Source organism: Halopseudomonas sp. (assembly GCF_036960865.1).
GTDB lineage: Bacteria > Pseudomonadota > Gammaproteobacteria > Pseudomonadales > Pseudomonadaceae > Halopseudomonas.
Map to the genome: position 1 here is coordinate 229,423 of NZ_JBALWE010000005.1, position 114,354 is coordinate 343,776.

Genomic DNA, 114,354 nt, shown 5'->3' on the forward strand with positions numbered 1-114,354 from the left:
AGCCACTTGTTTGCCCGTGACAGCGGAGACCTGTTGGGGTTGGATACGCTCGACAGTCTGAATTCGGTTATCGATCTGGTACTGAATGAAATAGTTCGTATGGATTTGGTGTTGGCTACCGGGGATATCGCCCAGGATGGCAGTGAAGACGCTTACCGGCGCTTTATTGCCGCGAGCCTGCGGTTGCCCGCGCCCTGTCACTGGATCCCCGGCAATCACGACGATGCGACGCTGATGCAGCGGCTGGGCAATGCCTCCGGGCTGAGCCGCGACTGGGTTGATATCGGCAATTGGCGGATCGTGTTGCTGGACTCGAGCCTCGCCGGGTCGGTCGCGGGCTATCTGGCTGACAGCCAGTTACAACGTCTGGACGATGCACTGGCCACTGCGGGTGAGCGCCACCTTATGGTGTGTCTGCATCACCACCCGGTAGACATCGGCTGTGGCTGGATGCAGCCCATCGGGTTGCATAATACGGATGCGCTGTTCGACCGACTTAGTGGGCAGGGCGCCGTCAAGGCGATATTGTGGGGCCATGTGCACCAGGAGTTTGACGGCGTGTGGCAAGGCGCCAGACTGCTCGCCACGCCTTCTACTTGCGTACAGTTCGCTGCTGACAGTCGCGATTTCGCGACCGATACCTTGGCACCGGGTTATCGCTGGCTGCGTTTGTACGACGATGGTCAATTGGAAACCGGCGTCTCCCGGCTTCCGGCCGGAAGTTATCTCCCCGACCCCGATGCAGAAGGCTACTGAGCCGGCGCCGACCGTCGCGGTTGCCCGGGGTACGCCGTGGTCTCCCAGCCCCTCCTCTGTCGGTCAGTTTGATCGGCGAACGGCGCGTCGCTGCCATTGGCAGTGGCGGCGCCGGACAGATACTATGTGTCGCAGATTACCGTCTCGCAGAATAGCCGTCAGGTACGGCTTTCATCGCGGCCTCAGCTATGCCGGCCGCGGCATGAAGAACAAGGAAAACCGCCAAGACCATGTCCCAATCGACCTACAACGCTGATGCGCTGGAAGTACTCAGCGGCCTGGACCCGGTTCGCCGCCGTCCGGGTATGTACACCGATACCACTCGCCCCAATCACCTAGCGCAGGAAGTCATCGATAACAGCGTCGACGAGGCGCTGGCGGGGCATGCTCGAACCATTACGGTCGTATTGCACCCGGATAACGCGCTGGAGGTAAGCGATGACGGACGCGGCATGCCGGTGGATATTCATCCGGAGGAGGGCGTTTCCGGTGTCGAGCTGATTCTGACGCGGCTGCATGCTGGCGGTAAATTTTCCAACAAGAACTATCAGTTCTCCGGTGGCTTGCACGGCGTGGGGATCTCTGTGGTCAATGCCCTGTCGCTGCGTGTCGAGGTGCGAGTCAAGCGCGATGGCCAGGAATACGCCATGGCCTTCGAGAGCGGCGAGAAAGTGCGCGAGCTGGAAGTTATCGGCACGGTGGGCAAGCGCAATACCGGTACCACCGTGATGTTCTGGCCCGACCCCAGTTACTTTGACTCCCCCAAATTCAGTATTGCCCGCCTGAAACACCTGCTCAAGGCCAAGGCGGTGCTGTGCCCGGGCCTGAGAGTCGAGTTTGATGATCGGCAAAGCGGTGAGACCCACAGCTGGTATTACGAGGATGGTCTGCGTGATTACCTGGTGGACGCCTGCGCCGAATGGCCAAAACTGCCGGAGGAGCCCTTCACCGGCAGCCTGTCTTCGAGCAAAGAGGCAGTCGATTGGGCTGTGTTCTGGCTGCCCGAAGGTGGCGAGCTGGTACAGGAAAGCTACGTTAACCTCATTCCGACCGCGCAGGGTGGCACTCACGTCAATGGTCTGCGTGCCGGTTTGCTGGAGGCAATCCGTGAGTTCTGCGAGTTTCGCAACCTGTTGCCGCGCGGCGTCAAGTTGGCCCCGGAGGATATCTGGGAGCGGGTCAGTTATGTGTTGTCACTGAAGATGGCCGAGGCGCAATTTTCCGGTCAGACCAAGGAGCGCCTCTCGTCGCGTGAATCCGCGGCCTTTGTGTCGGGCGTGGTCAAGGATGCGTTCAGCCTGTGGCTGAACCAGCATGCCGACATCGGTCTGCAATTGGCCGAGCTGGCAATCAGCCACGCTGGACGCCGCCTCAAGGCCGGTAAGAAAATTGAGCGTAAGCGCATCACTCAAGGGCCTGCGCTGCCGGGCAAGCTGGCCGATTGCGTGGGTCAGGATACCCGTCGTTCGGAACTGTTTCTGGTGGAAGGTGATTCTGCCGGCGGCAGTGCCAAGCAGGCGCGCGACAAGGAGTTTCAGGCGATCATGCCGTTACGTGGCAAGATTCTGAATACCTGGGAGGTCGACTCCGGTGAGGTTTTGGGCTCGCAGGAGGTGCACGATATTGCCGTGGCCATTGGCGTCGATCCGGGCGCCGTCAGTCTGGAGCAGTTGCGCTACGGCAAGATCTGCATCCTCGCTGACGCTGACTCCGACGGGCTGCACATCGCCACCTTGCTGTGCGCGCTCTTTGTCCGCCATTTCCGGCCACTGGTTGAAGCGGGTCATGTGTTTGTGGCCATGCCGCCGCTATATCGTGTGGATATCGGCAAGGACATCTACTACGCGCTGGATGACGCCGAGAAACAGGGCATCCTTGACCGCATTGAGGCCGAAGGCAAGCGCGGCAAGATTCAGGTCACCCGCTTCAAAGGTCTGGGCGAAATGAATCCGCTGCAGTTGCGTGAAACCACTATGGCGCCGGATACCCGGCGTCTGGTGCAATTGACCGTGGACGATACCCAAGACACAGAGCAGTTGATGGACATGCTGCTGGCTAAGAAGCGCTCGGGCGACCGCAAAATCTGGCTGGAGAGCAAGGGCAACCTGGCCGAGGTACTGCTTTGAGTCAGACAGCAAAGGGCTTTTTGCTGGGTTGCAGCCTGTTTTTATCCTTTACCGCCGCGGCCTTTGAGCGCTCGTCGGAACTGAGCCTGCAACACGCGGCCGCGGTTGACGGCATGCCGCGTGGCAACCTCTCGGCCTTGCAATACTGTGGTGAACGCTTGCTCGCGGTCTCGGATCGTGAAGATCAAACGCTGTATGAACTGAGCCTGTCAGAGGCCGGTTGGCAAGCCAGCGGCGAATATTTCGAGTTGCCGGATAATGCGCCCAGCATGCTGCCGGTGAAGCTGTTGGCAGGGGCCTGGTTGCGCGGTCTGAGCGGTCAGGCTCTGGATTTCGAGGGATTGGCCTGCGACGGTGAAGGCAATCGCTATCTGGTCAGTGAAAGCCAGTTGGGAGTACTCAAGTTGCCGCCGGTCGCGGCCGCGCCGATCAAGGGGCAATGGCTGGACCTGGATCCGGCAGTTTACACTCAAGGCGAAAGCCAGGGCCTCTGGCAACAGGTGAATGCGTTGGCAGAAGGCGTGGCGATCAACGCCGATGCCGACACAATCTGGCTCGCGGCTGAGCGCCAAGGCCGTGGCCTGCTCAAGCTGCAGCGGCAGGATCAGCAGTGGCGTTGTCCGCTGGCCGGCTGTGTGCTTTTGGCTGAGCGTCGTTTTCTGCCTACAGATGCCTTTGCGCCGGGCGTGTTGAATAAAGAAGTTCTGCCAGTCGACTTCTCCGACTTGGTGCTCTGGCAGGGCAAGCTCTGGACGCTGGAGCGCAACGCCCATCAGGTTTGCCGGCGCAGCACTCTGTCGGGCGCTCGCGAGCGCTGCTGGTCGTTTGCTCAGACGATACTGTCCGACCCTTATATATACCCGGATGCGCCTTACGGGCTGGCCGAGGCGCTGTTGATCAACGAGGACGGCATCATGATTGGTCTGGACAACAATGATCGCGTACGTCCCGACGGTGACGGACAGCCATGGATATTCCAGTTTGCCCTGCCGACCGACTGGCAGGATGGTGCCAAAAGTGACTGATGCCCCGCCACCGGCCCAGCGCAAGCTGGGCACCGGAATGCTGATTCTGGCCTGGGCTGCCGGTCTGCTGCTGGCTGCCTACTGGTTCAGTGGCGTGGAAAAGCGGCAGCAGAACCCCAACCAGCAGCCGGAATCGCGCCACCTGGACAACGCCGTGGAGGTGCGGCTTGAAGCAAATCGGCAAGGGCATTTTCTGGTGGACGGCCAGATCAACCAGCAAGCAGTGACCTTTCTGGTCGATACCGGAGCGTCCTTTGTTGCCATACCCGCCGAGCTGGCCGAGGAAATGGGCCTGCAGCGAGGACGCCGCTTTATGGTGGAAACGGCCAACGGCAGCGCACCGGGGTTCAGCACGCGTTTGCAGCGTCTGCGCATCGGCGACATCGAGCTGCGAGATGTGGATGCCGGGATAGTGCCGGGCATGGGCGGTGATGACGTGTTGCTGGGCATGAGTGCCCTGCGGCAATTGGACTTCAGTTCGCGTGGCGGAGACCTGCTGCTGCGCCAGTATCAATGAATATGCAGTACGGTGACCGGTTTTCGCCGGTTGCCATAACGGAGAACAAGTATGAGTGATGGCCTGGACCTAAGCCTGGAAGGGGTAGAACGCCGCACGCTGGCGTCTTTCACCGAAGAGGCTTATCTCAATTACTCCATGTACGTCATCATGGATCGTGCGCTGCCGCACATTGGCGACGGCCTGAAGCCGGTGCAACGCCGCATCATTTATGCGATGAGCGAGTTGGGTTTATCGGCCACCTCCAAGCACAAAAAGTCGGCGCGTACTGTAGGTGATGTACTGGGTAAGTACCACCCGCATGGCGACTCCGCCTGCTACGAAGCCATGGTGCTGATGGCGCAACCCTTCTCCTACCGCTATCCGCTGGTAGACGGTCAGGGCAACTGGGGGGCGCCCGACGATCCCAAGTCATTTGCCGCGATGCGTTATACCGAAGCGCGTCTGGCGCGGTACAGCGAGGTGCTGCTGACCGAGTTGGGGCAGGGTACTGTCGATTGGCAACCCAATTTCGACGGCACCATGGACGAACCCATGGTGTTGCCGGCGCGTCTGCCAAATCTACTGCTCAATGGCACCACCGGTATTGCCGTAGGCATGGCCACCGATATCCCGCCGCACAACCTGCGTGAAGTGGCGGCGGCCTGTGTGCGTTTGCTGGATGATCCCGGCGCTGGGCTGGATGAGATTCTTGAACATGTAAATGGCCCTGACTTTCCGACCGAGGCGGAGATCATTACGCCCCGCAGTGACCTGCTGAAAATTTATGCGACCGGTCGCGGCTCGGTACGCGCCCGCGCGGTATGGAACCGTGAAGACGGCGATGTGGTCATTACCGCCTTGCCGCATCAGGTTTCTGGCGCCAAGGTGCTGGAGCAGATTGCCAGCCAGATGCAGAACAAGAAGCTGCCGATGGTGGCTGACCTGCGCGATGAGTCGGATCACGAGAACCCCACCCGCATCGTCGTAGTGCCACGCTCCAACCGCATCGACCTGGACGAGCTGATGCAGCATCTGTTCGCTACCACTGATCTGGAGCACAGCTACCGCGTCAACATGAACGTAATCGGCACCGACGGCAAGCCCGCAGTGAAAGACCTTTGGACCTTGCTCAGTGAGTGGCTGGGCTTTCGCGTTGCCACGGTACGCCGGCGCTTGCAGTTCAGGCTGGATAAGGTACTTGCCCGTCTGCACCTGTTGGAAGGCTTGTTGGTTGCCTTTCTGAATCTGGATGAAGTCATTCACATCATCCGCACTGAGGAGCACCCAAAAGCCGAGCTGATTGCGCGTTTTGAGCTCAGTGAGTTGCAGGCTGACTACATTCTGGATACCCGCCTGCGTCAGCTGGCGCGCCTGGAAGAGATGAAGATTCGTGGTGAGCAGGATGCCCTGGCCGCCGAACGTGATGAGCTGCAGAAAGTGCTAGGCAATGAGCGCCTGCTGCGTGACAAGGTGCGTGACGAGCTGGTAGCGGATGCCGAGGCCTACGGCGATGTTCGCCGGTCACCGCTGGTTGAACGCAAAGAGGCGCGCGCGCTCTCAGAAACCGAACTGGTGCCTTCCGAGCCGGTGACGGTCGTGCTGTCAGAGAAGGGCTGGGCGCGCTGCGCCAAGGGCCACGATATCGACGGCGCCACGCTGAGCTACAAGGCCGGTGACGCCTTCCTTGATCAGGCAGCGGGTCGTACTAATCAGCAGGCGGTGTTTATTGACAGTAGCGGTCGTAGCTATTCGTTGCCCGCACACACACTACCTTCTGCGCGAGGGCAGGGCGAGCCGTTGACCGGTCGCTTCAATCCGCCGTCCGGAGCAAGCTTCGAGACGGTATTGATGCCTGACGACGAGGCGCTTTATCTGCTGGCTTCGGACGCCGGCTATGGTTTTGTTGCCCAGGGAGCTGATCTGCTGGCGAAGAACAAGAACGGTAAGGCGCTGCTGAGCGTGCCGGAGGGTGGTCGTATTCTCCCGCCGCAACGGGTGCGGGACTTGGCGCACAGCCAACTGGCGGCTGTATCCAATGAAGGTCGGCTGCTGGTGTTCAGTCTGGCGGAGTTGCCGCAATTGTCGAAAGGCAAGGGCAACAAAATTCTGTCGCTACCTTCGGCGCGGGTGAAAACCCGGGAGGAGTTTGTGGCCGGATTGGCCGTGTTGCCGCCGGGTGCCTGCTTGGTGTTGTCGGCTGGCAAGCGTACGCTAACGTTGAAACCCTCGGATCTGGATCACTACTGTGGTGAACGCGGACGGCGTGGCAACAAGCTGCCGCGTGGCTTCCAGAAGGTCGATGCAGTAACGGTAGAGTCGCCTTCTGCGCCGAGTGCACCTACTGCTCCAGCGGAGGAGTAGTAGGTGCAGCGCCGGGGCTGGTTCAGCCCTGGCGCTGGTTGTAGAGTTTGTTCAGTTGGCTTTCGATCATGGATTGATAGGGCTCCAGCAGCCGCTCGATGCAGAAGATGCCGGGCTGGCTAGCCAGGCGTCTGGCGACGGCGCTATCGGCCAGAGTGCCGCCACCTGCCAGGTCTGCGTCTACCAGTAGCAGGTTACGGCTGTGCTGTAGCTGATCGAGTGTACGTTTGCCCAGCTCATGCTCAACCAGGGCTTCGTCACTGATGTTTTCCAGCCCCGGTGCGTGGCAAAGCGCCAACTGCAGGTGCAGCGCGATACCGGTATCCGCTATCTCGATCTGCAGATCGTGACCCAGCACACGCAGCAGCTCACCGCAGCATAGACCATGGGTTAACTCATCGCGTGTGTTCTCGGCGCCTGGGCTGAACAACAGCACGCTGGTGCCATCGTACAGGGTATGTTGCTGGCCGGCGTAGAGCTGGGCGGCCCGTTGTACGTGTTCGCGGTAACGCTCCAGCAACGCCATCAGGCGCTGGCGGGGCAGTCGGCGCAGAGCCTCCTGATTGCCCAGGCGTACTGCCAGCATGGCGTGATGGGGCAACTGCAGGGCAGCTTCTTCACCTTCACCTTCATCCTCGGCTTCACTTTCAGCTGCTGCTTCGTCACTCTCCGCGTCTGCCTCTTCGCCGTCCACGGGGGCTGCTGCCTCGGCTACCATTTTTTGAGCGTCTTCGGCCTCAACCTCGGCCTCAAGGCTATCAGCTGCGCTGCTCGGTTCCGTGTGCTTCGAAGGGGCGGGCGCAACGCTGGTGTCGGGCTCCGGGATGGTCATCGGTGCAGGTGCCGGCTCGGGGTAAAGGCCACGCTGTTGCGTCAGAGTACGAGCAAATTCACCTAGCTCATCATGTCGACTGCTGGCTGGCGCTGGGTAGCTGGGTGTTGTGTCCCATTGGGCGATGGCGGCGAGATCGCGGCGCAGCCGTGTGGCCCAGTACCAGGCCAGTAAGCCGGCGCATAAGGCGATGCCGATCAGCGCCCAGAGCATTTGCCGGATCAGATTGGCGCTTGGCTGACGCAGCGGCTGTGCCGCCAATACCAATTGAATCTGGCCAGCGATCTGATCTTGCTGCAGGACTGCTGCAATATATCGCCCCTGGCCAGGCGCACGGTTGTGTGCGGCGGGCTTGGCACCGGCTTCGGCGATCACTCGGTTGGCCGGGGAGTACAGGCTGACATGGGCGATCAACGGATTCTGGTTCCATTCGGCCAGCAGGATGTTGAGGCTGAGGTTGTCGCCGGCAGCCAGCGGCTCGGCGGCACTGGAGGCAATTTGCCGTGCGAGGGAGCTGCCGATGCGATCAGCCTGGGTGGCGATGTCGCGTTGCAGGTGAACCTGACTGAACCACAAGGTGAGTAGAAAAAGCACCAATAAGGGCACTACGGTTAGTAGCGGGACCGCGTAGCGAAACTTGCTGCAGCCTTGTCGAATTTGGGTATAGCTGCGCAGAAACAGGTTATCTGGGGTAGGGCTTGAGCGGCTCAAAGGTGGACTCGACATTGGCAGGGGTGGGCAAAGGCTGGCCGCTGGCGGCTCAAGCGCCGAGTATAGCCATTCCCTCTGCATGGAAAAAGGGTTCATCTGTGAGGCCGTTGCCAATTCCGGGTAGAATGTTGTTTTCAGCTTGGCGCATGAGGTTACCTTGAAGGAAATCGTCCTGATCAATATTACCGGCCCTGACCGTCCGGGGCTGACCGCAGCTATTACCGGGCTGCTGGCGAAGGCCGAGGTAAACATTCTGGACATCGGGCAGGCCGTGATTCACGACACGCTGTCGTTTGGGATACTGGTCGAGATGACGGGCGAAGAAGGTCTCTCGGATGTGCTCAAGGATGTTCTCTTTCGTGGTTACGAGCTGGATCAGCAGGTGCGCTTCACGCCGGTCAGCGCCGAGGAGTATGGGCGTTGGGTTACCGGTCAGGGTAAGCCGCGGCACATAGTCACGCTGCTGGCGCGGCGAGTGACCGCAGAGCACATTGCTCGGGTCAGCGAAATCACGGCACGCTATGGGCTCAATATCGACCACATTGATCGGCTCTCCGGACGCATTCCCGAGGGTTTGCCTGCCGATCAGGGCAAGGGTTGCATCGAATTCTCCGTGCGTGGCGAGCCGGATGATCCGGCCGCGCTGCGTGCCGAGTTCCTTGCTATTGCACAGGAGCTGAGTGTCGATATCGCTTTTCAGCAGGACAGCATATTCCGCCGTAATCGACGTCTTGTGGTGTTCGACATGGACTCCACGCTGATTGACGCCGAGGTAATCGACGAGTTGGCCAAAGCGGCGGGTGTGGGCCACGCGGTGGCGGAGATCACCGAGCGGGCAATGCGGGGGGAGTTGGACTTCAAGGCCAGTTTCCGCGAGCGAATGGCGTTGCTGAAAGGCTTGCCCATATCGACTCTCGAGCAGATTGGCGCATCGCTGCGGCTGACCGAAGGCGCGGAGACCTTGATCGCTCAGCTGCGTCGCTTGGGCTACAAGACTGCCATTCTCTCAGGCGGCTTTACCTACTTTGCCGAACAGTTGCAGCGGCGTTTGGGTATCGATTATGTGTTTGCCAACGCGTTACCGGTGGAAAATGGCCTGGTAACCGGCGAAGTGCAGGAGCCGATTGTGGACGGTCAGCGCAAGGCAGAACTGTTGCGGCAGTTGGCGCAGCAGGAGGGTATCAGTCTGGAACAGACCATTGCGGTGGGTGACGGTGCAAATGATTTGCCGATGTTGTCGATCGCCGGTCTGGGCGTTGCTTTCCGCGCCAAACCGCTGGTCAAGCAATCGGCCAAACAGGCAATTTCGACACTCGGGCTGGATGGGATTCTTTACCTGCTCGGTTTTCGTGATCGTGAGGGTGGCTGAGTGTCAGGAGAATCGAACCACGGGTGCCCGGCTAGCCGAGCACCCGTGGTTCAGTCGGCAGAAAAGTCGTAATTCATGCTGTCGCTTGGCGGCTGCAGATAATGGCCCTGAATATAGTTGACGCCAGCCTGCCACAGCGTTGGCATCATCGCTGCGCTGTCCACATAGGGGACGATGGTCAGTTTGCCTTGTGCGTGCAGTGTAGACACCATCTCTTTAAGCGTCTCGACCGCGTCGGGGTCGGACAGGTCGCGGGCAAACGAGCCGTCAATCTTGATGTAGTCGGCATGCACGTGCTTGAGTGATGCATAAGGGTTCAGGGCACCGCCGAAGTGGCTCAGCGATACCTTGCAATGCATGGCGTGCAGTGCCTCTGTGTGGGCTTTTGCCTGTTTGAGGTAGGTGTTCACGTCAGCGTCATTGAACTGGAAGATGATCGAATCCGGAGGCAGTCTGGCTTCTTTAAGTTGCCCAGCGATCCACTCGACGAGTTCCGGGTTCTGCAGGCTGGCGCTGCTGAGGTTGAGCAGCAAATGGGTGTCAGCCCCCTTATTACGATGGCTGCTGAGCAGGCGTGTGGCCTGCGTGATAACCCAGCGATCAATCTCCGCCGCGAGTCCGGCTTCTTGTGCGGCAGGCAGAAAGTCTGCAGCCGGTACCTCTTCGCCTTCATGGTTGAGCAGGCGCAGGAAGGTTTCATAGTTCTCGGCTTCATCGCCACGCAAGCTGATGACAGGCTGGAACAGCAGGCGGAAACCATTGGTCTCCAAGGTGTGCTTGATCAGCGCAATCAGGTTGCCACGGTTGGCCTGATGAGCCAGCTCTTCGAGTGGGTTGAAGACCTTGACTGCGTTGCCGCTCGAATGGCTTATCTGGTCTGCCAGTCGGTGGGCCCGGTTGACTGCCTCGGTCGGGTCAGCGCTGGTTTCACTGATGGCCGACACGCCAATGCTCAGGGTGATTTGTACTGTTCTGCCATTGGCTTCAAAGAGGTTGGCTTCGACTTTCTGGCGCAGTTGATCCAGAGTCTCTACGGCAGCCTCTGGCTCCTTGCCTGGTATCAGCACGCTGCAGGCATCATCGCCGAAACGGGCAATCAGGGTACCTTCCGCAAAATGCTCGCGCAGCATCTGGGCTATATCGGTCAGCACCAAGTCGGCGCCACCGAGACCGATGTCTGCCTGTAGGGTGCTAAATCCGTCAATACTCATATACGCCAGGCTGCTGGTTTGGCCCAGTCGTACGGCGTTATCGCGGATCGTTTCCAGTTCTTCCTGGAAGTAGGAGCGGTTAAACAATCCTGTAACCAGGTCGCGGCTGGCCATCACCTTGAGCTTTTCTTCAAATTCGGCGCTGGCAGTTTCTGCGCGGATGACCACCTGGGTACAAGGTTCGCTGTCGTAGCTGGCAGGTGAAAAACTTATCTGTATAGGGAACTGTTTGCCGCTGCTGTCGAGACCTTTGCAGCGGATTTCGTTCTGTCCGCCCTGCTGCACATAGGTGCGCAGGAAGTCCTTGAAGCGGCCTTGGTCCTCCGCAGCAATGAGGCCCACCATGGGTTCGGCGGCCAGGTCGTCGGCATCTTCATAGCCAAACAGTTGGATGTAGGCGCGGTTGGCGTAGATGTGCATGCCATCGTGTACATAGGCGATAGCATCGACCGAGCTGTCGAGCAATAACTGACAACGCTTTTCTGCCTCGCGCAGACTCTGTTCTGAGATGCGGCGCTGGCGACGCGCATGCAGGTTGGCCAGCTCGCGATTGGCAACCAGCGTCAGCAGTGCATCACTTTCATCACTCAAGGCATCCTGCATACCGGCGCGCAGCGCATCAATGCGCAGCTCGGTGCTGGGCGTGGGAGTGAGCAGAATAAAGGGAATGTCGCGGGATTGACGAGCAATCAGGCTAACGGCCTCATGCGCTGTCATGAAGCTCGTTTCAGGTCTGGCCAGGCACAAATCCCAAGTCTGTTGCAGCGACTCCTGCAGGTCTTCGACCGAGGTGATGCGATGCGCACGTGTCGCATGCCCGGCATTGCGCAACAGGCTTACCAGACGTTCTGCGTTGTTTTGCGAGTCGTCCAGAATCAGCAGCTTGATGGCTTGTTTTTCTTTGCCCATGGTCGTCCGCAGAAAGCGGGCTGCGCATCGCGTAGCCCTTGATAATTAGACGATTGAATTTACAGAGACTTCCAGAGGGAGTCAAAGTCATCCTCAGTGCTGACCGTTAAGGATGAGGGGTTAGTCTCAGATTGAGGCTTCTCTTCCTTGACCTGTTCAATCAGCTGATACTGGAACTGACTGAAGCTGCCGGTAGCTGTAATACGCTCGGTGAGGTGGGCGCGCTGAGAGTGGCCGGGACGATGAATGATGATTTTGCTGTTGATCTGGAACGGCAGGCGGGGCGTGATAATAGTCGCGGGACGATCAATAGCGGTCACTTCCGGCAGCATCAAGGCGCGCAGGAACTGGCTTGGTTCGCCGGTCTTGCGTAGCAGTTTGGCAGCACAGGGTGTGCAGTGCGGGGCGACCAGTTCGATACCCATCTGCGTGCCGCCACCACGTACCTGACGAATCCAGCGCACGACGGCCAGGCTCCAGTCTTCTTCGCTGGCTTCCTGGATGCCCAGCAATTCGCCTGCCTGTAGTTGCTTGGGTACCTCTTTAGGCCAGGTCAGGCAGAAGCCGCCAGGGCTGTGATTTACGATTGGCAGGCTATGGATCGGGTAGGTTTCCTCACCTTCCTCGTCGTCTGCACCCGTAGCGCCGTGGTAGTCGATTTGCTCGACGCCGGCGCCGTTCCAGTCGACCGAATGGGCTCCGTCGAAGGCACCGGTCCAGCCACTTTGCTTGCTGCGTTGGGCGGCTTCGGAGAACGGGTTGGTTTCCATTTCCTCGGCGTCAACAAAGCGGGCGAAGGCCTTGCCGGCGATGCGGTAGTGGGTGGCGCTGATACCGATGCTGACTTTCAGTTGGCCGCCGCTGGGAATACGGTTGAAGGTGCGCTCGGCGAGATCGCCCCATGACTGACTGACGTGTTGTAGCAGCTCGATGCCCATGTTGTCGGGAATGCGCAGTTCGCCCCGGTAGTCGTTGCTGTTGAGCATATAGTCCTTGATGCTTTCTACCAGCTCGCTGGTATCCAGCCCCAGGCTGTTGTCCAGGTTTTCGTCGCGGATCAGCGACTTGTAGCGCGGCGGGCAGTCCATATCGGGATTGATGATGAACAATGCCTTGGTGTCGGTTGGTTGCACAATGTGTGCTACACGGCTCCAGTCTTCCAATGTCGCAAACAGGCGACCCATTGCGCTTTGGCGCATCTGGTTTGGCCGCGCGGAGCCCATCAGCAGCGCAATAATGTAGCTCTGCTCGATGCTCAGGGGCTTTTTATTGGCGCTTTCCTTGTCCTGCACCGGGGAAAGGTGGAGTTTGCGCTTGCGTGCCAATTGATACAGTTGATGCAGTTCGAGCCAGACGCCATCGGCAACCGGACAGTAGAGTTGGAAGGCGCGCAATAGAGGGCCACAGAGGCTGCGAATTGAGCGTTGCAGAGCCAAGGTCATCTGGCTGGCATGATCGCGAGACTTGATGCTGCGCTCCTGCGCCACCACGATCTTGTAGCCATTGGCCAAATGGTTTTGTAGTGATTGTGAGAGGTTGGCGACCTTGCGCGGCTTGTCCTCAAGGACAATTGACTGCCCAAGGTAGTACTTCGACAGGGCTGTGCACACGTAATGCACTTCCGGTCTTATGCGCTCCAGTATGGCCAGGCGCTTGTCGGCCGCTATTTCAAACTGGTTCAGTTCTATCAGTCCCTGATATAGCTGACGGGCAGTTTCTCCGATATTGGCTTTTGGCAAATTGGCCAGCCACTGGATGATGCCCTTTTCTGTGCCTTCGGCAAAACTCAAGCTGCTGAGTGTTTGCTGAGGAATACGCAAATGCAGTTTTTGCGATGTGCTATCCATAACAGTCTTATCCAGTACAAGCGGTTCCGGCCAAAGCCTGGCAGCCATTGGGCTGAACAGGCTCGACACCTTAAGGGTCAAGTCTTCTATTGAAGACACTGTAGCAGCTTAGTTCCGAACTGGCTAAACGCCGAGCCTGGCACTCGCGCGGCTCGCTACAATGCCCTTTCTATCTGTGTTCCAGCTGATTCGGCTATTGGCTGCAAAGAATTCAAGATCGAGCTGCGTGGCCAACAGCAACGCTGAAATCAGTCGTCACTCAATGCCTTCTTTAATATTCCCTGCCAGGTCGACGGGTAGGGGAACCTTCCCAGGTTGGCCGGCTACCTCTCTTACCAGGCGAGGTACCAGGTAGCCCGGTAGCCGCGTCAGCATCTGGCCGACCAACTGCGTGGCCTCCGCATCAGAGCAATGGAAATGGCTCGCGCCTCTGACATGGTCAAGCAAGTGCAGATAATAGGGCAATATGCCATTGTCGCCTAGTGCTTCGCTCAGGGCCATCTGTGCCTCGAGGTTGTCGTTGACGCCTCGCAGCAGCACTGCCTGGTTCAGCAGGGTGATGTTGGCCTGGCGCAAAAGGGTGGTGGCGTTGAGCATTTGCGCATCCACTTCATTGGCGTGGTTGCAGTGCAGCACCATAGTGACCGGTAGTCGCGTTGCGCAGAGGGCCTGAATCAGGTCGTTGGTGACGCGTTGCGGGATGACCACCGGCAGGCGCGTATGGACGCGCAGCCGTTTGATATGGGGTATGTCGGCGATCTGCCGGGTCAGCCAGGCGAGGCGCCGATCATTAGCCGCCAGCGGATCGCCGCCGCTGTAGATAACCTCATTGAGGGAGCTGTCCTGGCGGATGTAATCGAGCGCCTGCTCCCACTCGGCGGTACTCAAATTGTTTTCGTCGTAGGGGAAATGGCGCCTGAAGCAGTAGCGGCAATTGATAGCGCAGCCTGCGGTGACCACCAGCAGCAGGCGGCCGTGATACTTGTGAATAATACCGGGCCGCGCGTTGCTGTGCTGCTCACCCAGTGGGTCACTGACGTAGCCTGGCTGCTCATTCAGTTCTGCCGCCAGGGGTAGCACTTGCAGCAGCAAGGGGTCGTTGGGGTTGCCCGGCTGCATGCGCTGCAGGTAAGGCTCGGGCACACGCAGGCGAAAGTCGCGGTCGGCAGCCAGGGCGCCCGGCAGCAGGCTGTGGTCGAGTTGCAGTCGTGAGAGTAGAACCCGTGGGTCGGTAATGCTGCCGGCCAGCAGATTTTGCCAGCTGGCAGACTCAACACGAACTGAAGAACCATGTATCATTGGCGTTTTTCCGCGCATGGGTGTCAGGGTATCCGACTGGCTGCCTCCAAATGTTGTCAGAACGGCGCGTTGTCGGATTATCCGTTTAATTGAAAGTGGGAATGTCTGTATGGCCAATTATTCTACCAATGAATTCAAACCGGGTCTTAAGGTGATGCTCGATGGCGACCCTTGCTCCATCCTGGAAAACGAATACGTCAAGCCGGGTAAAGGGCAGGCGTTCAACCGGGTAAAGGTGCGCAACCTGAAAACCGGTCGCGTCAACGAGCGCACCTTCAAGTCGGGCGATTCGCTGGAAGGCGCCGACGTGATGGACCGCGAGATGGAATACCTGTACGCCGATGGCGAGTTCTGGCATTTCATGGCCACTGACGGCTCGTTCGAGCAGTACGGCGCCGATGAGAAAGCGGTAGGCGACTGCATCAACTGGATGAAAGAGCAGGTCGTATACCAAGTCACCCTGTATAACGGCGCTCCGATTGCGATTACGCCGCCCAACTTTGTTGAGCTGGAAGTAGTAGAAACCGATCCTGGCGTGCGCGGTGATACCTCCGGCGGCGGTACCAAGCCGGCCAAGCTGGTTACTGGTGCCGTGGTCAAGGTGCCGTTGTTCATCAACACCGGCGATGTGCTCAAGGTTGATACTCGGTCCAGCGAGTATGTTGGTCGCGCCTGACCTTTGAAGTGCAGCAAGAAACCGGAGCCTGGCTCCGGTTTTTTTGTGCCCGATGGAGACTGTTTATGAATATCGACTGGAAGCCGAGTGCGACCTTGGTGACGCTGCGCCGTCGAGCAGCGATCATCAATCAGATCAGGCAGTTTTTTACCGAGCGTGACGTGCTGGAGGTGGATACTCCCAGCCTGTCGCACGCGGCGGTGAGTGATCCTTTTTTGTTTCCGTTCACAACCGATTATGTGCCGGAGGGTGGAGGCACTGTGCAACGGCTGTATTTGCATACCTCGCCAGAGTATCCGATGAAGCGCCTGTTGGCCGCCGGAAGCGGCGCCATCTGGCAGCTCTGTAAGGTGTATCGCAACGGCGAGGTAGGCGGGCGGCACAATCCCGAGTTCAGCATGTTGGAGTGGTATCGCCCTGGCTTTGACCATCACCGGCTCATGGATGAGGTGGATGCCCTGGTGATGCGGGTTTTGGCGTCGGCCCCGGCCAGAAGGGTGACCTACGCAGCGGTTTTTAAGGAGCACACAGGGTTGGATATCCATACCTGCAGCGACGCACAGTTGCAGGCGCTGGCGCGCGAGCGATGTGGTTTTACCGGTGAACTGCAACGTGACGGCTGGTTGAATCTGCTGTTTTCCCACTGTGTGGAGCCACAGTTGCTCGAGCCCACCATGGTCTATGCCTTTCCTGCCTCACAGGCAGCGTTGGCGCGGGTGGTGGAGGGGGATGACTGCGTGCCCAGTGCGGCGCGCTTCGAACTCTTTGTGGCCGGCATGGAGCTGGCCAACGGCTATTTTGAACTAACCGACGCGCAGGAGCAGGCGCGCCGCTTTGCGGCTGACCAGGCGCAGCGAGTGCAGTTGAGCTACCCGGTATTGCCACTGGACGAGCCGTTGCTGGCAGCGCTGCGGGCAGGTTTGCCTGAATGTGCCGGGGTGGCGCTGGGGGTGGATCGCCTGATCATGCTGGCGCTGGGTGCCAGCCGTATTGATCAGGTGATTGCTTTTGATCTGAGTCGCGCCTGATCAGGCGCGCGTGGTGCCCATCAGTTGGCCCATGCTCACGGCGCTGCCGGCTTTCAATTCAGCCTGCCAGTTGGCGACATTGGGTCCAAACAGCACGATGGCGGTCGAGCCCAGTTTGAAGCGGCCCATTTCAGCGCCCCGCTCCAAATAGGGGGCAGCCTGGCCATAGGCTGTAGTGCGCAGCTCGCGGCTGGGTGGTGCGACTAGCCCGGCCCACACGGTTTCCACCGAGGCGACAATCATTGCGCCGACCAACACGACAGCCATCGGGCCCACCTCGGTATCAAACAGGCAGACCACACGCTCGTTGCGGGCGAACAGCTCGGGTACGTTCTCGGCGGTAGTCTGGTTGACTGAAAACAGCCGTCCTGGCACGTAGATCATTTCCGTCAAAGTACCGCTATAGGGCATGTGAACTCGGTGATAGTCACGTGGCGAAAGGTACACGGTGGCAAACTCGCCGCCCTGAAAGGCCGCAGCGTGTTGCGGGTTACCGCCAAGCAGTTCGGTGACGCTGAAGCTATGGCCCTTGGCCTGAAAGATGCGGCCGTGCTCGATTTTGCCTAATTGGCTGACAGTGCCGTCGGCGGGGCAGAGGATGCCGCCGGCGGTGCCATCGAGTGGACGTGCGTCTGGTTTGAGTGCGCGGGTGAAGAACGCGTTGAAACTGCTGTAGGCGGTGGGGTTCTCTTCCAGAGCCTGACTCATGTCGACCTTGAAGTGACCGACGAACCAGGTGATGAAAGGGTTTTTTACCCACGCCCAGGTGCAGTTAGCCAGACAGCCCGCCAGGCGCGAAAGCAGGTGATGGGGGAGCAGATACTGCATCAGGATGAATAAGCGCGCGCGCATGAAAAGTCCTCAGGGTTCGACAGGGGTATCTGGGTGGTTGCCCCACTCGGACCAGGATCCGGCGTAGGCTTTGATGTTCGGGTAGCCCAACACCTTGGCGGCAAGGTAGGTGAAGCCAGAGCGGTGATGGGTCTGGCAGTGGGTCACGATCTGTTTATCTGGGGTGATGCCCAGTGCCTGTATTGTTTCAGCCAGGTCACTGCGCAGTCGCAGGCCGCGTGCGGCATCCATGCCTGCGGTCCACTCGAAATTGACCGCGCCCGGGATATGTCCGCCTTTGGCGGCCAGTACCTTCTCGCCCCGGTATTCCTCTGGAGAGCGCGCGTCCCAAATGATCCGCCCCGGGTTGTTGAGGTCGGCCATGAGATCGTCAAGGGTAACCGTATGGCGGGTATTGAAAGTCAGCCGCGGTTGGCTGGCAGGCGCTTGGTTTTCCGCAGTTTCCAGCTCGCGGCCGGCCTGTTTCCATGCGGTGAGGCCGCCATTGATGTAGCTGTAATGTGGGTGGCCGATGCAGTCAAGCAGCCAGATGAAGCGTCCGGCCCAGCCCCCACCTTCGTCATCGTAAACCACGTAGTGCAGGTCCGGATGGTGGCCGAGTTCACTGAATAGTGCCTGCAGCACGTCGCTTGTCGGGAGCAAACCGGGCCGTGGCGCCGCTGCTGCGGTGCGCGAGGGGGCGATGTGCACGGCGCCGGGCAGGTGGCCGGTAAGGTAGTTTTCGGTTTTGCACAGGTCTACCAGGCGAAAATGCTGCTGGTCCAGCGGCAGCTCAAGTGCCTCTGGCTCGATCAACAGGGGCAGGGTAGTCATCGTCATGGGTGACGCATCTCCGGGCGGTTGAAGTTGGGCAGGGGGCTGCCCACCAACGCGCATTGTAGCGGATTGCCGGTCCGGGTCTATCGCGGCAAGCCGCCGTAGGCTAGGCGCGCTGTTTGAAGTTCAACAGTGCGTTGAGGATGCAGTTGGCGGTTTTCATCATTGCCTTCTGTCGCTGCTGGTCAAGCAAACGTTGGTTGCCAGGGTTGCACGCAAACAGCAGCCCTAATACCTGATGATTGTGCAGGATGGGCACCAGTTCGAAAGCGCTGTCCGGCGCCATGCTACGCAGTGCGCCAGGCAATAGGGGCCCCAAGCGCGTCAGCTCGGCGTTATCCAGATGATGACAGGTGTCGCTGGCAAGCCAGTTGCCCCAAGAAGAGCCGCGTGGATTGCCCAGGCGTGTGCCTACGATTTTCTGCTCTGAGGCAAAGCCCAGCGCGGCGCCTACCAACAGCTGCTGCGCCTTGCCGTTGAATAGCGCGATCCAGCACTGCTGTAGGCCCAGGCCGTCATGCATCGCCTTGAGCGCGCACTCGAGTAGCTCGGACAAGGTGTTGAAAGGCGTCGGCTGGGCGTTCAAGGTCAGACACAGCTGACGCCAGCGCTCTGGACGGATGGGCGCCGCCGGGGTCGGGCTGGCTGGCGCACTGGCCGGTTTTGCGGTGGGTTCCTGGGTTGGTGCGTAATCGGCAGGCCAGGGTAGTGACATCGCCGGCAACCAGTTCTGGCCGGGGCTCGCCTGATGCTGCACGCGGGCGCTATTGACGGCGCTTTCATGGCTGATCTGCTGCGTCTGGTCCACACTGCAGCCTAGGTAAAGCGCGCTGAGCTGCTGCCAGCGCAGCGTGTGTATGGCGTACCAGTTGTGGTGCGCGCCCAGCGCAATACCGGTCGCCATCAACAGGCTGTTGGCGGGCTGGGTAAGCCAGCGATACAGCTCGCGGTCACTGTCCAGGCGCGCCTGCTGGTCCTGGGGATCGTTAGCATTGCGGGCAATATGCAGTGCCTTGACCATAATGCGGCGGCTGCTGTTCATCGATCGATAACCTTGCAGGATCCACGGTGGCAACCACCAATCCTGAGCAACCTGCTGGATGAGGGTGAACCCGGCAGCCGTAGTCTCGGCGATCTGTCGCTTGCTGACATTGGCCGGCAGAACGCCGCGGTTCATCGCGTCCCACTGTTCAAAGATGTGTGGCTTGAGGTAGGTCAGGGCCCACAAAGGGGAAAGAAACAACAGCGTTGCCAGCGACATCTCATGCCACAGGCGAGCGATGCGCTGCGAGAACAGGCCATGCGCCTGGCTGACCGCGTGCTCGCTGATGCTGATCAACTGCCGATAGGCCGCTGGCAGCTGCTCTGCGTCTACCACCGGAATCCCTTCTATCAGGCGAGCCAGCCGCTGCGTGCCCAGCAGATTGCAGGCTTGTTCCAGGGTCAGAATATCAACGTCACGGTTGCGCGCCGCTTCGCCGGCCGCGCGGCAGATATGCAAGGCTGCGACCGGTACGCTCATGATGTGCAGCGTCAGCTCGCCGAGGCTGAGCATGTCGCTGTTCAGCTGCGCCAGCAGGTCTTGTCGCTGCGCAGGGGTGATGGGCAGAGCTGTGGCGTTCAGTTTCTCGCGCAGGCTGCCGATAAGGTCTTTGTTGCCGTTAGGCTTGGGCTGGGCTGTGCTCATGGGATTCGCGGCTTTATACTTGTCATTTGCGCGACTATAACTCGAACGGCGGTCCTGTGCCGCCCCTGCATGCGCTTCGTGTGCATCCTGCTACATCGGACATTCTGATTTATGCTGAAGATCGCTGGTTTTCTTGTCGTTATTGGTGCTGTGCTGGGTGGTTTCATGGCCTCCGGCGGGCACATTGCAGCGCTCTGGCACCCCTTTGAAATCCTGATTATCGGCGGCGCGGCCTTTGGCGCCTTTCTGGTTGCCAATAGCGGTGCTGTGGTCAAGAAGACACTGGCTGCCGGCCCCAAGATCATGTTTGGCCACCGATTCAGCAAGGCGTACTACCTGGATGTACTGGGTTTGCTCTATGAAGTGCTGAACAAGAGTCGGCGTGAAGGCATGATGTCGATCGAAGCGGATATCGAAGAGCCCGCAGAAAGCCCTATTTTCAGCAAGTATCCCGCGATTCTCAAAGACAAGCACATGACCGAGTTTGTCTGTGATTACCTGCGCATCATGTCGACAGGCAATATGGCGCCGCACGAGCTTGAAGCACTGTTTGACGTGGAAATATCCAGCCTGACCGAGGAGCTGCTTGAGCCTTCTCATGCCACTACGCGCGTGGCGGATGCACTCCCCGGCTTTGGTATCGTTGCTGCGGTGCTGGGTATTGTGATCACCATGAGTATTCTTGGTGATGCGGAAAAGTCCGAAATTGGCGAGAAGGTAGGAACGGCGCTGGTCGGCACCTTTTTGGGTATTCTGGCTGCTTATGGCTTTGTCGGGCCTTTTGCCAGCGCGATGGAGCACGACGCGCATGAAGAGGTGAATACCTATGAGGCCATCAAAATGACGCTGGTGGCCAGTGCGCAAGGCCTGCCGCCGGCGCTGGCGGTCGAGTTCGGCCGCAAGTCTTTATTGCCTGAGCACCGTCCCAGCTTTCTGGAGCTGGAAGAGTCGGTCAAGGGCCGCTGATTTATGGACAACAATCAGCCGATTATCGTCAAGCGTATTACTCGCAAGGCTGCCGGACATCATGGTGGGTCGTGGAAGATCGCCTTTGCCGATTTTGCCGTGGCCATGATGGCGTTCTTTCTGGTCATGTGGCTGATTACCGTGGCGACGCCGGAACAGCTGAAAGATATTTCTGGCTATTTCAACGACCCCGTAGGCTTTTCCGAAGGGGGGAGTCCGTATCCGATTGATCTGGGCGGCTCGCCGCAGGTTTCACCCAACATCACGCTGAGCGAGGAAAAGGATCCGCAGGACGAGAATCTGGTCGATGAGTCCGCCGCCAAGGAGCTGGCCAAAGAGGTGGAGCAGCGTGAGCTGGACATGCTGCTGCAGGAGCTGCAGAACCAGATTGATGAAGAGCCGGTACTGCAGCGCTTCAAGGATCAGATTCTGATCGAGATTACCCAGGACGGCCTGCGTATCCAGATCGTTGATGCAGAGAACCGCCCGATGTTCGCCAGTGGCAGCGCCGAGTTGCAGCCTTATTTCGAGGAAATTCTGCTGGCACTGAGCGATACCATTGCCAAGGTGCCAAAGAAGATCAGTATCAGTGGGCATACCGACGCCGAGCCCTACCGCGGACGGCGTGGGTATGGCAATTGGGAGTTGTCTTCTGATCGAGCCAATGCGGCTCGGCGCACGCTACTGGTCGCCGGTTATCCCGAGCAGCAGGTCGCGCGGGTGGTCGGCTATGCCGACTCTGCGTTGTTCGATCGAGAGAACCCGTTGAGTGCGACCAACCGGCGTATTGATATCGTGGTGCTGAACCACCAGGCCGAGGCGCAATTGCTAGACTCGGCGCAAACCGAGCCGGCTGCCGTTGATGCGGTAGAGCAGGCGTTACAAGGCACGCCCGCGCCGCCGGCTCAACCGGTCGCGCCAACACCTGAGCCGGCGGCGGAAGCTGAACCGGCAACCGCGCCCGCTGCGGCTGCGTCAGCAGCGCCGCGTAGTCTCAATTTGTTTGAAGATTCGTCCGACCCCGCCCGCCGCTTGCGCGAGTAGATGGCACTGGCTTCAGTCCGCGTCCAGCGTTGACAGTATGTGGCGGTAGCTGGCCATGCGCGCCTTGGCGATCTTTCCGTCGGCAACGGCGCCAAGCAGCGCACACCCGGGCTCCTGTTGATGACGGCAATCACGGAAGCGGCACGTCCCGAGATAGGGGCGAAACTCGATAAAACCATCCAGCAGTTCATCCTGGCTGATATGCATCAGCCCGAATTCGCGAATACCGGGGGAGTCTATAAGGTCACCGCCTGCCGGGAAATGAAACAGCTTGGCGGTGGTGGTGGTGTGGGTGCCTTTGCCGGTTTGTTCGGACAGCGCGCCTACACGCAGGTCCTCGCCAGGCAGTAGCACATTGATCAGTGATGATTTGCCTACCCCCGATTGCCCGACAAACACGCTGATGCGGTCTTTCAGTGTGGCCTTGAGGTCTTCCATGCCTGTGCCGTCGCCTGCCGAAAGGCTGAGTACCCGGTAGCCCAGCGCGGCATAGTCTTTCAGCCACTGCAGCAGCTCAAGGTGTTGCTGCGGGTTGAGTAGATCGGATTTGTTCATCACCAGCAGCGGTTCCAGTCCGGCCTGTTCCGCAGCAACCAGATAACGATCGATCAAGTTGGCATAAGGGGTGGGCAGCGGGGCAAATACGATCACCAAGAGATCGACATTGGCAGCTACCGGCTTGAGTTGGCCCCGGTGATCCGGGCGACATAATTCGGTCTGTCTGGGTAATTGCGCCACAATCACGCCAGAGCCTTGGTTGTCGGCGCGCCAGATGACTTTGTCGCCGGTGACCAGTGCCGGCAGATTGGCGCGTCGATAGCAGCGGCGCACCTCGCCTAGGTTGGCACCGTCGGTGGCTTCGACGTCCATCTGCACGCCAAAGTGTGCGATGACCAAGCCGTTTTGTTCCGGACCTAGGTCGCCGCCCAGCAAGCTTTGCTCGGCCTTGTCGGCGCGGCGGTCTGCGCGTGCGGCGCGTTCGCCCTGGATTTTTTCAATGCGCCAGCTTTGGCGCCGGGTAAGGTGTCGCTTGGCCATGGGGTCAGTGTCTGAAGAAACAGCCGCAGTGTAGCACGCGCCAGTTATACTGGCGGCAGTTGATCTGGTGCCTTTGGCGCCGTTCCTTTTTCCCGAAGTCTGTTTCACTAGCGCCAGGAGTCAGTATGCAAAGCCCCGACAACCTAATCTGGATCGATCTGGAAATGACCGGGCTCGACCCGGACAACGATGTGATCATCGAAATCGCCACCATTGTGACCGACTCCAACCTGAATGTGCTGGCCGAGGGGCCGGCGATTGCCGTAAAGCAACCCGACGCCATGCTCGATGGCATGGATGAATGGAATACGCGCCAGCATGGTCAGTCTGGCCTGACGCAGCGTGTGCGTGACAGCGTGACGAGTGCGGCGGAGGCTGAACAGCAGACCCTGGCTTTTCTGCGCGAGTGGGTGCCGGCCGGTCGCTCACCGATGTGCGGCAACAGCATCTGTCAGGATCGGCGCTTTCTTTATCGCGGTATGCGCGAGCTGGAAGAGTATTTCCACTATCGCAACCTGGACGTGTCTACCCTGAAAGAGCTTGCTGCGCGCTGGGCGCCCGAGGTGAAGAACGGGGTGAAGAAGCAGAGCAGCCACCTGGCCATGGATGATATTCGTGACTCCATTGCCGAGCTTCAGCATTACCGCGAGCACTTTATCAAGTTTTGATCAATCGACTGCTGCGGTCCCGTGTTGTTGCAGTGCCCAGGCAACGTGCTCACGGACCAGTTCTGAGGGGTGGTCGCGGCGCGCTTTGAGCGCTTCAATCACGGAAATACTGCTGCTGGCATTGCCCAGGCCTACTGCCAGATTGCGCAGCCAGCGTTCATGACCAATGCGACGGATGGGCGAGCCCTCAGTATTGGCCAGGAATGCGGCTTCATCCCAGCGAAACAGCTCAGCCAGGCTGGCCTGATCCAGGCGGTGGCGCGGGCCGAAGTCGGATTCCTCGGTAGGTTTGGCAAAGCGATTCCAGGGACAGACCAGCTGGCAGTCGTCGCAGCCAAATACCCGGTTGCCCATGGGGGCGCGTAATTCGGTTGGAATCGCGCCTTTCAGCTCGATGGTCAGGTAGGAAATGCAACGCCGCGCATCGAGTATCTTGTCACCAACAAAGGCTTGGGTCGGGCAGCGTTCAAGGCAGGCCGTACAGCTGCCGCAGTGTTCGCTTTGTTGCGGCGCATCTATCGGTAACGGCAGGTCGGTATACAGTTCGCCGAGAAAGAAATAGCTGCCGGCCTTGCGGTTGATCAGCATGCTGTTTTTGCCGATCCAGCCCAAGCCGGAGCTGGTCGCGAGCGCCCGTTCCATGACCGGAGCGCTGTCGACAAAGGCACGATAGCCGAATGGGCCGATAAGTGCTTGTATGGCATCAGCCAGCTTCTGCAACCGGCGGCGAATCAGTTTGTGGTAGTCGCGTCCTAGCGCATAACGTGACACGTAGGCCGCATCGGGCTCGCTTAAGCGTTGCGCCATAGCGCTGTCGCTCGGCAGGTAATCCATGCGCACTGAGATGACGCGTTGAGTACCTGGCACCAGCTCGGCAGGTTGGGTGCGCTTGCTGCCGTGGCTGGCCATCCACTCCATTTCGCCGTGGTAGCCGGCGTTGATCCACTGCTCCAGGTGTTGCTCGTGCTCACCAATATCCGGCGCACTGATGCCAAGCTGCTGGAAGCCAAGTTGGCTGGCCAAGCTGCGGATCTGCTCGGCAAGGTCGTGATAGTTGATGGATTCAGGCATGGCCAGGGTCGGGGGTTGAGGGGTTGCGCGATGGTTCTCGTATAATTGTGCCAGACATCCACACCGGGAGCCTATTTATGACGCATGTTTTGCCCGATAGGGTTTACACCGCAGCTCAGGTTCGGGAGTTGGACGCCCGCCTGATTGACGCCGGAACCCCGGGTATCGAGTTGATGCAGCGCGCCGCGCAGGCGTTGTGGCAGGCCGTGCAGCAGCGCTGGCCCAGCCTGCGCCAGATGACGGTGCTATGCGGTGGGGGTAACAACGCTGGTGACGGTTATCTGTTGGCACGGCTGGCACAGCAGGCGGGCTGGCAGGTGGCGGTCTGGGCGGTTGCCGACCCAGATAAGCTGCAGGGCGACGCTGCTATGGCGCTGCAGATGGCGCTCTCGGAAGGCGTGAGTGTTAAGCGCTGGCATCCGAATGCGTCGCTCTCGGGCGTACTGGTAGATGCCCTGCTGGGCACTGGCTTGTCGGGAGAGGTCAGGGGGGACTACGTTGATGTCATCGGGCAAATCAACGCCGCGCCCTGTCCGGTGCTGGCCGTCGATCTGCCTAGTGGTCTGGACGCAGATCGGGGCACGCTCCTCGGTTGTGCGGTGAGTGCGGACCTGACGGTAACTTTTATAGGGCTCAAGCTGGGCTTGCTAACGGGTGTAGGTCCGAATCACACCGGTGAACTGCTGTTCGCCGAGCTTGCCGAGAGCGAGCAGCCGGTTGCCAAGTTCGCGTTTGAACGGCTGAGCCTGTCGCGTTGGGCGAAAACTCTGCCGGTGCGCAAGCAGGCGGCCCATAAAGGGCACTTTGGCCATTTGCTGATTATCGGCGGTGGGCATGGTATGGGTGGTGCCATCATGCTGGCGGCCGAGGCTGCATTGTGTAGCGGTGCCGGCAAGATCAGCGTGGCGACGCGACCGGAACATGTCGCGCCTTTGCTCAGTCGCTGTCCGGAGCTGATGGTACGTGGCGTTGATGCTGTAGAGCAGTTGCAAGGGCTGCTGGATCAGGCTGATGCGCTGGTGATCGGGCCGGGGCTGGGGCGCGACAGCTGGGCACGAGCGCTGCTGGATGCCGCGCTGGGTTGGCAAGGGCCGCGGGTGCTGGATGCTGATGCGTTGAATTTATTGGCAGAAGGCGCGACGCGGGTGTCCCTTGGCGCAGAAAGTATCATCTCGCCGCATCCGGCAGAGGCGGCGCGGCTGCTGGCATGGGACAATGCGCGCGTGCAGGCTGACCGGCCCGCTGCGTTGGCCCAGTTGGTCCGTATGCTGAACTGTTCAGTCATCCTAAAGGGCGCCGGCAGTCTGGTAGGTAGTAATGATGCCGAGTTGCCGGCGGTCTGCTCGGACGGCAATCCGGGTATGGCCGTTGGTGGTATGGGCGATGTGCTCTCTGGGCTGCTGGGAGCCCTGCTGGCACAGCGCATTCCCGCCGCCAGAGCGGCGCGTTATGCTGTGCTGGTGCACGCCCTTGCAGGTGATCGAGCCGCTCATCATGGTCAAGTGGGATTGCGGGCGAGTGACATGTTCATGCCCATCAAGGCATTGTTGAATCAACGGGACGCAGAATGAGTTATACGGTGCAGATAGAGGGCGAAAATGCCATGCAGGCGTTAGGTGCCGCCATCGCGCGGGCACTAGATGGGCGCGGCGTGGTCTATCTGGAAGGTAATCTGGGTATGGGCAAAACCACGCTTAGTCGTGGAATGATTCGGGGGTTGGGACACCAGGGGGCAGTCAAAAGCCCAACCTTTACCCTGGTCGAGCCCTACGAACTGGCCGAGGCGACGGTCTACCATTTCGACCTCTACCGCCTGGCTGATCCCGAGGAACTCGAGTTTCTCGGAGTGCGGGATTACTTTTCGGCTGATAGCCTTTGCCTGGTCGAGTGGCCGGAAAAGGGGCGGGGCGTTTTGCCAAGACCGGACCTGACGATTACCATTAGCGTGGAAGGCGAGGGCAGACGCCTTTTGCTGGACGGCGAGACCGAGCACGGTCAGGCCAGCTGCCATCGATTGCAACAAGAACGGAGTAAGGCATAGCGTGACTAGCATGACCGGGGGGAAATGCCAGATGCTGCTGCGTTGGTGCGCTGTCAGTTTATTGTGCCTTGTTACTGAAGTCGCGCTGGCGGCTGACATCAAGAGCGTTCGTCTGTGGCGCGCGCCGGATAACACGCGGCTGGTGTTTGACTTGAGTGGGCCGGCCAACCATACCCTGTTTACCCTGTCCAACCCCGAACGGATTGTCATTGATATCGACAACGCCACGTTCAATGCCGATACCGCTGGTCTGGCCTTGGCCAACACCCCTTTGACCGGCATGCGCTCTGCGCCGCGCGATGGTAATGGTTTACGCGTGGTGCTGGACTTGTCAGCGCAAGTCAATCCCAAGAGTTTTGTGCTGCCGCCCAATCAGCAGTACGGTGATCGCCTGGTTATCGATCTGTTTGACCAGGATGGCAAGCCCCGCGCCATCGATCCGCCCCAGGCGCCTAGCGCTTCGCCGTTGCCGCAAGCGCCGGTTCGCTCGGCCAGCGAAGCGGGTGAGCGCGATATCATTATCGCCATCGACGCCGGTCATGGCGGCGAAGACCCCGGTGCCATAGGTTATGGCGGCGCCCGAGAGAAAGAAGTGGTGCTGGCCATTGCCCGTGATCTCAAGGGCATGATTGATGCCGAGCCCGGTTTCAAGGGTCAGCTGGTGCGCACTGGCGACTACTTCATCCCGTTGCGTAAACGTACGGAAATCGCCCGTCAGCACAACGCTGATCTGTTCGTTTCCATTCATGCTGATGCCTTCACCCGGGCCAGTGCCAACGGCGCCTCGGTGTTTGCATTGTCTGATCGTGGGGCAACCTCGGAAACGGCGCGACTGCTGGCAGACCGGGAAAACCGCTCCGATCTTATTGGCGGCGTGGGTGGCGTGAGTCTGGATAACAAGGATCAGGTGCTGGCCAGTGTGCTGCTTGACCTGTCGATGACGGCCACCCTCTCAGCCAGTCTGGATGTAGGTCAGCAGGTTCTATCGTCAGTTGGGCGGGTCAACTCCCTGCACAAGCCGCGGGTAGAGCAGGCCGGGTTCATGGTGTTGAAGTCCCCCGATATTCCGTCAATTCTGGTCGAGACTGGTTTTATCTCCAACCCTGGTGAGGCGCGCAAGTTGGTGACGCGCAGTCACCAGCAGGCATTGGCGCGTTCGATTCATGCTGGGGTAAAAAGCTATTTTCATCGCAACCCGCCACCGGGTACGCGCATCGCCGCGCTCAAGGCCAGCGGCAAGCTGGCGCAAGGCCCGCGTGAACATGTGGTAAGACGCGGTGACAGCCTGTCGATGATTGCGGCGCTGTATCAGGTGTCGCTCAGCGGCTTGCGCAATGCCAACAATTTGTCCGATGACAACATACGAGTAGGTCAGGTAATCAAAGTGCCGGCCAGCAGCATGCTCGTACAGAACGAACGCTGATATGTCCCGAATTCAATTATTAAGCCCGCGTCTGGCCAACCAGATCGCGGCGGGCGAGGTTGTAGAAAGACCTGCCTCGGTAATCAAGGAATTGCTGGAAAACAGCCTGGACGCTGGCGCCAAGCGCATCGATATCGATGTCGAGCAGGCTGGCGTCAAACTGCTGCGGGTACGGGATGATGGTGGCGGTATCGAGCAGGATGATCTGCCGCTGGCCTTGTCGCGGCACGCTACCAGCAAGATTCGCGACCTGGATGATTTGGAGCGCGTTGCCACCCTGGGATTTCGTGGGGAAGCTCTGGCTTCGGTAAGCTCTGTCTCGCGTCTCACGCTGACCTCCTGTCCGGCGGGTAGTGATCAGGCCTGGCAGGTTGAGACAGAGGGGCGCGATATGGCGCCCAATCTGCAGCCGGCGGCGCACCCGCAGGGCACCACTGTAGAAGTGCGTGACCTGTTCTTCAATACACCCGCGCGGCGCAAGTTTCTGCGCACGGAAAAGACTGAATTTTCCCACTTGGAAGAAGTGGTCAAGCGCCTGGCTCTCTCCCGCTTCGATGTGGCCTTCAACCTGCGCCACAACGGGCGTAGCGTGTTTAGCTTGCGCCCGGCACATACCGAACAGGAAGCGCGTCGCCGGGTGGCGACTGTGTGTGGTCCGGCTTTCGTGGAGCAGTCTCGTTCCATTGACAGCGAGCGGGCAGGGTTGCGGCTGTGGGGTTGGGTCGGCCTGCCGACGTTCTCGCGCAGCCAGGCGGATCTGCAGTATTTCTTTGTTAATGGCAGGATGATCAAGGACAAGCTGGTGGCGCATGCGGTGCGGCAGGCCTACCGCGACGTGTTGTTCAATGGTCGCCACCCGACCTTTGTGTTGTTCATGGAGTTGGACCCGGGCGTGGTAGACGTCAACGTGCACCCGACCAAGCATGAAGTACGCTTCCGTGACGGACGTATGGTGCATGACTTTCTGTTCAGCACGCTGTATCGCGCCCTGGCCGATCAGCGCCCTGGTGACCAGCCTGACAGTGCAGAACCCGCGGTAGAGACGCGTCCACCTGCTTCGGCCGTAACGCAACACGTCGCCAGCGGATTGGATGCTGGGGTGTTTTCCGGTCAGCAGCCCATGGCGCTGAATGAGCCATCCGCCGCTTGGCGGGCGGAGTCGACAGCGCCCCTCGGCGGCTACGCACCACCAGCACCTCCGCCGGCCGCCGCGGTAGGCGCTTATGCCAATCTTTACGGCAGCCAGGGCACAGCGCCTGCCATGCCGGCAGAGGACGGTGATGTGCCGCCGCTGGGTTACGCCGTGGCGCAACTGCACGGGGTCTACATCCTTGCTGAAAATGCCGCCGGAATGGTGGTAGTCGACATGCACGCCGCGCACGAACGCATCACCTATGAACGCCTGAAGCTCGCTATGGATCAGGAGGGGTTGCGCAGTCAGCCGTTGCTGGTGCCGGAAAGCCTGGCGGTCAGTCAGCGCGAGGCGGATTGTGCGGAGGAGCACGCCGACTGGTTTACGCGCCTGGGTATGTCGCTGCAGCGCGTAGGACCGGAATCGCTGGCTATCCGTGAGGTCCCGGCCCTGTTGCGCCAGGCGCATGCCGAGCAGTTGGTGCGGGATGTACTAAGTGACCTTTTGGAGTACGGCACCAGTGATCGCATTCAGGCTCATTTGAATGAGTTGCTGGGCACTATGGCTTGCCACGGCGCAGTGCGAGCCAATCGCAGGCTGACGCTCGCGGAGATGAATGGCCTGTTGCGTGATATGGAGCAGACTGAGCGAAGCGGGCAATGTAATCACGGGCGTCCTACCTGGACGCAGATGAGTATGGCTGAGCTGGATAAGCTGTTTCTGCGGGGGCGCTGAGATGACTCTGTCGCAAGCTACGCCTTGAGCACCGCCGTGCGGCCGCCGGTTATCTGCTTGATGGGGCCAACGGCCTCGGGCAAGACCGAGTTGGCAATGCACCTGTACGACCGGTTTCCCTGTGAGCTGATCAGTGTCGACTCGGTGCTGGTTTATCGTGGCATGGATATCGGTTCCGCCAAGCCGGATGCGCAAACACTTGCGAGCTACCCGCATCACCTGATCGATATTCTTGATCCGGCGGAGGCCTACTCTGCTGCCCGGTTCTGCGAGGATGTCACGCCGCTGTTGGCGGAGATCACCGCACGCGGCCGTATTCCGCTACTGGTCGGCGGCACTATGCTCTATTTCAAGGCTCTGGCCGGCGGCCTGGCGCAGATGCCGTCAGCCGATTCTGTGGTGCGCGCGAAGATCGAGGCGATGGCGCAAGCTCAGGGTTGGGAGGCGGTGCATGCCGAACTGGCGAGGGTTGACCCGGTTGCGGCGGCGCGCATTCACCCGAACGATCCACAGCGAATTCAACGCGCTTATGAGGTGTTTCTCGTCAGCGGTATTACACTGACACAATTGCATGCTCGCCAAGGTGCAGAAAAAGCACTTGAACAACGGCCTGGGGCGGCGGTTTTGCCTTATACTGTGCGTTATATGGCGGTTGCGCCCCAGGATCGTTCTGTGCTGCACGAGCGAATTGCTGAACGTTTTGTCTCGATGATGAAACAAGGGCTGATTCCTGAGGTCGAATCCTTGCGCAATCGTGGGGACTTGCATTCAGGTATGCCATCCATTCGGGCTGTCGGTTATCGACAGGTCTGGGACTTTCTCGATGGCAAGCTGAGCAAGGCAGAAATGGTTGAACGGGGCATTATTGCGACCCGGCAACTGGCGAAACGTCAGTTTACCTGGTTGCGGGGTTGGCACGCCGAGATAGACTGGCTTGACAGCCTTGACCCAAAAAGATTTGAGCAGGCCTTGAAAGCGTTGCAAGAGGTCGCAATATAGAGTTTACCGGCGCTTCTACCGCCCAGGTTTGTGCAGTTAACTTGCCTGCTAGTCTTTTGGATAATGGACAAGCCGGCCAAATCGCATTATTACAATGCTTAAAATTATACGGTTTCCATTAAAGGAGTGAGGCAATGTCAAAAGGGCATTCACTACAAGACCCTTACCTGAACGTTCTGCGCAAGGAACGTGTCCCGGTATCCATCTATCTCGTAAACGGCATCAAGCTGCAGGGCCAGATCGAGTCATTCGACCAGTTTGTCATTCTGTTGAAAAATACAGTCAGCCAGATGGTTTACAAGCATGCGATCTCCACCGTTGTTCCTGGTCGTCCGGTGCGTCTGCCGGTGCAGGCCGGTGGTGAAGAGGCCGAGGCCAGCAATCCCTGATGCTACAGGAGGCCTGATTGTTTTTTGAGCGGCATGAAGGGGGTGAGCGTGCGGTACTTGTTCACCTCGAAGGCCTGGATGAACAGCGCCGTGAAGACCCGCAGGAATTTCTTGAGCTGGTGCGTTCCGCCGGTGCAGAAAATGCGGCATTTATGACCATTCCCCGGCATAAGCCCACACCCCGGTTCCTGATTGGAAGCGGCAAGGTGGAAGAATTGCGGGCCTTGGTCAAGGCTAATGAAGGTGATCTGGTCATCTTCAATCACACCCTGACGCCCAGTCAGGAGCGAAATCTGGAACGGGAGCTGGAGTGCCGGGTAATCGACCGCACCGGCCTAATTCTGGATATCTTTGCGCAGCGTGCGCGTACCCATGAAGGTAAGTTGCAGGTCGAGTTGGCGCAACTCGATCACCTGAGCACGCGCTTGGTGCGTGGCTGGACCCACCTTGAGCGGCAGAAGGGTGGTATTGGCTTGCGTGGCCCGGGTGAAACCCAGCTCGAAACCGACCGTCGTCTGCTGCGTGTGCGCATCAAGCAGATCATGCGTCGTCTGGAACGGGTACGCAGTCAGCGTGATCAGGCCCGGCGTGCGCGCCGTCGAGCGGAGATTCCGGTCGTGTCCCTGGTCGGCTACACGAATGCGGGCAAATCTACGCTGTTCAATACCCTGACAACCTCTGATGTGTATGCTGCCGATCAGTTGTTTGCCACGCTGGATCCGACGCTGCGACGCATTGAACTGGACGATATCGGTCCGGTGATTCTTGCTGACACTGTGGGCTTTATTCGCCATTTGCCACACAAGTTAGTGGAGGCCTTTCGTGCCACATTGGAAGAGTCTGCTCAGGCAGATCTGTTACTGCATGTCATTGATGCGGCCGACCCTGATCGTCAGGAAAACATGCAGCAGGTGAATTCGGTGTTGACTGAGATCGGGGCGATTGAGCTGCCGATGCTTGAGGTCTACAACAAGATTGACCTGATAGAAGGCTTTGAGCCCCAGCTGCAACGCAACGAAGACGGTACCATTGTCAGAGTCTGGATTTCTGCGCAGAAGGGGCTCGGGCTAGACCTGCTCGGACAGGCCATCGCCGAGCGGTTAGGTAACGATCTGGTGCAGGAAAGCATAGTGCTGGAACATGCCGAGGCGCGTCTGCGCGCACAGTTTTATGCAGCTGGGGCAGTACTTGGCGAGCATACCGCAGAGGACGGCCGACAGCAGCTTGAGTTGCGCCTACAACGCAGTGATTTCAATCGCCTGCTAAAGCGCGAAGGCTGGCAGCCAGACGTTTTTCTGCAGCAACATACTTTGCAATGAAAGCCTCCAGCTATGGTTCGCGCGGGCCGGCTGGTTTACGGTAGGATTGCACCCTGATCTGACTGCCACCTTGGCGGTCGGAGCTTTGAACGGTTACAGACAACGGAGAACGCTATGGCCTGGAATGAGCCTGGTGGCGGAAATAATTCAAACGACCAGGATCCCTGGGGTAGCGGCGGCGGTGGCAAGCGCGGTGGCAAGCAGGGTCCGCCGGATCTTGATGAAGCGCTGCGCAAACTGCAGGACAGCCTGAATAATATGTTCGGCTCCAGCAAACGCGGCAAGAACGGCAGCGGCGGTGGCGGAAGCAGCATCGGCGGTGGCGGCATTCCCAAGGGGCTTTGGGCTATCGCTGGCTTGGTGATACTCGCGGTCTGGCTGTTCAATGCGGTTTATATGGTAGATGAGCAGGAGCAGGCAGTCATCCTGCGCTTTGGTGAGTACGACCGCACCGTGGGTTCCGGCCTGCACCTGTACTTTCCTCCGGTCGAACGCAAGTTCCAGCGTAACGTCACTCAGGTACGTTCCTACCGGCAGCAGGGTCAGATGCTGACCGAAGACGAGAATATCGTTGAAGTACCGGTGGCGATTCAGTACCGCATTTCCAATCTGCAGAATTTCGTCTTGATGGTGGAAGATCCGGAAACCAGTTTGCGCCATGCGACCGAAAGCGCGGTGCGTCATGTCGTCGGTTCTACGCCAATGCACCAGGTGTTGACTGAGGGGCGTGAGCAGATGGCGGTTGAGGTGACCGAACGATTGCAGCGTTATCTGGACAGCTACAACACCGGTATTACCGTTACCCAAGTCAACATTGAGAACGCCCAGGCGCCGGCCGAGGTGCAGGATGCGTTTGATGACGTGATTCGTGCCAAGGAAGATGAAGTACGTGAGCGCAATCAGGCAGAAGCCTATGCCAACGGTGTCATTCCCGAGGCGCGAGGTAAGGCTCAGCGCATGCTGGAAGAAGCCAACGGTTATCATGATGAGGTAATTGCCCGGGCAGAGGGTGAGGCCAAACGCTTCGATCTGCTGGTTGAGCAGTATCGTCTGGCGCCGGACGTCATGCGCGAGCGTCTGTATATAGATGCAATGCAGGATGTAATGACCAACACCAGCAAGATTCTGGTGTCCGGTGGTGAGGGCAACAACAACCTGCTGTATCTGCCGCTCGACAAGTTGATGCAGCAGTCCTCCGGGTCCGGAAATGCGTCATCTGGTGGTGTGCCGACCATTACGCAGAGCGATTCCTCCCGCTCTACTACCACACAGCAGCGCGATCTGCGTTCCAGGGAGTCCCGCTGATGAGTAACAAATCCTTGTTTGGCATTATCGTGCTGTTGGCCGCTCTTATCGTCGGCTGGAACAGCTTCTTCGTGGTGGATCAGACCCAGCGCGCGATTGTTCTACAATTTGGTCGCGTGGTCGACAGTGATGTCGCGCCGGGTTTGCACTTCAAGCTGCCTTTTGTGCAGGAAGCGCATACCTTTGATGCCCGTCTGTTGACGCTCGATACCGCCACGCAGCGTTATCTGACGCTGGAAAAGAAAGCCTTGATGGTTGACTCCTATGCCAAGTGGCGGATTGCCGATGTGCAGCGCTTCTATACGGCGACTTCGGGTCTGCGCGCGATTGCCGAAGAGCGTCTGTCGCGTCAGCTGGAGTCCGGTCTGCGCAATGAGGTGGCTCGTCGTACGCTGCACGAAGTGGTATCCGGTGAGCGTGACCAGCTGATGGCTGACATTACGGCAACCCTGGATGAAAGTGCGCGTCGTGAGCTGGGTATCGAAGTGCTGGATGTACGCGTTAAGGCAATCGATCTGCCTAACGAAGTGAATCGAAGCGTCTTTGACCGCATGAGCACCGAGCGTGAGCGCGAAGCGCGCGAGCATCGAGCCAAGGGTCGTGAGCTAGCTGAAGGTATTCGCGCTGATGCTGATCGTCAGCAACGCGTGATTATCGCAGAAGCCTTCCGTGAGGCCGAGAAGGTGCGTGGTGATGGTGATGCGAAAGCTGCTGCCATCTATGCCGATGCGTATACCAAGGATCCGGAGTTCTACGCGTTCTCGCGCAGCTTGCAAGCGTATCGCGAAAGCTTTGCGAGCAAGTCGGATGTGCTGGTGGTGGACCCGAAGAGCGAGTTCTTCAAGTACATGCAAGGGCAGTCTAGCCAGCCCTGATGTGCTTTTACGCTAAAAGGGGTTGTCCGCTGGTCGGGCAGCCCCTTTTGTTTGTCTGGCCTCCGATCTGCACACTGAACGCGGCGGGTGTGGTGGCGAGAAAACGTGTTACACTTGCGCAGCCGGGAAATCCCGGCTTTTTTGTGACCGGTCTACTGTGCTTTACGCCGTCGATGTGTGCTTCTCGATACGCGTGTTGCGGTACTGGTCAGCACGGTTTGTGCGACGCGCATGAATCGCGTCGCAAGCCTAGTTCACTGTGTATGAAAAGGTTGTCAAAATGCCGACTGTAGATCGCTGGCTGTTGCCGGATGGTATTGATGAGGTATTGCCTGCGGAGGCTGCCCGTATCGAAGCCGCCCGCCGACAGTTGCTTGATCTGTTCTCCAGCTGGGGCTATGACTTGGTCATAACCCCGCACATCGAATACCTTGAATCCCTGCTGACCGGTGCCGGTCACGACCTTGAGTTGCAAACCTTTAAAATGACCGATCAGCTGTCCGGGCGCATGCTTGGGCTGCGCGCGGATATCACGCCTCAGGTTGCACGTATCGATGCGCATACGCTGGGTGCTGAAGGGCCTTCCCGGCTTTGCTATTGCGGCAGTGTGTTGCACACGCGTCCGCGCCCGTTGTCGACTGCACGCAGCTTGATTCAGTTGGGCGCGGAGCTGTATGGCGATGCGTCTTCTACCAGTGATATCGAAATCATCTCGCTGATGCTGGAAACCCTGACCAGCTGTGAAGTGGAGGGAGTGCACCTGGATATCGGCCACGTGGGTATTTACCGTGGTCTGGTTCAGGCGGCTGGGGTGGATGAAGTTACCGAGCGCGCGCTCTTTGATGCTCTGCAGCGCAAGGCGGGTGATGAGGTGGCTGAGCTGACCGCAGGGCTGGAGCAGTCTTCTCTTGCGGCAATGCTGTGCAGTTTGGTTGAGTTGTCCGGCGGGGTAGAGGTGCTCGATCGTGCTCACGCGTTGCTGGATGGCGCGCCTGAGTCGGTTATGGCTGCACTGGATGATCTGGCTGAAATCGCGCAGATCCTGGCTCGTCGTTATCCGCAGATTCCCTTGTATTTCGACCTCGGCGAGTTGCGTGGCTATCATTACCACACGGGCGTGGTGTTTGCCGCCTTTGTGCCTGGTGTTGGTCAGAGTGTCGCGCAGGGCGGCCGCTATGACGATATCGGCAGCGATTTTGGCCGTGCGCGCCCCGCCACGGGTTTTTCCACCGACCTTCGTTTTCTTGTGCAGCGCGGTAGGGTGGGGCTGAGCCAGGCGCGTGCCGCTATTTGGGCTCCGCACAGTAGCGAAGCGGGGTTGCATGAGGAGATTGCGCGGTTACGTCGTCAGGGTGAGCGCGTCATTATGGCGCTGCCAGCTCAATCAAGCGCAGAAGCAACAGATTTTGGCTGTGATCGAGTGCTCAGCTTTCACGCTGGCAGTTGGTCTGTAACGGCATTGAATTCGTGATTCCCGGCCTTAGGGCCAATTAATTTCAAGCGAGGCATGGGCTGAACATGGGTAAGAATGTTGTCATCCTGGGTACCCAGTGGGGCGATGAGGGCAAGGGTAAGATCGTTGACCTGTTGACCGATCAGGTAGCCGCCGTAGTGCGCTATCAGGGTGGTCATAACGCGGGCCACACGCTGGTCATCGATGGCGAAAAAACCGTATTGCACCTGATTCCGTCCGGGATTTTGCGTGACAACGTACAGTGTTTCATCGGCAATGGTGTTGTGCTCTCGCCTGAGGCGCTGCTCAAGGAGCTGGGTCAGCTCGAAGCCAAAGGCGTGCCGGTGCGTGAGCGCCTGCGCATAAGTCCGGCCTGTCCGCTCATTCTGCCGTACCACGTTGCGCTGGATCAGGCGCGTGAGAAGGCCCGCGGTGAAGCCAAGATTGGCACCACTGGTCGCGGTATCGGGCCCGCCTACGAAGACAAGGTTTCTCGTCGAGGTCTGCGCGTTGCTGATCTATTCCATCGTGAGCGGTTTGCCGCCAAGTTGGGTGAGGTGCTGGATTACCACAACTTTGCCCTGCAGCATTATTACAAGGTCGAGCCGGTCGACTTCCAGAAAACGCTGGATGAGGCCTTGGGCTACGCTGAGTGGCTGGCTCCGTTGATGACCGACGTTACGGCTCGTTTGCACGAGTTGCGCCGCGAAGGTGCCAATATCATGTTTGAAGGCGCGCAAGGTTCACTGCTCGATATCGATCATGGTACTTATCCCTTCGTTACCAGCTCCAATACCACGGCCGGCGGCACCGCCACCGGCTCTGGTTTCGGCCCCCTTTACCTAGACTATGTTCTGGGTATTACCAAGGCTTACACCACCCGCGTGGGTTCCGGTCCGTTCCCGACCGAGCTGTTCGATGCCGTGGGTGCGCGATTGGCTGAGCGTGGTCACGAGTTTGGTTCCACTACTGGGCGTGCGCGACGTTGTGGCTGGTTTGATGCGATCATTTTGCGCCGTGCAATCGAGATCAACAGCATCAGCGGGCTATGCTTGACCAAGCTGGACGTGCTGGATGGTCTGGATGTGATTCGTATCTGTGTTGGCTATCGCAACGAGCATGGGGATGTGATCGAAGCGCCTACCGATGCTGACAGCTACATCGGGCTGGAGCCAGTCTACGAGGACATGCCGGGCTGGAGTGAATCCACGCTGGGGGTTAAGACGTTGGAAGGGCTGCCAGCCAACGCGCAGGCCTATATTCGCCGCATCGAAGAGTTGGTGGGGGCGCCTATCGATCTAATCTCGACCGGCCCTGACCGCAACGAGACGGTTATCCTGCGGCAGGTGTTTCAGTCCTGATAGGTTGGCGGTAAAAAAAGGCGCCTGCGGGCGCCTTTTTCATGCCCTGATTTTGTTGATACGGATGATGGTAATGGGCGTTGTTATGGCGTTTAAGTGAAAATAGATTGTTGCAGGCATAAAAAAACCGAGCATAAGCTCGGTTTTTTTGAATTGGTGCCCAGGAGAAGACTCGAACTTCCACGGCCGTAAGGCCACTAGCACCTGAAGCTAGCGTGTCTACCAATTTCACCACCTGGGCGCGCCATCTGAAACTGCTGCTATGCTGAACCTGTGGTTCTTGTCGCTGCCGTTTCGTGCTGACGGCGCGAATATTACGTAGCCAGAATGATCTTGTAAACCCCTGACGATAAAAAAAATTTGTTGGAGGAAACAGGTGCATACAGACTTGATTCGCGGTTCAATAGGCGTCTATGACGAAAAAAGATCAATCCAAAGTCTCGGCCAAGCCGTCGAGCAAATCTACATCATCTTCCCAGGCCACTTCCATGACCAATGAATGGATCCAGCAGGATCCGGAAGCCCGGCGCGAAGCAGAGAAATACGATAACCCCATCCCCAGTCGTGAACTCATCCTGCAACTGCTCGAGACCCGTGGCGCGCCCGCGACGCGCGCTCAGCTGCAGCAGGAGTTCGATCTGCAGGATGAGGATAGCATTGAAGCACTGCGTCGCCGCCTGCGCGCCATGGAGCGCGATGGGCAACTGATTTACACGCGCCGGGGCGCTTACGCACCGGTAGACAAGCTCGACCTGATCCGCGGTCGCGTGCAGGGCCATCGCGATGGGTTTGGCTTTCTAGTGCCTGACGAGGGTACCGAGGACTTGTTCCTCGGCCCGTCCCAGATGCGTCTGGTGTTTGACGGTGACCGCGTACTGGGCCGCGTAACCGGCGTCGACCGTCGCGGTCGCAGCGAAGGCGCTGTGGTTGAGGTGCTTGAGCGTGCCCACGAAATTCTGGTTGGGCGCTATTACGAAGAGAATGGCATCGGCTTTGTGGTGGCTGATAACGCCAAGATCAATCAGGACGTACTCATCCCGCCGGGTGCGAGCATGGGCGTCAAGCACGGCCAATACGCCGAAGTGCGTATTACCCAGTGGCCGACGATGAGCCGTCAGGCTCAGGGTGAAGTGATTGAAGTGGTGGGCGACTATATGGCCCCTGGCATGGAAATCGAAGTGGCCCTGCGCAGCTATGATATCCCCAGTGAGTGGCCACAGGCGGTCATAGACGAAGCCGCCAAGTTAAAAGAGTACGTTGAGGAAAAGGACAAGCAGAAGCGGGTTGATTTGCGCCATTTGCCATTGGTTACCATTGATGGTGAAGACGCTCGCGATTTTGATGACGCGCTCTACTGTGAGCCGCACAAGGCCAGCGGCTGGCGTCTGTTTTCCGGTGGTTGGAAGCTGTATGTCGCGATTGCCGATGTGTCCCACTATGTGCCGGTGGGATCGGCGCTGGATCAGGAAGCCGAGCTGCGTGGCACCTCGGTGTATTTTCCGAGCCAGGTAATTCCGATGCTGCCGGAGGAGATATCCAACGGTCTGTGCTCGTTGAATCCGCACGTTGACCGTCTGGCCATGGTGTGTGAGATGACGCTGTCCAAATCGGGCGAGCTCACCGACTACCAGTTTTACGAAGCGGTTATTCATTCGCACGCGCGCCTGACCTACAACAAGGTGTCATCCATGCTGGAGCATGGCCGCACGCGTGAAGGCAAGGCGCTGCGTGACGAATACAGCGAAGTCGTGCCGCACCTTGAAAACCTGTACGAGCTCTACAAGGCTTTGGCCAAGGCGCGCCAGGGGCGCGGTGCGATTGATTTTGAAACCACCGAAACCCGCATGGTGTTTGGCGATGATCGCAAACTGGTCGAGATCAAGCCGACCACGCGCAACGATGCACACAAGATCGTCGAAGAGTGCATGCTCAGCGCCAACGTCGCTACTGCTCGGTTCCTGCAAGATCTGGAGTTGCCGGGCCTGTATCGCGTGCACGACGCGCCGCAGGCGGAGAAGGTTGAGCGGCTGCGTCAGTTCCTCAATGCGCAGGGCCTGAGTCTGACTCGCAAGAAGGGCGACCCCACTCCGGAGGATTACAGTGCAGTGTTGGCCAAGGTGCAAGGCCGCCCTGATGCGCAATTGATTCAAACTGTAATGCTGCGCTCGCTCAGTCAGGCGGTTTACAGTCCGGATAACGCGGGCCACTTTGGTTTGAATTACGAGGCCTATACGCATTTCACCTCGCCCATTCGCCGTTACCCTGATCTGCTGACGCACCGGGCCATTCGCAGCGTGATTCGCTCGCGGCGTACGACCGATCTGGTCAAGCGCTGCGGCGCCCCGGTCATGCCGAAGGCAAAGATCTACCCTTATGATCACGCGCGCCTGGCCGAGCTGGGTGAGCAGTGCTCGCAGCACGAACGCCGTGCGGATGAGGCATCACGCGATGTGGTCAGCTGGCTCAAGTGCGAGTTCATGCAGGATCGGGTGGGCGAGTCCTTTGACGGTCTGGTTACTGCGGCCACCAGTTTCGGCCTGTTTATTGAGCTGACCGATATCTATGTTGAAGGTCTGCTGCATATCACCGCACTGCCCGCAGATTATTATAACTTCGACGCCGTGCACCATTGCCTGACAGGGGAGCGTTCCGGACGCAAGTTCCGCCTTGGTGATCCGGTGCGGGTGCAGGTTGCGCGGGTTGATCTGGATGATCGCAAGATCGACTTCGAGATGGCCACAGATCAACAGCAGCCTGAGCCTGACCGCAAGGTTTCAGCTAGTCGCGCTGTGCGCGAAAAGCTGCTCGCCGAGGCGCGCCAAGCTGCCGGCGATGGAAAAAAACAGGGCAAGAGCGGTAGTCGCAACTCTCCCGGCAAGTCGGCTTCGGGCTCAGCCCGCAAGCCTGCTAAGTCGGGTGCTTCGGCAGCCAAGCCGGCTCCACGCAAACCTGCCGGTAACAAGTCCGATGGCGGCCCGCGCGGGCCGCGCAAGCGCAAGTCAAAGTAGTGAGAGTGCGGCATGAGTGATCTGGAGCAGGTTTTCGGTGTGCATGCTGTGCAGGCACTGCTGGAGCGTAATCCCAAGCGGGTAAAGCGGGTGCTGTTGCAGTCGGGGAGATTGAACGATCGCCAGCAGCAATTGCTTGAGCAAGCCACCGCTGCGGGCGCCTCCGTGCAACGGCTGGCAGGCGATGAGCTCGACAAGTTGTGCGATGGTGTGCATCAGGGCGTGCTGGCGGAGGTCACGGCTAGTCAGGTGTGGTCTGAAGAGATGCTCACGCACATGCTCGACCGCCTGGATTCGGTACCCTTGCTGTTGGTGCTCGATGGTGTCACCGACCCGCACAACCTGGGAGCCTGTCTGCGTAGTGCGGATGCTGCCGGTGTGCAGGCGGTTATTGTGCCCAAGGATCGCTCCGCCAGCCTGACGCCGGTGGTGCGCAAGGTCGCTTGCGGTGCGGCTGAGACCGTGCCCCTGGTAGCGGTCACCAATCTGGCCCGCACGCTGAAGCAGTTACAGCAACGCGGCCTGTGGGTGGTTGGTACCGCCGGCGAAGCCCAGCAGTACATCTACGAGCTGGATCTGAAGGTTCCGACGGTGATTGTCATGGGGGCCGAAGGCGCCGGTATGCGTCGTTTGACCCGGGAGAATTGCGACTACCTCGCGCGCCTGCCGATGGCCGGCGCGGTCAGCAGTCTGAATGTGTCTGTGGCAGCCGGCGTCTGCCTGTTCGAGGCGGTGCGTCAGCGCCTGCCCGCCTGATTTCTGTTCCCTCGTTTGGCCGCAAGGCACGCTTTGTGCAAATAATCGCCATTTAACTTGCCTCTATAGGGCGCCTTCACTAGAATGGCCGCCCCAAACCCTATGTTCCACTCCTTGCCAGACCATATTTGGGTGGCTGGCTATAACCCGTAAGGAGCTTTTATGCGTCATTACGAAATCGTTTTTCTGGTTCATCCAGACCAGAGCGAGCAGGTTAGCGCGATGGTTGAGCGTTACACCAAGCTGATCGAAGAAGACGGCGGCAAGATTCACCGTCTGGAAGATTGGGGGCGCCGTCAACTGGCTTACCCGATCGACAAGATCCACAAGGCACACTACATCCTGATGAACGTAGAGTGCAGCGCCAAAGCGTTGGAAGAACTGACTGAAAACTTCCGCTACAACGATGCCGTTATCCGCAACATGGTAATGCGTCGCGATGAAGCGGTGACTGAACAGTCCGACATGCTCAAGTCCGAAGAGAGTGGTCGTGGTGAGCGTCGTGAGCGTCGTGAGCGCAGCGATGACAACGACGACAACAGCTCCAACGATGACGCTGACAACAGCGACGACACCGATGACGGTGACGACGAGTAAGTTTTCCCAGTTCACATTCCAGAATTAAGGAGACGCTGCCATGGCACGTTTTTTCCGTCGCAGAAAGTTCTGCCGTTTCACCGCTGAAGGCGTTAAAGAGATCGATTACAAGGATCTCAACACTCTGAAAGCCTATGTCACCGAGACCGGCAAGATCGTTCCAAGCCGTATTACCGGTACCAAGGCCAAGTATCAGCGTCAGCTGGCTGTTGCTATCAAGCGCGCCCGCTACCTGGCTCTGCTGCCTTACACCGACGGCCACGGTCGTTGATTGGTAGCCAAAAGTAAGTAATCGGGAATACGGATTCAGATGCAGGGCTTGGCGGAATACATAATGCGCGGCCGTCGACAGGCAACCCTCGTGGTTGGTTTGTCGGTCGCAATTCCGCTGCTGTTCTGGTTCGGTGCAGTAGTGTTGGCGCTGATTATTTTGCGCCGCGGCCTTTCTGAAGGGCTGCCTGTAGCAGTTTGGGGTGGTTTGCCCGCATTGGCCTGGGCCATGCTGGGCGATCCAACACCGTTGCTATTGCTGCTGGGTACAGCGCTACTGGCCGGTTTGCTGCGTGAGCGCAGCAATTGGCAATGGGTAGCGCTGGCTGCCGCACCACTTGGGTTGGTTTACGCGCTGTTGCTGTTGGCGCTGCTGAACGAACCCATGGTCGCGTTGGCTACTGAGCTGCAAAAGGTGATGCCGCAGGTGCTGGGCGAGCTGGGCAAAGATCTGAGCGAGGCCGATATGGCTCGTTTACAGGGTCTGATGTTGCCAATACTGGCCGGCCTGACTGGTGCTGTACACGCTGTTATGGCGCTGGCCAGTCTGATCATGGCGCGCGCCTGGCAAGCCAGGCTGTTCAACCCGGGTGGGTTCCGCGAGGAGTTTCACCGGTTGCGGCTCAAGGGCTGGATGGCTGTTACTCTGCTATTACTGGCGATTCTGGGGCCGCAGTTTGGTTCTATGGCCATGCTGGCGCCGGTCGCAACGGTGCCGCTGTTGGTGGCCGGAATTGCATTGGTGCATGGCGTGGTTGGCATCAAGCAGGCGAGCGTAGCCTGGTTGATCGTCATGTATGTTGCACTGGTGATTGCCGCGCAGATGCTTGTACCCCTGATTATGCTTTTGGCGTTTATTGATAGTCTGTTTGATTTTCGCTCCCGTCTGGCACCGGTGTCCGGTGTAGGTGATGACGACGAGTCAAACGGTCAAGGTTGAATTTAAGAGGTCATCGCAATGGAAGTTATCCTGCTCGAAAAGATCGCGAACCTGGGTAACCTGGGCGACAAGGTCGCCGTAAAGGCTGGTTACGCTCGCAATTTCCTGCTGCCTTTTGGCAAGGCTACTCCGGCTACTGCAGCCAACGTAGAAGCTTTTGAAGCGCGCCGCGCCGAACTGGAAAAAATCGCAGCCGAGAAGAAAGGCGAAGCCGACGCGCGCGCCGCTAAGCTGGCTGAGCTGTCGGTTACCATCACCGCCAACGCTGGCGAAGAAGGTAAGCTGTTTGGTTCCATCGGTACTCGTGACATCGCTGACGCAGTTACCGCGGCTGGCGTTGAGCTCGAGAAGAGCGAAGTTCGTCTGCCTGAAGGTCCGCTGCGTAACGTCGGTGAGTTCGACGTTGTTGTGCAACTGCACAGCGATGTAGAAACTACCGTCAAGCTGATCGTCGTCGCTGGTTAACAGCGGCTGCAGCGCTGCACTCGGGCTTCTATGCCTCGGGTGATTTAGCGGCGCTTTGCAGTTAGACTTGTCAACACGGCGCTTGTCTCGGACAGGCGCCGTGTTGTTGTTTGTGCCTATGCCGTCTCGAGCCCAAGCCCATGACTGAATCGCTTTACTCAGAACGTCCCGAGCTGGATCTGCAGACCTCTGCGTTGAAGATTCCACCACACTCCATTGAGGCCGAGCAGGCCGTGCTGGGTGGCGTGATGCTGGAAAACACGGCCTGGGAGCGGGTAGCCGAGCTGCTGACCGAAAGTGATTTCTATCGGCACGATCACCGTTTGATTTTCAAGGCATTGAAACGTCTGGCCGAACGTAACCAGCCATTCGATGTGGTTACCCTGGCGGAGGACCTCGACAAGGAAGGCCTCAATGATCAGGTAGGTGGCCTGGCGTATCTGGGGCAGCTGGCAAAAAACACCCCATCGGTTGCCAATATCAGTGCCTATGCACAGATCATCCGTGAGCGCTCGACACTGCGCCAGTTGATCAGCGTGAGTACCGATATTGCCGACACTGCGTTCAATCCCAAGGGCATGCAGTCCAGCGAAGTACTGGACGAGGCAGAGCGCAAGATTTTCTCGATTGCCGAAAGCCGTCCAAAAACCGGCGGTCCGGAAGGCGTCAATGCTCTGCTTGCCAAAGCGATTGACCGCATCGATACCCTGTTCAACAGTGAAGGCTCTATCACGGGCCTGTCCACCGGTTTCACTGATCTCGATAATATGACTTCCGGCTTGCAGCCTGCTGACCTGATCATTGTCGCCGGCCGTCCTTCCATGGGTAAGACTACGTTCGCGATGAATCTAGTCGAGAACGCCGTCATGCGTAGTGAGAAAGCGGTACTGGTGTTCTCGCTGGAGATGCCAGGTGACTCGCTGATCATGCGTATGTTGTCGTCCCTAGGCCGCATTGACCAGACCAAGGTACGCTCCGGTCGGTTGGACGATGAGGATTGGCCGAGGTTGACGTCGGCGGTCAACATGCTGAATGACCGTAAGCTGTTTATCGACGATACCGCCGGTCTGTCGCCGATGGAAATGCGTGCGCGTGCGCGGCGTGTGGTGCGTGAGCACGGCGATCTCGGGTTGATCATGATCGACTATTTGCAGTTGATGCGCATCGGCGGCGCCTCCTCGGAAAACCGCACCAACGAGATTTCGGAAATCTCGCGCTCGCTCAAGGCATTGGCCAAGGAATTCAACGTCCCCGTGGTCGCCCTGTCGCAGCTTAACCGCTCGCTGGAGCAGCGGCCGAACAAGCGTCCCATCAACTCGGATTTGCGTGAATCAGGCGCGATCGAGCAGGACGCCGACGTCATCATGTTCGTATATCGGGATGAGGTTTATCACCCTGATACGCAGGACAAGGGTATTGCCGAACTGATTATCGGCAAGCAGCGTAACGGGCCTATCGGCACTGCACGCATGGCGTTTCTGGGCAAATACACCCGTTTTGAAAACCTGGCGCCAGGCTCTTATGCCGGCTACGGGGATCTGGAGTAACCCATGTCGATCACCATTCCGGTGGCCAAGCAGCAACTGTTTGATTTTCCGCGTTACTGGGCCGAGTGCTTTGGTCCTGCGCCTTTCCTGCCCATGAGCCGGGAAGAAATGGATCAGTTGGGCTGGGACAGCTGCGACATCATTATCGTCACCGGCGACGCCTATGTAGATCATCCGTCATTTGGGATGGCGATCATCGGCCGCTTGCTGGAGGCGCAGGGGTTCCGCGTCGGTATCATCAGTCAGCCCGACTGGCAGAGCAAAGACGACTTCATGAAGCTCGGCAAGCCGAACCTGTTCTACGGCGTGGCTGCTGGCAATATGGACTCGATGATCAACCGCTATACCGCTGACCGCAAGGTGCGCTCCGACGATGCTTATACGCCCGGTGGCAAGGGCGGCAGTCGACCGGATCGTGCCAGTCTGGTGTATAGCCAGCGTTGCCGCGAAGCCTACAAGGATGTGCCTATTGTGTTGGGGGGCATCGAGGCCTCGCTGCGCCGCATTGCGCATTACGACTATTGGCAGGACAAGGTGAGGCACTCGCTGCTGATCGACGCCAAGGCAGACATCCTACTGTACGGCAACGCCGAGCGCGCCGTGGTCGAGGTGGCCCATCGACTGAGTCGCGGCGAGTCAATCACCGAGATTACCGACATTCGCGGTACCGCCTTTGTGCGTCGCGACACGCCGCAGGGCTGGTTCGAGCTCGACTCGACCCGCATTGACCGACCCGGCAAGATCGACAAGATCATCAACCCCTACGTCAATACTCAGGACACTAGTGCCTGTGCGGTCGAGCAAGCCAAGGGGCCGGCCGAGGAGGCCGCGGGTAATGACGTGCAGGTTGTGCAGCTGCTGCCACACCCGCGCTTGGAACGTGATCGTACGGTGATTCGCCTGCCGTCGTTCGACAAGGTCAAGGGTGATCCGGTGCTCTACGCCCATGCCAACCGTGTGCTGCATCTGGAGACCAATCCGGGTAATGCACGGGCACTGGTACAGCGCCATGGCGACCGGGATGTCTGGTTTACGCCGCCACCCATCCCATTGTCGACCGAAGAGATGGATTACATTTTTGGCCTGCCCTATGCGCGCATTCCGCATCCGGCCTATGGTGATGCCAAGATACCGGCCTACGACATGATCCGTTTCTCGGTGAACATCATGCGTGGCTGTTTTGGCGGTTGCACCTTCTGCTCGATTACCGAGCACGAAGGGCGGATCATCCAGAATCGCTCGCACGACTCGATTATTCGTGAGATCGAAGAGATTCGCGACAAGGTTCCGGGTTTTACTGGGGTGATTTCCGATTTGGGCGGCCCTACCGCCAATATGTATCGGATCGCCTGCAAGAGCCCGGAGATTGAGGCTGCCTGTCGCAAGCCGTCCTGTGTCTTCCCTGGGATCTGCGAAAATCTGAATACCGATCATTCATCCCTGATCGGCCTGTACCGCAAGGCGCGCGAATTGCCGGGCGTGAAGAAGATTTTGATTGCCTCTGGTTTGCGCTATGACCTGGCGGTGGAGTCTCCTGAATATGTGAAGGAGTTGGTGACCCACCATGTGGGCGGCTACCTGAAAATTGCACCGGAGCACACCGAGGATGGTCCGCTAACCAAGATGATGAAGCCTGGCATAGGTTCCTATGACCGCTTCAAGCAGATGTTTGAGAAATACTCTAAGGAAGCTGGCAAGGAGCAGTATCTGATTCCTTACTTCATTGCGGCCCACCCGGGTACCACCGATGAAGACATGATGAATCTGGCACTCTGGCTCAAGCGCAACGGCTTCCGTGCGGATCAGGTGCAGGCTTTCTACCCGTCACCTATGGCGACCGCGACAGCTATGTACCATTCTGGCAAAAACCCGCTGCGCAAGGTGACCTACAAAAGCGATGGCGTAAATATCGTCAAGGGTGATCGGCAGAGGCGTTTGCACAAGGCGTTTTTACGCTACCACGATCCAAAGAACTGGCCGTTGCTGCGTGATGCACTCAAGGACATGGGGCGCAGCGATCTGATCGGCAACGGCAAGCAGCAGTTGATTCCGACCTTTCAGCCGGCAGTAGAAGGTTACCAGAGTGCGCGGCGCAAGAATTCCACGCCGGTTGGTAGCAAGAAGGCAGGCAGGGTTCTTACTCAGCACACAGGTCTGCCGCCACGAGAAACCGGTGCTGCGCGCAAGCCCGGCCGCAAGGGCAGTCGTCCGCCGCGCTGACCGGCGAGCGGCGCTGCAGTGCTTAAAGCTCCGAGCTATGGGCGTGATTGGAAATAGCTAATGGCCGGCCCGGGTCAGTTGCACTAGTCTGACGTGGTAGCTGATGGCAATCGCCGTCGGCGCCTTGACTGGATGCTCCTACTGGAGGTAGACCATGCGCGCCTATGTATCCGTACTTTCCCTGCTGCTGAGTCAGTATGCTGCCGCGGCTGGCTGTGCCACAGTGCCGTCTCCGGTGCTGGTCAGGGCAGACTAACGCGGTTGCCGGCTTTTTGGTCGCGCCAGTGCTGCACTTGCTCGCGTAGCTGGTTCAGCTCAACGGGCTTGGCCATATGCCCATTCATGCCGACCTTGCGTGCCCGCTCACGGTGTTCCGGCAATATATGGGCGGTCAGCGCAATGATGGGTACGGCCTGGGTGCCGCTGTGTGCCTCCCAAGCGCGGATCTGTTCCGCTGCGGTAAACCCATCCATTTCCGGCATTTCGCAATCCATCAGCACCAGGTCAAACTGCTCCTGCTGCACCGCCTCCAGGGCGCGCTTGCCGTTATCAACACTACTAACGGCTACCTTGAGCTTGGCCAGCATGCCTCGGATAACCTTGGTCGAGATGGCATTGTCCTCGGCCACCAGCACGCGAAAGTCGTCGCTGTCGGATGATGTTGGTGCGGATAACTCAGACTCGACTGCGACTTCCGCGTTTTCATTGCGCACTTGGTTCCACTCGTCGATCAGAGTCGTGCGCAGGGTGTAGCCGGCAACTGGCTTGCTGAGAATGCGGCGAATGCCAGCATTGCGCGCAATAACGCGGCTAGGTACCTGATTGATACCGGTCAGCATGATGATTAGCAGGTCGCTGGATAGGACCGGATCATCCTTGATCCGGCTGGCCAGCTCGACGCCGCTCATGCCTGGCATCGACTGATCAAGCAACAGGATATCGAAGGGGCTGCCAAGGTTGGCTTGCGTGCGGAGCATGGCAAGCGCTTCTCGGCCACCGGCTGCACATTGCGTGCGCATACCCCATGCAGCTGCCTGTTGTTGCAGAACCTTGCGGCAGGTGGCGTTGTCATCGACGATCAGCACGTTGCGATCCTGCAGGCAGCGGCCGCTGGTGTCGGCGACGTTGCTGTTATCCAGGTTAGTGGCGGGCAGCGTGAACCAGATGGTTGTGCCTTTGTCGCTGCCGTACTTGACGCCTAGCTGTCCCTGCATCATGACCACCAGTTGGCGTGCGATGACGAGTGGCAGATGGCCGTCACTGTCGGTGTGTTCCAGCAGACGTGTGGTACTCAGGTTGCTGCTGAGCAGGCTGTCGCGTGCTTCCTGCGGCATGCCGCCGCCGGTATCCTGAATGGCGAAGCGCAGTTGCTGGCTACCGTTCTTGCGGTCGAGGCCTACTACCAGCACCACTTCACCTTCGTCGGTGTACTGCAACGCGTTCGCCAGCAGGTTCATCAGAATCTGCCGTAGTCGGGTGGGGTCGCCCTGCAGGGTGCGCGCGACATCGGGATGCACAAAGCCAATCAATTCGACACCCTGGCTTTCTGCGCGGGCGCGGTAAATGTCCATGCAGTCATTGATCAGCGCGTGCAGGTCGAACTGCACCTTTTCCAGCACCAGTTGGCCTGACTCCAGGCGCGACACGTCGAGGATCTCGTTGATCAGATTAAGCAGGTCATTACCTGAACCATGGATGGTCTGCACGTAGTCACGTTGTTTGGCAGACAGTGCGGTATCGAGCAGCAGCTCGCTCATCCCCAGCACACCGTTCATCGGAGTGCGTATCTCATGGCTGATTCGGGCGAGAAACTCTGCCTTGGCTCGTTGTTCGGCATGCGCGGTGGCTATGTCCTGGCGCTGGCGGATGCGCGTGCTCAGTCGGCCTTGCAGGCGTCGGTACAGACTCCAGCTGTAGGCGACCAGCGCGCCCCAGAGTAGCGTATCGGCCAGATAGCTACCTGAGGGCAGGCCGCTAAAGTAACGGTCTGCTGCAACGTTGCAGAGCAGCAGCAGGTGGCCTATGCAGAAGGGGCGATTAAAGGCAGTGCCGTTGAGGCGAAAGTACAATGCCAGTCCGAGGCCGAACAGCGGTATGCCGATTCGCAGCAGGTCGGATACCAGGTTGAACTGAGCTGGAAACACGCCGGCGATAGATAGGGTTGCAGCGCTGGCAAGGCTCACCCCAACGATTATTCGGCGATGGCTCTTGAGCGATTGAGCCGGTAGGCGGCTGAGTAGCAGGAGGGCCAGCAGTGGGTAGGCTGTTAGAAACAGCAACTGGGCCAGGTGTCCGTGCAGAGTCAACGGGCTGTTGCCGGCCCAGCTCAGGTTGTCGAGGTTACTGACGGCCAGAATCAGGCTGATAGCACCCAATAACAAGTGGTAGGGGTCGCGCCCAAGGGTGCCTTGCAGTACGCAGTGAAGGCAGAGCGCGAGTAGCAAGCCGATGAGGATCCCCTGCACGCTCTGTTGCAAATCGTGTTGCATGGCAGCGCTACGCACGTCAACTACGTTGATACGAGTGCTTAAGGGGTAATCGTTTTGCAGGCGTACCAGCAGCGTCGCACTGTTAGTGGGCAGCTTGGCAAGTGGCAGGGCGAAGCCGCGGTAGGGTAGGGGGCGGTCCGCTGCGGGTGCGCTGGCACCGGTCTGGTACAGCGGTATCGCCGTATGCTGGGTCAGGCGATAAACCGTGAGTTCGGCAATAGCGGGGTTACTTAGGGTGAGCAGCTTGTCCTGAACGTCATCGATAGAGAGTTCAACCCAGAGTACTGCGTTGTTTCCGGGTACGGTCAATGGCGTGTCGGGAGCGGGTATGAAACGGTTGGCATAGCGGTTGGAGAGGATGTCGGCAAGTTCAAGCTGGCCGCCTGGATCAACGAACGTCTTGTAGTCGGGGGCGCCCCTTTCGGCCAGAGTCGTCCAGCTCGTGAGAGTGAAGGCCAGGCCCGTCAGAAGGGCGAGCATCAGCGAGCTAAAGTGCTTCACAATTGGTGTTGTCCTGTCCTTGGGCGGTGATACTGAGGTGCTGCCGTTTCAACCAGAAGCCGCCCCAGTATAGACCAAGGCCGGTACCGCTGAAATGGGCCAGCCGGGACAGCGAACTGTCCCGGCTGGCCCGGTGTTGCTACGTTCTGTCGATGGCTCGATACCCAATATCACTGCGATAGAAGATGCCGTCCCAATGAATTTTCTCGGCCAGACGATAGGCCGCCTGTTGGGCGTCATATACGTCAGCGCCCAGCGCTGTGGCGCAAAGCACACGTCCGCCGCTGGTAACAACCTCGCCGTCGGCCAAGGCCGTCCCGGCATGGAACACTTTGCCATCCGCTGCCTGGGCGTCTTGCAGGCCGCTGATGGGCAGCCCCTTGGCATAGTCGCCGGGGTAGCCACCTGCGGCCAGAACGACACCCAGGCTTGGACGTGGATCCCAGCGGGCTTCGATCTGATCCAGGGTGCCGGCTTCGGCCGCCTCGATCAGCTCAACCAAGCTGGACTGCAGGCGCAGCATGATTGGTTGGGTTTCCGGGTCGCCAAAGCGGCAGTTGAACTCGATAACCTTGGGGTTACCGGCGGTATCGATCATCAGGCCGGCGTAGAGGAAGCCGGTGTAGGTATTGCCCTCGGCAGCCATGCCGCGCACGGTTGGCCAGATGACCTGATCCATCACGCGCTGGTGCACGGCATCCGTCACTACGGGGGCGGGCGAGTAGGCGCCCATGCCGCCGGTATTGGGGCCGGTGTCGGCATCACCGACGCGCTTGTGATCCTGACTGGTGGCCATGGGCAGTACGTGTTCACCATCGACCATGACGATAAAGCTGGCTTCTTCGCCGTCGAGAAACTCCTCGATCACAACGCGGGAACCCGCGTCGCCAAAGGCATTACCGGCCAGCATGTCACGTACCGCATCTTCGGCTTCCTGCAGCGTCATGGCGACTATCACGCCCTTGCCTGCGGCCAGGCCGTCGGCCTTGATGACGATGGGTGCGCCGGTCTGCTGCAGGTAGGCCAGTGCCGGTTCGATTTCGGTAAAGTTCTGGTAGTTCGCCGTGGGGATCCGGTGGCGGGCAAGAAAATCCTTGGTAAAGGCCTTGGAGCCTTCCAGCTGTGCGGCGCCGGCGGTTGGGCCGAAGCAGGGCAGGTTGTTGTCGCGGAAGCGGTCGACCACACCAGCGACCAGCGGGGCCTCTGGGCCGATAATTGTCAAACTGACGTTGTCACGGGCAAAGGCGACCAGCTTGTCCAGCTCCAGCACATCGATGGCGATGTTTTCGCACTTGGCTTCAATAGAGGTGCCGGCATTGCCCGGTGCAACGAATACCTTCTCGACGCGCTCATCTTGCGCCACTTTCCATGCCAGGGCATGCTCACGGCCGCCGCTACCGATGATCAATACGTTCATTTATCTCTCCTTTGGAGAGAGCAGCAAGCCAAAAGCTGCAAGCTACAAGCGGTTTGGCCGGGGCCGATTCCTGCTTGCAGCTTGCAGCTTGTTGCTTGTTGCTCGCTATTAGTGTCTGAAGTGGCGCATACCGGTAAATACCATGGCCATGCCGGCTTCGTCCGCAGCGGCAATTACCTCAGCGTCGCGCATTGAACCACCAGGCTGGATAACTGCGCTGATGCCATTGGCGGCCGCATTGTCGATGCCGTCACGAAACGGGAAAAAGGCATCCGACGCCATGACCGCACCCTGAACCTGTAATCCGGCGTGCTCGGCCTTGATAGCCGCAATGCGTGCAGAGTTGACACGGCTCATCTGGCCGGCGCCGATACCCACGGTCTGTCGCTGGCTGGCGTAGACGATGGCGTTGGACTTGACGAACTTGGCGACCTTCCAGGCAAACACCAGGTCGTGGATTTCCTGCTCGGTCGGGGCGCGCTGCGTGACGACCTTGAGGTCATCGGCGGTGATCATGCCGATATCGCGGCTCTGTACCAGCAGGCCGCCGTTGACGCGCTTGAAGTCCCAGTCGGCAGCGCGCTCACTCGCCCACTCGCCGCATTCGAGCAGACGTACGTTGGCTTTGGCGGCGACCGCTTCGCGGGCGGCAGCACTGATGCGTGGCGCGATGATGACTTCAACAAACTGACGCTCCACGATAGCGGCGGCGGTTTCGCCATCCAGCTCGCGGTTAAAGGCGATAATGCCGCCAAAAGCCGATTCGCTGTCGGTGGCATAGGCCAACTCATAGGCCTGGCGAATACCGCCGTCGGCATCGGGAACGACCGCTACGCCACAGGGGTTGGCGTGCTTGACGATGACGCAGGCCGGCTTGGTAAAGCTTTTTACGCATTCAAGCGCAGCATCGGTATCGGCCACGTTGTTGTACGACAGCGCTTTACCTTGCAGTTGCACGGCGGTGGCGATGCAAGCCTCGGTTGGCGCGGCTTCCTTGTAGAAGGCGGCAGCTTGATGCGGGTTCTCGCCGTAACGCATGTCTTGTACTTTGAGGAACTGGCTGTTGAAGGTGCGCGGGAAAGCGCTGCGCTCTTCGGTGCTCAGGGTATCGCGGCTCTGCTCGATGGTGCCGAGGTAGTTGGCGATCATGCCGTCGTACGCGGCGGTGTGCTCAAATGCCTTGAGCGCCAGGTCAAAGCGCTGGGCGTAAGTCAGGCCGCCGCTTTTGAGCGCTTGCACAATGCCGTTGTAATCACTGGCGTTGACCACGATGGCAACATCCTTGTGGTTCTTGGCAGCGCTGCGGACCATGGTCGGGCCGCCGATGTCGATGTTCTCGATGGCATCAGGCAGGCTGCAGTCGGGCTTGGCCACGGTGGCCGCGAAGGGATACAGGTTGACTACAACCATGTCGATCGGCTGGATGCCGTGTTGCTGCATGACTTCGCCATCGAGTTCGCGGCGACCCAGAATGCCGCCATGAATCTTTGGATGCAGGGTTTTTACGCGACCGTCCATCATCTCTGGAAAACCCGTGTAATCAGCGACCTCAACTGCGGCAATACCCTGCTCGCGGAGTAGCTTGAAGGTACCGCCGGTGGACAGAATTTCAGTACCCAGTGCGCTGAGTTCGCGGGCGAATTCGACAACGCCGGTCTTGTCGGACACGCTGATCAGGGCGCGGCGTACTGGCAGGCGAGTGGTTTGGTCGGTCATCTTGGATCCAGTTTCAAGGTTATGGGTATTCGATGTGCTGTGGCCGGCTGCGGCCAGTCGCCGCAACCGGTTTGTGGGTCAGAGCAGTCCGTACTGTTTGAGCTTCTTGCGTAGTGTCCCACGATTAAGCCCTAGGACTTCCGAGGCACGTGTCTGGTTGCCCTTGACGTAGTTCATGACGCTTTCGAGCAGCGGCGCCTCGACCTCGGACAGCACCATGTTGTAGACGTCGGTGACGTCCTGGCCTTCCAGGTGCTGGAAATAATTTTGCAGCGCTTCTTCTACGCTGTCGCGCAGGGGGCGCGGGTTACGGGCTTCGTCGCTGCCGGTGGCAGGAAGCGTGGATGGACTGCTGTCGCTCACGGTGGGATTTCCGTCAAAAAAGGTAGAGGGTTCGAGGTTCATGCTGCCAGATCTCCTTCCAGCAAGCGGCTGAAATACTGATTGATGGCCAGGTGTTGCTGTTCTGCGCAGGTGATGGCGTTGAAACTGCGGCGGAATTCGCCAGCACCGGGCAGGGTCTGCAGGTACCAGCCCACATGCTTGCGCGCGATGCGCGCGCCGTGTTCATTGCCATAAAACTGGTGCAGGGCCACCAAGTGCTCGCTGAGGATGCCGTGTTGGGTGTTCAAGTCGGGCTCGGGCAGCGTGGTGCCGGTACGTAGATAGTGATCAATTTCGCCGAAAATCCAGGGTCGTCCCTGGGCTGCGCGGCCGATCATCACGGCATCGGCGCCGGTCTGCTGCAATACCTGATGCGCTTTTTGCGGCGTAGTGATGTCGCCATTGGCGATGACCGGGATGCGGATGGCCTGTTTGATCTCGGCAATAGTGTCGTATTCGGCCTGGCCGGTATACAGCTCTGAACGGGTGCGGCCGTGAACGGCCAGTGCCTGGATTCCGCTGGCCTCGGCGATGCGTGCCACGCTTACACCGTTGCGGTTCTGCGGATCCCAGCCGGTGCGGATTTTCAGGGTGACCGGTACCTGCACTGCTGCCACCACGGCTTCAAGGATATCCGCTACCAGGGCTTCATCGCGTAACAGGGCTGAGCCGGCTGCCTTGTTGCAGACTTTTTTGGCGGGGCAACCCATGTTGATATCGATGATCTGCGCGCCAAAGTCCTGATTCATGCGTGCGGCTTCCGCCATCATCTGCGGATCGCCACCGGCAATCTGCACCGAGCGGGGTTCTGGCTCGCCGGTGTGGTTCAGGCGTAGCTGGGATTTGCGGCTATTCCACAGGCGGGTGTCGCTGGTAACCATTTCCGAGACCACCAGTCCGGCGCCCAGGCGACGGCAAAGCTGCCGGAACGGCTGATCGGTAACGCCGGCCATGGGGGCCAGAATGACGGGATTCGGTAGTTGGTAAGGTCCGATGCTGAGCACTGCCAGGTCCATCCCTGTACTATCCGGTCGCTTGCCCGGTTTCTGTTCTGCGGAGTCACTTCTGCGGCGCCGAACGCTTGGCTCAGTCGCAGAAGAAGTGTGAAAAAGGGCGGTAATGATACCTGCAAAGCATGACCGGTTAAAGACTGATCTGGCTGTTTTTTGTACAGCTTTGCATTGACTAATTGGCTGATTGCGTCTAGGCGCAGCACTGCGCTGCGGCGCTCAGGGACTGAGGAAATCGAGGTTGTAACTGGACGCTTGCGGGCCGGGGGCGACCATGCTCAGGGCGATGTGGATCGGGGTTTGTGGCGGCATCAGGTTGCGGCCAGCCAGTTCGCCGCCAAGGTATTCTTCCGGGCGGAAACGTTTCTCGCTGACGCTGTTGCCGCGATTGTCGGTGAACAGCATGCGCACCACCGGGAAAGGTTGTGGGTAGGCGGCGCGGTTGTAGATGATTACGTCGATGGCCACCGCGTTGGGAAATTCCGGATGCGGACGAACCAGCAGGTTGCTGCTGCGTACCTGGCTGATGTCGACCCGCACCGGCAGTTCGCAGCCGGTAACCAGGCAAATGCCTTCCAGTGTGGGGCGCCAGCGTTCGTCGCGCGCCCAGGCTTCGAGGTTGTAGGTGACGATTTGCGTCAACAGCGCGCCGATGGCGAGCAGGCACAGCGGCGTCCATATCCAGTTGTGGCGACGGTGCCGGGCGGGACGCGCGGGTTCATCCAGCAGCAGCGGTTCGTCATCCAGGTCTGGCAGAGTCAGGTTGTCGTCCAGTCTCGGCTCGCTGCGCGATTCGGTGCTCGCGTCCAGCGTATCGTCGAGTTCAGCTTCATCGATCTCGGGTTCGTCTCTGGCGGTGAGGCCAGCTTCCGCATCAGCGTACCCGTCATCATCCGAGATGGCGGCAGGGCGGTCGCGCAGGAAGATGCCGCCGGGGCCGGTGGTGTCCTGTAGCGGCAGCAGACGGGCTGGTGGCGGGGTGGCTTCTGCGGGCGTGTCTGACTCCGGGCCGGAGACAAAAGGCACTGGCTCGCGATGTGGCTGGATATCGCGCGCCGGGGGCGTGGCGATGAAGTCCTCATGCAGGTCAAAGTCGTCAGCGTCCCAGCTGTCGCGCGCGTGTTGCTCTGCCTGATCCGGCGGCTGCGCCGTTTCGGCAAGGCTCATCGGCTGGTCATCAGCCAAGAAATCGTCATCTGTTGCCTTGAGACCGGTCTCGCTCTCCTCTGCACTCAGCGGTTCGTCATCACGGTTTGCCGAAAGTGAAGGGTTAACCTCTTCGACGATGGACTCGTCGAGCCCTAGAGCTTCAAGGTCAAGCTCGTCCAGTTCCAGGTCATCGTGAATCAGCAACTCGCCTGCAGCGTTGTGGCGTTCGATGGGGGTTGGGGCGGGACTGTGCGCCGGGCCGGTATTCAGTGCATTGAATACTTTCAGGCAGGCACCACAACGCACGTTACCGGCTGCGGCACTCAGTTGCTCCTGAGACAGACGGAAGTGGGTCTTGCAGTAGGGACATTGCGTGACCTGCAGTTCGCTCATGGTGTGCCGGTAGTCCTGTGCGCGTATCGGGTTTGAAGGGCTATTTTGCCTACAAGCGGGTCAGACTGTCACTGCTTGCGACGGCCGCTGACTCGAATCCAACCGTCCTGATTGGCGACCGGGTCCAGCTCGAAGTAATCCTGATAGGCGGCGAGAATGTCTTCGGTCTGCTCAGCCAAAATGCCGGACAGGGCGATCAAGCCACCCGGCAATACGAGGCTGGCCAACTGCGGCGCCAGGCTGACCAACGGGCCCGCGAGAATATTGGCGACTACGACTTCGGCCGGTTGCTGTGGCATGTTCTCTGGCAGGTAGAGATCGAAGCGCTGGTCCTCGATGTGGTTGCGCTGCGCGTTGTCGCGCGAGGCCTCTAGAGCCTGTACATCAATATCAGTGCCGACCGCATGCGTTGCACCCAGCAGTAGGGCTGCGATGGCCAGAATGCCGGAACCGCAGCCGAAATCGATCACCTGTTTGCCGTTAAGTTGCTGGCCATCCAGCCATTGCAGGCACAAAGCGGTTGTGGGATGGGTGCCGGTACCGAAGGCCAGGCCGGGGTCGAGCAGCAGGTTGACCGCCTCGGGCTCCGGGGCTGCGTGCCAGCTGGGCACTATCCACAGACGCTCGCCAAAACGCATGGGGTGAAAGTTGTCCATCCAGCTGCGTTCCCAGTCCTGGTCCTCGATCTGCTCCAGCTCGTGTTGCGGCAGCTCACCTTGCCACAGCAGTTGCAGGTGTTGCAGCAGCGCTGGCCCATCGGTATCGGCCTCGAACAGCGCCAGTAGATGGGTATTGGACCACAGCGGCGTGGTGCCCAGATCCGGCTCGAAGATAGGCTGGTCTTCGGCGTCCATGAAGGTGACGGAAACCGCGCCCAATTCCAGTAATTTGTCTTCCAGGCTTTCGGCCTGTTCGGGGGTGATGGCGAGACGGAGTTGCAGCCAGGACATAGGGGGTTCCAATAGATGTGCAGAAGACGCTTGCGCGTCTGGCGCTGAAGCAGGCTCTATTATGGCCGTGTCGGCAGCGGAGAAAAAGAGTCGCATCATGCAATCTGCGGTGTTGCTAAAAACTGCGCAGCTGCGCGATCGGGCCCCGGCCGCCTGACGCGGGCGGGGCGTAGCTGAAACGCTTTATTCGGTACAGTGAAACTTCAGCATGGTCAGCGCACTTGCTGATTGCTTTTCGCGCAGTGACTAAGCCTTTGCTCTGTGCTTGACAGCGCGCGGTGCGCAGCGAGGCAGTTTGCCATGCTGCTCATCGCCTTTACGCCTAACTTTGACTGTTCGTCCACGCGGACCAGATACGCGTGATCGTAGCGCGTGCGATCATACCAGGGCTCGATTTCCTGGCTGCTGGTAACGCATTGATACTGAACCTGGAAGGTAAAGCCCTGGGCTCGGTCCTTGCGCTGAATATGGTGGTAGCTCATCCAGTCACGGTTGCGCTTGCCTTCCTGCACAGCCTCGCGGCATCCGGCCAAGTCGGTGATGTCCGGCTCATGCAAAAAAATGCTTTGCGCTACACTGCTATCGGTCAGGTTGACCGTTGCTAGCAGGTAGACTTTTTCTTCTTCAGGCTGCGCCTGAGCTGACAAAGTGAGTGCCAGCAGTGACAGCAACAATCCCTTGTTCATTTACTACTCCCTTGATGTTCGGCTTTGCCTGCAAGCGCAGGATGGCCGCTAAAAAAAAGCCCGGGTGAGCCCGGGCTTTGGTACTTCAGGCGTCAGGAGGCTTGCCTCGTGCAGCTTTTAGCCTTCCGCCTTGAGCGGGTCTATTTCAAACCCAGCTTATGCTCCAGATAGTGAATGTTCACACCGCCCTTGCAGAATCCCGGGTCGCGTACCAGTTCACGGTGCAAAGGTGTGTTGGTTTTGATGCCGTCGACTACCAGCTCGTCAATCGCGTTGCGCATACGCGCGAGCGCTTCGTCACGGGTCGCCCCGTAGGTGATCAGCTTGCCAACCAGTGAGTCGTAGTACGGTGGAACCTTGTAACCGCTGTACAGGTGTGAATCGACGCGCACGCCGTTGCCACCGGGGGCATGATAGAAAGTCACAGTGCCGGGGCTGGGCATGAAGGTCTTTGGATCTTCGGCGTTGATGCGGCACTCGATGGCATGGCCGCGAATGACAACATCGTCCTGCGTGAAGCTCAGCGGTTGGCCAGAGGCCACCAGAATCTGCTCCTTGACGATGTCGATGCCGGTCACCATTTCCGATACCGGGTGCTCGACCTGTACGCGGGTGTTCATTTCGATGAAATAGAACTCGCCGTTTTCGTACAGAAACTCGAAGGTACCCGCGCCACGGTAGCCCAAGTCGATGCAGGCCTTGACGCAGCGTGCCTGTACTTCTGCGCGCGCTTTCTCGTCGATGCCGGGAGCAGGTGCTTCTTCGATGATCTTCTGATGACGACGCTGCAGCGAGCAGTCACGGTCGCCCAAGTGGATGGCATGACCCTGGCCATCGGATAATACCTGCACTTCCACGTGACGCGGATTTGTGAGGAATTTCTCCAGGTAGACCATGGGGTTGCCGAAAGCAGCGCCGGCCTCGGTGCGGGTCAGCTTGATCGATTTGATCAGGTCAGCCTCATCGTGCACTACGCGCATGCCGCGACCGCCGCCGCCGCCAGCTGCCTTGATGATTACCGGGTAACCAACGCGCTGGCCTATGCGCAAGCACTCTTCGTCATCGTTTTCCGGCAGCGGGCCGTCGGAGCCGGGTACGGTCGGTACGCCGGTCGCTTTCATTGCGGCAATGGCAGACACCTTGTCGCCCATCAGGCGAATCACCTCGGCGCTGGGGCCGATGAAGGTGAAGCCGGAGTTTTCGATCTGCTCGGCAAAATCGGCGTTTTCCGCGAGGAAGCCGTAGCCGGGGTGGATACCATCGGCGCCGGTGACTTCGGCGGCACTGATGATCGCAGGAATGTTCAGGTAGGAGTCAGTTGCACTGGGCGGCCCAATGCAGACGGATTCGTCTGCCATGGCCAGGTGCATCAGCTCTCGGTCGGCGGTGGAGTGCACCGCCACGGTCTTCAACCCCAGTTCCTTGCACGCGCGAATGACGCGCAGCGCAATTTCACCACGGTTGGCTATCAGTACTTTATGCATCGCAGCCTCCGGGCCGGGCTCAGGCGATGCTGAACAGGGGTTGATCGAATTCCACCGGCTGGCCGTTATCCACCAGGATGGCCTGCACCACGCCGCTCTTGTCAGCTTCGATGTGGTTCATCATCTTCATGGCTTCAACGATGCACAGCACGTCGCCGGCTTTAACCGTATGACCTACTTCCACGAAGGACGCGGCAGTCGGTGATGGCGAACGGTAGAAGGTGCCAACCATTGGCGAGCGAACCAGGTGACCGGACGGCTCGGCCGGTGCCGCTTCAGCGGCCGGTGCAGCTGGTGCGGCCGCTGCTGGAGCAGGGGCGGCAGGTGCTGGCTGAGGCGCATAGTATTGCGGTGCAGCGGGCTGCTGACTGTGGCGGCTGATGCGGACGGACTCTTCACCTTCGTGAATTTCCAGCTCGTCGATGCCGGACTCTTCCAGAAGCTCGATTAATTTTTTGACTTTGCGAATATCCATTGATGCGTGCACTCCAGAGCAGGGTTAATCGTATTCAGGGTTGTTCTATTTTGTGTATTGCCGCCCGCAGGGCCAGTTCATAGCCCTGGGCGCCCAACCCGCAAATCACACCTTCGGCAACGTCCGAAAAATAGGAGTGATGGCGGAAAGGTTCGCGTTTATACACGTTGGATAAGTGAACTTCGATGAATGGGATGCTCACCGCGAGCAATGCGTCACGTATTGCGACGCTGGTGTGAGTAAAAGCAGCGGGATTGATCAGGATAAAATCGATGGCTTCATCGCCAGCAGCATGAATGCGCTCGATCAGTTCGTGTTCGGCGTTGCTTTGCAGGCTAAGCAGATGATGGCCGTGCTGGCTGGCGAACTCGCGCAGATGCTGGTTGATCTGTTCGAGCGTGGTGGCGCCGTAGACGCCGGGCTCGCGGCTGCCAAGACGGTTTAGATTGGGTCCATGCAGGACCAGTATGCTGGCCATTTTACTTATATTCCGTTGCTGAATCCGTGTGACCAAGCGGTCAGTGCTTTAGGCGGCAGTTTGCCGGATTCGGATTGGACTGTCCACAACCTGAAGGTTAGCACCAAATGCCGTCATGATGCCTGCATTAAGGCGTTAAATTGCCATTAGCTGCCTGCTGCAGGATACGCTGGAAGTGGGTCTTGTCCACTTCGCCCTGAATGCGCAGATTGCGCAGCTCCCGGCCATCACCTCGGTAGAACAGATAGGCCGGTGGGCCGAATAACTGATGTTGGGTGAGCCAGGCGCGCTGCGCCGGAGTATTGCCGGTTAGATCGAGTTTGATTCGCGCATGGCCCGCCAATGCCTCGCGTACGTCAGGTTGGCTGAGGATTTCCCGTTCCATGACTTTACAGCTGATGCACCAGTCGGCGTACACGTCGATGATCGCCGGCTGCTGTTGGCGTGCGGCGCTTTGCAGAGCCAGATCGACTTGTGCAGGGTCAGTAAGGGTGGTGAAGCCGGCGCCTGGCTGGGTGGCACTGTCGCGAGAGGCGCTGAAGGGCTGCAGCGGGCGCAACGGGTCTTCCGCGCCGGCCAGGGCGCCGAACAGGGCGGCACTGGCATAAAGTGCAATCAGTACTGCGAGGGTGCGCCGCAGGTAATTGCCGTGATCGGCGCTGAACAGCCCGATACGTACCGCCAGGCCGGCTGCCAGTGCAGCCCAGAGCGCGAGGCTGAGCGGGCCTGGCAGCAGGCGTTCGAGCAGCCAGATGGCGACCGCCAGCAGGCCAAAACCGAACAAGTGCTTGACGGTAGTCAACCATGGGCCGGAGCGTGGCAGCAGAGTGCTGCCGAACAGCGCAACCAATAACAGCGGGACGCCCATGCCCAAGCCGAGAGCAAAGAGTTTCAAACCACCGCCAAAAGCATCGCCGGTGGTGCTGATGTAGACCAGTGCGCCTGCCAGCGGGGCGGAAATGCAGGGCGACACTACCAGGGTAGAGAGCACGCCCATGCTGGCTGCACCGGCCACTGAGCCACCTTCTGTGCGCTGATTCAGGCGCTCCAGCGGTTCGCGTAGAAAGCGCGGCAGAGTGAGGTCAAAGTGACCGAACATCGCCAGCGCAAACAGCGCAAAGAACACGGCGAAAGAGCCCAGAACCCAGGGCGATTGCAGGCGTGCCTGAATGTTCAGTGCGGCGCCAAAGCTGCCGATGAGCGCGCCGACAACGGCCAGGGTGATTGCCATGCCGAGTACATAGGCCAGCGCCAAAGCCAGCGCCCGGCCGCGCCCGATGGCGCTACGGCCCAGTACCAGACTGGACAGAATTGGCAGCATCGGCAAGACGCAAGGAGTGAAGGTAAGGCCCAGGCCAGCGACGAAAAATAGCAGCAGGGCAAGGGCGCCAGTTTGGGTTGTCAGCGACAGGTCGCTCGACTCTTGGGCTGCTACGGCCGGCTTTGTGTTTGCGCTGGCTTGAGCATTGGCGTCGCTAAGGGGCAGGTTGACCACCTCTGGCGGGTAGCAGAGGCCGGCGTCGGCGCACCCCTGAAATCCCACGCTCAGGCTGCTGGCACCGACGGCCAGGTCACTGACATCCAAGGTGACCTGTAACTGGTTGTAATACACCTCGACGTCGCCAAAATACTCATCGGTTTTGTGTTTGCCCTCGGGAAGCTGCGGGCTCAGCGGCAGCTTGTTTTCGCCCTGCAGCGTGAAGTGCAGGCGATGGCGGTAAAGATAGTAGCCTGGGGCGATATCGAAAATGACGATGATCTGCTGGTCATTGGCCTCCAGCAGACCGGGGCGAAAGGCCTCGTGCACCGGCAGAAAGTCGGCCTGATTGCTGCTGCCTTGCATAAGCCCGGTGAGTGAGGAGCCGTTTGCGCTGGTAGTGCTCGGAAAGGCGGCATGTGCGCTGCCTGCCAGCAGCAGGCTCAGCAAGATGAAAAAACGGAACAGTCGCATCGCGCACCCGGCCAGTTGAGGGATAGCCATCATAAAGGCTGCTCGGGTCGGGCGAAAGGGTCGCCTGGGCCTCACGGCTGGGGCAATCGTTGCTGAATCCTTCCGTGCCCTGACTTGAAATTCAGACCTGGAATGCCGAAACCGCTGAGAGCAGGTCGCCGCTGCGTTGGCTGATCTGCTGCGTGTGGGCCCGAGTCTGCGCGACCATACCGAGGTTCTCTTCGGTCAGTTGGTGAATCTGCTGGCTGTTTTCTCGGATGGTTCGGACCTGGCAGGACTGGGTATCGGTGTGCGTGGCGATATGTTCGGCCAGCTCGGTGATGCGCACTATGGCGCTGACAATACCGCTCAAGGCAGCGTCTGCACGCAGGCCCTGTTCGGCAGTGTGCTGCGCATGCCGCACCTGCTCGTTCATTTGCTCGGCCGATTGCCGCGCGACCTGTTGTAGGCTTTCAATCAGACGGCGGATTTCCTGGGTCGAGCCGGCGGTGCGCTGCGCCAGCTGCCTTACCTCGTCAGCAACGACAGCGAAGCCGCGCCCGGCCTCGCCGGCACGTGCTGCCTCAATTGCGGCATTGAGCGCGAGCAGGTTGGTTTGCTCGGCAATGCCCTGAATGACCTGCAGCACGCCGCCAATAGTGTCGGACTCGCTGACCATGCGATCAATGGTGCGAGCAGTGATCTCTACCTCGCTCACCAGCTGTTGCATCTGCGCGATGGTGCCGCCGATGACCTGCTGCCCGTCGCGCACTTCGCGGTTGGCCGTGCGCGCCAGCTCGGCGCTTTCGCCGGCGCTGGTCGCTACCAGGCGTACTGCTTCTTCCATGCCACCGATGTCCTGATTGATCGCCTGAGTATCGCGTTGCTGTTGTGCGGCGCGATCGTGGGTGGCGGCGGAGAGCTGGCCCAGTTGCTGGCTGGTGTCGCTGAGCGCCTCGGCCTGCTGGTTGATGGTAGCCACCAGTTCGATCAGATAGTTGCGCAGCTGATTGGCCGACTGCTCCAGTTGCACCAGCTCGCGGGTATTGCTGTGGGTGCGGACTGCACTGCGGAAGTCGCCGCTGGCGTAGGTGCTCAGGGTGGGGGCGAAATGGCTGATGGCGTTGGCAATAGAGCGTTGAATGCGGTCGATCAGCAGGGCGATCAGAATAATCAGAGCAATGATCGCCAACTGCACGTTGCGCACTTGATGGGTGATGCTGTCACGCTCGGCGGTCAGGGCCGGACGAATCAGGTCGGCGCCCTGTTGCAGATCGTTGGTGCGCGCTACCGTAATGCTCTCCAGGCGCGCGCGCTCGGCAATCAGCTCGCCGGTACGCTGCAGCTCCGCCGGGTAGCGCGATAACAGTGATTGCAGGGCGCGCTTGTAATCTTCGCCGGGATCTGACTCGGTTGCTTGCTCGCTACTTTCTACGCCCAGCAGGGCGGCGAAGGGGTCTTCAGCGCTGTCGGCTGAACTGACTACGCCCAGCAAAGGCAGCTGCTGCAGGGCCTGGGCGTCCTGCTGTGCGGTCTTGATCAGGCGTGTGAGGTTCTCCATCAATGCCGGGTCGTTCTGGGTGAACAGCCGCGCGCGCGCCATGCTGATGCGCAGCAGGTCCTGCTGCAGGCTGTCGAGCCGGGCGATGTACTGTAATGCGTTGCGATTGCCTTGTTCGGCACTGGCGTTGGCGTACTCGGTAAGGTTGCCCAGCTCGGCCATCAGCTCGCGCTCGGATTGCACCAGCAGGGCCTGCGGGTCGCCGGCCAGCTTGCCGACCGCCAGCAAGTCACCACTGACGAAGCCGGTGAAATCCTGTAAGGGTTGTTCCAGCGGTTGGCGAATATCTGTGGGCAGACGTTGCAGGTTGTCGGCCAGCTCGGCGGCCGTATTCTGCGCCTGCTGGTGGCGCAGGGCATCGCCGCTGAGACGGTAGGCTTCGGTGTCGCGCTGCAGACTTTGCACCTGAGCAACTATATTCAGGTAGGTGTCCATCAGCGCGTAAGGCGTCTTTAATGCATGTTGAGACCACCAGAGGCTGGCGCCGAGCGCGATGCCGACCGCGACCAGCAGGCTGGTATTGAACAGTGTGAGTGTTTTCAGGCGCATGGCAAACCCGCGGAGGTGGAGGTGGTAGAACGATGGCGCCAGCATAATGTCAGTTGTGTTACAGCTTGATGAAAGATGGCCATGTGCCTGCTCTGGCGCGGGATCAGGTTGGTATTGAGTAGGGTGCCCCGTGATATGCTGAGCGACGAACTGAAACAGGAGTGCAGAGATGAGATTCGGAAAGCGCGCGGATTCTGCTGGCGGCAGCAGCATGGAAGGCTCCATGGTAGGCAGGATCACCCTGGGTGTGGTGCTGGTCTATCTGTTGATCTGTCTGGTCGTGGGGTGGTACTGGAGTCGTGAGCCTGATCTCTCGCCGCTGGTGGTGCGCGCCGATGATAGGGAGATGGTGTCTGGCGAATACACTGCGCGTACCCTGCACTCATTGATGGGCGAGCTGCTCAACAAGCCTGGTGGCTACTTGAGCAACGATGTGGCACCGCCCGGTTTGTGGCTCGACAACATGCCCAGCTGGGAATTTGGCGCCCTGGTTCAGGTTCGCGACATGAGTCGGGCGCTGCGCCGTGATATGGCGCGCTCGCAGTCCCAGTCGAAGGAAGACGTGAACCTCGCCAAGGCCGAGCCGCTGTTCAGTACCAATAACAACCGCTGGATGTTTCCCTCGAGCGAAAGCGAGTATCAGCATGGTATGCAGGAGCTCGACAAGTACATCACCCGACTGCAGGGCGGCGATGCCTACTTCTATGCCCGTGCCGACAACCTGGCCAGTTGGGTAGGTGATGTGAGCACGCGGCTGGGTTCGCTGTCGCAACGTTTGTCTGCCAGTGTGGGCCGCGCGCCTCTGGTCGAAGGGGGCAAACTGGGGTCGACCACGCCCTGGCTGGAAATCGATGATGTCTTTTACGAAGCGCGGGGCACCTCATGGGCGCTAGTGCACCTGTTACGTGCGGTTGAGCATGACTTCAACGATGTTTTGGTGAAGAAGAACGCGCTGGTCAGCGTGCAGCAAATTATCCGTGACCTGGAAGCCACCCAGGAAACCCTGTGGAGTCCGATGGTTCTCAACGGCGGCGGTTTCGGCATGCTCGCCAACCACTCGCTGGTGATGGCCAACTACCTGTCCCGTGCTAACGCGGCGATGATCGACCTGCGTCGGTTGCTTGAACAGGGCTAGGCAGTGGATAAAACGGCAATCGAGGCATACCTGGCGGCGTCTGCGGCCGAACAGGTCATACATGTGGATGAACACGACGAGCCGCTTGGCGTAGTGCCGCGTGGCCAGGCTCAGGTAGACGGTTTGATTACCCGTTGTACCTTCATCTTTGTTTTCAACTCCCGTGGCGAGCTGTGCCTGCATCAGCGTACCGACCACAAGCGGTTGTACCCCGGATTCTGGGATGCTGCCGCTGGCGGGGTGGTAGGGGCTGGCGAAAGCTATCAGCAGGGCGCCGAGCGCGAGCTGGCTGAAGAGCTGGGTGTGGTGGGCGTGCCATTGACCGAGCATCTGCGCTTCTATTTTGAATCGGAAGACAGCCGCCTCTGGGCTGCGGTATTCAGCTGCTGCTGGGACGGGCCACTGCAACTGCAGCCCGAAGAGGTTCAGGCGGTGCGTTGGATTGATCCACGCGGCGACTGGCAGCGCGCGGATGAACAGTACGCGCCGGATTCGCAGGACGCTCTGAAGCGCCTGTTGCAACAGCTGGATGTGAAATAAGGCATGGCAAAGAAAAATGGTCTTGAGGCCCTGGGTGGCCTGGTTTATTCAACCGACAGTGGGCGTATGTGTCCCGATTGCAGCCAGCCGGTAGCGCAGTGCCGCTGTGCTGAGCAGGCGATACCTGAAGGCGACGGCATTGTGCGAGTGCGCCGTGAAACCAAGGGGCGTGGCGGCAAGACCGTGACCAGTGTGAGCGGCGTGCTGCTGGGTGTGGAAGAACTGAAAGCCTTGGCCAAACGTTTGAAGAACCGCTGCGGTTGCGGCGGCTCGGTCAAGGATGGCGTTATCGAGATCCAGGGCGACAAGGCCGAGTTGCTCTGCGAGTTGCTGACCGCCGAGGGTTACAAGACCAAGCGCGCCGGCGGCTAGGCGGTGGCTGCAGGCAGCGAACTGCTGCAGCTCTGGCGCGACACGCCGACCCACAAGCGAGTGTGGGCCATCGCACTGCCGATGATTCTGTCCAACATCAGCGTGCCGCTGGTAGGGCTGGTCGACACGGCGGTGATCGGCCACCTGGATGGCGCGCATTTTCTCGGCGGCGTGGCGGTGGGCAGCACGCTCTTTACCTTCATTCTCTGGGCAGCCGGTTTCCTGCGTATGGGCACGACCGGCTTTGCCGCTCAGGCCTGCGGTGCCGACGACGGTACCGCGCTGCGCCGAGTACTGTTGCAACCGCTATGGCTGGCGCTGCTGATCTCGGTGCTGGTCTGGTCATTACAAACCCCCTTGTTGAATCTGGGCCTGCATCTGCTGGACAGTAGTCAGGCGCTGTTGGATCAGGCTCGCCTGTACGTCGGTATCCGCCTCTACAGTCTGCCTGCGGCCCTGGCCAATTTTGTGCTGATTGGCTGGTTTATTGGTGCGCAGAACAGCCGCGCGCCCTTTATCCTGCTGCTGGCGGTCAATCTCTGCAACGTGGCTTTGGACCTGCTGCTGGTAGTAGGGCTGGAATGGGGAGTGGCGGGCGCAGCCTGGGCCACGGTGATCAGCGATTATCTGGGCCTGTTGTTGGGGTTGGCGTTGTTGCGGCCGATACTGCGGCGTTATCCGGGGCGCACCGACTGGCTGCGGGCCTTTTTGCTGCGTGGCGCGGCGCCCCTGATCCGGGTAAATCGCGATATTCTGATTCGTACGTTGGCGTTGGAGTCGGTGTTCTATCTGCTGGTGGTTCAGGGGGCGCGTCTGGGTGACGAGGTGGTGGCGGCCAATGCGGTATTGCTCAACTTCCTGTTGCTTACCTCCCACGGGCTGGATGGTTTGGCGCATGCGCTGGAAGCCTTGGGTGGGCATGCGCTGGGGCGGCAGGACAAGCAGGCGCTGCGCAAGGTACTGGTGGTATCAACGCTATGGTCGTTACTGCTGAGTTGCGGTTTCGTACTGGTATTTCTGCTGGGCGGCAACGCGATTATCGCCCTGCTGACCGATCTGCCGGAGGTGCGTCAGCAGGCTGGCACCTATCTGCCCTGGATGGCAGTGATGCCGCTGGCTGCGGTCTGGAGTTATCTGCTCGACGGGTTGTTTATCGGCGCGTCCCGCGCACGCGCAATGCGTAACGCCATGCTGGCCGCGCTGCTGTTATATCTGCCCCTGGCCTGGAGCCTGCAGTCCTTTGGCAATCACGGAGTGTGGCTGGGCTTTCTCTGCTTTATGCTGCTGCGCTCGCTACTGCTGGGCGGCTGGTTTGTGCATCTATGGCGTGCGGACCGCTGGATGGCGCCGCGCTGACTAGGGCTGCCCACTAAGCGCTGGCGTCAGCCACCAATGCAGATACCGCCCCAGGTGCTGATAGGCCGGGTGCTGGCTATAGCGCAGTTCGTACTCGATCAGATCATCCAGGCTGCTGTTGCTGCAGAAGGGCTCGGGCATGTAATCGTAGAACACGCGCACACCGCTGGTGGCGCGGCAGTCCAGTCCGGCGAGGATGCTCCACTGCATCACCTCTCGCGGATCCAGCGGCTGTTGCGGTGTCAGGCCGCTCTTGCCTTGCCCCGACAGCGGCTTTTTGCGCAGCTTCTTGAACTGTCCCTTGACCAGATTCTTGTAGATCAGTGCGTCGCGATTGTAGAACGCCAGCGACAGCGCGCCGCCGGGTTGTACCAGTGCTTTCAGCTGCTGCAGCGCCGTCGCCGGGTCAGCCAGCCACTCGAGTACTGCATGACAGACCACCAGGTCGTATTGCTCGCCGCGTGCAGCGAGTTCCTGCAACGGCGCCTGCAGGAACTGCACCGGGAGGGCCGGAGCGCTTTCCTCGATCCGTTGGCGGGCGATGTCCAACATGGCCTGTGCAGGTTCGGCTACGGTTAGCTGGTGGCCAAGCCCGGCCAGCCAGGTGCTGATCTGACCCAGCCCGGCACCAATGTCCAGAATGCGCAGCGGCGTGGCTGATGACGTTAGCGCCGGCAGCCATTGTTGCAGGTCGCGCTGCAGCACCGCCAGGCGGATGGCACCCTTGGGGCTGTCGTAGATACGCTGGGCGAAGCGTGCTCCCAGGTGATCAAAGTAGCGGTCAGTCATACTGGATTCCGGTGGCAGGTGGCTAGCGTCAGGCTGACCGACAGACATAAAAAAAGCCAGCTTGTGGCCGGCTTTTCAACGGGGCGAAACGCTTATTTTTGGTAAGCGTTTACAGCCTTAACAATTTCCGCGCGGGCTTCGTCAGCGTTGCCCCAACGGTCGATCTTGACCCATTTGCCGGCTTCCAGATCCTTGTAGTTCTCGAAGAAGTGCTGGATCTGCTGGATCAGCAACTCAGGCAGGTCGGTGTATTCCTTGATGTCGTGGTACAGCACGCTCAGCTTGTCGTGGGGTACGGCGATCAGCTTGGCATCTCCGCCGCCATCGTCAGTCATGTGCAGTACGCCAACCGGACGGGCACGGATCACGGCGCCAGGGGCAACCGGGTGCGGCGTCACGACCAGCACGTCGAGCGGGTCACCGTCGTCGGCCAGGGTGTTGGGGATGTAGCCATAGTTGGCCGGGTAGAACATGGGCGTAGCCATGAAGCGGTCAACGAACAGCGCGCTGCTGTCTTTGTCGATCTCATACTTGATCGGCGCGTGGTTGGCTGGAATTTCAATGGCGACATAAATGTCGTTGGGAACGTCTTTGCCTGCGGGGATCTGGTCGTAGCTCATGGGTTACCTGAATCGGCCATAGTTGAAAACTGGCCGGCATTATAGGCGCTTCGTGTCGCGATACCAAGCAAAACCCGGTGTACCTTGGTCTTAGTTGACGCACCTTTGGTGGTTCGCCATGGCAGCCGAGGTGAGGCTTACCGTTGGAGTAGGTTTGCCGACGGCGTTGTCCCGGTTTGGCGCCAAGGTCTAAGGCGCACTGGCACGTGGCGGGCGAGTAGCGCGGATGCTCAGCTTGCGGTGTCGTCGCCGGTTGCCGCCACAGGAGCGGCTTGGCCGCTCACCGTGTATTGCGCGTGCGAAGGTGCCAAGGCGCGGCTTAGTTCAGTTTCAGCGCGAAGTACATGAAGTCGTGATCGTTGCTGAAGCCCAGCGAGCGGTACAGGCTTTGCGCCGCGACGTTGTCCTCGCCGGTCATTACCGTCATACGCTCGACACCCGCAGCGCGTGCCAGGTCCTTGGCGTGGTTGATCAGCTTGTCGGCAACCAATTGGCGGCGCGCCTCTTCGGTAACGTAGATACCTTTGAGAACCCAGGCGGCAGACAGCGTCAGTGCCGAAAAACTTGGAATGAACTGGCAGAAACCCAGCGCCTTGCCGGAGTCATCGTCTTCGGCGATCAGGATGATGGCTTGCTCATGTACCAGGCGCGCTTCCAGAAAACGGCGTGAGGCTTCCGGCTTGGGTAGCTGCCCGTAGTATTCACGGTACTTGATGAACAGCGGCGTTATTTCATCAAGGCGATCAACATCTGCCTGCACTATGCGCATACGATTACCCATTTTTGGTCATTAAGTGGCTGGGGGGTTTTTGTCGGTCATTTGCTTCATCCTGCATCAGCATGAGGCAATCTGCAATCGGCGGCCACAAAAAAACCGCCGTTCCCGAAGATACGGCGGTTTTGTTAACGCGAGGCGTCTAGACTGCGAATGGCGGCAGCTTTTTCGCTACGGTCTGGCGCTTCAGCGTGACGTAGTGCGGCATGCCATTCTTGAAGGGCGGGAAGTCCTCACCCTGGATCAGCGGCGACAGGTAGCGGCGGCAGGCGTCGGTGATGTGGAAGCCATCTTCGGTGATGAAGTCGCGCGGCATGAACTTCTCGACGTTGGCCACATCCTTCAGCGGCGCTTCGATGATGTCCCACTCGTAAGGCGCATCGTTCAGGCGGCGAATGGCCGGCATGATCGAGTTCTTGCCTTCCAGGGCGATTTTTACTGCGGCTTGACCCAGCGCGTAGGCTTGATCGACATCCACCTTGGCGGCGATGTGGCGGGCAGCGCGCTGCAGGTAGTCGGCAACCGCCCAGTGGTACTTGTAGCCCAGCTCTTCCTTCACCAGCTTGGCGATGGTGGGGGCTACACCTCCGAGCTGCGCGTGACCGAAGGCGTCGGTCAGGCCGGATTCGGAGAGGAACTTGCCATCGCTGTTCTTGATACCCTCGGAAACGCCGATCACGCAGTAGCCGTAGGTCTTCACGCACTCGTCAACACGGGCAAGAAAGGCTGCCTGGTCGAACTCGATCTCGGGGAACAGCAGAATGTGCGGTGGCTGACCTTCGCCTTCGTTGGCCAGACCACAGGCGGCGGTAATCCAGCCGGCGTGGCGGCCCATCACCTCAAGGATGAATACCTTGGTAGAGGTGGCCGCCATGGAGGCAACGTCAAAGCCCGCCTCACGGATAGAGGTGGCGACATACTTGGCCACGGAGCCGAAGCCCGGGCAGCAATCGGTGATCGGCAGGTCGTTGTCGACAGTCTTGGGTACGTGGATAGCCTGGATCGGGTAGCCGAGGGTTTCGGCCAGTTGCGATACCTTGAGGCAGGTGTCGGCGGAGTCGCCACCGCCGTTATAGAAGAAATAACCGATGTTGTGCGCTTTGAAAACCTCGATCAGGCGTTCGTACTCGGCACGGTTGGCCTCCAGGCTTTTCAGCTTGTAGCGACAGGAACCGAAGGCGCCGGATGGGGTATGGCGCAGAGCGGCGATATCGTCGACTGTTTCCAGGCTGGTATCGATCAGTTCTTCGGTCAAGGCGCCGATAATGCCGTTGCGGCCGGCATAAACTGTGCCGATCTGGTCGGGATGCTGACGAGCAGTTTCGATCACGCCGGCGGCGGATGCGTTGATAACGGCAGTTACCCCGCCCGACTGGGCATAGAAAGCGTTCTTGACGGTCATGTGGACTCCATGTGTTGAGACTTTGAAGGCGTTCGCCGCAAATCCATTGCTGCCGTCGTGCGTCAGGTCGCGGGCGGGGCAAGTGCAAAAGGTGGTGCGGACAGATGCGCGCATGATAGCGGAAAGCCGTGCCAGTTGCATGACAATCGGGCTGCAAGCGCTGTCATCCGGCCTGTCGTGCTAGTATCCCCACAGCATGCCGGACACGCGCCTGTCGGCAACTTTAGCGCCGTTTTGCGGGTCTGTTTGGCGGGTAATCAAGAGTTCAATACAAGGGTACAAGGCCTAATCAATGCATCTGCACATTCTGGGTATCTGCGGTACGTTCATGGGATCGCTGGCGCTGCTGGCGCGCGAGCTGGGGCACGAGGTGAGCGGGTCGGACGCCAATGTCTATCCGCCGATGAGCACCCAGCTTGAGGCCCAGGGCATTGCCCTGCAGGAAGGTTATGATCCCGCGCACCTGCAGCCGGCACCGGATCTAGTGATCGTCGGCAATGCCATGAGTCGCGGTAACCCGGCGGTGGAGTACATGCTCGACCAGGGTATGCCTTATGTCTCCGGCCCGGAATGGCTGGCGCGCTATGTACTGCAGGAGCGCTGGGTGCTGGCGGTTGCAGGCACCCATGGCAAGACATCGACCTCCAGTCTACTGGCCTGGTTGCTGGAAGATGCGGGCATGGCGCCGGGCTTTCTGATTGGCGGTGTGCCGCAGAATTTCGGCATCTCGGCCCGCCTGGGCGATACACCTTTCTTTGTGGTCGAGGCCGATGAATACGACAGCGCCTTCTTCGATAAGCGCTCCAAGTTCGTACACTATCGCCCGCGTACCGCGATCCTGAACAACCTGGAATTCGATCACGCGGATATCTTCCCTGATCTGGCCGCCATTGAACGGCAGTTTCACCATTTGGTGCGCACCGTTCCGTCTGCTGGCCTGATCATTCGCCCGCAGGGCGTGGCAGCGCTGGATCGAGTGATCGAGATGGGCTGCTGGACACCGTGCCAAACCACCGGCGAGGGCGGCGACTGGCAGGCCAAGCTGCTCACTGCCGACGGCTCCCAGTTTGAAGTCTGGCTCAACGGTGAGCTGCAGGGTGTTGCGCAGTGGCAGCAAACCGGCATGCACAGCGTGGCGAATGCGCTCTCAGCACTGGCTGCAGCGCGCCATGTGGGTGTCACTCCAGCTCAGGGTATTGCGTCGCTCGGTGGTTTCCGCAACGCCAAACGGCGGATGGAAAAGCTGGCCGAGATCAACGGTATCACCGTCTACGACGACTTTGCCCATCACCCCACCGCCATCGCCACGACGCTGGCCGGCCTGCGTGCGCAGATTGGCGAGGACCGATTGATCGCTATTATCGAGCCGCGCTCCAATACCATGCGCCTTGGCAGCCATATGCAGGCATTGCCAGGCAGCGTGTGTGATGCCAGTGAAGTGATCTGGTACCAGCCGCCAGGGCTCGACTGGTCGCTGGCGCCGGTGGTGCAGGGTAGCCCGGTGCCGGCGCAGGTAATGACCGATCTGGAAGCTATCGTGCAGCAAGTCGTGGATGGCGCAACCCCCGGCACCCGGGTGGTGGTGATGAGCAACGGTGGCTTCGGCGGCATTCACCAGAAACTGGTGCAGGCGCTGGAGGCTCGTCATGGCTGAACAGCAAAGAGTAACCCTGGCGGTTACCGGCGCCTCGGGCGCGCAATACGCCATGCGCCTGCTGGAGTGCCTGGTGCAGGCCAATGTTGAGGTCTCGTTCCTGATTTCGCAGGCGGCCCAGTTGGTGGTGGCAACCGAGACGCAGTGGCAATTGCCGGCCAAACCGCAGGCGCTGGAAACCTACCTGACCGACCATTTTTCTGCCAAACCCGGGCAGATCAGGGTGTATGGCAAGCAGGATTGGATGGCGCCTGTGGCTTCGGGCTCGGGCGCGCCGGCTGCTATGGTGGTGTGCCCGTGTTCTACCGGTTCGTTGTCGGCGATTGCCACCGGCGCGAGCAATAACCTGATCGAACGGGCTGCGGACGTTGCCCTGAAAGAGCGGCGTAAGCTGATTCTGGTGCCGCGTGAAGCGCCGTTCTCGACTATTCACTTGGAAAACATGCTCAAGCTGAGTCAGATGGGCGCGGTCATTCTGCCCGCCAGTCCGGGCTTTTATCACCAGCCTGAGTCGGTTGCCGATCTGATCGATTTTGTTGTGGCGCGGATTCTCAATCAGCTGGGGATCGAGCAGCAGTTGTTGCCACGCTGGGGCGAGGTTGGCCCGCGAGCGGAATAGTGCGGAGGGTGCGCGGGCAGGTGCGTGGCCTGCCCGCAGCGGATACCGATGTTACTTCACACGAAGTACAGCGATAGACCTTCGGAAATGAACGCTGGCTTGTCGACGCCTTCGATTTCCAGAGTGTTGCGCGCTTTCATCAGCCACTGTCCCGGATTTTTCTCGGTGACGTCCAAGATGGTGGTGTGCAGACGAACGCGTGAGCCAACACGTACCGGCTGGATGAAGCGCAGGCTGTCCATGCCGTAGTTGACGGCCATTTTCAGGCCTTCAGGGCGTGGCATCAGGCCGGCGGACAGCGCGGGCAGCAACGAAAGCGACAGAAAACCGTGGGCGATGGTGCCGCCAAAGGGTGTTTGCTTGGCTTTTTCTTCATCAATGTGGATGAACTGGTGGTCACCGGTGCACTCGGCAAACTGGTTGACCCGCTCCTGATCGATCTGCAGCCATTCCGAGTGGCCCATATCCTTGCCGATCAATGAGGTAAGTTCGCTAACTGGTATAGCTGTCATGGCGTTCTCCGTGACTCTTATTGTGGCCCGCTGGGGGTGTGCATACCTGCCCGCTGCAATGCTAACCTGCCGGCACAAGTGTTTCCGGGTGAATGGTTGCAAGCGCCGGCGAGGGGGTCAATCAGTCGCGGCCTTATATTGGTTTGCTGAATGATTCGACCTTCCTGCTGAAGGCTATGCCTGACGGCGATTGATGACAAGAGGATCGAATGAGCGAAAAAATCGCACTATTTCCACTGAAGACGGTATTGCTCCCGGGCTGTACTCTGGATTTGCAGCTGTTTGAGGCGCGTTATCTGGATATGGTCAGCCGGTGTTTCAAGGCCGGCGAAGGCTTCGTGATTGTGGCGCTGGAAAAAGGGCCTGAGTCCGGCACCGGCGACCTGCGTTTCAGTGCGCTCGGCTGCGAGGCGCAGATCGTCGACTTTCAACAGCGCGACAACGGTTTACTGGGCATCCGGGTGATGGGTGGCAGGCGTGCGCAGGTGAGTAACGTGGAGGTGGCCGCCGATGGTCTGGTGCTGGCGCAGGTGGAGTGGCGCGCCGAAGCCGACGACGGCAATCTGGTGTTGGCGCATGACGAACTGGAAACTCTGCACGCTGCGCTGCTGGAGCACCCGCTGGCGTCCGGATTGGACTTGCCGCCGGTAGGGCGCAGTCAGCAGGCGCTGGCTTATCAGCTCGCCTACCTGCTGCCGTTCAGCCTGGATCAGAAAACCCATCTGCTGGCATTGGATCATCCGGCAGAGCGCTTGCAGCAAATCAGTGAGTGGTTAGAGGTATTGCAGGCCTAACGCGGTAGCTCCCGCTGGGCTACCAGAGTACCCAGGCAGCGGCGGCAAAAGGCCAACTGGCAATCACCCAGCGCAGTGGTCTGGCCAGGGGCGTCATAGGGCTGACGCGCTCCACCAGCCAACAGGCCAATAGGCTGGCACTCACGCCCACCAACAGGCTGCGCAGCATTTCCAGTGGTGGCAGTACGCGGTGCTCGAGAACGTTGCTGGCAATCAGCAACAACAATGGCAGCAGGTAGAGCAGCCAGGCACTGCGCATCCAGAAATGCTGGCTACGGCTACAGTTGACGACCAAGGCACAGAGAATCGCCGTGAGCAGGGCGTTGATGCTCGCGCCGCCGGTCAGTCCTATGGTCCAGGCAATGAGTAGCGCCAGCGCTAGCGCGGCGACCTGCACAACGGCGTGGTTCCAGCGCCGAGCAAGCAGCAGCGCAGCAATAATTGGTGCTGCAACCAGAAGCACTTGCGGCGTCAGAATCAGCACGTGGCTGGCGCCCGGCAGGCGCAGATGGTCGGCGCTGTCGATCAGGGTACTGTCGAAAATGGCCAGTGCAGTCCGGTTCACACTCAGGGTCAGCAGCGAGATCAAGCAGCCAGCCGCCGCAACCAGACAGCTCCAGCGTTTTTGCAACTTGAGCACATACAGACAGCAGGCGATGAGAATAATGGCGCCAATCAGCAGGCTCAACGCCTGATTCCAGAAAAACGGCGGTACCGCCCATTGCGCTGCACGGCCGGTGGTGTAACCGGGAATCAGGTAGGCCGGCGCCCAGGCCAGTGCAGACGCTAGGTTGATTGCTAGAAAGCGCCAGGCGGGCATGTCGAACATGCCCGCGACCATGGGTATGATCGGGCGTATCGGGCCGATGAAGCGACCCAGTACCACGCTGAGCCAACCGTAACGACGGAAGAAGCGCTCGCCACCGTCGATCCACTGCGGATTGCGTCTGAACGGCCCAAAATTGCGGATATTCTGGTGGAAATAGCGGCCCAGCAAAAAGCTGATCAGATCACCCAGTACGGCGCCGCTAAAGGCCCAGGCTACTGCCACCGTCAACGGCATACCGCCGCCAGCGGCCAGCGCTGATACGGCAAACAGCAGGAAGACGCCGGGGACCACCAAGCCGGCGACGGCCAGTGACTCGCTGAACGAGATCAGAAAGATGGCCACGCCCAACCACTGCTGGTGTTCGGCCAGCCATTGCGTCAGCTCAACCAGCAAGTGGACCTCCGATAATGGCAGCCTGCTCGGTCTGTTGGCGGGTCAGCAGACGGTAGTCGCGCTCCGCCACGCGGTTGCGACCCAGCGGATTGCGCGTGCAGTGGGGGGCGTAGGCGGCATCGATAAAGCGGTAGGGCAGATCTTCGTCGCGACCGGCGGGAATGCCCAGACGCGCCGCTTGAACCACCTGCTCTGGCTGGTAGCCGTCATCTTCGATGTACAGCTCGTCCGGGCAGAATGCCCGGGCGTTCCAGTCCGGCACCCTGATGCCAAGGGCACGGCACAAAAGCGTCTGGCCGGCACACAATTTATTCGCACTGCGCGGGCTGCCGTCGCGGTTGGGGTTCAACCCTTGCATGTGCTGCAGGCTGGCTGCACCGCTCAGATGATCTGTCACCGGATAAGCGGATTTTACTAAAACACCGTTGCCGGCCCCGGCGGCGCTGCAGTTCATCGAGTCGCCGCCGCGGGCGTAGTACATATAGATGATGCCCCCGTCCATGAAAAGTGCGCGCCGGGCCTCGGTGAAGCCGAGGGAGGCGTGGCTGCCTTTTTCTTCCAGCAGATAGGCTTCGGTTTCGATGATGCGCGCTGACAGCCATAGGCCATCGAGTCGGCGGCGGATTACCTTGCCGAGCAATGCAATGGCCAACGTGCGGGCATCCTGCTGGAAGAAGCTGGCGGGCAGGGCGGCGCTGGCGGTGGTGGTTGACTGGGCGTTTGACATGGTCGTCATCCTATCAGCATAGGTATTGCAGATTGAATTGGCGTGAGGCTGCAGGATTCGAGGGGGCGGCCCTGTCAAGTGCCCGGTGACCCGGCTATAATGCCGCATTTGCGCAGACAGGTAACAGGTAACAGCATGAGTGCGGAACAGGTAGTCGTTTACATGACCGAGCTGGGACAAAACGCCCGGCGCGCATCGCGGGTTATTGCCCGTGCGACGACAGCCGTCAAGAATCAGGCCTTGCTGGCTACGGCCGATGCCATCGAGGCCGCCAGCGACACGCTGGTGGCTGCCAATGAACTGGATCTGCAGGCCGGCCGCGATAACGGGCTGGATGCGGCCATGCTGGATCGTCTGGCGCTGACTCCGGCCCGCCTGCAGGCTATGGTCGAAGGTCTGCGCCAAGTGGCTGCGTTGCCTGATCCGGTGGGTGCCATCCGCGATATGAAGTTCCTCCCTTCGGGTATTCAGGTGGGCAAGATGCGCGTGCCGCTGGGGGTGATTGGCATCATTTACGAATCCCGTCCCAATGTGACCGTCGAAGCGGCCAGTTTGTGCCTGAAATCGGGTAACGCCTGTATTTTGCGCGGTGGCTCGGAATCGATTCACTCCAATCGCGCCATTGCCGCCTGCTTGCGTGCTGGGCTGGCGGCAGCTGGGTTGCCAAACGAGGTAGTCCAGGTGGTGGAAACCACCGACCGCGCTGCGGTGGGCGCGCTGATTACCATGCCCGATTACGTGGACGTTATTGTGCCGCGCGGCGGCAAGGGCCTGATCGAGCGCATCAGCAAGGATGCGCGGGTACCAGTGATCAAGCACCTGGACGGCATTTGCCACGTTTATGTGGATGACCGCGCGGACCTGGCCAAGGCCGAGGCGATTGCCATCAACGCCAAGACCCATCGCTATGGTGTCTGCAACGCGATGGAGACGCTGCTGGTACACGAGGCGGTGGCCGCCGAGTTCTTGCCTAGGATCGCCGCTGCCTATGCGGAAAAAGGCGTTGAGCTGCGCGGCTGCGAGCGCACCTGCGCCCTGTTGCCGCAAGCGGTTGCCGCCACTGAAGAGGACTGGTCTACCGAGTACCTGGCGCCGATCCTCTCGGTCAAGGTGGTAGCGGACATGGACGCAGCCATTGAGCACATCAATCACTACAGCTCGCAGCATACTGACGCCATGGTCTCGGAGGACTTCACCCGCGCACGTCGCTTCCTCGCGGAGGTGGATTCCAGTTCGGTGATGATCAACGCCTCGACCCGGTTCGCAGATGGCTTTGAGTACGGTCTGGGTGCCGAGATCGGCATTTCGACTGACAAGATTCACGCCCGCGGTCCGGTCGGTCTGGATGGGCTGACCAGCGAGAAATACGTGGTCTTTGGCGACGGCCATATCCGGCAGTGATGCACGGATGAGGCAGCGAATCGGCTTGCTGGGCGGCACTTTCGACCCGGTGCACTTTGGTCATCTACGTAGTGCGGTCGAGGTGCGTGAGCAGCTGCAACTGGACGAATTGCGGTTGATTCCCAGCGCTCGCCCACCGCACCGTGGGGTGCCCGGTGCCAGTGCCAGCCAGCGGTTGACTATGGTCAGGCTGGCGGTGGGTGAGGGCAGTGGCCTGCAGGTGGATGACTGTGAGCTGCGCCGCGAACGGCCTTCCTACACGGTAGATACGCTGGAGTCGTTACGCGCCGAGCTCGGCAATGATGCGGCGCTGTTCATGGTACTTGGCTGGGACGCCTTCTGCGGCCTGCCCGGCTGGCATCGCTGGGATGAATTGCTGCGGCTGGCGCACATCGTGGTGTTGCAGCGTCCGGACTATGACCTGGACGTGCCCGAAGTACTCAAGGATCTGCTCGCTGCACGCAGCGTGGACGATCCGGCACGACTGGCTCAGGCCAGTCGTGGCTACATTCTTTGCCTGTCGCAGACGCCCCTGGCGATCTCTGCGACCCATATTCGCGGTCTGATAGCCAGCGGCGCCTCACCGCGCTTTCTGTTGCCGGACGCCGTGCTTGACTATATTGAAACCGAAGGGCTTTATCGGCCCTGATATTGAGGATTTAAACGTCTTATGCAGATTGAAGAGCTTGCGCAACTGGTAGAAAACGCGCTGGACGAACTCAAGGCCAAGGATGTGGTCCGCATCGACGTGCGTGAGCACACCAGCGTGACCGATTTCATGATCATCGCCAGCGGCACCTCCAACCGTCACGTCAACGCGCTTAGCGACAATGTGGTCGAGAAGGCCAAGGAGTCCGGCCGCAAGCCACTGGGTGTCGAGGGCAAGGGTTCCGGCGAATGGGTATTGGTTGACCTTGGCGATGTGGTGGTGCATGTCATGCAGCCAGCCACCCGCGAATTCTATGATCTTGAGCGTCTGTGGCAGAGCGCTGAGTCGCGCCGGGAACAGCAGCAGCGACCCGCGGAGTAAGCCCCGTTGCGTATTCGCCTGATCAGCGTGGCGTCACGCATGCCGCGCTGGGTAGAGCAGGGTTACCAGGAGTATGCCAAGCGGCTGCCACCGGATTTGCCGCTGGAGTTGGTGGAGATCCCGCTGGCCACTCGCGGCAAGAATGCCGACGTCAGCCGTCTGATGCGCCGTGAAGGTGAGCAGATGCTGGCCGCCGTGCAGCCGGGGGAACGCATTGTGACCCTTGAGGTCACAGGGCGTGCGTGGTCCACCGAGACGCTGGCAGAGCAGCTGGAAATGTGGCGCTTGGATGCGCGCAACGTCAATCTTTTGGTGGGCGGGCCCGAGGGGTTGGCCGAGGATGTCAGCGCGCGCAGTGATCAACGTTGGTCGTTGTCGCCGCTGACGCTACCGCATCCGTTGGTGCGTATTCTGCTGGCAGAGCAACTGTATCGGGCCTGGACCATTCTCAATCGTCACCCCTACCACAAGTGATTCATGGCCAAGCCCATCCACCTGAAAGACCACAGTAAAGACGCCGGCATCGTACATCGCCGTTTGCTGTTGGCCGGCATATTTGTGCTCGCGCTGGTGGGCGCGCTGGTCGCTCGCATGTACTACCTGCAGGTCATCCAGTACGAGCATCACTCTACGCTGTCGGAAAATAACCGGGTGCACGTGCAGCCGATCCCGCCGACCCGTGGCCGTATCTATGACCGCAACGGCGAAGTGCTGGCGGAGAACCGTCCGAGCTACAGCCTGACGATCACTCGGGACCGGGTAGAAGACCTGCCGGCGACCTTTGAGCTGCTGAAATCCCTGCTGTCGCTGACGGATGAGGACGTGGCCCAGGCCGAGCGTCGGCTGATGCAGGCGCGGCGGCCGTTTGAGTCCGTGCCGGTGATGCTGGAGCTGACGCAGGAGCAGATAGCGCGCATCGCGATCAACCAGTTTCGGCTGCCCGGCGTAGAGGTACAAGCCAGTTTCGTTCGTTATTACCCCTTTGCTGATCACTTTGCCCATGCGCTTGGCTATGTTGGGCGCATCAACGAGCGCGAGCTGAAGTCCATCGATACCGTGGCTTACGCGGGCACGCACTATATTGGCAAGACCGGGATAGAGCGTTACTACGAAGAGCTGCTGCACGGCACTGTGGGTTATGAAGAGGTAGAAACCAACGCCCGTGGGCGCGTGCTGCGGGTGCTGTCGCGTACCGAACCGGTAGCCGGCAAGGACCTGACTCTACACCTGGATGCCAACCTGCAAAGAGTTGCCGAAGAAGCGCTGGGCGACCGTCGCGGTGCGGTTGTGGCCATTGATCCTGCGACCGGTGGCGTGCTGGCCTTTGTCAGCAAACCGGGCTTTGACCCCAATCTGTTCGTTACCGGTATCAGCTACGCCGACTATGGCGCGCTGCGTGACTCACTGGATCAGCCGCTTTTCAACCGCGTGCTTCGCGGGCAGTATCCGCCAGGCTCGACCATCAAGCCGGTAGTTGCGCTGGCGGGCCTGGAAACCGGCGCCACCACGCGTAATGCCCGGGTATATGATCCGGGCTTCTTTCAGCTGCCGAACTTCAGTCACAAATACCGTAACTGGAACCGCAGCGGCGATGGTTGGGTAGATATGTCATACGCCATTGCGCGCTCCAACGATACCTACTTCTATGATCTGGCGAACAAGATGGGGATCGACCGGATGCACGACTTCATGACCCGTTTTGGCATCGGTCAGCGCGTCTCCATCGATATGTACGAAGAGGCGGCTGGCTTGATGCCGTCCAGCGACTGGAAGCGCACCAAATACAAACAACCCTGGTATCCGGGCGAGACGCTGATTGCCGGTATCGGGCAGGGCTATATGCTGTCGACGCCTTTGCAACTGGCGCAGACCATGGCGCTGATCGCCAATCACGGTAAGTGGCACCGCCCGCGCCTGCTGATGGACGCTGAAGGAGTGGCGCCGGACGAAAGCGATACCCCGGAGAGCATCGTGCTGCGTAACCCCTCGGACTGGGATTTCATCACCCAGGCCATGCAGGATGTAATGCAGTCGCCACACGGCACCGCGCGCGCCGCAGCACAGGGCGCGCAGTACAACATGGCAGGCAAGAGCGGTACCGCGCAGGTGGTCGCTATTGCCCAGGGTGAGCGCTACGATTCCAAGAGTCTGCGCGAACGGCACCGTGATCACGCCCTGTTTGTCGGCTTTGCGCCGACGGAAAAACCGTTGATTGCGGTGGCGGCGCTGGTGGAGAACGGTGAATCCGGGGGGCGGGTTGCCGGGCCGGTGGTGCGTGCCGTATTCGATGCCTGGGTTCTGCCACGCTTGCCCAAGCCCGAGGGCGAAGCTGAACTCGAAGAAGACGCCGGCAGTTCGCCAGAGGAGTCAGCACAATGAAGCGTCCAACGCCGATGCCGGCGGCCGCTGGCTTGCGCCGTCGCGAATCCATCTGGATGCGCATTCATATAGATCCCTGGCTGCTGCTGCTGATTCTCGGGCTGGCAGCGGTTGATGCCTTTGTTCTGTACTCTGCCAGCGGCAAGAGCCTGAGTATGGTTTACCGGCAAATGGCCTACTTCGCGGTAGGCATTGCGGTGATGGTGGTGATAGCCCAGTTCCAACCGCGCTTTATGCAGCGCTGGGTGCCGGTGGCCTATGTCGGTGGCACCTTGCTGCTGGTGGCGGTGTTGCTGTTTGGCACCGAGGCCAAGGGAGCGCAACGCTGGCTGACCATACCCGGCGTGACGCGCTTCCAGCCTTCGGAAATTCTCAAACTGGTGATGCCCATGAGCGTTGCCTGGTATCTGGGCGCGCGCACCTTGCCACCCCGTTTCAAGCACGTGGTGATCGCCATGACGATCATTTTTGTGCCGGTGGTGCTGATTCTCAAGCAGCCGGATCTGGGCACCTCGCTGCTGATCGCTGCTTCCGGGATATTTGCCCTGCTGCTCGCCGGTCTGCTGTGGCGCTATATCATCGGCGCGCTGTTGCTGCTGGCGCCGGCGGCGGCCGGTATGTGGTATTTCGTCATGCACGGTTACCAGAAGCAGCGCGTACTGACCTTCCTCAACCCCGAGAGCGATCCGTTGGGTTCTGGCTGGAACATCATTCAATCGAAGGCGGCGATCGGCTCCGGCGGCGTGTTTGGCAAAGGCTGGTTACAGGGCACGCAGTCGCACCTGGATTTTCTCCCTGAGGGGCATACCGATTTCATTATTGCGGTGCTGGCGGAAGAGTTCGGCATGGTTGGGGTGTGTCTGTTGCTCTGTGTCTACATGCTATTGATCAGCCGCGGTATGGTGATCACGTTGCAAGCGCAAGACGCATTCTGCAAACTGCTCGCAGGCAGCATTACCCTGACCTTCTTTGTTTATGTTTTCGTCAACATCGGCATGGTCAGCGGCCTGCTGCCGGTGGTTGGCGTGCCGCTGCCCTTTATCAGTTACGGTGGCACCTCGTTGATTACGCTGTTGTCGGGGTTCGGTATTCTCATGTCCATCCATACGCACCGCAAATGGATGGCAAAAAGTTCATGACCTGGGGCTTGGATTGAAACAAAACATGTACAAAAACAACACGGCTATTGATCGCCGTTGGAAGGCCCGCTTGGCCGCAATGCTTTTGGGTGGCCTGCTGAGCGCTGGCGTCCAGGCGCAGGATTACGGGTCAGAGCACGCCGACGTGCCGGCCTTTGTCGAAAAAATGCAGAGCGAGTATGGCTTCAGCCCGCAACACGTGCAGAGCTTGCTGGATCAGGCGGTGCGTCAGGAAGCCATTCTAAAGGCGATTGCGCGGCCGGCAGAGCGGGTCAAGCCGTGGCACGAGTACCGCGCCATCTTTATTACCGACAAGCGCATCAACGATGGTGTGGCTTTTTGGGACAAGCACGCCGAGACCCTTGCGCGCGCCGAGAAAGAATATGGCGTCGAGCCGGAAATCATTTTGGCCATTATGGGGGTAGAAACCTCCTATGGCGGAAATATGGGTTCCTACCGCGTGATTGATGCGCTGACAACGCTGGGCTTCGATTATCCGCCACGGGCGGACTTTTTCCGCCGTCAGCTGGAAAGCTATCTGGTACTGACCCGCGAACAGCAGATGGACCCGTTGGTGCTGAAGGGGTCCTATGCCGGGGCTATGGGCTATGGTCAGTTCATTCCCAGCAGCTACCAGGCTTTCGCCGTGGATTTTGATCACGATGGTGTAGTGGATATCTGGAACAACCCCGTGGATGCCATCGGTAGCGTCGCCAACTATTTCCACCAGCACAAATGGCAGCACGGTTCTGCAGTGGCCATCGCTGCCGATGTAGATGGGGACAGGTTTGCCGAGGGCATAACCCTTGCGCAGGGGCTCGAAGCGCGCAAGACCGTAGCTGAACTGAAGAGCCTGGGCTGGACGCCGCGCGCAGATCTGGAACAGGATGCCGAGGTGATGGCGTTCGAGTTTGATGCCGGGGAACGAATGCAGTACTGGTTGGGTCTGAACAACCTGTATGTGATCACCCGCTACAACCGTAGTGTGATGTATGCCATGGTGGTGCACCAACTAGCCGACTTGTTACGTGAGGCACGGCAGCAATGATGCCAGCATCCATCTCTGTTCTGCGCCTATCTCTGGCTTGCGTCGCACTTTCGGCTCTGGCTGCCTGCTCATCCAGCCCAACCAGCAATGGCAGTGCTGCCAGCAGCGCGCCACCAGCTGGCGCGCCCGGCCCGGTGCGCACTGTGCATGACGGCCCGCCGAGTTACATGCAGGACGTCTCGCAGATTCCGGATGCCGTGCCGGTGCCGCACACTGGGCGCTACAAGGCCTCGCCCTACAACGTGCTCGGCCGTGATTACAATCCCATGCAGGACGGTCGTAGTTATCGGGAAGAGGGCACGGCCTCCTGGTATGGCACCAAGTTCCATGGTCAGAACACTGCCAACGGCGAGCTGTATGACCTTTACGGCATGACCGCCGCGCACAAGACGCTGCCCCTGCCGACGTATGTACAGGTCACCAACTTGTCGAATAATCGAAAGATTATTGTGCGGGTCAATGATCGTGGGCCATTTTATTCTGATCGCATCATCGATCTGTCCTACGCCGCAGCCAAGAAGCTGGGTTACGCCGACCAGGGCACCGCACACGTACTGGTAGAAGGCATAGACCCGGTCGCCTGGCAGCAGCAGAACAACCCGAATTATCTGGTTCAGAGCCAGCCTGCAGTGGCTCCGCAGCGTGCCGAAATCATACCGCCAGAGCCGGTGGAAACCGGACACACGGGTTATTACCTGCAGGTCGGCGCCTTTTCCAGCGCACAGTCCGCAGAACAGTTGCGTCAACGCCTGCGTAGCGTGGTGTCGGCCAATGTTTTTGTCAGTGAGTTCCAGCAAGATACGCGCACACTGCATCGGGTGCGCTTGGGGCCGGTGTCCAGTCAGGACGAAGCACGTCGCCTGATGGAAACTCTGCGGTTGGCCAATATGGGCACGCCGACGCTGGTAACAGTTAACTGATTCAACGATTTAGAACAAACGCACTCCACCATTGATTGTGAGTAACATGCTGAAAAATCTGATCTCCACAGTGCTTCTCTCCGGCGCCACCCTGTTGTCTGCCACCGCGCTGGCACAAACCCCCATGCCCAATGTACCCGTGCCGGATGCCCAGTCGGCGGCGCCTATCGTCCCGGCCGCGCCCGAGTTGGCAGCCACCAGCTATCTGCTGATCGATGCCAATAGCGGCACGGTGCTGGTTGAGCACAACGCCGATGAGGCGCTGCCGCCGGCCAGTCTGACCAAGATGATGACCAGCTACATCGCCAGCCAGGAAATAAAACGTGGCCAGATTGGCGAGGACGATCTGGTGCTGGTCAGCGAGAAGGCCTGGCGCATGGGCGGCTCCAAGATGTTCATCAAGGTCGGTAATCAGGTATCGGTAATCGACCTGCTGCGCGGCATCATCATCCAGTCCGGCAACGACGCCAGTATTGCTCTGGCCGAGCACATTGCCGGCAGCGAAGATGCCTTTGCTGACATGATGAATGGGCAGGCCAAGCGTCTGGGCATGACCAACAGCCACTTCGTCAACGCGACTGGTTGGCCGGCTGAGGGGCATTATTCCTCCGCCCGCGATTTGGCGACCCTGGCCCGCGCCATCATCGATGATGACCCGGAAGAGCACTACAAAATCTATGGCGAGAAAGAGTTTGTCTGGAACGACATCCGTCAACCCAACCGCAATCTGATGCTTTGGCGCGACAGCACGGTAGACGGCCTGAAAACCGGTCATACCGAAGAAGCTGGCTACTGCCTGGTGGCGTCGGCCAAGCGTGAAGACATGCGTCTGATCTCTGTCGTCATGGGTACCAGCAGCGAGCAGGCGCGTGCCGCCGAAACCCAGAAGCTGCTGACTTGGGGATTCCGTTTCTTTGAAACCAAGAGCTTCTACCAGCCTGGCCAGGTTATCTCCACCACGCGGGTCTGGAAAGGCGCGCAGGACAAAGTTGACCTGGGTCTGCAAAACGGTCTGCAAATGACGCTGCCCAAGGGCCAGCTGGACAAGCTGGAAGCGGGCATAACCCTGCAGACACCGGTCCAGGCGCCGATTAAGGCAGGTGATGTATTGGGCCAGGTGGAGGTCAAACTGGGCGAGGAGGTAGTTCACTCTGCGCCGCTAGTCGCGCTGTCCGATGTTGAGCAAGCCGGTATCTTTGGTCGCTTGTGGGACAGCATCCGTTTGTTTTTCTACGGACTGTTCAACTGAATAGCGGAGGGTAGCGCAATGGCCGATCGTACTGAGCCCCAGGCACCCAAAATCGAGTTTCCGTGCCAGTACCCGATCAAGGTGATCGGGGCGGCCGGGGACGATTTTGCCGAGATTATCTGCAGCGTGGTGGAGAGGCACGCACCCGGCGTCGATACCACCACAGTGGAGATCAAGGACAGCAAAAACGGGCGCTTTTTGTCGCTGCGGGTCGTTATCACTGCGACCGGGCCTGAGCAGCTTGATGCTCTGCACAAAGACCTCAAGGCCACCGGTCGTGTTCACATGGTGCTTTGATGCCGGTTGCCGTACCTGAACTGCTGATTCGAGAGCTGGGGCTGGTCGATTACCAGCCGACGCTCGAGGCGATGCGCCGATTCACTGACGAGCGCGGCGCTGAGACCCCAGATGAAATCTGGTTGTTACAACACCCCCGGGTGTTTACCCAGGGCCAGGCGGGCAAGGCGGAGCATGTGCTCGCGGCGGGAGATATCCCGGTGATTCAGGCGGAGCGGGGCGGCCAGGTTACCTACCATGGGCCGGGACAGCTGGTCGGTTATCTGTTGCTGGATTTGCGCCGCCTGGGCTTGGGTGTACGCGATTTGGTGACGGCCATGGAGCAGTCGCTGGTTGATGTGCTACAAGGCTACGGCTTGGATGCGGCGCCGAAGCCCGACGCTCCCGGCGTTTATGTCGAGGGGGCCAAGATTGCCTCGCTGGGCCTTAGAGTGCGGCGAGGCTGTTCCTTTCATGGTCTGGCGCTGAACGTGGATATGGACATGCAACCGTTCCAGCGCATCAACCCCTGCGGTTATTCGGGGCTGCGCATGGTGCAGCTGAGCGAACTGGTGACGGAACCGGTTTCCCTGCCCCTGGTACAGCAGCAATTGAGCCAGGCGCTCAGGCAGCGCCTGGGGTATCTGCCGAGCTGAGGTTTAGCTGAGATTCAGGGCAGGAATCAGGCTGTTGTCTATCTCCTGGCCGGGCACGGCCACCGGGGCTGCCAGGCCCAGGTTGTTCTTCTCGAAAACTCGATCGGCACGGTAGCTGGAGCGCACCAGCGGGCCAGCCGCCACTTCCATGAAACCCTTCGCCAGACCCAGCTCGCGGAAGTGATTGAACTCGTCCGGGCTGACCCAGCGTTGCACCTGCAAATGGTTGCGAGTGGGTTGCAGGTACTGGCCCAGGGTGACGATGTCCACGCCGATGGCGCGCAGGTCATCAAAGGTCTGCAGCACCTCATCATCGGTTTCACCCAGGCCCAGCATCAGGCTGGTCTTGGTCAAAACGTCAGGACGGTGGCGTTTGGCGTGCTCGAGCACTTTCAGGGTCTTTTCATAGCCGGCACGCGGGTCTCGTACCACGTGGGTCAAGCGCTTTACCGTCTCGACGTTTTGCGCAAAAACCTGCAGACCGGAGTCCACAACACGCTCGATGGCGGCAAGATCGCCGTCAAAGTCAGGGGTCAGGGCCTCTACCACGACCTCGGGTGTACGCGCCTTGATCGCGCTGACACAGGCGGCATAATGCGCTGCGCCGCCATCGTCTAGGTCATCGCGGTCCACCGAGGTGAGCACGATATAGCGCAGCGCCATGAGTTCGACCGACTTGGCGGTGTTCTCGGGTTCTTCATGATCCAGCCAGCCGTTGGGGTTGCCGGTATCGACCGCGCAGAAGCGGCAGGCCCTGGTGCACACCGAGCCCATGACCATGATGGTGGCGGTGCCATTGGACCAGCATTCGCCCATGTTGGGGCAGTGCGATTCCTGACAGACCGTGCTCAGGCGGTGCTCGCCCACATTACGCTTTACTGCCTCGAAACGATCGCCGCTGGGTGCCTTCACGCGCAGCCATTTGGGCTTGGGGGTAAAGACCTGAGGCTCGCTCGAGCTGCGGCGTTTCTGGCCATCCTTGATGGCTGGGATGCCTTGGGCGTTGCGGAATTTCTGACCACTGGAAACGGTTTTCTGCGGGCTGTCGGACATCGAAATCAGGGCTCCTGCGGGTAGCGGCTCCACGGGGAATGTGCTGGGCACGGGATGGCTTGTGGCCTCGGCGCAGTTTATCACAGAAAGCGCCACCTGCACCGGCCTTGGCGGGCTGCAGGTGGCGCTAACACGGCAGCTTGGCGGCTTACCGGCGGCGTAGCTGCTCCAGCAGTTCCGGCGTAGGGTAGCCGTCGGCCGGCGATTCAAGCTGTTGCTGAACGCGGCGAATGGCACTGCGGGTATTGGCGCCGATGATGCCGTCGATACCGCCAGGCTCAAAGCCCTGCGCGGTCAGCAGGGTCTGTAGTTCGATGCGCTCGCTGCGAGACAGGGGGCGGTCTTCGGTGGGCCAGCTGGCGACTATTTTGCCGCCACCCTGGAAGCGCTCCGACAACAGCCCGATGGCCAAAGCGTAACTGGTGGAGTTGTTGTAGCGCATGATCGAGCGGAAATTGTTGAGTACTAAAAACGCCGGCCCGCGATGACCCGCCGGTAGCAGCAGGGAGGCGGGCTGTTCGCCAAGGTTGCCTGGCAGAGCGTTGCCTTCGGCGCCGCGCACCCCCAGGGAATTCCACTCGCTGAAGGGTTTGCGGATGCTGGTATCTGCCAGAGCGTAGTCAAAGCCGCGGGGTAATTGCACTTCCTGTCCCCAGGGCTGACCCGGCTGCCAGCCGGACTGTTGCAGGTAGTGGGCGGCAGAGGCCAGGGCATCGGCGGCGCTGTACCAGATGTCGCGGCGGCCGTCCTGATCGAAGTCGACCGCATACTGATTGTAGGTGGTGGGAATGAACTGGGTCTGTCCCATGGCACCGGCCCAGGAACCCAGCATGCGCTCGGGCTGGATGTCGCGGTGCTGCAGAATGTCCAGTGCGCCCAACAGTTGGTCGTGGGCAAATACCGGGCGCCGTCCCTCGTGGGCAAGGGTAGCCAGCGAGCGAATCACCGAACGACTGCCCATGTTCTGGCCAAAGTTGCTCTCCAGGCCCCAGATCGCTGCCAGGATATGCCGGTTCACGCCATAGCGTTGCTCAATGCCATCAAAATTGCTGCGCTGCTCGCTGAGCTTGCGCTGCCCGTTGGCAACCCGCTGGCTGGAGAGCGCGCCGTCCAGGTAGGCCCAGACCGGCCGTGAGAACTCCGGCTGGCTGCGGTCAGCCTTGATCACGTCAGGGTCAGGCGTCACGCCGTCGAATGCCTGGTCAAATAACGCCGGATCAATTCCCTTGCCCAGCGCTTCGGCACGAAAGTCGGCGCGCCAGTCGGCAAAGCTGCGAGCAACGATGACCGGCTCAACCATCAGCGGCGCTGTAGCGGGTTGCAGGGTTGGCGGTTTGGCGATCTGGCTAGGTTCGGCCTCGGCAATGGCCTGGGTGTCGGCGCAGGCCGTTAAGCAGAACAGGCTGGCAGAGGCCAGCAAATGAATTCCGCTGCGGCGGTGGAACGGATGGGGCATGCGTGGATTCCTGAAGGCGGTCTGGCACCGAAGGTGGTGGCAAGTTCTTGTTCTCTGCCTTGGAGGATACTGGTGCGCGAAGGTTCCTGCCAGCTTCGCGCAAAAGCGCCGGCCAGCGGGGCTGTGTGGCCCCTGCAGTGGCTTTATGCTAGAGTCCGCGACCTCTTCCTGGATTGACTGATGGACAGGTGATGATCGGCCGATGCGGCTTTACGCCACGGTAGACTTCACTTACACGTTCATGCGCGGCTGTCACTGAGTGCGGAGTGCGCCGCTTGCCGCCGCGTGGCCCATCGTCTTTTCCGTACGCAACGTCTCGCGGATACCCTGGCGGGCAATCAATCAAGTAACTGTAAACTGGTAGTCCCTGCTTATGACTCTGATCGAAACTCTTCGCCAGCAATGGTTTTCCAATGTGCGTGGCGACCTGCTGTCTGGTCTGGTGGTCGCTTTGGCGCTGATTCCCGAGGCCATCGCGTTCTCCATCATCGCCGGTGTCGATCCGAAAGTGGGCTTGTATGCTTCGTTCTGCATTGCCGTGGTGATTTCCTTCACCGGTGGCCGCCCCGGAATGATTTCTGCCGCTACCGGTGCTATGGCGCTACTGATGGTGACTCTGGTGCGCGACCATGGACTGGAATACCTGCTTGCTGCCTCGGTACTCTGTGGTGTCTTGCAGATCGCTGCCGGTTATCTGCGTCTTGGCTCGCTGATGCGCTTCGTCTCGCGTTCGGTGGTGACCGGTTTCGTCAACGCGCTGGCGATTCTGATTTTCATGGCGCAGTTGCCTGAGCTGACCAATGTTACCTGGCACGTATACGCCATGACGGCAGCGGGGCTGGGCATCATCTATCTGTTCCCTTACCTGCCTAAGATCGGCAAGGTGATCCCGTCGCCGCTGGTATGCATTCTGTCGATGACGGCCGTGGCTATGTACTTTGGTCTGGATATCCGCACGGTGGCGGACATGGGCGAACTGCCGGACACCCTGCCTGTGTTCCTCTGGCCGGATGTACCGCTGAACCTGGATACACTGCTGATTATCCTGCCCTATTCCGCGGCCATGGCGGTGGTAGGCCTGCTGGAGTCGATGATGACTGCGACCATCGTGGACGATCTGACCGACACCAGTAGCGACAAGAACCGCGAGTGCAAGGGCCAGGGTATCGCCAATATAGGCTCGGGCCTGCTGGGTGGTATGGCTGGCTGCGCGATGATCGGTCAGTCGGTGATCAACGTGAAATCGGGCGGCCGTACGCGGCTGTCGTGTTTCGTCGCGGGTATCGTGTTGTTGCTGTTGGTGGTGTTTGCCAGCGACTGGGTAGGCCAGATTCCGATGGCCGCGCTGGTCGCGGTGATGATCATGGTCTCCATTGGTACCTTCAGTTGGGATTCGTTGCGCAACCTGCGCAAGCACCCGCTGTCGACCAATATCGTGATGGTTACCACCGTAGCGGTGGTGGTGGCGACCCATAACCTGGCTTATGGTGTGCTGGCGGGGGTGTTGCTGGCGTCGCTGTTCTTTGCCAACAAGATTGGCCACTTTCTGTACATTTCCAGCGAGCTGGATGCCAGCGGAAACGAGCGTCGCTACCAGGTGGTGGGGCAGGTGTTTTTCAGCTCCGCCGACAAGTTCAGCGCCAGCTTTGATTTCAAGGAGGTGCTTGATAAGGTGACAATTGATCTGAGTCGTGCGCATTTCTGGGATATCACTGCCGTAGGCGCGCTGGACAAGGTTGTTCTCAAGTTCCGCCGTGAAGGTACCGAGGTGGCGGTGATTGGCCTTAACCAGGCCAGCGCGACCATCGTTGACCGCTTTGGTGTGCACGACAAGCCTGATGCCGCTGATCAACTGATTGGGCATTGAGCGCGCTACAACAACAAGGAGAAGCAGATGAGCGAGAGCCAGGCCAAGGTCGTAGCCTGTATTGATGGCTCCGGCGCGGCGGTCGCGGTATGCGACTACGCTGCTTGGGCCAGCCAACGCCTGCAGGCACCGCTGGAGCTTTTGCATGTGCTGGATCACAGCCAGACGCCGGCCCACGCTGATCTATCCGGCAGTATCGGCCTTGGTAGTCGCGAGCATCTGCTGGTCGAGCTGGCCGAGCTGGATGAGCAACGCGGCCGGCTGCTGCGTGAGCAGGGCAAGGTGATGCTGGAAGCTGCTGCGCAGCGCGCACGTGCCGACGGGGTCGAGACGCCGCTGACGCGCCAACGTCACGGTGAACTGGTCGATACCCTGCGCGAGCTGGAAGGTGAGATACGTTTGCTGGTGATGGGCCGTCAGGGTGAGGTCAGTGACTCGCTGGCACGCCACGTCGGTAGCCACCTGGAGAGCGTCATTCGTACCCTGCATCGTCCTATATTGGTCACCACCGGCGAATTCCAGGCGCCCCGCAGGCTGATGCTGGCCTTCGATAACAGCCCCAGCACCCGCAAGGCGCTCGACATGCTGGCGCAGAGTCCCTTGTTTGCCGGTTTACCGATTCACCTGCTGACCGTGGGCAACGTCACTGATGAGATTATGCGCGGGCTGGAAAGTGCACGGCAGCGCTTGCAGCAAGCCGGATTCGTGGTTATCACCGCGCAGCGCAGCGGCGAGGTAGAAGCCACGCTACTGGCCTACCAGCGCGAAGAGCAGATCGATCTGATCGTGATGGGGGCCTACGGGCATTCGCGGATCAGGCAGTTTCTGGTCGGCAGTACCACCACGGGTATGCTGCGCAATACCGAATGCCCGCTCTTGCTGCTGCGCTGAGCGGGCAACCTGAGTTTAGAGCGCCAGTCTGACGCCGGCCGCTTCAACCAGAATGCGGGCAAGCCCATCCCAGGGTGAGCCTGCCGCTTGGCCCTTGATCTGCTCATCCACCGTTTGTGCTGCGCCCAGCCAGTCTTCCCAAGCGCTAGCCGGATGGCGCTCCAGTGCGCTTTTCATCACGGGTTTGCGTTTGTCCCAAACCGGTGGGCGCTGACTGGCGAAGACCTTGTCCAGCGGAATGCCGCGGTAGCTGTCCTGCGCGATGCTGGCCAGGGTGCGTAGCTCGCGGGTCAGCGCCCACAGCACGACCGGCGCCTCGACACCTTCTCCGCGCAGGCCCTGAAGTATGCGTAGCGCCTGCTGAGCTTGGCCCAGCAACATGGCGTCAGTCAGATTGAAAACGTCGAAGCGGGCACTGTCGGCTACCACCTGTTGGACGGTGTCCAGATCGAGGCTGCCTTCACTGCAGAAGAGTTTGAGCTTTTCTATTTCCTGTGCAGCAGCCAGCAGGTTGCCTTCTACCCGTGCCGAGAGCAGCTCCAGAGCCTCGGGGCTGGCCTGCAGGCCGGCCGACGCCAGGCGCTCGCGCATCCAGTTGGGCAACTGATGTGCCTCGATGGGCCAGATTTGCACAAAGCGGCTGTCGGCATGATCAAGCAGTGCCTTGGCCCACTTGCTGCGCATGGCGGTACCGTCCAGTTTCGGCAGGCTGATCAGCAAGGTGGTATCGGTGGGCGGTTGCTCGAGATAACCGAGCAACGCCTTGGCACCCTGGTCTCCGGGCTTGCCGGAAGGCAGACGCAGTTCAAGCAGGCGCTGTTGGGCAAACAGCGAAAGGCTATGACTGGCCTCGTAGAGCTGCGACCAGTCGAAGTTGCGCTCGGCATGGAACACCTGGCGCTCTTCACTACCGGCAGCCCGACACGCCTTGCGGATCAGGTCCTCGGCCTCGCCGCACAGCAGCGGCTCATCGCCACTGACAACGTAGACCGCGGCAAGGCCTTCCTTGAGCTGGCGTGGCAGTTGCGCCGCGTTCAGCTTCATGGCGCGCTCAGGGCATCTGCTCTTGGTCGAGCGTCTGTTCGCGTGCGGAGAGCTCGGTTTCGGTCAGGCTCGACAGGCGGAACAGCAGCTGCCGGGTCAGGTCGCCACGCATCTCGTTACGCAGCAGGGTTTCTTCTTCGGTGGTACCGATGATGTTGTCCTTGTCGTTCACGTAGGTGCGACGGGTGTTCAGCGTCTCGGGACCAATCAGCGAGCGGCCCTGGCGGTCGGCGATCTGGAAAGTCAGATTGCTGGTCAGCTCATATTCTGCCGGGGTGGCGCGGCTGGTGTAGCTGACGGCGCGGCGGCCCTGTGACTCGTTGAGTAGTTGCAACTGGTAGGGTGCGCTGGGAGTGACGCGAACCCCGTCAATCTCCAATGCTTCCAGTACCTGCTGATATGTTTGTCCGTAGCGGTTGCGGGCGGTAACGTCCAGCTCGTTCAGATCGACGTTGTCGACGCCGGTGCCGCGCAGCTGAAAGCCGCAACCGGAAGCGAGCAGTGCGGCGCCCAGTACAGCGCAGCCCAGCAGCAGACGAGGGGTGTTCAGGGACATCTTGGCTCTCCGTTGCATTAATCAGTTGGCGACAATGTTGACCAGTTTACCGGGTACCACGATCACCTTGCGGATGGTCAGACCTTCGGTAAAGCGCTGCACATTCTCGTTTTCCCGCGCGGCGGCTTCTATGGCATTACGGCTGGTGTCCGCAGCTACGTCAATATGTCCGCGCAGTTTGCCGTTGACCTGAATGACCAGCTGCAGGGTGTCTTGGGTCAAGGCGCTTTCATCCAGTTGCGGCCAGCGGGCGTCAATGATGGCGTCGCTGTGCCCCAGCGCCTGCCACAAGCTGTGACAGATGTGTGGGGCGATGGGCGCGAGCAGCAGCGCGACCGTTTCCAGGCCTTCTTGCAGCAGGGCGCGGTCCTGGCCGCTGTCCTGCGGTGCCTTCTCCAGCACGTTCATCAATGTCATGACCGCGGCAATGGCGGTATTGAACTTGTGGTGCTGACCGATATCCTGGCTGGCCTGCTTGATGGCCAGATGGATGGCGCGGCGAATGTCTTTCTGTGCGTCGCTCAGGCTGCTCAGATCCAGCGCTTCCTTTGCGCCACCTTTGCTGACGAAGGCATGGTTCAGGCGCCAAACACGGCGCAGGAAGCGGAAAGCGCCTTCTACGCCGGAATCAGACCACTCCAGGCTCATGTCCGGCGGCGACGCAAACATCATGAACAGGCGGCAGGTGTCGGCGCCGTACTGTTCGATCATTGCTTGCGGGTCGACGCCGTTGTTCTTCGATTTGGACATTTTCTCAATGCCGCCGATCTCGACCGGCTGACCATCGCTGGCCAGCTTGGCTGCGAGGATCTTGCCTTTTGCATCGCGCTCGACCACCACGTCGGCCGGGTTGAACCAGGTTTTGCTGCCATTGTCTTCCAGGCGGTAATAGGTTTCCGCGATCACCATGCCCTGGGTCAACAGATTCTTGAACGGCTCGCTGGCCTCAATCAGACCCTCGTCACGCATCAGCTTGGTAAAGAAGCGCGCGTACAGCAGGTGCAGAATTGCGTGCTCTATGCCGCCGATGTACTGATCGACCGGTAGCCAGTGGTTCGCTGCCTTGGGGTCGACCATGCCCTGTTCATAATGGGGTGAAGCGTAGCGCGCGAAGTACCACGAGCTTTCCACGAAGGTATCCATGGTATCGGTTTCGCGCTTGGCTGCCGCGCCGCACTTGGGGCAACTGCAGTCATAGAATTCGGCCATTTTGGCCAGCGGTGAGCCGGCGCCATCGGGTACTACGTCCTCCGGCAACACGACCGGCAGTTGATCTTCCGGCACAGGTACATCGCCGCAGCTGTCGCAATGGATGATCGGAATAGGGCAGCCCCAGTAGCGCTGCCGGCTGATGCCCCAGTCGCGCAGGCGGAACTGGGTGCGCGGTGCGCCCAGGCTGTTCTGCTCCAGTACATCGCCGATGGCAGTGAAAGCGCTGGCAAAGTCGAGACCGTCGAACTCTTCCGAGTTGATCAGTTCGCCCTTTTCACCGTAAGCGTCTTGCCAGGGCGCGGGCGTGCTGTCGCCGGCGGAAGTGCGGATTACCGCTTTGATCGGCAGTCCAAACTTGCTGGCGAACTCGAAGTCGCGCTCGTCGTGTGCTGGCACGGCCATCACTGCGCCTTCGCCGTAGGTCATCAGCACGTAGTTGGCGACCCAGACTGGCAGCTTCTCGCCGGTCAGCGGGTGCTTGACGAAGAGCGGCGTGGGCATGCCTTTCTTTTCCTGGGTGGCAATGTCGGCCTCGGCGACGCCGCCGCGCTTGCATTCGTCGATAAACGCCTGCAGTTTGCTGTCATTTTTGGCGGCCAGGGTCGCCAGGGGGTGCTCTGCGGCCACCGCGACATAGGTGGCGCCCATCAGGGTATCCGGGCGGGTGGTAAAGACCTTGAGCTTGCCGTCTTCGCCGATGCTGGCGGTATCGTAGGGGAAGTGCACTTCCATACCGACCGATTTGCCGATCCAGTTGCGCTGCATGGTTTTGACCTGTTCGGGCCAGCCCGGCAGGTCATCCAGTGAACTGAGCAGCTCTTCGGCGTAATCGGTAATGGCGAAATAGTACATGGGGATTTCGCGCTTCTCGATCAGCGCCCCGGAGCGCCAGCCCTTGCCGTCGATAACTTGCTCGTTGGCCAGTACGGTCTGGTCCACCGGGTCCCAGTTGACGGTGCCATTCTTGCGATAGATCACGCCCTTTTCGAACAGCTTGGTGAACAGCCACTGTTCCCAGCGATAGTAATCCGGTTTGCAGGTGGTCACTTCACGCGACCAGTCGATGGCCAGCCCCAGGCTTTTCAGCTGGGTGCGCATGTAGTCGATGTTGGAGTAGGTCCACTCGGCGGGGGCGACCTTGTTGTTCATTGCCGCGTTTTCCGCCGGCATGCCGAAGGCATCCCAGCCCATGGGTTGCAGCACGTTCTTGCCCTGCATGCGCTGATAGCGCGCGATCACGTCACCGATGGTGTAGTTGCGCACATGGCCCATATGCAGCTTGCCGCTGGGGTAGGGGAACATCGACAGGCAGTAGAAGGTGTCCTGATCCGGTGTTTCGCTGACCTTGAACGCCTCTGCGTTGTCCCAGTCAGTCTGTGCGGCGGCTTCGATATCACTCGGTGAATACTGTTCTTGCATGGCGTGGGTCTGAAGGCTCGTAGTGGCGAATGGTGGCGGAAAAGTAATGGGGCAGGATACACCACCAGGCCCGCCACAGGTAGTCATATGCCATTCGTCGCCGGGCGACATCTGCGTGCTGCGACGGGTCTATCCTCAGAGTGAGACACGAAGCAACGCGACCCTGGGAGGGGGGCGACCTGATAATTACCTCTGGAGGTAAAGTATGAGCTGGAGAGCGCCGGAGACAGTGGTCCATCGACAGAAAGATTCCTCCTACGGACGAATCTTGCGCCGTCTTGACCAGGCGCTGGACATGGCGCATACCCGCCAGTGGCTTACCGGCTTTCAGGGAGCAGGCGTGACCGAGCTGGAAGTGCAGGGCCTGAGCCGTGAGGATCTGGCCGTGCTCTGGCGGATCCTGGAAACTCTCGACAGCAGAACGCCGTTACCCGGCGTGCTGCCGCCGTCGACGCAGCACCGCAATCAGCAGCACTGAGATAACCGCCAGCCCCAGTGGCGCGCTGCGCCAGCGCAGGTAGGGCGTTAGTCCAGTCATGGGTTGCACTTCACCGAGCAAGACTTCCTGCTGAAACTGCGGAATGCGCGTGCGTATCTCGCCGTGCTGGTCGATCAGTGCGGTAACGCCGTTGTTGGTGGCGCGAATCATCCAGCGCTGTGCCTCAATAGCGCGCATCTGGGCCATCTGCAGGTGCTGCAGCGGGCCGATGGAGCTACCAAACCAGCTGTCGTTGCTGATGGTGATCAGCAGGTCGCTCTGGGCAGCCTGTTTCGCGGCGAAGTCGGGGTAAACCGCTTCATAGCAGATCAGCGGCGCCAAACGGTAGCCGGCAGCCAGCAGCGGCGCCTGATCGGTCGGGCCCTTGCTGAAGCTGGACATCGGCAGGTTGAAAAAGTCGATCAGCCCCCGCAGAAGCTCTTCCAGCGGCACGTATTCGCCAAAGGGCACCAGTTTCTGCTTCAAGTACTCGCTTTGCGGCTGGCTGCCACCGACCATGATGCCGTTATAGATGCGCAGGCCGTCGGGGCTCATTTCATCCACCGGAATGCCGGTGATCAGGGTGCTGCCACGCTCTGCCAGATTGGCGGCGACGCCGTCGACAAAGTATTGCCCCTGGCTCTGCAGCACCGGCACCGCGGTTTCCGGCCAGACCACCAGGTCGGTTGCCGGTTGTGCATAGGTCAGGTCGCGGTAAAGCGAGAGGGTGTGGGTGATGTAGTCTGGGTCCCACTTGCGTGATTGCTCGATATTGGCCTGCACCAGATTGACGCTGAGCGGTTGGCCTTTGGTGCTGGTCCAGTCGATGCGCTGCAGACCGTAGCCACCCAGCCAGAGCGCGGCCACCAAGAGTGCGGCCAGACTGCATTGCAGTGGCTGGCGAAGCAAGCGCCACTCGCTCAGCAGGCAGGCCATGAACACGGAGATGGCGCCCAGCAGCCAGACACCGCCAAGGGGGGCGTAGCCATTGAGCCAGGTGTGGGTGTGGGCGTAACCGTGATAAAGCCAAGGGAAGCCGGTAAGAAACCAGCTGCGAAACACCTCCTGTGCTACCCAGATGGCGGCGAAGCCGAGGCTGTCAAACCAGGCACTTCCGGTGCGGAAGAAGCGCACCCAGACCCAGGCGCAGAGCGCGATGAACAGCGACAGGCCAAGCTCAAGGCCTCCGGTCAGAAAGCCGGCCAGCAAAGGTGAGGCGTTGCCGTGCAGATGGATACTGATGTAAATCCAAGACACGCCTGAAACAAACAAGCCCATACCCCAGGCACCGCCGCGTATGGCAGCTTGCTTGTTGCTGACCTGGCTCAGTCCCTGATACAGCAAGGCGATGGAGAGCAGGCCCAATGGCCAGAGAGTGTAGGGCGCGAACGACAGAGTGCTGAGCGCGCCGGCCAGCAGCGCAATCAGGTGGCCGACCAGGCCAGGTCCACGCAGGCGGGCCAGCAGAGCAGTAGGCAGAGACATGCCGTTCCTTAGAGGTGCTTAGGTATTGACCAAGGTAACTCGCAACAGATGAACCCGGCGACTATCGGCATTCAGTACGCGTACACGGAAGCCGTCCAGCTCGACCACTTCATTGCGCTTGGGTAGATGGCCAAAGGCATTCATCACCAGGCCGCCAACAGTGTCGAACTCTTCATCGGGGAATTCGGTTTCAAAGTGCTCGTTGAACTCCTCGATTGGAGTCAGCCCCTTGACCAGGTAGTCGCCACTGGGCAACGGCTTGATCTGGCTGTCCTCGTCCACGTCGTGCTCGTCTTCGATGTCACCGACGATCTGCTCAAGGACGTCTTCGATGGTTACCAGGCCGGAAACGCCACCGTACTCGTCTATCACCACTGCCATGTGATTGCGCGTGGCGCGAAACTCTTTGAGCAATACATTTAGGCGTTTGGATTCCGGCACAAAGGTGGCCGGGCGCAGAATGTCCTTGATGTTGAAGCGCTCCATGTTGTCTTCGAGCAACAGGGGCAGCAGATCCTTGGCGAGCAGCACGCCCAGCACATCGTCGATGCCGTCGCCAATCACCGGGAAGCGCGAATGCGCTGCTTCAATCACTTCTGGGAGGAACTCGCGTGGCGTCTGGCTGGCTTTGATGGTAGTCATCTGCGAGCGCGGGACCATGATGTCCCGTACCTGCATGTCGCTGACCTGCAGGGCGCCTTCGATGATCGACAGGGCCTCGATATCCAGGACTTCGTTGGCGTGCGCCTCGCGCAACAGTTCCAGCAATTCCTGGCGGTTCTTGGGTTCATGGACAAAAGCCTGGACCAGTTTGTCCAGCCAGGACTTATGCCCATTGGTCGATCGATCTTCGCTCATTGATCCTTACTCATTGTCATCTAGATAGGGGTCGGCAATACCCAGTTGCGCAAGCAAGTCGCGTTCCAGGGCTTCCATTTCGTCTGCTTCGGTGTCGTCAATATGGTCGTAACCGAGCAAATGCAAGCAGCCGTGTATAACCATATGTGCCCAGTGCGCGTGCAGTGGCTTGCCCTGTTCCTGTGCCTCGCGGGCAACCACAGGTACGCAGACCACCAGATCGCCCAGTAGCGGCAGGTCCAGTTCGGGGGGGAGGTCGGCCGGAAAGGAGAGTACGTTGGTCGCGTAATCCTTGCCGCGCCAGGTGTGATTGAGGTCGCGGCCTTCGTCTGCGTCCACCAGGCGAATGGTCAGCTCACGGTCAGTACTGGTGCCCAGTGCCAGCCCGACCCAGCGTAAAAAGCTGTCGTCGTCGGGCTGGTCAGGCGCGTCCGAGGCACGCTGAATGTCGAGCTCAATGCTCATTCTTGCCTTGCTCATTCTTGCGTTCTTCGCGCTCGGCTTCCTGCTGCTGTTCAAACAGATCGTAGGCTTCGACTATGCGCTGCACCAGCGGGTGACGCACCACGTCCTTGGACAGGAAGTGGGTGAAGCCGATGCCTTTGACATCCTTGAGTACCTGGATCACATGGCCGAGACCCGACTTGGTGCCGCGCGGCAGGTCCACCTGGGTAATGTCACCGGTGATGACGGCGGTTGAACCGAAGCCGATGCGCGTGAGGAACATTTTCATCTGTTCCAGCGTGGTGTTCTGGCTTTCATCAAGGATGATGAAGCTGTTATTCAGAGTGCGGCCCCGCATGTAGGCCAGCGGTGCAACCTCAATGACCTGGCGTTCGATAAGCTTGGTCACCTGCTCAAACCCGAGCATCTCGTAGAGTGCATCGTACAAGGGGCGCAGGTAGGGATCGATCTTCTGTGCCAGGTCGCCGGGCAAAAAACCCAGTTTCTCGCCGGCCTCTACCGCTGGGCGCACCAGCAGAATGCGACTGATCTGTTCGCGCTCGAGCGCGTCCACCGCGCAGGCTACGGCCAGATAGGTCTTGCCGGTACCGGCAGGGCCAATGCCGAAGTTGATGTCGTGCTCCTGAATCGAGCGCACATAGCTTTGCTGGTTCGGCCCGCGCGGTTGAATGGTCATGCGTCGGGTACGCAGAATCACCGGCCGATTGTCGCCGGTCTGATTCAGGGTTTCGCTCAGGCTTTCGAGACCGGACTCCTGCAGAAACAAGTGCACGGTATCGGGGCTCAGGTCCTTGCTGTCACGGGTTTCGCGATACAGCTGACGCAGCACGGCCTCGGCAGAGCGGGTAATGGCTTCTTCGCCAATCAGCTCGAAATGATTGCCGCGGTTGCGCACTTCGATACCAAGGCGCTGCTCGATCAGGTGGAGGTTTTCATCGAACTGGCCGCAGAGGGCGGCGAAACGTCGTGAATCGACTGGTTCGATGCTGAAGCGATGAATATGTAGAGGTGCGTTCAAAATAGTCCGTTAGGTCGCCAGATGGCATGGATGAAACGACAGAATAGCGCGCAAACAGGGCTCTGCAAAGCACTGCCTTTTCCGCTGGTCGCAAGGCTCGCAGCGGGAAATGGCAGCGCACAGCGTTGGGCAGAGCGCATCGCGTTAATGCAGTGTCTCGCTGAGCAGGGTGCCGCGCAACGAGTGGGGCAAAGCCTCGTCGATCTGTACGTCGACAAACTGGCCGATCAACTGCGGGTTATTGCTGCGGAAGTTGACGATACGGTTGTGCTCGGTGCGGCCCTGTAGCATGCCAGGGTCCTTCTTCGAGTAGTCGGTCACCAGAATGCGCTGGGTGGTGCCGGCCATGCGGCGACTGTTCTCGAACCCCTGCTGGTTAAGGCGATTCTGCAGAATCTGCAGGCGCTGCTTCTTGGCCTCGTCGGGGGTGTCGTCGGGCAGATCGGAGGCTGGCGTGCCGGGGCGCGCGCTGTAGATAAAAGAGTAGGAGAAGTCAAAACCCACATCCTCTACCAGTTTCATGGTTTGCTCGAAATCGCGATCCGTTTCACCTGGGAAGCCGATGATGAAGTCAGAGCTGAGGATGATGTCTGGCACTGCGGCTCTCAGCTTGCGCACGCGGGACTTGTATTCCAGCGCGGTGTGATTGCGCTTCATGCCCGCCAGTACGCGGTCGGAGCCGGACTGCACCGGCAGGTGCAGGTACTTCACCAGTTCTGGCACTTCGGCGTGGGCCTGAATCAGGCTGTCGGAAAACTCGAGCGGATGGGATGTGGTGTAGCGAATCCGGTCGATGCCGTCCACGGCAGCGACCACGCGGATCAGGTCGGCCAGATCGGCGATGCTGCCGTCATGGGTCACGCCACGGTAGCCATTCACGTTCTGGCCCAGCAGGGTAACTTCGCGCACGCCGTTCTCGGCCAGGTGAATCACTTCCGCCAGCACGTCATCAAAGGGGCGACTGACCTCTTCGCCACGGGTGTAGGGCACTACGCAGAAGCTACAGTACTTGCTGCAACCTTCCATTACCGACACAAACGCGGTGGGGCCGTCCACGCGGGGTTCAGGCAGGCGGTCGAACTTCTCGATTTCCGGGAAGCTGACATCCACTTGCGGTTTGTGCGTGGTGCGTGCGGCGTCAATCATCTCGGGCAGACGGTGCAGCGTTTGCGGGCCGAAGACTACATCCACGTAGGACGCACGACTGCGAATCGCATCACCTTCCTGACTGGCCACGCAACCACCCACGCCAATGATCAGATCAGGGTTTTTCTCTTTCAGCGGTCGCCAGCGCCCCAACTGGGAAAACACCTTTTCCTGTGCCTTTTCCCGGATCGAGCAGGTGTTGAGCAGAATCACGTCTGCCTCGTCTGCATTGTCGGTCAGCTCCATTGCCTGGTGCTCACCGAGCAGGTCTGCCATACGTGAACTGTCGTACTCGTTCATCTGGCAACCGTGGGTCTGGATAAAGAGTTTTTTGGCCATGGGATCTACGCTGGGCATCGCTTGAGAAAAGGGGCGATTATACACACAAGCAGGGGCCTTTGTTATGCCCCGCGCTGTGCTATGATGCGCGCCCGCCGAACGGCAGCCGCCGCGGCGTTCACGCGTTTTTCAAGGTGTTGGTCATCCCGCTATGAGTAAAGAAAGTCAGCCGGTTTTCCGGGTTATCTTTAACAACCAGGGACAGGTGTTCGAACTCTACGCACAGCAGATTTTTCAGAGCGAGCTGTGGGGCTTTATGGAAATCGAAGAGTTGATCTTCGGTGAGCGCTCCCAACTGGTAGTCGATCCAGGTGAAGAAAAGCTGAAAAATCAGTTTGATGGCGTCAAGCGCAGCTTTATTCCGGTGCATTCGATCATTCGCATAGACGAGGTTGAGCGAGTGGGTACCGCGAAGATCAGTGAGGCCAAGGGTGATGGCGGCAGTAATGTGATGCATTTTCCGATGCCGCCGCGGTCGGATAGTTGACCAGGCTGGCGCGGATTCTAGAGATTAGATTGGGATTCGAGTATAGCTGCTTGCTGTGCTGCTTTTGAGCATGCCTTTCGCCTTTTCCGGCGAGTTACTTTTCTTTGAATGGCCAAAGAAAAGATAACCAAAAGAAATCCACCCCGACCAAGCTGGCCTGCGGCTTCCCTGCGTTGCTCGGTGTTGAGCGCGCCTGCGGAACTCGCTTCGCTCAGACAGTCCTCGGCTCAATCGCTCAACCCCTGCGTTACTCGGCAGCTTGGAAGGGGACGAAGAGCTGGAGATCGGTGCCGTTCCTGGGTTTGGTTTGTTGGACCGAACTTGAAAAACTAGCAGCAACACGGATTCATAGTCCCATCTGAGCGGGCGAGTAGCGCAGAGCTGCCGGGAAAAAGGACGTGCGCGGTGTCTGAGGTGCAAAGCGCCGAGTTCGCGCGCGTCCCCGGTAGCTCGAGCAACGCAGCAAACCTTTGGGCCGCGCAGCTGGGTGCCCTGGGGGATCGCTAAGGGGGCATGGGCAAGCATGCCCCTTGGCTCGCCTAAGGGCGAAAACGGAAGTGAGCTCAGCCGCTAGTTCAAACAGCGCACGACGTTGCCATCAGCGCAAGTCGACGGTCGAAGTTATGGATATACCGGATAATCGCTGGTTTGGCGCCTACTCCAACAACTCCTCAATCTCCTGCGCATTAGAATCAGGCTGCAACTGAGGCTCTTCCATCTTCAGCGTTCCATTCAACTGCTCTTCCCGAATCTGCGCCAGATAATCGCGAAACAAGGTTCCCAGCACGTGGGTGGCGGCATTCATCTCCTGCTGGTTCATCTGCAGTGCTACCAGGTCAGCGCTGTCCATGGCGGCATCGTGACCGTTGATGGAGGCCATTTTCAGGATAATGTAGGCCTGCGCCAAGTTACGCTGCACGCCTTCACCCTGAAAGTGCATCATGCCTAGGCGGTACTGGGCGCGTGGTTCGCCCTGAATGGACGCCTGTTCCAGCCATTGCAGGGCGGTGGCGTAGTCCTGCGTTACTCGTTCGCCGCTGTAGTAGAGCTGGCCCAGCTCGTACTGGGCCTTCATGTCGCCGCCCTCGGCCGCGCTGATGCAGGTATCGATCGCCAGTTGCAGGCTTTCCTCGTCCACGCGCTCAAAAGCGCAGCGGTCATCAGCGCTGATCAACAGGGTATTGTCAGTCTCGGCATAGCTCTGGCTTGCAGGTAACAGCAGGCTGAGCAGAATGAGCCTTGGCAGCTGGCGGAACATGGCGAGTTCAGGTCCTCTCGGTGGCGGGCGCCGAAGGGGCGTCGCTGGGTCTATTGTGCGCCTGTTCGCTCAACAGGCCAACTGCCAGGCCGGTGCCCAGCAAGGCGGGGAATAGCCAGTAGACCAGGGCCGAGCCATCAACCAGCGCGGCGAGCGCCGGCGCGTCTGGACTGAATAGCGGCGCCAGCAGGCCAATGCAGGTCGCCGCCGCAGCCATTAGCGGGCGCGCGTCTCGGCGCAGAATCAACAGGCAGCCCAGTACCAGCAATAGCAGGCCCAAGAGGCTGATACTCCACTGATAACCGTGCTGCAGGTCCATGCGCCGCGTCAGTTCAAATGCGGCCATCAAAGCCAGCAGAATCCGCCCCCAATTGGCGGCCTGCCAGCGCAGGCCAAAGGCCAGGTAGAAGCTGGCCAGGCCAAGTAATGGCAGACTGATACTTTGCGCGGCAAGACCGAAAATACGCTGTATATGGGTAAGGGTGCTGCCCAGCCCCAGCGTGTCGAGCGCCAACAGCAGGCTACTGACCGCCGGTAGCAGCAGCGCCAGCAGTGCAGCGGTGAGGGCTCCGCGGGCGTTATCGCTGAGGCCCTCGCGTCGCTGCCATAGCCAGTACCCCACTGCGAGCAGGCTCATACAGAGCAGCCCGTAGGCAAGGCTGATCATAGGGCGGCGAAGGCCTTTTCGGCCGCATCCAGGGTGATCTGCAGTTCAGTGTCGCCGTGGGCAATGGAGGTGAAGCCAGCCTCGAAGGCGCTGGGCGCCAGGTACACACCGCCGTCGAGCATCAGGTGGAAGAAGCGCTTGAAGCGATCGGCGTCGCTGGCCATAACGTCGTCGAAGGTGACGATGTCGTCGGCGCCAGAGAAATACAGGCCAAACATGCCGCCCGCCTGGGTGGTCACGAAGGGCACGCCGGCGGCGTCCGCGCGGTCCTGCAGGCCGGCCAGCAGACGACTGGTGTAGTCGGTGAGTTCGGCATGGAAGCCTTCGCGGCTGATCAGCTTGAGCGTGGTCAGGCCGGCGGCCATGGCCAGCGGATTACCCGACAAGGTGCCGGCCTGATACACCGGGCCCAGCGGAGCGATCTGCTCCATGACTGCGCGCTTGCCGCCAAAGCAGCCCACCGGCATGCCGCCGCCGATAATCTTGCCGAAGGTGGTGAGGTCGGGAGTTACCTCGTAATAGGCCTGGGCACCGCCCAGTGCCACGCGGAAACCGGTCATCACCTCGTCGAAGATCAGCACCACGCCGTGCTCGTCGCAGGCCTCGCGCAGGCCCTGCAGGAAACCGGGTGCCGGCGGGACGCAGTTCATGTTGCCGGCAACCGGCTCGACGATGATGCAGGCGACCTCCTGGCCAACCTTGGCCAGTGTTTCGCGCACGGCCTGAATGTCGTTGAAGGGCAGCGTCAGCGTGTGTTTGGCAAAGGCGGCGGGTACGCCGGCGGAGTTGGGTACGCCCTGAGTCAGAGCGCCGGAACCGGCCTTGACCAGCAGGCTGTCGGAATGGCCGTGGTAACAGCCCTCGAACTTGATGATGCTATCGCGGCCGGTATAACCGCGCGCCAGGCGGATAGCGCTCATGGTCGCCTCGGTGCCGGAACTGACCATGCGCACCATATCCATCGACGGCACCAGTTGGCAGACCAGATCGGCCATCTCGGTTTCCATCGCCGTGGGTGCGCCGTAGGACAGGCCGTGCTGCAGCTGGTTGCGTACGGCGTCCAGCACATCGGGGTGACTGTGGCCAAGAATCATCGGGCCCCAAGAACCGACGTAATCCACGTAGCGCTTGTCGTCTTCATCGGTAACGTAGGCGCCTTCGGCGTGTTTGAAGAACAGCGGCGTGCCGCCCACGCTTTTGAACGCGCGAACCGGCGAGTTAACGCCACCGGGGATGTGTTTCTGGGCGCTGGCAAACAGGGATTGGGAACGGGTCTCGGTACGGGACATGACTAAGTCTCTCAACAGGCGTTAATAAGTTGACTGAAGGTGCTGGCGCGAAGTTGCACAGCGTCAGCATCCGGCGCGCCGAACAGGCCATTGATCACGGCCAGATAATCGGCGCCGGCGCCGAGCAATTGCGGCGCGTTGTGCAAGGTAATGCCGCCGATGGCAATGATCGGCAAGCGGAAGCGTTGGCGTGCCTGCTGCAGCAGCACAGGCGTGGCTGCCGGCGCACCGGGTTTGGTGACCGACTGAAAGAAGCGGCCGAAGGCGATGTAGCTGGCTCCGTCGCTGACGGCCTGCTCGGCCAGATCGAGGCTGGCGTGGCAGGTGGCACCGATCAGCGCCTGCGAACCCAATTGCTGGCGCGCTTCGCGCAGCGAGCCGTCTTCCTGACCCAGGTGCAGGCCCACGCCCAGGCGACTGGCCAGCGCCAGGTCGTCATTGATGATTAACTGGCAATGGTGATTTTTGCACAGCTGGGCCAGTTGGCTGGCTTCATCCAGCCGGCGGCTGGCGTCCTGGCTTTTATCGCGGTACTGCAGCCAGCGCGCACCACCGCGCAGCGCGGCCTCTACATAGGGCAGCAGTTTGCCATCGGCCAGCAGGGCGCTGTCGGTGATGGCGTACAAGCCCCGCTCACTCATGAGCAGAAATCCAGTGGCAGGCGCCGTGGCACGTACTGGCCATGGCCGGGCTGCTCGGCGTCACGCAGTGTGCGCCAGGTGTAGTCGAGTGCCGAACGCACGGCGCTGACCAGCTCCTCGCCCAGTGCCAGGCGGCCGCTCAAGGCGCTGGCCAGGGTGCAGCCGGAGCCGTGGTAGCTGCCCGGCAGGCGTGCACAGGTGAAGTCATGTTGACTACCATCGCGGCAGTACAGGCGGTTGTGAATCTCGGCCTCATCGCCGTGACCACCGGTGATCAGCAGGTTCTGACAATAGGGCAGCAACTTGGCGGCGCACTCGTCCGCGCTCCCCTCGGGCAGCTCTGCCAACAAGCGCGCCTCTGGCAGGTTGGGTGTAGCGATGAGCGCCAAGGGCAGCAGTCGCTCACGTAGTGCAAAGCCAATATCGTCCTTGCCGAGGGAGCCGCCGCCACCGGCGCGCAGAACCGGATCGCACACCAGCGGTAGCCCCGGGTTGGCCTGCATCAGCTCGATCACGGTATCAACCATCTCGACGTTGCCCAGCATACCCAGTTTGACCGCCGACACCGGCATATCACTGAGTACGGCGTTGGCCTGGGCCAGCACCCATTCACGGTCGAGCACGCGGAAGTCACTGACATCCACGGTGTTCTGCACGGTCAGCGCGGTGACCGCCGCTGCCGCATGGCAGCCCTGGGCCAGCAGCGCTTCGATATCCGCCTGCAAGCCGGCGCCGCCGCTCGGGTCATGGCCGGAGAGGCAGAGAACAATGGGCTTGAAGGGATTGGGTTGGGGCATTGAGGTCAATTCCGGCTTGTTGACGGTATGGGAGGCAGGGCGTGGCGGCGGCCATGGCCCTGCGAACAATGGGCTAGCTTAACATCTCGCGCCGCCATCGGGCAGCGACGCGCGGTCTCAGCTGCTGTGCAGCCGCAGTTGCCGGTGCTCGGCGTCATAGCGCCAATGGACCTGGCCGGGCACCAGGTGCACGCCGCCCACCCAGTAGTCACGGTCGCCACGGGCGGCAAAACCGTCGGCTTCACCGCGCAGTACCTGCTTGCCGGTAGCGCTGAGCTGCAATTGCCGGTGCGGCCAGTCCAGCTGATTCTGACTTGTCTGCAGCAATGGCGTTTGCCCGTTCAGCAGAGGTTGCAGCAACCACCAGAACATCAGATCGCCCAGGTAGGGCAGCGGCTCGGCTTCGCGCATCAATTGGCTGAAGGCCTGGCCGACACTCAATGGCCCTCTTGCCGCGACTATGTGCAGCGTCAGTCGTTCGGTGAGCCCCAGACCGTCATGCTCGCCTGGCAATTGTTGCAGGTGCCGCTCCAGTGCCTTGCCGAGCATCGGCAGGGCAGGCGTACCGCGGTTGATCAACTGCAGCAGTTCATCAGGGTTGGCGGCGGTCAGCGCCTGCCAGGCCTCGCTGCCAAGCTGGAGCAGGGCAGCGTTGACCGGTTTGCGCTGCGGCCATAACCAGCTGAGCAGCTCCGGTGCGAGCTGGCCTATGCCGATAAAGCGCTGTACGCCCGGGATGCGATCTACCGCAATCAGCTCCAGCTGCGCAGTGGGTTGCAGTTGGCGCAACCGGTGCAGCAGGTAGGCCAGAATCAATTGATCGTAACTGTCGTGCTCAAACCAGAGTACCAATCGCTCGTAGGCGTCCAGTTGTTGCAGTTTCTCATAGGCCTGACGTTGACGGGCTGCAACGTCGGGGAACGTCATCCCGAAGGCGCCGGCCAGGAAGATGGAGCGATCATGCTCTAGCTGGTCGGGTGCGCTATCGCGCAATGGGCCAATGCAATAGGGATCGGAGAACTCCAGAAAATCACCGGTAAATCCGGCCGTTTTCAGGCTGTGCTGGATGTCACTACCGCAGCGGATGTGCAGGGTTCTCAGGTCGGCATCGCCTTGCCGCAGCAGCCGGCGATTGGCGTGGTCGATGCTCTCTATATGCTGCTTGAGCTTCGGCCAGCTGGCAAAGCCGGCTTCGCGGGCGGTCACCAGTTGCGCGTCGGCCAGTCGCAATGCTGCGCTGCGCGGTGCCAGCCAGCGGCTGACGCGCGCCAGAGCCTGGCTGTCGCCGGTTTGCAAGGCTTTGAGTAATTCCTTGGCGCGCTTGCGCTGCTGCTCAAGGTTGAGCCGGCCATGACTTATCGGGTTGGGTTGGGTGTTACTTGTAGACATACGATCCCCTTATCGGGCCTGTGTCCGCCAAGCAGGCTGGGTGTCGTATGGACAAATTCAAAGGTGGGTACAGCGGGCGCAGCCCTTTCCGCGAACGGGGACGCCAATCGGCGCGAGTCAGAGGATCGCCGCTGCGGCAGGGGTTGTCAATGACACTGAGTATGGCGCCTTGCGACATTGGTTGCTGCTTGTGCTTTGTCTACACTGTGAGACAGTAAACAAAGCCAATTCATACCTATAACAAGGTGGTTTATGAAAGCGATTGACCAATGGTTCGATGAGTATGGCGAAAGCCATCGCAATCCGATGAACAAGCTGCTGCACTGGATTTGCGTGCCGCTGATCACCTTCAGTGTGCTGGGGATTCTCTGGGCCATTCACCCCTGGGTGTCGATGCTGGCCGTAGCGGCAGCCTTGGTGTTCTACCTCACTCTGTCGTGGCGTATTGCGGCGGTCATGCTGGTGCTTTCTTTGTTGATGCTGCTGATCCTCAGCCTGATGACCTACGTATTCTGGCCCTGCGTGGCCATTTTTGTGCTGGCCTGGGTTGGTCAGTTCATCGGTCATCACCTTGAGGGCAAGAAGCCGTCGTTCTTCAAGGACGTACAGTTCCTGCTGATTGGTCCCATCTGGTTGCTGGGTTTTGTCTTCCGTGTGTTTGGGCTGCGCTATTGAGAGCGGGTTGGGGTCGGTCAAAAAGGGGTGTCTGGCGACGCCCCTTTTTATTGCTGACCCTCGGGGCTTCGGAACTTCCACAATGCTCTGGTTTGTCGCGATTTTAGAGCGGTTCGTGACGCCATTGCCCGGGCGCCAGGTCACCCAGCTGCCAGTCGCCGATGCGTACGCGCACCAGGCGCAGGGTGGGCAGGCCGACGGCGGCGGTCATGCGGCGGACCTGCCGGTTGCGACCCTCGCGGATGGTGATGGCCAGCCAGCTTGTGGGCACGCTCTTGCGAAAGCGCACCGGTGGGTGGCGTGGCCAGAGGTCGGGTTCGGTTATCTGCTCTACCTCGGCGGGGCGGGTTGGGCCGTCGTTCAGCTCCGGGCCGGCGCGCAGCTGGTCGAGCTGTTCGGCACTGGGTTCGCCCTCTACCTGCACCCAATAAGTCTTGGCCAGCTTGTGCTTCGGGTCGGTAATGCGCGCCTGTAACCGGCCATCGTTGGTCAGCAGCAACAGGCCTTCGCTGTCGCGGTCGAGTCGGCCGGCAGGGTAGACGCCGCTCAAGGTGATGAAATCCTTGAGGGTGGCGCGGCCCTGGCCATCGGTAAACTGGGTGAGCACGTCGAACGGCTTGTTCAGCGCAATCAGTTGTGGATTGGCGGGCGGCGCAGCGGCCTGCCGGCGCGGTTTGCCGGCGGGGCCAGGGCGTTGAGCTGAGCGGGGGCGTTGTTTCATGCGGGCTATCCGGCGGCAGGTCAGCGCGGCAGTGTAGCGGCAACAGGCAGCACTGCAAGGGTCACCATCGTCTTGCTGAACAACCGTTTCTCGCCGTTGTTTATAGCAAACACCTCTGACTCGACCACACAGACCTGCTTGCCGGGTTTGAGTACCTCTGCGCGGCACTGCAGGGTATCGCACAGGGCTGGGCGCAGCAGGTTCACCTTGAACTCAATGGTCAACAGACTGAAACCCTCGTCCAGCAGGGTGGCAGCAGCAGCGCCCGCGGTGTGGTCAGCCAGGGTGCTTTGCACCCCGGCATGCACAAAACCGCCCTGTTGCAGGTGGCGCGGCAGGATGGGCATCTCGGCCTCCACCCAACCCGCTCCGCAGGCGGTTGCCTCGATACCCAGATCGACAATGAAGTTGGCCCGCTTGAAGCCGTCTGCTACGCGTGCCTCGATGGCTTTCTGTTCAATTGACATGCTACTTCCTCACAGGCTTGTGGGGGTGGATCGGGCGACCAATGCATCAACCTCAAGGCCCCTGGGCAGGGTGCCGTAGGCCTGGCCGTGCTCGCCCAAACGGCTGGCGATGAAGGCATCGGACACTACGCTGTTACCGGCCTCCAGCAGCAGCTTGGCTTGCAGCGCAATGGCGACGTCTTCGGTCAGCTGGCGGGCGCGGTATTGAATGTCGTCGGTGTCGGCAAACTGCTGCTTGATTCGCTCGATGCGCTGCTTGAGTTCCGAAGAACCGTGACCGTCACCCAGCTCGGCAAAGAGTGCATCGAGCACGCCCGGCTCCTTCGACAGCGCGCGCAGTACATCCAGGCACTGTACGTTGCCGGAGCCTTCCCAGATCGAGTTGACCGGTGCTTCGCGGTACAGCCGCGGCAGAATGGTTTCTTCCACGTAACCGGCGCCGCCCAGGCATTCCTGCGCTTCGTTGATCATCCCCGGCGCGCGTTTGCAGATCCAGTATTTGCCGATGGCGGTAACCAGCCGGGCAAACTTGTCTTCCTGTGCATCGTGCGCGTTGTCCAGCGCCTTGCCCATGCGCATGGTCAGCGCCAGTGCGGCTTCGCTTTCCAGCGCCAGGTCGGCCAGCACGTTCTGCATCAGCGGCTGCTCGCTGAGTACGCGGGTGCCGACCTTACGGTGGGCGCAGTGGTGCGCCGCCTGGGTCAAGGCCTGGCGCATCAGCGAGCTGGAGCCGATCATGCAGTCGAAGCGGGTGAGTGAGACCATCTCGATGATGGTGGGTACGCCCCGGCCCTCGGCACCGACCATCCAAGCCAGTGCGCCGCGGAACTCGACCTCGCTGGAGGCATTGGCCCAGTTGCCCAGCTTGTTCTTCAGGCGCTGAACGTAGAACTGGTTGCGCGAGCCGTCCGGGCGGTGGCGCGGCAGCAGGAAGCAACTCAAGCCCTTATCGGTCTGCGCCAGGGTGAGAAAGGCGTCGCACATGGGCGCTGAGCAGAACCACTTGTGGCCGATTAGTTCATAGGCCTGTCCAGGGCCACCTGTGCCCATGGGGTAGGCACGGGTGGTGTTGGTGCGTACATCGGTGCCGCCCTGTTTCTCGGTCATCGCCATGCCGATGGTCGCCCCGGTCTTCTGTTCGATCGGCAGATTGCGTGGGTCGTACTGACGCGAGAGGATTTTTGGCAGCCAGTGTTCGGCCAGGTCGGGCTGTAGGCGCAGCGCCGGCACGCAGGCATAGGTCATGGTCATCGGGCAACTGGTGCCGGCTTCGGCCTGGTTGTGCAAATACATGGTGGCGGCGCGTGCGACCTGGGCCCCGGGTCGCGGATCGTTCCAGGGGGCACTGGTCACCCCAGCGCCGATGCCGGCGGCCATCAGTTCGTGGTAGGCGGGGTGAAACTCGATCAGGTCAATGCGATGCCCATAGCGGTCATGGCTCTTGAACACAGGTTTGTTCTCGTTGGCCAGAAAGCCGGCCTCCATCAGGCTGCTGCCAGCCAATTGACCATAGGCGTTCAGAGCGGCGTCTGCCCAGTCACCCTGATATCGCGCGACCCATTCCTGCAGCGGCAGGTCATCGCGGTACAGGTTGATGCCAGTGAGCGGCGGTACCTGATTGGTGACCTCGTGGGTTTCGGCGAACTGGTGCAGGTTCATTGCGTTAGCTCCTTGGCGCCCAGGGCGCGCAGACAGAAACGGGTGATGGTGCGGGTCACAGCCTCCAGGCTTTCGCTGGGCAGACCGCTTTCACGGTTGGCGCGGGCCTGCGGCGAGAGAGGGCCCACCAGGGATTCGGCAATGGCGCCAACCAGGCAGGCAGAGGTGAGCGGGATGTTCTCCACGACAAAACTGCCGTCAGCCACGCCATCGGCCAGCAGCTCGCCGTAAATGGTCGCATAAGCCTGACGATAGAACAGGCGCTGGGTTTCAACCTCTTCCTCGGCAGGTTCGGCGATCAGTGCATAGGCCAACTGGCGGCTGTGCCAGGCGCGCGCGGCGAACTGGGTAAGGCCGTTGCGCAGACGGTCGCTCGCCTTGCCGGGCGCGAGAAATTGTTCCTTGAGGGTATTCAGCTCGATACGGGTCGCCTTGACGAAGACGTCGGCGGCTAGCGCGCCCTTGCCGGGAAAGTGACGATACAGGCTGCCGGTGGCCACCCCGGCGGCATTGGCCAGACCGCTCATGGTCAGGGCGGTGAAACCGTGCTCGGCGACCTGCTGCAGAGCGCAGTCGAGTATGTGTTCACGCAGTACCTGATCACGCTCGATACGGGTGGCGGTGGTGCGGTAGGCCATAGTCTGAATCCGTATTCATTGTTTGATTGCAGTGAATCAGGATTCAGACTTTGATGCAGGGGGGATAATGGTCAGACTTGAGGTCGAATCGGTCAGTGCTCAACCACGATGATCAGGACTTCCTTGACTATAAAGGCGAAAACCCCAAGACCTAGTGCGAAAAACAACACAGCTGTGCCGTAGCGCCCGGCTTTGGACTTTTTTGCCAGGTCCCAAACGATAAAACCCATGAAGGCTACCAAGCCGAAGATCATAACCGGCATGGCTAGCGCTTCAAATTGTTGATAACTCATGGGGTCTACTCCAGACACTGAAAAAGGGCGGCCAGTATAGCGGCTCCACGCGATACTCCCTAGAACGGCTTGCCTGCTCTGTCAGATGTGATGCAATTCGAGTTTTGCTGTCTGGCGCACACCCATCGCCGCCTGAGGTCTTTACAATGCCAGGCCACCGAGTGACCGCAAGGTCAGTCGGTGGCTTTTGGCGTTCAAGCGTCTCGCCGATCCCCGCCCGGATCGCTGAACGAATTCTGTAAAAAGGACAACGGATGTTCTCCCCAGCCAATGAAGCGGCCTTCCGCCTGCACATCGACGGCGCCGCCCACGACTTCAAGGTACTGGCCTTCACCGGCAGCGAGGCCCTCAACCGGCCGTTTGCCTTTGAACTGGAGCTGGTCAGCGAACAGCCGGACATCGATCTGGCCTCCCTGCTGCACCACACCGCCTACCTCGATATGGGCCAGGGAGCCGGCATCCACGGCGTGATCGCCCGCCTCGCCCAGGGCGAAGCCGGCAAACGCCTCACCCGTTATCATCTGTGCCTGCGCCCCCAGCTCAGCTACCTGGCGCACCGCACCAATCAACGCATCTTCCAGCACCTCACCGCGCAGCAGATCATCAGCCGCCTGCTGGAAGAACACGGCATCCAGAGCGATGCCTACCGCTTTCAACTGAACCAGAGCCACCC

104 protein-coding genes and 1 tRNA gene (1 of these 105 only partly in view) are annotated in these 114,354 nt (G+C 59.9%); 54 read left to right on the plus strand and 51 right to left on the minus strand.

Translation table 11 applies throughout. The features are described from left to right. From cpdA to parC, 5 genes are all read left to right on the plus strand, one after another. A protein-coding gene (gene cpdA / locus V7747_RS09085) for a 3',5'-cyclic-AMP phosphodiesterase (protein WP_335615722.1) crosses the window boundary here: on the plus strand, positions 1-756 show its 3' portion. The gene continues 57 nt to the left of window position 1, outside the view; 756 of the gene's 813 nt are visible here — the last part of the coding sequence; its start codon lies beyond the left edge, outside the window; its stop codon occupies positions 754-756. Between the two features lie 230 nt (positions 757-986). After that, positions 987-2,882, plus strand: a complete 1,896-nt coding sequence (gene parE / locus V7747_RS09090) for a DNA topoisomerase IV subunit B (RefSeq protein ID WP_335615723.1) — start codon at positions 987-989, stop codon at positions 2,880-2,882. Continuing rightward, on the plus strand, positions 2,879-3,907 hold the full coding sequence (locus tag V7747_RS09095; protein ID WP_335615724.1) for an esterase-like activity of phytase family protein: 1,029 nt from the start codon (positions 2,879-2,881) through the stop codon (positions 3,905-3,907). Before parE ends, V7747_RS09095 begins: the two co-directional genes overlap by 4 nt. Positions 3,908-3,944: 37 nt before the next feature. Then, complete coding sequence (locus V7747_RS09100) at positions 3,945-4,424, plus strand: retropepsin-like aspartic protease family protein (protein WP_335615815.1); 480 nt, start codon at positions 3,945-3,947, stop codon at positions 4,422-4,424. 51 nt (positions 4,425-4,475) lie between these two features. Continuing rightward, positions 4,476-6,767 (plus strand): DNA topoisomerase IV subunit A, encoded by a 2,292-nt coding sequence (parC, locus tag V7747_RS09105; RefSeq protein WP_335615725.1) that lies wholly within the window; start codon positions 4,476-4,478, stop codon positions 6,765-6,767. Positions 6,768-6,789: 22 nt separating this feature from the next. On the opposite strand, the gene V7747_RS09110 is transcribed toward parC, so the two are convergent. Beyond that, positions 6,790-8,193 (minus strand): hypothetical protein, encoded by a 1,404-nt coding sequence (locus V7747_RS09110; RefSeq protein WP_335615726.1) that lies wholly within the window; start codon positions 8,191-8,193, stop codon positions 6,790-6,792. 274 nt (positions 8,194-8,467) lie between these two features. On the opposite strand from V7747_RS09110, the gene serB reads away from it, so the two are divergent. Then, positions 8,468-9,679, plus strand: a complete 1,212-nt coding sequence (gene serB, locus V7747_RS09115) for a phosphoserine phosphatase SerB (RefSeq protein WP_335615727.1) — start codon at positions 8,468-8,470, stop codon at positions 9,677-9,679. A 50-nt stretch (positions 9,680-9,729) separates the two neighbouring features. Here the strand turns inward: serB and V7747_RS09120 are convergent, their stop codons facing one another. From V7747_RS09120 to epmB, 3 genes are all read right to left on the minus strand, one after another. Then, positions 9,730-11,799 (minus strand): EAL domain-containing protein, encoded by a 2,070-nt coding sequence (locus V7747_RS09120; RefSeq protein WP_335615728.1) that lies wholly within the window; start codon positions 11,797-11,799, stop codon positions 9,730-9,732. Between the two features lie 59 nt (positions 11,800-11,858). Then, positions 11,859-13,646, minus strand: coding sequence for a molecular chaperone (locus V7747_RS09125; protein WP_335615729.1), 1,788 nt, complete (start codon positions 13,644-13,646; stop codon positions 11,859-11,861). Between the two features lie 255 nt (positions 13,647-13,901). Continuing rightward, positions 13,902-14,945: an EF-P beta-lysylation protein EpmB gene (gene epmB, locus V7747_RS09130; protein WP_335615730.1), complete on the minus strand. Its 1,044-nt coding sequence runs from the start codon at positions 14,943-14,945 to the stop codon at positions 13,902-13,904. 109 nt (positions 14,946-15,054) lie between these two features. On the opposite strand from epmB, the gene efp reads away from it, so the two are divergent. Beyond that, a complete protein-coding gene (efp, locus tag V7747_RS09135; protein WP_092285321.1) occupies positions 15,055-15,621 on the plus strand; it encodes an elongation factor P in 567 nt (188 codons plus the stop codon). A gap of 65 nt (positions 15,622-15,686) precedes the next feature. After that, the gene (epmA, locus tag V7747_RS09140) at positions 15,687-16,649 is read left to right on the plus strand and encodes an EF-P lysine aminoacylase EpmA (protein WP_335615731.1); all 963 of its coding nucleotides are present in this window, start codon (positions 15,687-15,689) and stop codon (positions 16,647-16,649) included. On the opposite strand, the gene asd is transcribed toward epmA, so the two are convergent. The 3 genes from asd to V7747_RS09155 all read right to left on the minus strand — a co-directional run bounded on the left by asd (position 16,650) and on the right by V7747_RS09155 (position 20,004). After that, on the minus strand, positions 16,650-17,501 hold the full coding sequence (asd, locus tag V7747_RS09145) for an archaetidylserine decarboxylase (protein ID WP_335615732.1): 852 nt from the start codon (positions 17,499-17,501) through the stop codon (positions 16,650-16,652). It abuts the gene before it with no gap. A gap of 9 nt (positions 17,502-17,510) precedes the next feature. Further along, on the minus strand, positions 17,511-18,320 hold the full coding sequence (locus V7747_RS09150) for a rhodanese-like domain-containing protein (RefSeq protein ID WP_335615733.1): 810 nt from the start codon (positions 18,318-18,320) through the stop codon (positions 17,511-17,513). 103 nt (positions 18,321-18,423) lie between these two features. Next, entirely contained in the window at positions 18,424-20,004 is a 1,581-nt protein-coding gene (locus tag V7747_RS09155; protein WP_335615734.1) for a hypothetical protein, read from the minus strand. Positions 20,005-20,115: 111 nt separating this feature from the next. On the opposite strand from V7747_RS09155, the gene motA reads away from it, so the two are divergent. Both motA and motB read left to right on the plus strand, forming a co-directional pair. Further along, entirely contained in the window at positions 20,116-20,970 is an 855-nt protein-coding gene (motA, locus tag V7747_RS09160; protein ID WP_335615735.1) for a flagellar motor stator protein MotA, read from the plus strand. A 3-nt stretch (positions 20,971-20,973) separates the two neighbouring features. Further along, positions 20,974-22,014 (plus strand): flagellar motor protein MotB, encoded by a 1,041-nt coding sequence (gene motB / locus V7747_RS09165; RefSeq protein ID WP_335615736.1) that lies wholly within the window; start codon positions 20,974-20,976, stop codon positions 22,012-22,014. Positions 22,015-22,026: 12 nt separating this feature from the next. Here motB and rsgA read toward each other — a convergent pair whose 3' ends face one another. After that, positions 22,027-23,052: a small ribosomal subunit biogenesis GTPase RsgA gene (gene rsgA, locus V7747_RS09170; RefSeq protein ID WP_335615737.1), complete on the minus strand. Its 1,026-nt coding sequence runs from the start codon at positions 23,050-23,052 to the stop codon at positions 22,027-22,029. Positions 23,053-23,177: 125 nt separating this feature from the next. Between rsgA and orn the strand changes: the two genes are divergently transcribed. Then, on the plus strand, positions 23,178-23,720 hold the full coding sequence (orn, locus tag V7747_RS09175) for an oligoribonuclease (protein ID WP_335615738.1): 543 nt from the start codon (positions 23,178-23,180) through the stop codon (positions 23,718-23,720). Here the strand turns inward: orn and queG are convergent, their stop codons facing one another. Continuing rightward, positions 23,721-24,791, minus strand: a complete 1,071-nt coding sequence (gene queG, locus V7747_RS09180; protein WP_335615739.1) for a tRNA epoxyqueuosine(34) reductase QueG — start codon at positions 24,789-24,791, stop codon at positions 23,721-23,723. Positions 24,792-24,868: 77 nt separating this feature from the next. Between queG and V7747_RS09185 the strand changes: the two genes are divergently transcribed. The 11 genes from V7747_RS09185 (at position 24,869) to V7747_RS09235 (ending at position 37,823) form a co-directional block, all read left to right on the plus strand. Beyond that, a complete protein-coding gene (locus tag V7747_RS09185) occupies positions 24,869-26,362 on the plus strand; it encodes an NAD(P)H-hydrate dehydratase (protein ID WP_335615740.1) in 1,494 nt (497 codons plus the stop codon). After that, positions 26,359-26,832 (plus strand): tRNA (adenosine(37)-N6)-threonylcarbamoyltransferase complex ATPase subunit type 1 TsaE, encoded by a 474-nt coding sequence (gene tsaE / locus V7747_RS09190; RefSeq protein WP_335615741.1) that lies wholly within the window; start codon positions 26,359-26,361, stop codon positions 26,830-26,832. The genes V7747_RS09185 and tsaE overlap by 4 nt, the downstream gene beginning before the upstream one ends. Before the next feature lie 10 nt (positions 26,833-26,842). Beyond that, entirely contained in the window at positions 26,843-28,255 is a 1,413-nt protein-coding gene (locus V7747_RS09195) for an N-acetylmuramoyl-L-alanine amidase (RefSeq protein ID WP_442909222.1), read from the plus strand. A gap of 1 nt (position 28,256) precedes the next feature. Then, the gene (gene mutL, locus V7747_RS09200; protein ID WP_335615743.1) at positions 28,257-30,122 is read left to right on the plus strand and encodes a DNA mismatch repair endonuclease MutL; all 1,866 of its coding nucleotides are present in this window, start codon (positions 28,257-28,259) and stop codon (positions 30,120-30,122) included. Positions 30,123-30,182: 60 nt separating this feature from the next. Then, positions 30,183-31,121, plus strand: coding sequence for a tRNA (adenosine(37)-N6)-dimethylallyltransferase MiaA (gene miaA / locus V7747_RS09205; protein ID WP_335615744.1), 939 nt, complete (start codon positions 30,183-30,185; stop codon positions 31,119-31,121). A gap of 134 nt (positions 31,122-31,255) precedes the next feature. Next, positions 31,256-31,510 (plus strand): RNA chaperone Hfq, encoded by a 255-nt coding sequence (hfq, locus tag V7747_RS09210; RefSeq protein WP_092285293.1) that lies wholly within the window; start codon positions 31,256-31,258, stop codon positions 31,508-31,510. Positions 31,511-31,527: 17 nt separating this feature from the next. After that, positions 31,528-32,829, plus strand: a complete 1,302-nt coding sequence (hflX, locus tag V7747_RS09215; protein WP_335615745.1) for a ribosome rescue GTPase HflX — start codon at positions 31,528-31,530, stop codon at positions 32,827-32,829. A 114-nt stretch (positions 32,830-32,943) separates the two neighbouring features. Next, positions 32,944-34,134: an FtsH protease activity modulator HflK gene (gene hflK, locus V7747_RS09220; RefSeq protein ID WP_335615746.1), complete on the plus strand. Its 1,191-nt coding sequence runs from the start codon at positions 32,944-32,946 to the stop codon at positions 34,132-34,134. Next, positions 34,134-35,009 (plus strand): protease modulator HflC, encoded by an 876-nt coding sequence (gene hflC / locus V7747_RS09225; RefSeq protein WP_335615747.1) that lies wholly within the window; start codon positions 34,134-34,136, stop codon positions 35,007-35,009. Before hflK ends, hflC begins: the two co-directional genes overlap by 1 nt. A 280-nt stretch (positions 35,010-35,289) precedes the next feature. Next, positions 35,290-36,480: an ATP phosphoribosyltransferase regulatory subunit gene (locus tag V7747_RS09230; RefSeq protein WP_335615748.1), complete on the plus strand. Its 1,191-nt coding sequence runs from the start codon at positions 35,290-35,292 to the stop codon at positions 36,478-36,480. Between the two features lie 47 nt (positions 36,481-36,527). Further along, a complete protein-coding gene (locus V7747_RS09235) occupies positions 36,528-37,823 on the plus strand; it encodes an adenylosuccinate synthase (RefSeq protein ID WP_335615749.1) in 1,296 nt (431 codons plus the stop codon). A gap of 154 nt (positions 37,824-37,977) precedes the next feature. Here V7747_RS09235 and V7747_RS09240 read toward each other — a convergent pair. Next, positions 37,978-38,064, minus strand: a tRNA-Leu gene (locus V7747_RS09240). A 247-nt stretch (positions 38,065-38,311) separates the two neighbouring features. On the opposite strand from V7747_RS09240, the gene rnr reads away from it, so the two are divergent. The 8 genes from rnr to V7747_RS09280 all read left to right on the plus strand — a co-directional run bounded on the left by rnr (position 38,312) and on the right by V7747_RS09280 (position 47,626). Then, positions 38,312-40,831: a ribonuclease R gene (gene rnr / locus V7747_RS09245; protein WP_335615750.1), complete on the plus strand. Its 2,520-nt coding sequence runs from the start codon at positions 38,312-38,314 to the stop codon at positions 40,829-40,831. Positions 40,832-40,843: 12 nt separating this feature from the next. Continuing rightward, the gene (rlmB, locus tag V7747_RS09250) at positions 40,844-41,587 is read left to right on the plus strand and encodes a 23S rRNA (guanosine(2251)-2'-O)-methyltransferase RlmB (RefSeq protein WP_335615751.1); all 744 of its coding nucleotides are present in this window, start codon (positions 40,844-40,846) and stop codon (positions 41,585-41,587) included. 162 nt (positions 41,588-41,749) lie between these two features. Next, positions 41,750-42,184, plus strand: coding sequence for a 30S ribosomal protein S6 (rpsF, locus tag V7747_RS09255; protein WP_092285277.1), 435 nt, complete (start codon positions 41,750-41,752; stop codon positions 42,182-42,184). Between the two features lie 40 nt (positions 42,185-42,224). Then, positions 42,225-42,455, plus strand: a complete 231-nt coding sequence (gene rpsR / locus V7747_RS09260) for a 30S ribosomal protein S18 (RefSeq protein ID WP_083723771.1) — start codon at positions 42,225-42,227, stop codon at positions 42,453-42,455. A 63-nt stretch (positions 42,456-42,518) separates the two neighbouring features. Then, positions 42,519-43,394 carry a hypothetical protein gene (locus tag V7747_RS09265; protein ID WP_335615752.1) on the plus strand — a complete coding sequence of 292 codons (876 nt, stop codon included), beginning with the start codon at positions 42,519-42,521 and terminating at the stop codon, positions 43,392-43,394. An 18-nt stretch (positions 43,395-43,412) separates the two neighbouring features. Beyond that, positions 43,413-43,859 carry a 50S ribosomal protein L9 gene (gene rplI, locus V7747_RS09270; RefSeq protein WP_335615753.1) on the plus strand — a complete coding sequence of 149 codons (447 nt, stop codon included), beginning with the start codon at positions 43,413-43,415 and terminating at the stop codon, positions 43,857-43,859. Positions 43,860-43,999: 140 nt separating this feature from the next. After that, positions 44,000-45,406 carry a replicative DNA helicase gene (dnaB, locus tag V7747_RS09275; RefSeq protein WP_335615754.1) on the plus strand — a complete coding sequence of 469 codons (1,407 nt, stop codon included), beginning with the start codon at positions 44,000-44,002 and terminating at the stop codon, positions 45,404-45,406. A gap of 3 nt (positions 45,407-45,409) precedes the next feature. Further along, positions 45,410-47,626, plus strand: a complete 2,217-nt coding sequence (locus V7747_RS09280; RefSeq protein ID WP_335615755.1) for a YgiQ family radical SAM protein — start codon at positions 45,410-45,412, stop codon at positions 47,624-47,626. A 242-nt stretch (positions 47,627-47,868) separates the two neighbouring features. Here V7747_RS09280 and V7747_RS09285 read toward each other — a convergent pair whose 3' ends face one another. The 13 genes from V7747_RS09285 to V7747_RS09345 all read right to left on the minus strand — a co-directional run bounded on the left by V7747_RS09285 (position 47,869) and on the right by V7747_RS09345 (position 64,798). After that, positions 47,869-50,616, minus strand: a complete 2,748-nt coding sequence (locus V7747_RS09285) for a response regulator (protein WP_335615756.1) — start codon at positions 50,614-50,616, stop codon at positions 47,869-47,871. Between the two features lie 139 nt (positions 50,617-50,755). Then, on the minus strand, positions 50,756-52,033 hold the full coding sequence (gene purD, locus V7747_RS09290; RefSeq protein WP_335615757.1) for a phosphoribosylamine--glycine ligase: 1,278 nt from the start codon (positions 52,031-52,033) through the stop codon (positions 50,756-50,758). Positions 52,034-52,141: 108 nt separating this feature from the next. Beyond that, entirely contained in the window at positions 52,142-53,749 is a 1,608-nt protein-coding gene (gene purH, locus V7747_RS09295; RefSeq protein WP_335615758.1) for a bifunctional phosphoribosylaminoimidazolecarboxamide formyltransferase/IMP cyclohydrolase, read from the minus strand. Positions 53,750-53,827: 78 nt separating this feature from the next. After that, on the minus strand, positions 53,828-54,154 hold the full coding sequence (gene fis, locus V7747_RS09300; protein ID WP_092285260.1) for a DNA-binding transcriptional regulator Fis: 327 nt from the start codon (positions 54,152-54,154) through the stop codon (positions 53,828-53,830). Continuing rightward, the gene (gene dusB, locus V7747_RS09305; protein ID WP_335615816.1) at positions 54,151-55,143 is read right to left on the minus strand and encodes a tRNA dihydrouridine synthase DusB; all 993 of its coding nucleotides are present in this window, start codon (positions 55,141-55,143) and stop codon (positions 54,151-54,153) included. Before dusB ends, fis begins: the two co-directional genes overlap by 4 nt. Positions 55,144-55,362: 219 nt before the next feature. Then, positions 55,363-56,685, minus strand: coding sequence for a zinc-ribbon and DUF3426 domain-containing protein (locus tag V7747_RS09310; RefSeq protein WP_335615759.1), 1,323 nt, complete (start codon positions 56,683-56,685; stop codon positions 55,363-55,365). A 68-nt stretch (positions 56,686-56,753) separates the two neighbouring features. Beyond that, positions 56,754-57,635 (minus strand): 50S ribosomal protein L11 methyltransferase, encoded by an 882-nt coding sequence (prmA, locus tag V7747_RS09315; protein ID WP_335615760.1) that lies wholly within the window; start codon positions 57,633-57,635, stop codon positions 56,754-56,756. Between the two features lie 212 nt (positions 57,636-57,847). Further along, positions 57,848-58,321: a hypothetical protein gene (locus V7747_RS09320; RefSeq protein ID WP_335615761.1), complete on the minus strand. Its 474-nt coding sequence runs from the start codon at positions 58,319-58,321 to the stop codon at positions 57,848-57,850. Positions 58,322-58,461: 140 nt separating this feature from the next. Then, on the minus strand, positions 58,462-59,805 hold the full coding sequence (gene accC, locus V7747_RS09325; RefSeq protein ID WP_335615762.1) for an acetyl-CoA carboxylase biotin carboxylase subunit: 1,344 nt from the start codon (positions 59,803-59,805) through the stop codon (positions 58,462-58,464). 19 nt (positions 59,806-59,824) lie between these two features. Then, positions 59,825-60,280 carry an acetyl-CoA carboxylase biotin carboxyl carrier protein gene (gene accB, locus V7747_RS09330; RefSeq protein ID WP_335615763.1) on the minus strand — a complete coding sequence of 152 codons (456 nt, stop codon included), beginning with the start codon at positions 60,278-60,280 and terminating at the stop codon, positions 59,825-59,827. A 34-nt stretch (positions 60,281-60,314) separates the two neighbouring features. Beyond that, complete coding sequence (gene aroQ / locus V7747_RS09335; protein WP_335615764.1) at positions 60,315-60,758, minus strand: type II 3-dehydroquinate dehydratase; 444 nt, start codon at positions 60,756-60,758, stop codon at positions 60,315-60,317. Positions 60,759-60,885: 127 nt separating this feature from the next. Then, positions 60,886-62,742 (minus strand): protein-disulfide reductase DsbD, encoded by a 1,857-nt coding sequence (gene dsbD, locus V7747_RS09340; protein WP_335615765.1) that lies wholly within the window; start codon positions 62,740-62,742, stop codon positions 60,886-60,888. An 88-nt stretch (positions 62,743-62,830) separates the two neighbouring features. Then, positions 62,831-64,798: a methyl-accepting chemotaxis protein gene (locus tag V7747_RS09345; RefSeq protein ID WP_335615766.1), complete on the minus strand. Its 1,968-nt coding sequence runs from the start codon at positions 64,796-64,798 to the stop codon at positions 62,831-62,833. A 169-nt stretch (positions 64,799-64,967) separates the two neighbouring features. Between V7747_RS09345 and V7747_RS09350 the strand changes: the two genes are divergently transcribed. From V7747_RS09350 to dinF, 4 genes are read left to right on the plus strand one after another with little or no spacing between them, the layout of a single operon-like run. Further along, positions 64,968-65,933, plus strand: coding sequence for a DUF2333 family protein (locus V7747_RS09350; protein ID WP_335615767.1), 966 nt, complete (start codon positions 64,968-64,970; stop codon positions 65,931-65,933). Between the two features lie 3 nt (positions 65,934-65,936). Further along, positions 65,937-66,473, plus strand: coding sequence for an NUDIX hydrolase (locus tag V7747_RS09355; RefSeq protein ID WP_335615768.1), 537 nt, complete (start codon positions 65,937-65,939; stop codon positions 66,471-66,473). Positions 66,474-66,476: 3 nt separating this feature from the next. Then, on the plus strand, positions 66,477-66,845 hold the full coding sequence (locus V7747_RS09360; protein WP_335615769.1) for a translation initiation factor Sui1: 369 nt from the start codon (positions 66,477-66,479) through the stop codon (positions 66,843-66,845). A gap of 3 nt (positions 66,846-66,848) precedes the next feature. Continuing rightward, positions 66,849-68,201: an MATE family efflux transporter DinF gene (gene dinF, locus V7747_RS09365; protein WP_335615770.1), complete on the plus strand. Its 1,353-nt coding sequence runs from the start codon at positions 66,849-66,851 to the stop codon at positions 68,199-68,201. Here dinF and V7747_RS09370 read toward each other — a convergent pair whose 3' ends face one another. The 4 genes from V7747_RS09370 to V7747_RS09385 all read right to left on the minus strand — a co-directional run bounded on the left by V7747_RS09370 (position 68,202) and on the right by V7747_RS09385 (position 71,787). Then, a complete protein-coding gene (locus V7747_RS09370; protein ID WP_335615771.1) occupies positions 68,202-68,990 on the minus strand; it encodes a methyltransferase domain-containing protein in 789 nt (262 codons plus the stop codon). It abuts the gene before it with no gap. A gap of 92 nt (positions 68,991-69,082) precedes the next feature. Beyond that, complete coding sequence (gene ppa, locus V7747_RS09375) at positions 69,083-69,610, minus strand: inorganic diphosphatase (protein WP_092285235.1); 528 nt, start codon at positions 69,608-69,610, stop codon at positions 69,083-69,085. A gap of 319 nt (positions 69,611-69,929) precedes the next feature. Continuing rightward, the gene (locus V7747_RS09380; RefSeq protein ID WP_335615817.1) at positions 69,930-70,379 is read right to left on the minus strand and encodes a GNAT family N-acetyltransferase; all 450 of its coding nucleotides are present in this window, start codon (positions 70,377-70,379) and stop codon (positions 69,930-69,932) included. 148 nt (positions 70,380-70,527) lie between these two features. Continuing rightward, entirely contained in the window at positions 70,528-71,787 is a 1,260-nt protein-coding gene (locus tag V7747_RS09385) for a 6-phosphofructokinase (protein ID WP_335615772.1), read from the minus strand. A gap of 292 nt (positions 71,788-72,079) precedes the next feature. Between V7747_RS09385 and mpl the strand changes: the two genes are divergently transcribed. Together mpl and V7747_RS09395 are read left to right on the plus strand one after the other, a co-directional pair. Then, positions 72,080-73,441 carry a UDP-N-acetylmuramate:L-alanyl-gamma-D-glutamyl-meso-diaminopimelate ligase gene (mpl, locus tag V7747_RS09390; RefSeq protein WP_335615773.1) on the plus strand — a complete coding sequence of 454 codons (1,362 nt, stop codon included), beginning with the start codon at positions 72,080-72,082 and terminating at the stop codon, positions 73,439-73,441. Then, positions 73,434-74,060 (plus strand): flavin prenyltransferase UbiX, encoded by a 627-nt coding sequence (locus V7747_RS09395; protein ID WP_335615774.1) that lies wholly within the window; start codon positions 73,434-73,436, stop codon positions 74,058-74,060. Before mpl ends, V7747_RS09395 begins: the two co-directional genes overlap by 8 nt. A 56-nt stretch (positions 74,061-74,116) precedes the next feature. Here the strand turns inward: V7747_RS09395 and V7747_RS09400 are convergent, their stop codons facing one another. Continuing rightward, positions 74,117-74,572: a MaoC family dehydratase gene (locus tag V7747_RS09400; RefSeq protein ID WP_092285223.1), complete on the minus strand. Its 456-nt coding sequence runs from the start codon at positions 74,570-74,572 to the stop codon at positions 74,117-74,119. Positions 74,573-74,781: 209 nt separating this feature from the next. Between V7747_RS09400 and V7747_RS09405 the strand changes: the two genes are divergently transcribed. Next, positions 74,782-75,366, plus strand: a complete 585-nt coding sequence (locus tag V7747_RS09405) for an LON peptidase substrate-binding domain-containing protein (protein WP_335615775.1) — start codon at positions 74,782-74,784, stop codon at positions 75,364-75,366. 19 nt (positions 75,367-75,385) lie between these two features. Here the strand turns inward: V7747_RS09405 and V7747_RS09410 are convergent, their stop codons facing one another. Together V7747_RS09410 and V7747_RS09415 are read right to left on the minus strand one after the other, a co-directional pair. Beyond that, positions 75,386-76,588 carry a DedA family protein gene (locus V7747_RS09410; RefSeq protein WP_335615776.1) on the minus strand — a complete coding sequence of 401 codons (1,203 nt, stop codon included), beginning with the start codon at positions 76,586-76,588 and terminating at the stop codon, positions 75,386-75,388. Continuing rightward, the gene (locus tag V7747_RS09415) at positions 76,578-77,324 is read right to left on the minus strand and encodes a DNA-3-methyladenine glycosylase (protein WP_442909215.1); all 747 of its coding nucleotides are present in this window, start codon (positions 77,322-77,324) and stop codon (positions 76,578-76,580) included. Before V7747_RS09415 ends, V7747_RS09410 begins: the two co-directional genes overlap by 11 nt. A 126-nt stretch (positions 77,325-77,450) precedes the next feature. Here V7747_RS09415 and V7747_RS09420 point away from each other — a divergent pair, with 126 nt between their 5' ends. From V7747_RS09420 to lipB, 11 genes are all read left to right on the plus strand, one after another. After that, entirely contained in the window at positions 77,451-78,716 is a 1,266-nt protein-coding gene (locus V7747_RS09420) for a glutamate-5-semialdehyde dehydrogenase (protein WP_335615778.1), read from the plus strand. A 7-nt stretch (positions 78,717-78,723) separates the two neighbouring features. Beyond that, on the plus strand, positions 78,724-79,365 hold the full coding sequence (gene nadD, locus V7747_RS09425; protein WP_335615779.1) for a nicotinate-nucleotide adenylyltransferase: 642 nt from the start codon (positions 78,724-78,726) through the stop codon (positions 79,363-79,365). A gap of 21 nt (positions 79,366-79,386) precedes the next feature. Beyond that, positions 79,387-79,746 (plus strand): ribosome silencing factor, encoded by a 360-nt coding sequence (gene rsfS, locus V7747_RS09430; RefSeq protein WP_092285213.1) that lies wholly within the window; start codon positions 79,387-79,389, stop codon positions 79,744-79,746. 6 nt (positions 79,747-79,752) lie between these two features. Continuing rightward, positions 79,753-80,220, plus strand: coding sequence for a 23S rRNA (pseudouridine(1915)-N(3))-methyltransferase RlmH (gene rlmH, locus V7747_RS09435; protein WP_335615780.1), 468 nt, complete (start codon positions 79,753-79,755; stop codon positions 80,218-80,220). Between the two features lie 3 nt (positions 80,221-80,223). Then, entirely contained in the window at positions 80,224-82,125 is a 1,902-nt protein-coding gene (mrdA, locus tag V7747_RS09440; protein ID WP_335615781.1) for a penicillin-binding protein 2, read from the plus strand. Continuing rightward, positions 82,122-83,264 (plus strand): rod shape-determining protein RodA, encoded by a 1,143-nt coding sequence (rodA, locus tag V7747_RS09445; protein ID WP_335615782.1) that lies wholly within the window; start codon positions 82,122-82,124, stop codon positions 83,262-83,264. Before mrdA ends, rodA begins: the two co-directional genes overlap by 4 nt. Before the next feature lie 25 nt (positions 83,265-83,289). After that, the gene (gene mltB / locus V7747_RS09450) at positions 83,290-84,312 is read left to right on the plus strand and encodes a lytic murein transglycosylase B (RefSeq protein WP_442909216.1); all 1,023 of its coding nucleotides are present in this window, start codon (positions 83,290-83,292) and stop codon (positions 84,310-84,312) included. After that, positions 84,312-85,232, plus strand: a complete 921-nt coding sequence (locus V7747_RS09455) for a septal ring lytic transglycosylase RlpA family protein (protein ID WP_335615819.1) — start codon at positions 84,312-84,314, stop codon at positions 85,230-85,232. Before mltB ends, V7747_RS09455 begins: the two co-directional genes overlap by 1 nt. Before the next feature lie 124 nt (positions 85,233-85,356). After that, a complete protein-coding gene (locus V7747_RS09460; protein ID WP_335615820.1) occupies positions 85,357-86,481 on the plus strand; it encodes a D-alanyl-D-alanine carboxypeptidase family protein in 1,125 nt (374 codons plus the stop codon). An 18-nt stretch (positions 86,482-86,499) separates the two neighbouring features. After that, a complete protein-coding gene (locus tag V7747_RS09465) occupies positions 86,500-86,778 on the plus strand; it encodes an HP0495 family protein (RefSeq protein WP_335615783.1) in 279 nt (92 codons plus the stop codon). Further along, entirely contained in the window at positions 86,778-87,413 is a 636-nt protein-coding gene (gene lipB, locus V7747_RS09470) for a lipoyl(octanoyl) transferase LipB (RefSeq protein ID WP_335615784.1), read from the plus strand. Before V7747_RS09465 ends, lipB begins: the two co-directional genes overlap by 1 nt. A 3-nt stretch (positions 87,414-87,416) precedes the next feature. Here the strand turns inward: lipB and lipA are convergent, their stop codons facing one another. Together lipA and V7747_RS09480 are read right to left on the minus strand one after the other, a co-directional pair. Then, positions 87,417-88,466 (minus strand): lipoyl synthase, encoded by a 1,050-nt coding sequence (gene lipA / locus V7747_RS09475; RefSeq protein WP_335615785.1) that lies wholly within the window; start codon positions 88,464-88,466, stop codon positions 87,417-87,419. A gap of 148 nt (positions 88,467-88,614) precedes the next feature. Continuing rightward, on the minus strand, positions 88,615-89,922 hold the full coding sequence (locus tag V7747_RS09480; RefSeq protein ID WP_335615786.1) for a lytic murein transglycosylase: 1,308 nt from the start codon (positions 89,920-89,922) through the stop codon (positions 88,615-88,617). A gap of 373 nt (positions 89,923-90,295) precedes the next feature. Between V7747_RS09480 and V7747_RS09485 the strand changes: the two genes are divergently transcribed. Together V7747_RS09485 and V7747_RS09490 are read left to right on the plus strand one after the other, a co-directional pair. Further along, complete coding sequence (locus V7747_RS09485; RefSeq protein WP_442909217.1) at positions 90,296-91,789, plus strand: SulP family inorganic anion transporter; 1,494 nt, start codon at positions 90,296-90,298, stop codon at positions 91,787-91,789. Positions 91,790-91,816: 27 nt separating this feature from the next. Then, positions 91,817-92,680, plus strand: a complete 864-nt coding sequence (locus V7747_RS09490; protein ID WP_335615787.1) for a universal stress protein — start codon at positions 91,817-91,819, stop codon at positions 92,678-92,680. Positions 92,681-92,695: 15 nt separating this feature from the next. Here V7747_RS09490 and holA read toward each other — a convergent pair whose 3' ends face one another. Genes holA through leuS form a run of 3 tightly spaced genes read right to left on the minus strand, consistent with a single transcriptional unit; the run spans position 92,696 to position 96,911 of the window. Next, positions 92,696-93,724: a DNA polymerase III subunit delta gene (gene holA / locus V7747_RS09495; protein WP_335615788.1), complete on the minus strand. Its 1,029-nt coding sequence runs from the start codon at positions 93,722-93,724 to the stop codon at positions 92,696-92,698. A 7-nt stretch (positions 93,725-93,731) separates the two neighbouring features. Then, positions 93,732-94,280, minus strand: coding sequence for an LPS-assembly lipoprotein LptE (locus V7747_RS09500; RefSeq protein WP_335615789.1), 549 nt, complete (start codon positions 94,278-94,280; stop codon positions 93,732-93,734). Positions 94,281-94,301: 21 nt separating this feature from the next. Beyond that, positions 94,302-96,911, minus strand: coding sequence for a leucine--tRNA ligase (gene leuS / locus V7747_RS09505; RefSeq protein ID WP_335615790.1), 2,610 nt, complete (start codon positions 96,909-96,911; stop codon positions 94,302-94,304). A gap of 205 nt (positions 96,912-97,116) precedes the next feature. On the opposite strand from leuS, the gene V7747_RS09510 reads away from it, so the two are divergent. After that, positions 97,117-97,389 carry a hypothetical protein gene (locus V7747_RS09510; RefSeq protein WP_335615791.1) on the plus strand — a complete coding sequence of 91 codons (273 nt, stop codon included), beginning with the start codon at positions 97,117-97,119 and terminating at the stop codon, positions 97,387-97,389. Here the strand turns inward: V7747_RS09510 and lnt are convergent. The 5 genes from lnt to miaB all read right to left on the minus strand — a co-directional run bounded on the left by lnt (position 97,339) and on the right by miaB (position 102,700). Continuing rightward, positions 97,339-98,874: an apolipoprotein N-acyltransferase gene (gene lnt / locus V7747_RS09515; RefSeq protein ID WP_335615792.1), complete on the minus strand. Its 1,536-nt coding sequence runs from the start codon at positions 98,872-98,874 to the stop codon at positions 97,339-97,341. The genes V7747_RS09510 and lnt overlap by 51 nt on opposite strands. An 18-nt stretch (positions 98,875-98,892) precedes the next feature. Further along, a complete protein-coding gene (locus V7747_RS09520; protein ID WP_335615793.1) occupies positions 98,893-99,732 on the minus strand; it encodes an HlyC/CorC family transporter in 840 nt (279 codons plus the stop codon). 6 nt (positions 99,733-99,738) lie between these two features. Further along, positions 99,739-100,197, minus strand: coding sequence for an rRNA maturation RNase YbeY (gene ybeY, locus V7747_RS09525; RefSeq protein WP_335615822.1), 459 nt, complete (start codon positions 100,195-100,197; stop codon positions 99,739-99,741). Continuing rightward, a complete protein-coding gene (locus V7747_RS09530) occupies positions 100,187-101,215 on the minus strand; it encodes a PhoH family protein (RefSeq protein ID WP_335615794.1) in 1,029 nt (342 codons plus the stop codon). Before V7747_RS09530 ends, ybeY begins: the two co-directional genes overlap by 11 nt. Before the next feature lie 144 nt (positions 101,216-101,359). Beyond that, entirely contained in the window at positions 101,360-102,700 is a 1,341-nt protein-coding gene (gene miaB, locus V7747_RS09535; protein WP_335615795.1) for a tRNA (N6-isopentenyl adenosine(37)-C2)-methylthiotransferase MiaB, read from the minus strand. A 151-nt stretch (positions 102,701-102,851) separates the two neighbouring features. Between miaB and V7747_RS09540 the strand changes: the two genes are divergently transcribed. After that, a complete protein-coding gene (locus tag V7747_RS09540; protein WP_092285175.1) occupies positions 102,852-103,187 on the plus strand; it encodes a DUF1820 family protein in 336 nt (111 codons plus the stop codon). A gap of 655 nt (positions 103,188-103,842) precedes the next feature. Here the strand turns inward: V7747_RS09540 and V7747_RS09545 are convergent. The 6 genes from V7747_RS09545 to V7747_RS09570 all read right to left on the minus strand — a co-directional run bounded on the left by V7747_RS09545 (position 103,843) and on the right by V7747_RS09570 (position 109,228). Further along, a complete protein-coding gene (locus V7747_RS09545; protein ID WP_335615796.1) occupies positions 103,843-104,445 on the minus strand; it encodes a tetratricopeptide repeat protein in 603 nt (200 codons plus the stop codon). Between the two features lie 7 nt (positions 104,446-104,452). Then, positions 104,453-105,082 (minus strand): hypothetical protein, encoded by a 630-nt coding sequence (locus V7747_RS09550; protein ID WP_335615797.1) that lies wholly within the window; start codon positions 105,080-105,082, stop codon positions 104,453-104,455. A 26-nt stretch (positions 105,083-105,108) separates the two neighbouring features. Further along, positions 105,109-106,401: a glutamate-1-semialdehyde 2,1-aminomutase gene (hemL, locus tag V7747_RS09555; RefSeq protein ID WP_335615798.1), complete on the minus strand. Its 1,293-nt coding sequence runs from the start codon at positions 106,399-106,401 to the stop codon at positions 105,109-105,111. Between the two features lie 11 nt (positions 106,402-106,412). Then, positions 106,413-107,042: a thiamine phosphate synthase gene (gene thiE, locus V7747_RS09560; RefSeq protein ID WP_335615799.1), complete on the minus strand. Its 630-nt coding sequence runs from the start codon at positions 107,040-107,042 to the stop codon at positions 106,413-106,415. Then, the gene (locus tag V7747_RS09565) at positions 107,039-107,839 is read right to left on the minus strand and encodes a hydroxymethylpyrimidine/phosphomethylpyrimidine kinase (RefSeq protein ID WP_335615800.1); all 801 of its coding nucleotides are present in this window, start codon (positions 107,837-107,839) and stop codon (positions 107,039-107,041) included. Before V7747_RS09565 ends, thiE begins: the two co-directional genes overlap by 4 nt. A gap of 117 nt (positions 107,840-107,956) precedes the next feature. Further along, positions 107,957-109,228: a DUF1835 domain-containing protein gene (locus V7747_RS09570; protein ID WP_335615801.1), complete on the minus strand. Its 1,272-nt coding sequence runs from the start codon at positions 109,226-109,228 to the stop codon at positions 107,957-107,959. Between the two features lie 252 nt (positions 109,229-109,480). Here V7747_RS09570 and V7747_RS09575 point away from each other — a divergent pair, with 252 nt between their 5' ends. Next, positions 109,481-109,903 (plus strand): Mpo1 family 2-hydroxy fatty acid dioxygenase, encoded by a 423-nt coding sequence (locus tag V7747_RS09575; RefSeq protein WP_335615802.1) that lies wholly within the window; start codon positions 109,481-109,483, stop codon positions 109,901-109,903. A 103-nt stretch (positions 109,904-110,006) separates the two neighbouring features. On the opposite strand, the gene V7747_RS09580 is transcribed toward V7747_RS09575, so the two are convergent. From V7747_RS09580 to V7747_RS09600, 5 genes are all read right to left on the minus strand, one after another. Further along, complete coding sequence (locus V7747_RS09580; RefSeq protein WP_335615803.1) at positions 110,007-110,624, minus strand: pseudouridine synthase; 618 nt, start codon at positions 110,622-110,624, stop codon at positions 110,007-110,009. Between the two features lie 20 nt (positions 110,625-110,644). Next, positions 110,645-111,091: a PaaI family thioesterase gene (locus V7747_RS09585; RefSeq protein WP_335615804.1), complete on the minus strand. Its 447-nt coding sequence runs from the start codon at positions 111,089-111,091 to the stop codon at positions 110,645-110,647. A gap of 9 nt (positions 111,092-111,100) precedes the next feature. After that, positions 111,101-112,750, minus strand: coding sequence for an acyl-CoA dehydrogenase family protein (locus V7747_RS09590; RefSeq protein WP_335615805.1), 1,650 nt, complete (start codon positions 112,748-112,750; stop codon positions 111,101-111,103). Then, the gene (locus V7747_RS09595; protein ID WP_335615806.1) at positions 112,747-113,388 is read right to left on the minus strand and encodes a TetR/AcrR family transcriptional regulator; all 642 of its coding nucleotides are present in this window, start codon (positions 113,386-113,388) and stop codon (positions 112,747-112,749) included. The genes V7747_RS09590 and V7747_RS09595 overlap by 4 nt, the downstream gene beginning before the upstream one ends. A 92-nt stretch (positions 113,389-113,480) precedes the next feature. Further along, positions 113,481-113,681 carry a DUF2788 domain-containing protein gene (locus V7747_RS09600; protein WP_335615807.1) on the minus strand — a complete coding sequence of 67 codons (201 nt, stop codon included), beginning with the start codon at positions 113,679-113,681 and terminating at the stop codon, positions 113,481-113,483. Positions 113,682-113,935: 254 nt separating this feature from the next. On the opposite strand from V7747_RS09600, the gene V7747_RS09605 reads away from it, so the two are divergent. After that, on the plus strand, positions 113,936-114,354 hold a 419-nt coding region (locus tag V7747_RS09605; RefSeq protein ID WP_335615808.1), incomplete at its 3' end, for a contractile injection system protein, VgrG/Pvc8 family.

Bases quoted from the DNA above. Each gene is read 5' to 3' on its own strand.
- V7747_RS09415 (WP_442909215.1), bottom strand. From the start codon at position 77,324: ATGACGACCATGTCAAACGCCCAGTCAACCACCACCGCCAGCGCCGCC.
- V7747_RS09370 (WP_335615771.1), bottom strand. From the start codon at position 68,990: ATGACTGACCGCTACTTTGATCACCTGGGAGCACGCTTCGCCCAGCGT.
- V7747_RS09280 (WP_335615755.1), top strand. From the start codon at position 45,410: ATGTCGATCACCATTCCGGTGGCCAAGCAGCAACTGTTTGATTTTCCG.
- nadD (WP_335615779.1), top strand. From the start codon at position 78,724: ATGAGGCAGCGAATCGGCTTGCTGGGCGGCACTTTCGACCCGGTGCAC.
- V7747_RS09490 (WP_335615787.1), top strand. From the start codon at position 91,817: ATGAGCGAGAGCCAGGCCAAGGTCGTAGCCTGTATTGATGGCTCCGGC.
- aroQ (WP_335615764.1), bottom strand. From the start codon at position 60,758: ATGGCCAGCATACTGGTCCTGCATGGACCCAATCTAAACCGTCTTGGC.
- V7747_RS09545 (WP_335615796.1), bottom strand. From the start codon at position 104,445: ATGTTCCGCCAGCTGCCAAGGCTCATTCTGCTCAGCCTGCTGTTACCT.
- hflK (WP_335615746.1), top strand. From the start codon at position 32,944: ATGGCCTGGAATGAGCCTGGTGGCGGAAATAATTCAAACGACCAGGAT.
- rplI (WP_335615753.1), top strand. From the start codon at position 43,413: ATGGAAGTTATCCTGCTCGAAAAGATCGCGAACCTGGGTAACCTGGGC.
- V7747_RS09125 (WP_335615729.1), bottom strand. From the start codon at position 13,646: ATGGATAGCACATCGCAAAAACTGCATTTGCGTATTCCTCAGCAAACA.
- V7747_RS09540 (WP_092285175.1), top strand. From the start codon at position 102,852: ATGAGTAAAGAAAGTCAGCCGGTTTTCCGGGTTATCTTTAACAACCAG.
- rlmB (WP_335615751.1), top strand. From the start codon at position 40,844: ATGAGTGATCTGGAGCAGGTTTTCGGTGTGCATGCTGTGCAGGCACTG.
- rodA (WP_335615782.1), top strand. From the start codon at position 82,122: ATGAAGCGTCCAACGCCGATGCCGGCGGCCGCTGGCTTGCGCCGTCGC.
- parC (WP_335615725.1), top strand. From the start codon at position 4,476: ATGAGTGATGGCCTGGACCTAAGCCTGGAAGGGGTAGAACGCCGCACG.
- V7747_RS09405 (WP_335615775.1), top strand. From the start codon at position 74,782: ATGAGCGAAAAAATCGCACTATTTCCACTGAAGACGGTATTGCTCCCG.
- mrdA (WP_335615781.1), top strand. From the start codon at position 80,224: ATGGCCAAGCCCATCCACCTGAAAGACCACAGTAAAGACGCCGGCATC.
- V7747_RS09565 (WP_335615800.1), bottom strand. From the start codon at position 107,839: ATGCCCCAACCCAATCCCTTCAAGCCCATTGTTCTCTGCCTCTCCGGC.
- fis (WP_092285260.1), bottom strand. From the start codon at position 54,154: ATGAACCTCGAACCCTCTACCTTTTTTGACGGAAATCCCACCGTGAGC.
- V7747_RS09350 (WP_335615767.1), top strand. From the start codon at position 64,968: ATGAGATTCGGAAAGCGCGCGGATTCTGCTGGCGGCAGCAGCATGGAA.
- V7747_RS09465 (WP_335615783.1), top strand. From the start codon at position 86,500: ATGGCCGATCGTACTGAGCCCCAGGCACCCAAAATCGAGTTTCCGTGC.
- V7747_RS09480 (WP_335615786.1), bottom strand. From the start codon at position 89,922: ATGCCCCATCCGTTCCACCGCCGCAGCGGAATTCATTTGCTGGCCTCT.
- V7747_RS09550 (WP_335615797.1), bottom strand. From the start codon at position 105,082: ATGAGCCTGCTCGCAGTGGGGTACTGGCTATGGCAGCGACGCGAGGGC.
- efp (WP_092285321.1), top strand. From the start codon at position 15,055: ATGGCCAATTATTCTACCAATGAATTCAAACCGGGTCTTAAGGTGATG.
- miaA (WP_335615744.1), top strand. From the start codon at position 30,183: ATGGGGCCAACGGCCTCGGGCAAGACCGAGTTGGCAATGCACCTGTAC.
- V7747_RS09380 (WP_335615817.1), bottom strand. From the start codon at position 70,379: ATGCGCATAGTGCAGGCAGATGTTGATCGCCTTGATGAAATAACGCCG.
- V7747_RS09155 (WP_335615734.1), bottom strand. From the start codon at position 20,004: ATGAGCACAGCCCAGCCCAAGCCTAACGGCAACAAAGACCTTATCGGC.
- ppa (WP_092285235.1), bottom strand. From the start codon at position 69,610: ATGAGCTACGACCAGATCCCCGCAGGCAAAGACGTTCCCAACGACATT.
- rpsR (WP_083723771.1), top strand. From the start codon at position 42,225: ATGGCACGTTTTTTCCGTCGCAGAAAGTTCTGCCGTTTCACCGCTGAA.
- V7747_RS09570 (WP_335615801.1), bottom strand. From the start codon at position 109,228: ATGTCTACAAGTAACACCCAACCCAACCCGATAAGTCATGGCCGGCTC.
- V7747_RS09230 (WP_335615748.1), top strand. From the start codon at position 35,290: ATGCCGACTGTAGATCGCTGGCTGTTGCCGGATGGTATTGATGAGGTA.
- V7747_RS09400 (WP_092285223.1), bottom strand. From the start codon at position 74,572: ATGACAGCTATACCAGTTAGCGAACTTACCTCATTGATCGGCAAGGAT.
- V7747_RS09590 (WP_335615805.1), bottom strand. From the start codon at position 112,750: ATGAACCTGCACCAGTTCGCCGAAACCCACGAGGTCACCAATCAGGTA.
- motB (WP_335615736.1), top strand. From the start codon at position 20,974: ATGGACAACAATCAGCCGATTATCGTCAAGCGTATTACTCGCAAGGCT.
- hfq (WP_092285293.1), top strand. From the start codon at position 31,256: ATGTCAAAAGGGCATTCACTACAAGACCCTTACCTGAACGTTCTGCGC.
- mutL (WP_335615743.1), top strand. From the start codon at position 28,257: ATGTCCCGAATTCAATTATTAAGCCCGCGTCTGGCCAACCAGATCGCG.
- dnaB (WP_335615754.1), top strand. From the start codon at position 44,000: ATGACTGAATCGCTTTACTCAGAACGTCCCGAGCTGGATCTGCAGACC.
- tsaE (WP_335615741.1), top strand. From the start codon at position 26,359: ATGAGTTATACGGTGCAGATAGAGGGCGAAAATGCCATGCAGGCGTTA.
- miaB (WP_335615795.1), bottom strand. From the start codon at position 102,700: ATGGCCAAAAAACTCTTTATCCAGACCCACGGTTGCCAGATGAACGAG.
- hemL (WP_335615798.1), bottom strand. From the start codon at position 106,401: ATGTCCCGTACCGAGACCCGTTCCCAATCCCTGTTTGCCAGCGCCCAG.
- V7747_RS09595 (WP_335615806.1), bottom strand. From the start codon at position 113,388: ATGGCCTACCGCACCACCGCCACCCGTATCGAGCGTGATCAGGTACTG.
- orn (WP_335615738.1), top strand. From the start codon at position 23,178: ATGCAAAGCCCCGACAACCTAATCTGGATCGATCTGGAAATGACCGGG.
- V7747_RS09345 (WP_335615766.1), bottom strand. From the start codon at position 64,798: ATGCGCCTGAAAACACTCACACTGTTCAATACCAGCCTGCTGGTCGCG.
- V7747_RS09500 (WP_335615789.1), bottom strand. From the start codon at position 94,280: ATGTCCCTGAACACCCCTCGTCTGCTGCTGGGCTGCGCTGTACTGGGC.
- V7747_RS09185 (WP_335615740.1), top strand. From the start codon at position 24,869: ATGACGCATGTTTTGCCCGATAGGGTTTACACCGCAGCTCAGGTTCGG.
- thiE (WP_335615799.1), bottom strand. From the start codon at position 107,042: ATGAGTGAGCGGGGCTTGTACGCCATCACCGACAGCGCCCTGCTGGCC.
- dsbD (WP_335615765.1), bottom strand. From the start codon at position 62,742: ATGATGGCTATCCCTCAACTGGCCGGGTGCGCGATGCGACTGTTCCGT.
- V7747_RS09520 (WP_335615793.1), bottom strand. From the start codon at position 99,732: ATGAGCGAAGATCGATCGACCAATGGGCATAAGTCCTGGCTGGACAAA.
- V7747_RS09420 (WP_335615778.1), top strand. From the start codon at position 77,451: ATGAGTGCGGAACAGGTAGTCGTTTACATGACCGAGCTGGGACAAAAC.
- purH (WP_335615758.1), bottom strand. From the start codon at position 53,749: ATGACCGACCAAACCACTCGCCTGCCAGTACGCCGCGCCCTGATCAGC.
- lipA (WP_335615785.1), bottom strand. From the start codon at position 88,466: ATGTCCGACAGCCCGCAGAAAACCGTTTCCAGTGGTCAGAAATTCCGC.
- V7747_RS09265 (WP_335615752.1), top strand. From the start codon at position 42,519: ATGCGCGGCCGTCGACAGGCAACCCTCGTGGTTGGTTTGTCGGTCGCA.
- purD (WP_335615757.1), bottom strand. From the start codon at position 52,033: ATGAACGTATTGATCATCGGTAGCGGCGGCCGTGAGCATGCCCTGGCA.
- V7747_RS09460 (WP_335615820.1), top strand. From the start codon at position 85,357: ATGCCCAATGTACCCGTGCCGGATGCCCAGTCGGCGGCGCCTATCGTC.
- V7747_RS09100 (WP_335615815.1), top strand. From the start codon at position 3,945: ATGCTGATTCTGGCCTGGGCTGCCGGTCTGCTGCTGGCTGCCTACTGG.
- V7747_RS09195 (WP_442909222.1), top strand. From the start codon at position 26,843: ATGACCGGGGGGAAATGCCAGATGCTGCTGCGTTGGTGCGCTGTCAGT.
- mltB (WP_442909216.1), top strand. From the start codon at position 83,290: ATGTACAAAAACAACACGGCTATTGATCGCCGTTGGAAGGCCCGCTTG.
- lnt (WP_335615792.1), bottom strand. From the start codon at position 98,874: ATGTCTCTGCCTACTGCTCTGCTGGCCCGCCTGCGTGGACCTGGCCTG.
- rpsF (WP_092285277.1), top strand. From the start codon at position 41,750: ATGCGTCATTACGAAATCGTTTTTCTGGTTCATCCAGACCAGAGCGAG.
- accB (WP_335615763.1), bottom strand. From the start codon at position 60,280: ATGGATATTCGCAAAGTCAAAAAATTAATCGAGCTTCTGGAAGAGTCC.
- mpl (WP_335615773.1), top strand. From the start codon at position 72,080: ATGCATCTGCACATTCTGGGTATCTGCGGTACGTTCATGGGATCGCTG.
- V7747_RS09575 (WP_335615802.1), top strand. From the start codon at position 109,481: ATGAAAGCGATTGACCAATGGTTCGATGAGTATGGCGAAAGCCATCGC.
- holA (WP_335615788.1), bottom strand. From the start codon at position 93,724: ATGAAGCTGAACGCGGCGCAACTGCCACGCCAGCTCAAGGAAGGCCTT.
- rsgA (WP_335615737.1), bottom strand. From the start codon at position 23,052: ATGGCCAAGCGACACCTTACCCGGCGCCAAAGCTGGCGCATTGAAAAA.
- V7747_RS09510 (WP_335615791.1), top strand. From the start codon at position 97,117: ATGAGCTGGAGAGCGCCGGAGACAGTGGTCCATCGACAGAAAGATTCC.
- parE (WP_335615723.1), top strand. From the start codon at position 987: ATGTCCCAATCGACCTACAACGCTGATGCGCTGGAAGTACTCAGCGGC.
- V7747_RS09235 (WP_335615749.1), top strand. From the start codon at position 36,528: ATGGGTAAGAATGTTGTCATCCTGGGTACCCAGTGGGGCGATGAGGGC.
- queG (WP_335615739.1), bottom strand. From the start codon at position 24,791: ATGCCTGAATCCATCAACTATCACGACCTTGCCGAGCAGATCCGCAGC.
- epmA (WP_335615731.1), top strand. From the start codon at position 15,687: ATGAATATCGACTGGAAGCCGAGTGCGACCTTGGTGACGCTGCGCCGT.
- motA (WP_335615735.1), top strand. From the start codon at position 20,116: ATGCTGAAGATCGCTGGTTTTCTTGTCGTTATTGGTGCTGTGCTGGGT.
- ybeY (WP_335615822.1), bottom strand. From the start codon at position 100,197: ATGAGCATTGAGCTCGACATTCAGCGTGCCTCGGACGCGCCTGACCAG.
- rnr (WP_335615750.1), top strand. From the start codon at position 38,312: ATGACCAATGAATGGATCCAGCAGGATCCGGAAGCCCGGCGCGAAGCA.
- V7747_RS09580 (WP_335615803.1), bottom strand. From the start codon at position 110,624: ATGAAACAACGCCCCCGCTCAGCTCAACGCCCTGGCCCCGCCGGCAAA.
- V7747_RS09120 (WP_335615728.1), bottom strand. From the start codon at position 11,799: ATGGGCAAAGAAAAACAAGCCATCAAGCTGCTGATTCTGGACGACTCG.
- V7747_RS09600 (WP_335615807.1), bottom strand. From the start codon at position 113,681: ATGAGTTATCAACAATTTGAAGCGCTAGCCATGCCGGTTATGATCTTC.
- V7747_RS09320 (WP_335615761.1), bottom strand. From the start codon at position 58,321: ATGAACAAGGGATTGTTGCTGTCACTGCTGGCACTCACTTTGTCAGCT.
- V7747_RS09150 (WP_335615733.1), bottom strand. From the start codon at position 18,320: ATGACGATGACTACCCTGCCCCTGTTGATCGAGCCAGAGGCACTTGAG.
- accC (WP_335615762.1), bottom strand. From the start codon at position 59,805: ATGCATAAAGTACTGATAGCCAACCGTGGTGAAATTGCGCTGCGCGTC.
- prmA (WP_335615760.1), bottom strand. From the start codon at position 57,635: ATGTCCTGGCTGCAACTCCGTCTCGCCATCACCCCCGAACAGGCCGAA.
- V7747_RS09585 (WP_335615804.1), bottom strand. From the start codon at position 111,091: ATGTCAATTGAACAGAAAGCCATCGAGGCACGCGTAGCAGACGGCTTC.
- leuS (WP_335615790.1), bottom strand. From the start codon at position 96,911: ATGCAAGAACAGTATTCACCGAGTGATATCGAAGCCGCCGCACAGACT.
- V7747_RS09395 (WP_335615774.1), top strand. From the start codon at position 73,434: ATGGCTGAACAGCAAAGAGTAACCCTGGCGGTTACCGGCGCCTCGGGC.
- V7747_RS09360 (WP_335615769.1), top strand. From the start codon at position 66,477: ATGGCAAAGAAAAATGGTCTTGAGGCCCTGGGTGGCCTGGTTTATTCA.
- asd (WP_335615732.1), bottom strand. From the start codon at position 17,501: ATGCGCGCGCGCTTATTCATCCTGATGCAGTATCTGCTCCCCCATCAC.
- hflC (WP_335615747.1), top strand. From the start codon at position 34,134: ATGAGTAACAAATCCTTGTTTGGCATTATCGTGCTGTTGGCCGCTCTT.
- V7747_RS09310 (WP_335615759.1), bottom strand. From the start codon at position 56,685: ATGAGCGAACTGCAGGTCACGCAATGTCCCTACTGCAAGACCCACTTC.
- epmB (WP_335615730.1), bottom strand. From the start codon at position 14,945: ATGATACATGGTTCTTCAGTTCGTGTTGAGTCTGCCAGCTGGCAAAAT.
- lipB (WP_335615784.1), top strand. From the start codon at position 86,778: ATGCCGGTTGCCGTACCTGAACTGCTGATTCGAGAGCTGGGGCTGGTC.
- V7747_RS09455 (WP_335615819.1), top strand. From the start codon at position 84,312: ATGCCAGCATCCATCTCTGTTCTGCGCCTATCTCTGGCTTGCGTCGCA.
- V7747_RS09485 (WP_442909217.1), top strand. From the start codon at position 90,296: ATGACTCTGATCGAAACTCTTCGCCAGCAATGGTTTTCCAATGTGCGT.
- V7747_RS09385 (WP_335615772.1), bottom strand. From the start codon at position 71,787: ATGACCGTCAAGAACGCTTTCTATGCCCAGTCGGGCGGGGTAACTGCC.
- rsfS (WP_092285213.1), top strand. From the start codon at position 79,387: ATGCAGATTGAAGAGCTTGCGCAACTGGTAGAAAACGCGCTGGACGAA.